This is a genomic window from Candidatus Amarolinea dominans (assembly GCF_016704685.1).
GTDB lineage: Bacteria > Chloroflexota > Anaerolineae > SSC4 > Amarolineaceae > Amarolinea > Amarolinea dominans.
On the sequence record NZ_JADIZS010000017.1, the window covers coordinates 1 to 115343 of the forward strand.

General features: G+C 62.7%; 81 protein-coding genes and 7 pseudogenes (1 of these 88 running past the window's edge). 28 read left to right on the forward strand and 60 right to left on the reverse strand.

Annotated elements, in window-relative coordinates:
• From IPF85_RS12470 to IPF85_RS12480, 3 genes are all read right to left on the reverse strand, one after another.
• Positions 1-1563: peptide ABC transporter substrate-binding protein (locus IPF85_RS12470; protein ID WP_343408414.1), on the reverse strand; the 1563-nt coding region annotated here is incomplete at its 3' end.
• Between the two features lie 426 nt (positions 1564-1989).
• Positions 1990-2364, reverse strand: a complete 375-nt coding sequence (locus IPF85_RS12475) for an Ig-like domain-containing protein (protein WP_343408415.1) — start codon at positions 2362-2364, stop codon at positions 1990-1992.
• A gap of 102 nt (positions 2365-2466) precedes the next feature.
• Entirely contained in the window at positions 2467-2853 is a 387-nt protein-coding gene (locus IPF85_RS12480) for a hypothetical protein (protein WP_343408416.1), read from the reverse strand.
• Positions 2854-3137: 284 nt separating this feature from the next.
• On the opposite strand from IPF85_RS12480, the gene IPF85_RS12485 reads away from it, so the two are divergent.
• Positions 3138-3947 (forward strand): AAA family ATPase, encoded by an 810-nt coding sequence (locus tag IPF85_RS12485; protein ID WP_343408417.1) that lies wholly within the window; start codon positions 3138-3140, stop codon positions 3945-3947.
• 194 nt (positions 3948-4141) lie between these two features.
• On the opposite strand, the gene IPF85_RS12490 is transcribed toward IPF85_RS12485, so the two are convergent.
• From IPF85_RS12490 to IPF85_RS12500, 3 genes are all read right to left on the reverse strand, one after another.
• Entirely contained in the window at positions 4142-4297 is a 156-nt protein-coding gene (locus IPF85_RS12490; protein WP_343408418.1) for a hypothetical protein, read from the reverse strand.
• A gap of 111 nt (positions 4298-4408) precedes the next feature.
• Positions 4409-4924: a nuclear transport factor 2 family protein gene (locus IPF85_RS12495; RefSeq protein WP_343408419.1), complete on the reverse strand. Its 516-nt coding sequence runs from the start codon at positions 4922-4924 to the stop codon at positions 4409-4411.
• 348 nt (positions 4925-5272) lie between these two features.
• Positions 5273-8569: a BTAD domain-containing putative transcriptional regulator gene (locus IPF85_RS12500; RefSeq protein WP_343408420.1), complete on the reverse strand. Its 3297-nt coding sequence runs from the start codon at positions 8567-8569 to the stop codon at positions 5273-5275.
• 217 nt (positions 8570-8786) lie between these two features.
• Here IPF85_RS12500 and IPF85_RS12505 point away from each other — a divergent pair, with 217 nt between their 5' ends.
• Positions 8787-11387, forward strand: a complete 2601-nt coding sequence (locus IPF85_RS12505; RefSeq protein ID WP_343408421.1) for a helix-turn-helix domain-containing protein — start codon at positions 8787-8789, stop codon at positions 11385-11387.
• 17 nt (positions 11388-11404) lie between these two features.
• On the opposite strand, the gene IPF85_RS12510 is transcribed toward IPF85_RS12505, so the two are convergent.
• From IPF85_RS12510 to IPF85_RS12530, 5 genes are all read right to left on the reverse strand, one after another.
• Positions 11405-11539: a hypothetical protein gene (locus IPF85_RS12510; protein WP_343408422.1), complete on the reverse strand. Its 135-nt coding sequence runs from the start codon at positions 11537-11539 to the stop codon at positions 11405-11407.
• Between the two features lie 63 nt (positions 11540-11602).
• Positions 11603-12349, reverse strand: a complete 747-nt coding sequence (locus IPF85_RS12515; protein WP_343408423.1) for a hypothetical protein — start codon at positions 12347-12349, stop codon at positions 11603-11605.
• A gap of 437 nt (positions 12350-12786) precedes the next feature.
• Positions 12787-14184 (reverse strand): MazG family protein, encoded by a 1398-nt coding sequence (locus IPF85_RS12520; protein ID WP_343408424.1) that lies wholly within the window; start codon positions 14182-14184, stop codon positions 12787-12789.
• Positions 14185-14457: 273 nt separating this feature from the next.
• The gene (locus IPF85_RS12525; RefSeq protein ID WP_343408425.1) at positions 14458-16848 is read right to left on the reverse strand and encodes a SpaA isopeptide-forming pilin-related protein; all 2391 of its coding nucleotides are present in this window, start codon (positions 16846-16848) and stop codon (positions 14458-14460) included.
• A 227-nt stretch (positions 16849-17075) separates the two neighbouring features.
• A complete protein-coding gene (locus tag IPF85_RS12530; protein WP_343408426.1) occupies positions 17076-18581 on the reverse strand; it encodes a pre-peptidase C-terminal domain-containing protein in 1506 nt (501 codons plus the stop codon).
• Between IPF85_RS12530 and IPF85_RS12535 the strand changes: the two genes are divergently transcribed.
• Positions 18574-19020, forward strand: coding sequence for a hypothetical protein (locus IPF85_RS12535; protein ID WP_343408427.1), 447 nt, complete (start codon positions 18574-18576; stop codon positions 19018-19020). The genes IPF85_RS12530 and IPF85_RS12535 overlap by 8 nt on opposite strands.
• A 27-nt stretch (positions 19021-19047) precedes the next feature.
• Here the strand turns inward: IPF85_RS12535 and IPF85_RS12540 are convergent, their stop codons facing one another.
• From IPF85_RS12540 to IPF85_RS12575, 8 genes are all read right to left on the reverse strand, one after another.
• Complete coding sequence (locus IPF85_RS12540) at positions 19048-21327, reverse strand: DUF3344 domain-containing protein (protein ID WP_343408428.1); 2280 nt, start codon at positions 21325-21327, stop codon at positions 19048-19050.
• Positions 21328-21520: 193 nt separating this feature from the next.
• Positions 21521-24781, reverse strand: a complete 3261-nt coding sequence (locus IPF85_RS12545) for a C25 family cysteine peptidase (protein WP_343408429.1) — start codon at positions 24779-24781, stop codon at positions 21521-21523.
• 414 nt (positions 24782-25195) lie between these two features.
• Positions 25196-25711: a helix-turn-helix domain-containing protein gene (locus tag IPF85_RS12550; RefSeq protein ID WP_343408430.1), complete on the reverse strand. Its 516-nt coding sequence runs from the start codon at positions 25709-25711 to the stop codon at positions 25196-25198.
• 219 nt (positions 25712-25930) lie between these two features.
• Positions 25931-26347 (reverse strand): helix-turn-helix domain-containing protein, encoded by a 417-nt coding sequence (locus IPF85_RS12555; RefSeq protein WP_343408431.1) that lies wholly within the window; start codon positions 26345-26347, stop codon positions 25931-25933.
• Between the two features lie 244 nt (positions 26348-26591).
• Entirely contained in the window at positions 26592-29825 is a 3234-nt protein-coding gene (locus IPF85_RS12560; RefSeq protein WP_343408432.1) for a C25 family cysteine peptidase, read from the reverse strand.
• Between the two features lie 285 nt (positions 29826-30110).
• Positions 30111-34778, reverse strand: coding sequence for an SdrD B-like domain-containing protein (locus tag IPF85_RS12565; protein ID WP_343408433.1), 4668 nt, complete (start codon positions 34776-34778; stop codon positions 30111-30113).
• 252 nt (positions 34779-35030) lie between these two features.
• Entirely contained in the window at positions 35031-35429 is a 399-nt protein-coding gene (locus IPF85_RS12570; protein WP_343408434.1) for a hypothetical protein, read from the reverse strand.
• 272 nt (positions 35430-35701) lie between these two features.
• Complete coding sequence (locus IPF85_RS12575) at positions 35702-39844, reverse strand: C25 family cysteine peptidase (RefSeq protein ID WP_343408435.1); 4143 nt, start codon at positions 39842-39844, stop codon at positions 35702-35704.
• A gap of 433 nt (positions 39845-40277) precedes the next feature.
• Between IPF85_RS12575 and IPF85_RS12580 the strand changes: the two genes are divergently transcribed.
• Positions 40278-40679 carry an FmdB family zinc ribbon protein gene (locus tag IPF85_RS12580; RefSeq protein WP_343408436.1) on the forward strand — a complete coding sequence of 134 codons (402 nt, stop codon included), beginning with the start codon at positions 40278-40280 and terminating at the stop codon, positions 40677-40679.
• A 75-nt stretch (positions 40680-40754) separates the two neighbouring features.
• Here the strand turns inward: IPF85_RS12580 and IPF85_RS12585 are convergent, their stop codons facing one another.
• Positions 40755-41054, reverse strand: coding sequence for a hypothetical protein (locus IPF85_RS12585; protein WP_343408437.1), 300 nt, complete (start codon positions 41052-41054; stop codon positions 40755-40757).
• A 149-nt stretch (positions 41055-41203) separates the two neighbouring features.
• On the opposite strand from IPF85_RS12585, the gene IPF85_RS12590 reads away from it, so the two are divergent.
• Together IPF85_RS12590 and IPF85_RS12595 are read left to right on the forward strand one after the other, a co-directional pair.
• Entirely contained in the window at positions 41204-43189 is a 1986-nt protein-coding gene (locus tag IPF85_RS12590) for a hypothetical protein (protein ID WP_343408438.1), read from the forward strand.
• A gap of 225 nt (positions 43190-43414) precedes the next feature.
• A complete protein-coding gene (locus IPF85_RS12595; RefSeq protein WP_343408439.1) occupies positions 43415-45796 on the forward strand; it encodes a transglutaminaseTgpA domain-containing protein in 2382 nt (793 codons plus the stop codon).
• Positions 45797-45804: 8 nt separating this feature from the next.
• On the opposite strand, the gene IPF85_RS12600 is transcribed toward IPF85_RS12595, so the two are convergent.
• Both IPF85_RS12600 and IPF85_RS12605 read right to left on the reverse strand, forming a co-directional pair.
• Entirely contained in the window at positions 45805-46464 is a 660-nt protein-coding gene (locus tag IPF85_RS12600) for an MBL fold metallo-hydrolase (protein WP_343408440.1), read from the reverse strand.
• 218 nt (positions 46465-46682) lie between these two features.
• Complete coding sequence (locus tag IPF85_RS12605; RefSeq protein ID WP_343408441.1) at positions 46683-47063, reverse strand: hypothetical protein; 381 nt, start codon at positions 47061-47063, stop codon at positions 46683-46685.
• A gap of 253 nt (positions 47064-47316) precedes the next feature.
• Between IPF85_RS12605 and IPF85_RS12610 the strand changes: the two genes are divergently transcribed.
• From IPF85_RS12610 to IPF85_RS12655, 10 genes are all read left to right on the forward strand, one after another.
• On the forward strand, positions 47317-48003 hold the full coding sequence (locus IPF85_RS12610; protein WP_343408442.1) for a winged helix-turn-helix transcriptional regulator: 687 nt from the start codon (positions 47317-47319) through the stop codon (positions 48001-48003).
• Positions 48004-48122: 119 nt separating this feature from the next.
• Complete coding sequence (gene sufC, locus IPF85_RS12615; protein WP_343408443.1) at positions 48123-48977, forward strand: Fe-S cluster assembly ATPase SufC; 855 nt, start codon at positions 48123-48125, stop codon at positions 48975-48977.
• Between the two features lie 24 nt (positions 48978-49001).
• Entirely contained in the window at positions 49002-50417 is a 1416-nt protein-coding gene (gene sufB, locus IPF85_RS12620) for a Fe-S cluster assembly protein SufB (protein WP_343408444.1), read from the forward strand.
• Between the two features lie 82 nt (positions 50418-50499).
• Positions 50500-51852 (forward strand): Fe-S cluster assembly protein SufD, encoded by a 1353-nt coding sequence (gene sufD, locus IPF85_RS12625; protein ID WP_343408445.1) that lies wholly within the window; start codon positions 50500-50502, stop codon positions 51850-51852.
• Between the two features lie 28 nt (positions 51853-51880).
• Complete coding sequence (locus IPF85_RS12630) at positions 51881-52732, forward strand: sulfurtransferase (protein ID WP_343408446.1); 852 nt, start codon at positions 51881-51883, stop codon at positions 52730-52732.
• A gap of 79 nt (positions 52733-52811) precedes the next feature.
• Positions 52812-53270 carry an iron-sulfur cluster assembly scaffold protein gene (locus IPF85_RS12635; RefSeq protein ID WP_343408447.1) on the forward strand — a complete coding sequence of 153 codons (459 nt, stop codon included), beginning with the start codon at positions 52812-52814 and terminating at the stop codon, positions 53268-53270.
• Positions 53267-54511 carry a cysteine desulfurase gene (locus tag IPF85_RS12640; RefSeq protein WP_343408448.1) on the forward strand — a complete coding sequence of 415 codons (1245 nt, stop codon included), beginning with the start codon at positions 53267-53269 and terminating at the stop codon, positions 54509-54511. The genes IPF85_RS12635 and IPF85_RS12640 overlap by 4 nt, the downstream gene beginning before the upstream one ends.
• A gap of 9 nt (positions 54512-54520) precedes the next feature.
• The gene (gene sufU / locus IPF85_RS12645; RefSeq protein WP_343408449.1) at positions 54521-54907 is read left to right on the forward strand and encodes a Fe-S cluster assembly sulfur transfer protein SufU; all 387 of its coding nucleotides are present in this window, start codon (positions 54521-54523) and stop codon (positions 54905-54907) included.
• 54 nt (positions 54908-54961) lie between these two features.
• Positions 54962-55276, forward strand: coding sequence for a non-heme iron oxygenase ferredoxin subunit (locus tag IPF85_RS12650; protein WP_343408450.1), 315 nt, complete (start codon positions 54962-54964; stop codon positions 55274-55276).
• Between the two features lie 60 nt (positions 55277-55336).
• Positions 55337-55642, forward strand: a complete 306-nt coding sequence (locus tag IPF85_RS12655) for a metal-sulfur cluster assembly factor (protein WP_343408451.1) — start codon at positions 55337-55339, stop codon at positions 55640-55642.
• A 19-nt stretch (positions 55643-55661) separates the two neighbouring features.
• Here the strand turns inward: IPF85_RS12655 and dtd are convergent, their stop codons facing one another.
• Positions 55662-56111 (reverse strand): D-aminoacyl-tRNA deacylase, encoded by a 450-nt coding sequence (dtd, locus tag IPF85_RS12660; RefSeq protein ID WP_343408452.1) that lies wholly within the window; start codon positions 56109-56111, stop codon positions 55662-55664.
• Complete coding sequence (locus tag IPF85_RS12665; protein WP_343408453.1) at positions 56112-57926, reverse strand: AAA family ATPase; 1815 nt, start codon at positions 57924-57926, stop codon at positions 56112-56114.
• Positions 57927-58249: 323 nt separating this feature from the next.
• Here IPF85_RS12665 and IPF85_RS12670 point away from each other — a divergent pair, with 323 nt between their 5' ends.
• Entirely contained in the window at positions 58250-59191 is a 942-nt protein-coding gene (locus IPF85_RS12670; protein ID WP_343408454.1) for a hypothetical protein, read from the forward strand.
• 27 nt (positions 59192-59218) lie between these two features.
• Here IPF85_RS12670 and IPF85_RS12675 read toward each other — a convergent pair whose 3' ends face one another.
• From IPF85_RS12675 to IPF85_RS12695, 5 genes are all read right to left on the reverse strand, one after another.
• Positions 59219-59875 (reverse strand): hypothetical protein, encoded by a 657-nt coding sequence (locus IPF85_RS12675; RefSeq protein WP_343408455.1) that lies wholly within the window; start codon positions 59873-59875, stop codon positions 59219-59221.
• A gap of 111 nt (positions 59876-59986) precedes the next feature.
• Entirely contained in the window at positions 59987-61495 is a 1509-nt protein-coding gene (locus IPF85_RS12680; RefSeq protein ID WP_343408456.1) for an acetyl-CoA carboxylase biotin carboxylase subunit, read from the reverse strand.
• 74 nt (positions 61496-61569) lie between these two features.
• Positions 61570-62205, reverse strand: coding sequence for a Uma2 family endonuclease (locus tag IPF85_RS12685; protein WP_343408457.1), 636 nt, complete (start codon positions 62203-62205; stop codon positions 61570-61572).
• A 69-nt stretch (positions 62206-62274) separates the two neighbouring features.
• Positions 62275-63885, reverse strand: coding sequence for a carboxyl transferase domain-containing protein (locus IPF85_RS12690; RefSeq protein ID WP_343408458.1), 1611 nt, complete (start codon positions 63883-63885; stop codon positions 62275-62277).
• A gap of 16 nt (positions 63886-63901) precedes the next feature.
• Positions 63902-64345, reverse strand: coding sequence for a GatB/YqeY domain-containing protein (locus IPF85_RS12695; protein ID WP_343408459.1), 444 nt, complete (start codon positions 64343-64345; stop codon positions 63902-63904).
• 548 nt (positions 64346-64893) lie between these two features.
• On the opposite strand from IPF85_RS12695, the gene IPF85_RS12700 reads away from it, so the two are divergent.
• The 6 genes and pseudogenes from IPF85_RS12700 to IPF85_RS12725 all read left to right on the forward strand — a co-directional run bounded on the left by IPF85_RS12700 (position 64894) and on the right by IPF85_RS12725 (position 72410).
• Positions 64894-67899: a hypothetical protein gene (locus IPF85_RS12700; protein WP_343408460.1), complete on the forward strand. Its 3006-nt coding sequence runs from the start codon at positions 64894-64896 to the stop codon at positions 67897-67899.
• Between the two features lie 193 nt (positions 67900-68092).
• A pseudogene (locus tag IPF85_RS12705) lies at positions 68093-69252 on the forward strand (hypothetical protein); the annotation flags it as partial.
• A gap of 1386 nt (positions 69253-70638) precedes the next feature.
• Positions 70639-70830, forward strand: a pseudogene (locus IPF85_RS12710) (RHS repeat-associated core domain-containing protein); the annotation flags it as partial.
• Positions 70831-70974: 144 nt separating this feature from the next.
• Positions 70975-71598, forward strand: coding sequence for a hypothetical protein (locus IPF85_RS12715; protein ID WP_343408568.1), 624 nt, complete (start codon positions 70975-70977; stop codon positions 71596-71598).
• Positions 71599-71607: 9 nt separating this feature from the next.
• Positions 71608-72093: a hypothetical protein gene (locus tag IPF85_RS12720; protein WP_343408461.1), complete on the forward strand. Its 486-nt coding sequence runs from the start codon at positions 71608-71610 to the stop codon at positions 72091-72093.
• Between the two features lie 80 nt (positions 72094-72173).
• On the forward strand, positions 72174-72410 hold the full coding sequence (locus IPF85_RS12725) for a hypothetical protein (protein WP_343408462.1): 237 nt from the start codon (positions 72174-72176) through the stop codon (positions 72408-72410).
• A 98-nt stretch (positions 72411-72508) separates the two neighbouring features.
• On the opposite strand, the gene IPF85_RS12730 is transcribed toward IPF85_RS12725, so the two are convergent.
• The 16 genes from IPF85_RS12730 to IPF85_RS12805 all read right to left on the reverse strand — a co-directional run bounded on the left by IPF85_RS12730 (position 72509) and on the right by IPF85_RS12805 (position 98206).
• The gene (locus IPF85_RS12730) at positions 72509-75460 is read right to left on the reverse strand and encodes a S8 family serine peptidase (RefSeq protein WP_343408463.1); all 2952 of its coding nucleotides are present in this window, start codon (positions 75458-75460) and stop codon (positions 72509-72511) included.
• Complete coding sequence (locus IPF85_RS12735) at positions 75448-76830, reverse strand: class I SAM-dependent RNA methyltransferase (protein ID WP_343408464.1); 1383 nt, start codon at positions 76828-76830, stop codon at positions 75448-75450. The genes IPF85_RS12730 and IPF85_RS12735 overlap by 13 nt, the downstream gene beginning before the upstream one ends.
• Entirely contained in the window at positions 76827-78887 is a 2061-nt protein-coding gene (locus tag IPF85_RS12740) for an SdrD B-like domain-containing protein (RefSeq protein WP_343408465.1), read from the reverse strand. Before IPF85_RS12740 ends, IPF85_RS12735 begins: the two co-directional genes overlap by 4 nt.
• Positions 78888-79396: 509 nt before the next feature.
• Positions 79397-80092, reverse strand: coding sequence for a class I SAM-dependent methyltransferase (locus IPF85_RS12745; RefSeq protein ID WP_343408466.1), 696 nt, complete (start codon positions 80090-80092; stop codon positions 79397-79399).
• Positions 80093-80181: 89 nt separating this feature from the next.
• On the reverse strand, positions 80182-81411 hold the full coding sequence (locus IPF85_RS12750) for an SdrD B-like domain-containing protein (RefSeq protein WP_343408467.1): 1230 nt from the start codon (positions 81409-81411) through the stop codon (positions 80182-80184).
• Complete coding sequence (locus tag IPF85_RS12755) at positions 81408-85763, reverse strand: SdrD B-like domain-containing protein (protein ID WP_343408563.1); 4356 nt, start codon at positions 85761-85763, stop codon at positions 81408-81410. The genes IPF85_RS12750 and IPF85_RS12755 overlap by 4 nt, the downstream gene beginning before the upstream one ends.
• Complete coding sequence (locus tag IPF85_RS12760; RefSeq protein ID WP_343408468.1) at positions 85688-86791, reverse strand: hypothetical protein; 1104 nt, start codon at positions 86789-86791, stop codon at positions 85688-85690. The genes IPF85_RS12755 and IPF85_RS12760 overlap by 76 nt, the downstream gene beginning before the upstream one ends.
• Positions 86792-86901: 110 nt before the next feature.
• Positions 86902-87924, reverse strand: coding sequence for a GNAT family N-acetyltransferase (locus tag IPF85_RS12765; protein ID WP_343408469.1), 1023 nt, complete (start codon positions 87922-87924; stop codon positions 86902-86904).
• A gap of 2 nt (positions 87925-87926) precedes the next feature.
• Complete coding sequence (locus IPF85_RS12770; protein WP_343408470.1) at positions 87927-90182, reverse strand: DNA translocase FtsK; 2256 nt, start codon at positions 90180-90182, stop codon at positions 87927-87929.
• A gap of 92 nt (positions 90183-90274) precedes the next feature.
• Entirely contained in the window at positions 90275-91315 is a 1041-nt protein-coding gene (locus IPF85_RS12775; RefSeq protein WP_343408471.1) for a S1 RNA-binding domain-containing protein, read from the reverse strand.
• Positions 91316-91324: 9 nt separating this feature from the next.
• Positions 91325-93271: a histidine kinase N-terminal 7TM domain-containing protein gene (locus IPF85_RS12780; RefSeq protein WP_343408472.1), complete on the reverse strand. Its 1947-nt coding sequence runs from the start codon at positions 93269-93271 to the stop codon at positions 91325-91327.
• A gap of 5 nt (positions 93272-93276) precedes the next feature.
• Positions 93277-93807, reverse strand: coding sequence for a GNAT family N-acetyltransferase (locus tag IPF85_RS12785; protein WP_343408473.1), 531 nt, complete (start codon positions 93805-93807; stop codon positions 93277-93279).
• Between the two features lie 35 nt (positions 93808-93842).
• Positions 93843-94526, reverse strand: a complete 684-nt coding sequence (locus tag IPF85_RS12790) for a response regulator transcription factor (RefSeq protein WP_343408474.1) — start codon at positions 94524-94526, stop codon at positions 93843-93845.
• The gene (locus tag IPF85_RS12795) at positions 94516-95529 is read right to left on the reverse strand and encodes a sensor histidine kinase (RefSeq protein WP_343408475.1); all 1014 of its coding nucleotides are present in this window, start codon (positions 95527-95529) and stop codon (positions 94516-94518) included. The genes IPF85_RS12790 and IPF85_RS12795 overlap by 11 nt, the downstream gene beginning before the upstream one ends.
• Positions 95530-95617: 88 nt before the next feature.
• On the reverse strand, positions 95618-96829 hold the full coding sequence (locus IPF85_RS12800; protein WP_343408476.1) for an N-acetyltransferase: 1212 nt from the start codon (positions 96827-96829) through the stop codon (positions 95618-95620).
• Between the two features lie 147 nt (positions 96830-96976).
• A complete protein-coding gene (locus tag IPF85_RS12805; protein WP_343408477.1) occupies positions 96977-98206 on the reverse strand; it encodes a hypothetical protein in 1230 nt (409 codons plus the stop codon).
• A gap of 321 nt (positions 98207-98527) precedes the next feature.
• Between IPF85_RS12805 and IPF85_RS12810 the strand changes: the two are divergent.
• From IPF85_RS12810 to IPF85_RS12825, 4 genes and pseudogenes are all read left to right on the forward strand, one after another.
• Positions 98528-98677: pseudogene (locus tag IPF85_RS12810) on the forward strand (HD domain-containing protein); the annotation flags it as partial.
• A gap of 161 nt (positions 98678-98838) precedes the next feature.
• Positions 98839-99288: pseudogene (locus tag IPF85_RS12815) on the forward strand (HD domain-containing protein); the annotation flags it as partial.
• A gap of 76 nt (positions 99289-99364) precedes the next feature.
• Positions 99365-100426, forward strand: a complete 1062-nt coding sequence (locus IPF85_RS12820) for a TGS domain-containing protein (protein ID WP_343408478.1) — start codon at positions 99365-99367, stop codon at positions 100424-100426.
• The gene (locus IPF85_RS12825) at positions 100354-100548 is read left to right on the forward strand and encodes an ACT domain-containing protein (RefSeq protein WP_343408479.1); all 195 of its coding nucleotides are present in this window, start codon (positions 100354-100356) and stop codon (positions 100546-100548) included. Before IPF85_RS12820 ends, IPF85_RS12825 begins: the two co-directional genes overlap by 73 nt.
• Before the next feature lie 171 nt (positions 100549-100719).
• Here the strand turns inward: IPF85_RS12825 and IPF85_RS12830 are convergent.
• From IPF85_RS12830 to IPF85_RS12855, 6 genes and pseudogenes are all read right to left on the reverse strand, one after another.
• A pseudogene (locus IPF85_RS12830) lies at positions 100720-101250 on the reverse strand (choice-of-anchor J domain-containing protein); the annotation flags it as partial.
• Positions 101223-101591, reverse strand: a complete 369-nt coding sequence (locus IPF85_RS12835; protein WP_343408480.1) for a hypothetical protein — start codon at positions 101589-101591, stop codon at positions 101223-101225. The pseudogene IPF85_RS12830 and the gene IPF85_RS12835, both read right to left, overlap by 28 nt.
• Before the next feature lie 116 nt (positions 101592-101707).
• Positions 101708-102753 (reverse strand): annotated as a pseudogene (locus tag IPF85_RS12840) (ABC transporter ATP-binding protein).
• 4 nt (positions 102754-102757) lie between these two features.
• Complete coding sequence (locus IPF85_RS12845) at positions 102758-103552, reverse strand: ABC transporter permease subunit (RefSeq protein WP_343408481.1); 795 nt, start codon at positions 103550-103552, stop codon at positions 102758-102760.
• Complete coding sequence (locus IPF85_RS12850) at positions 103549-104412, reverse strand: ABC transporter permease subunit (protein WP_343408564.1); 864 nt, start codon at positions 104410-104412, stop codon at positions 103549-103551. The genes IPF85_RS12845 and IPF85_RS12850 overlap by 4 nt, the downstream gene beginning before the upstream one ends.
• Positions 104413-104469: 57 nt before the next feature.
• A pseudogene (locus IPF85_RS12855) lies at positions 104470-105488 on the reverse strand (extracellular solute-binding protein).
• Between the two features lie 615 nt (positions 105489-106103).
• On the opposite strand from IPF85_RS12855, the gene IPF85_RS12860 reads away from it, so the two are divergent.
• A complete protein-coding gene (locus tag IPF85_RS12860) occupies positions 106104-107207 on the forward strand; it encodes a hypothetical protein (protein ID WP_343408482.1) in 1104 nt (367 codons plus the stop codon).
• A gap of 21 nt (positions 107208-107228) precedes the next feature.
• Here the strand turns inward: IPF85_RS12860 and IPF85_RS12865 are convergent, their stop codons facing one another.
• The 9 genes from IPF85_RS12865 to IPF85_RS12905 form a co-directional block, all read right to left on the reverse strand.
• Entirely contained in the window at positions 107229-107996 is a 768-nt protein-coding gene (locus IPF85_RS12865; RefSeq protein ID WP_343408483.1) for an alpha/beta fold hydrolase, read from the reverse strand.
• 7 nt (positions 107997-108003) lie between these two features.
• Positions 108004-109050, reverse strand: a complete 1047-nt coding sequence (gene trxB, locus IPF85_RS12870; protein ID WP_343408484.1) for a thioredoxin-disulfide reductase — start codon at positions 109048-109050, stop codon at positions 108004-108006.
• An 82-nt stretch (positions 109051-109132) separates the two neighbouring features.
• Complete coding sequence (locus tag IPF85_RS12875; protein WP_343408485.1) at positions 109133-109882, reverse strand: 16S rRNA (uracil(1498)-N(3))-methyltransferase; 750 nt, start codon at positions 109880-109882, stop codon at positions 109133-109135.
• Positions 109883-109891: 9 nt separating this feature from the next.
• A complete protein-coding gene (gene prmA / locus IPF85_RS12880) occupies positions 109892-110812 on the reverse strand; it encodes a 50S ribosomal protein L11 methyltransferase (protein ID WP_343408486.1) in 921 nt (306 codons plus the stop codon).
• A 93-nt stretch (positions 110813-110905) separates the two neighbouring features.
• Complete coding sequence (dnaJ, locus tag IPF85_RS12885; protein WP_343408487.1) at positions 110906-112051, reverse strand: molecular chaperone DnaJ; 1146 nt, start codon at positions 112049-112051, stop codon at positions 110906-110908.
• A 164-nt stretch (positions 112052-112215) separates the two neighbouring features.
• Positions 112216-112461 carry a hypothetical protein gene (locus IPF85_RS12890; protein ID WP_343408488.1) on the reverse strand — a complete coding sequence of 82 codons (246 nt, stop codon included), beginning with the start codon at positions 112459-112461 and terminating at the stop codon, positions 112216-112218.
• Positions 112462-112512: 51 nt separating this feature from the next.
• Complete coding sequence (gene coaE, locus IPF85_RS12895) at positions 112513-113118, reverse strand: dephospho-CoA kinase (RefSeq protein WP_343408489.1); 606 nt, start codon at positions 113116-113118, stop codon at positions 112513-112515.
• Positions 113119-113142: 24 nt separating this feature from the next.
• A complete protein-coding gene (gene abc-f, locus IPF85_RS12900) occupies positions 113143-115134 on the reverse strand; it encodes a ribosomal protection-like ABC-F family protein (protein ID WP_343408490.1) in 1992 nt (663 codons plus the stop codon).
• 70 nt (positions 115135-115204) lie between these two features.
• Positions 115205-115343, reverse strand: partial view of an ATP-binding cassette domain-containing protein gene (locus IPF85_RS12905; protein ID WP_343408491.1) — the 3' portion only. Its footprint extends 1664 nt past the window's final position; only the last 139 of its 1803 coding nucleotides appear in the window; its start codon lies beyond the right edge, outside the window — the gene reads right to left on this strand; the stop codon is at positions 115205-115207.

Below are 115343 nucleotides of genomic sequence, written 5' to 3' on the forward strand. Positions count from 1 at the left end.
CACCTCATGCACCCAGTTGTTCTCGTCCGGATAGTCGGCGCACCAACCCAGGTACCAGACTTGTGACCGCCCTTGCAGGGGCGTTGAGGGTTGGATCGTGGTGAGGAAGACCTTCCCTTCCTGGTTCGCGAGCTCCACGTTGATGCCCAACCCTTGCTTCCACATGGCCTGGATGGCCTCGGCAATCTGGCGGAGTCGGTCCGAGGCCGTATGTAAGAAGGTGATGGTCGGAAAACCCTTGCCGTCCGGATACCCTGCCTCCGCCAGCCACTGCCTGGCCTGTGCCAGCGCCTTGTCATAGCCCCAGCCGCCCATCTCTATCGGCAGCGTCCACGGCGCAATGTCCAGGGCGCCCGCGGCGTTGCCAAAAATGGAGCTCGGGGCGAAGGTGTTGGCGGAAATCTGGCCGCCCTTGAGCACGTTCTCGATCAAGCCCTGGCGGTCAATGGCGGCCGAGAGCGCCTTGCGCACCAACACGTTGTCCATCGGCGGCTTGCTGTTGGTGAAGCCCACAAACACACTGCATGCAGCCGGCACGCGGTAGAACTCCTTGCTCAACACAGGATCGGTCTTGACGCGCTCGATATCTCCCAAGGGCACGCTCTCCGTGTCCAGCTTGCCGGCCTCGTACATCGCGAAGGATGGCGCTGAGTCAACCAGCATGCTCATCTCGATGCGTTCGATATTGCCGGACACATTGCTCCAGCCGTACCAGAATGGGTTCTTCTCGAGCACCATGTTATCGTCGTGGAACCAGCTCACCAGCGTGTAAGGGCCATTCGTGACGATGGAGCCAGGCTCGGTCCAGCGTTCGCCCTTCTCTTCAATCACGGCGCGATATTGCGGCCGGTTGACCCACATGCCGGCGATGGCCAGGAAATAGGCAGCCGGGGTATTCACGGTCAACTGCACGGTATAGGCGTCGGGAGCGCTGGCTCCGACACCATCCACCAGGGCCTGCAGCTCGGCCGCGCTTAATTTGGCAGCGTCCGCGGTGTTCAGCGCCTTGCAGCCGGCGATGATGTAGTCCACGTACGCGTAGGTCGAAGCCGTGCGCGGGTCGCACGTGCGCTTGACGCCATAGACCACGTCGGGCGCCGTCACCGGTCCCAGCTTCTGCACCCCGCCGGTCGGCGTGTAGCGCACCCAGGAGACGTCGTCACGCAGCTTGAACGTGTAGGTCAGTCGGTCCGCGGAGAGGCTCCACGCCGTCGCCAGTTCCGGTGCGACGCTGCCGTCCGCCTCGATGTCGGTCAGGCCCAGGAAAAGATTCTCGATGATATCAACCGCCGACACCTCTGCGCCCAGAGAGGGGTCCAGGGTATGTGGCTCGCCGCCCAGGTTGATATGCAGGGTTACTTTGTTGCCGGCCTGGGGCGCCGGGGTGACACCCGTTGGCTCGGTCGGCGCGGTCGGCTCGACCACCGTCGGCGCCGCGGTCGGCTCAACCGCGACGGTCGGCACGATCTGGGCAACCGGCGGGGTTGGCGCGGGGCAGGCCGTCAGCGCCAGGCTCACGGCGATCAGCACGACCAAAGGCATGGCCCATTTCTTGTAAGACATTTTCGGTTCCTCCTTGTGACATGGCGTACAGGTCACTCACGTCTGTTCCCGACGATCGCGCGGTGATTCGCCGTGAACATGAAGTGCGGTGACGATAAGCGGGGTTGCTGATAACAACGACTGCGGATAGTAAACCCCAAAGGCTCCCACATAGCAAGCCCCTGACCGATACAAAACCGATACAAGTATGGTAACTGCTAACCCCGCGCACCAGTTTGGACAGGATTGACAGGATGAACAGGATTCTCGCCTTGCGGTGCGCAAAACGTATCTTCTCAATTTGTAGGGGCGCACCCTTGCGGTCGCCCACGCGGGCACGCTCACGGCGCGGGTAGGCTGAAATAGGAAGGGGCCGCCTGCATGGGCAAGCGACCCCTCGATCCGCATTGGCATTTTCCACCCTCGATGGAAGAAACTCATCTCAGGTCAAGGCACGATTTCTGGCCAGTACCAGACGAACCATTCCGCCTTGCTCTCGGCCTGACCATCGCTGACGACGTAGCCGCCGTGGGCAATCAGACCTTGCGCGTTCCCCCCTGCGGGCCAGTCAATGAAGACCCGCACTTCCTTGCCGTTCACAATCTCGGCCTTGCCGCCTTCAACCAGCGGCAGGCTGGAGATCGTAAGCACGTCCCCATCGGGATCCACGTCGTTTTCCAGGACCGGAATCGTGAGGACCTGGACGGGATGGTACAACAGGATGACCTCATCGTCGTTGGCGATGGGCGGCTGGTTGCGCGGGCCTAACGCCGGCAGACCAGACATCAGAAACAGGGTGACAATCAGCGTAATCAATCGCATCGTAGATCTCCTCGCATTATAAAGTAGTCGGAACGGAGCGCACAGGGCCGGGCAGGAGGTGGGAGTGCTGGCAGCCTGCCCGGCACATCGGGTATCGCCCATCTAGTGGATATGGAACACACAACTGATCTCGGAGGTGCCGTTTGGCAGCACGGTCGCGGCATAGGCTTGCGAGAGCAGGGTGTCCTCTCCGTAGCGAGTGACACAGGGGATCTTGGTTTCGTAATAGGTCAACTTGATCGGATACCGGGGCAGGACTGCGCCGGGTGGCAAGGCGCCGACACAATTCACCTGGACGATATTCTCGGCCACATCGGTGGTCTGCACCTTCGATTCCGTCGTTTCTTGGGGTCTTGCGACGCCATCAGGCAGCCGACATGGCTGACCCATGGACACCAGGTAGAAGGGCGCCGATGGTTTGGCGTTGGCCGCAACCGCGGTCACGCTGAACACAACGATCAGCAGCGAGACAATGGACAACTTTTTCATACGGTTACTCCTTCGTGCGTCATCAAATGGCTTATACTGGGGTTGGCAAGCTCGTGATATGTCGTGACCACCTCCTCTACAAAGAACCACACGGGCGAAGTCAGCCGCCGCAGGGCGGCTTCGCAATCGTTGCAGCGACCTCGGTCGCCCGGACCAGTGACTCTATTAAGCCACAGTCGCTCCCCGGATGACAGCACAAACCGATAGTCAAACCGATACAGATGTGATACAATCACGGCAACTGACTATCGGTGACTGTTCGAACCTTGTGAATGGGGAACCCGATGAACTCGATTCAGACTTTTGGACAGTGGATTAAGCAACGGCGCAAGGCGCTGGGTCTGACGCAGAAGGAACTGGCGCAGCAGGCGGGCTGCGCCGAGGTGACGCTACGCAAGATCGAAGCCGGCGACCTGCAACCCTCAGGACAACTGGCCGCCTCCCTGGTCGCGGTCGCGGGTGTGGCAGACGCTGATCTGCCCGCGAGGGTGGGGTTTGCGCTGGGCGGCGGCGAGAGATATGCGCCGGCCGGCCGCTGGAGCAAGCCGCGGCGTCCGCACAACTTGCCGGCCCAGCTCACCCCGCTGCTTGGCCGTGAGCTCGATATCGCGGCCGTGCGCAGTCGTCTGCGCGAGGGCGCGCGGCTGATCACCCTGCTGGGGCCGCCCGGTGTGGGCAAGACCCGGCTGGCGCAGGCCGTGGCCGAGGAGGTGCTGGAAGAGTTCGAGGATGGCGCCTTCTTCGTGCGCCTGGCGCCGGTCTCCGATCCTGACCTGGTGGCCGCGACGATTGCCCAGACCCTGGGCTTGCAGATGAGCGGCTCGAACTCAGCGGCCCTGCAGTTGCGCGCGTACCTGGAGGAGAAGCACCTGCTGCTGGTGCTGGACAACTTCGAGCAGGTGGTCGAGGCCGCGCCGTTGGTGGACGACCTGCTGCGCCGCTGCGCCTGGCTGCACGTGCTGGTCACCAGCCGCCAGCCGCTGCGCGTACGCGGCGAGCGCCAGGCGCCGGTGCGGCCGCTGGCCCTGCCCGCCGAACTCCCCGGCGCCAGCCAATCCACCGCCAGCCGGCTGAATCGTAACATCAAGCACTAACTGCGGATGAACAGGATTCTCGCCTTGCGGTGCGCAAAACCATCGGTACAGGGGGCCAAATAGGGTGATGGCTGAAGATCGCCACGCTCACGGCGCGGGTAGGCTGAAATAGGAAGGGGCCGCCTGCATGGGCAAGCGACCCCTCGATCCGCATTGGCATTTTCCTACCCTTGATGGAAGAAACTCATCTCAGGTCAAGGCACGATTTCTGGCCAGTACCAGACGAACCATTCCGCCTTGCTTTCGGCCTGGCCGTCACTGACGACGTAACCGCCGTGGGCAATCAGACCTTGCGCGTTTCCGCCGCTGGGGGGCCAGTCAATCAAGACCCGCACTTCCTTGCCGTTCACAATCTCGGCCTTGCCGCCTAGTGGATATGGAACACATCAAGGTCGGAAATTAGTGTGCGGGCTTGAGGTGCTGGCGGCTCCGCGAGACAGGCAGAGCCAGTTGGAACCCTATCAATTCCCTGCCACCGGCGTGAACTCCACTGTACGTATCTGCTCGACCAAGAAGATATTCTGCCACTTGCCCTCGCGGTTGACCCAGAGTGAGCCAACTGTGCGTGGGTTCGAGAAATCTGCGCCGTCGTACGAGCCGTTGAAGTTCAACGGATAGGTGACCATGTAGGCATCGGGCGTGATCATCTCCACGCGTATCTCACCCAGATCGGGCTTGCGAACGACCAGTTTCTCATCTGCGATGCCAGCTAACGCGGCGGCCCGCTCGATGTACGCTCCATCGGGGCCAATCTGGTAAAAGTTGGGGTCTGTTTCGGCATCCAGCGTCTTCCAGTCGCGATTGATGTAGAGGTCAAACGTTCCAAGTTCATGTTTGACCGCCTCCGCCTTCATCTGCTCGATCCATGCTGCAGATTGTGAATTGGCCCCGCTGGGTTGGATCGCTTGACAGCCGCCCAAAAGTACACCTACGATCAACAGAACACAGGCAATGATGCGATAGGATTGACTTGACATGGTTTTCTCCTTAGTATAGGTCACTTGGCATAGAACATTTAGATACAAACGTACAAACAGGACAAAAAAATTTGCTTTTCAGATCGGCTCATTGATCATGAACAGACGATGGCAACCCCGCGTTGGCAGTGATTTCTGTTGGGGGTGTTGGCATGGACTTGAGCCATAGCATAGCAGACGGAGCGTTCTAAAAGCGTTCTTTGGGGCGTTCTTTGGTAACGAATTTGCGGAGAAAGAGGTAGGTTTAGTGAGACAGTGCGTCAGTGCGTCAGTGCGTCAGTGCGTCAGAATGGACAGTGCGACTGTCTTACTGATCCACTGTCCCACTGCTTTTCTGTTCTGTATAACTCAGTCAATCAGCGCGGCCAATTCTGCCAGCAAATTTTTTGCCGCTTGCAGATCGGCCGTGTCAAACCCTTCGCTGAACCAGGCATAAACCGTTGCCAGTTGTTGATAGGCGTGCGTGTGCATGTTTTGGCTTTGCCACAGGCGCGCTAGGCTCATACAGGCGCGTAGCTCCAATGCTTTGGCGTGCTGCTGGTGGGCGATATCAATTGCCTGCTTGTAACAGCTTGCGGCTGCCACGGCGTCGTGCTCCGTTTTCCACAGGAGTTCGCCGCGCAAACGCCACAATTCGGCTTGCCAAAAATGCTCGGCAATCCGCTCCGCAAAGGCGAATGCCTCATCCACCACAGCCAGGGCCTCAGCATAGTAGCCAGCCAGCAACTGGGCTTCGGCCAACACGGCGAGGTACCAGGTGATTTCAATATAGACGCCAGCGCGCTTCATGCTCGCCAAGCCTTGCTGTATGCGCGCAAAGCCCAGCTCGGAATTGCCTTGGCGAACCAAAGACCAGCCAGAGAGGATCAGGCCACATTCAAGAAAGACCATCAATTCGTATTGGGTGGACAGCCTAATCAGCTCGTCGGCCAATGCCTGAAGTGCGGCAACCGAATCAAGGAAGTAATCAATCCACGCCAGAAATTCGAGCGAAATCGCCAGGCTGAAGCCTTGGCGTGTTTCACGCGCCTGGATCATGCCGGCCGCGTAACGGCTGCGCGCTTGGTCAGGATAGCCCAGCATCCACAAAATGGAGGCTTCAGTGCCAATATGATTGATCGCCGGCGGAAAGCCAGAAAGTTGGCAAAAGCGTTGATAGCCCTCATTGTCAGGTTTAGTCACCGGATAGGCAAGATCAGCGTAGGCCGCTTCCAACTCACCATAGAGCCATTTTGTCAGGGCGAGCTGGTTACAGGCATCTTCAATCATGGCTGGTTCTTGCAACTGGTAGGCCATTGTTGTGAGACTTTCGGCAATTTCACGAGTCTCTCGCCATCTTCCTGTATGTGAATAGGACGACCACAGATTCCGTTGTGAAAGATAAAGTTCCCATTTTCGCCCAAGTTGGCGGCTCAATTGTTCCGTTCGCCAATATAATTGTTCCAATTCTTCATCGCTCCCACCGCGCAGCGCCAGCAAACTATGGCCGAGGGGAGCCAGTAAGGAAAGTTCTTGCTCTTGGCGCGCCCTGCTATCTGGCAGCGTCATGAGTAAGGCCACGGCGCGGCGGGCATAATTTATCGTATCATGGATGGCATACTTGGCGTGAGCAGCGGTCGCGGCCTGTTGATAATGACCGATCGCCTGTTTGACCAAGCCGGCTTCTTCGCAATGTACAGCTATTTGCGCCCTCACCAGAGCCAGTTCACCGGCATAGACTTGCTCTAAGGCCTGCGCCACGTGGCCGTGTAAATGCCGCCGCTGCGCTGGGGGAATCTGTTGATAGGCCACCTCGCGTATGCGATCATGGCTAAAGTCATAGTCCTGCACGCCCTGCTCACGCACAATGCGCCGCTGCCACAATTCATCCAGATGGCGGACAAGCGTCTCTTCGTCCCAACCGCTGGCCTGGGTCAACACCGGCAAGGTAAACGAGCGGCCAATGGTGGCGGCCAGTCTGGTCAATTCGAGCGCGGGTGGCGAAAGCTGGGCCAACCGAGTCTGGATGACCGCTTGCACCTTGGGCGGGAGGGATTGGAGACTAGAAATTGGCGACTGAAGATCAGGGCTTGCTGACGGGTCTCCGCTCTCAACTCTCGGCTCTTGCTGTCCAGTCCGCACCATCTCTACAATGAACAGTGGATTGCCTTCGGTGGCGGCATAGAGTTTGGTTAACGCCGCGCTAGCCAACGGCTGCTCTGCCACCGCCGTGGCTAGCGCGGCAGTTTCGGCAGCATCCAACGGCCCTATGGCGATTTCCGTCAACTGTTCGGCGGCGCGCAAGGCCAGCACCAAGGTGGACAATGGGTGATCGGGCGTTGCTTCTTCTGTACGCACCGTACCCACAATGAGCAAACGGGCCTGCGGGTCAAAGCGCAAGAGAAAGTGCAACCACTCCAGGGTTTCCTGGTCACACCACTGGAGATCGTCAAGCACCAAGAGCAATGGTTTGGCGGGAGCCAGCAAGGTACGGGCGAGAGCCTCAAAGAGCCGCTTGCGTTGCCAGCTCTCGCTGAGCGGTCCTGGCAGCGACAAATCGGGCCGTTCAATTAGGATCTCGGGCAAGATGCGCGCCACTTCGCTGAGCCAAATGACCGGTAGTTGTTGGCGCGCGGCGGCCAACGTCGCGCTGCGCAGCCAGTCGGCAATCGGGACATAGGCCAGCCTACCCTCAGCAGCATAGGCGCGTGTGTGGGCAGTGAGCTGCCCCTGCGCGCCGACCCAATGCGCCAATTCTTCGGCCAGCCGCGTTTTGCCAATGCCCGCTTCTCCCGCTACCAGCACAAAATGGGCCTGCCCCGCAGCAGCCAAACGCCAGGCAGCTACGAGCTTGTGCCATTCCAACTGGCGCCCGACCAGCGGTGTGGCAACCGTCAACCTGGCTGCTGGCCTCTTGTTCGTGACCGGTGCACCGTCTGTCTGCAACAGGCCTTCGTAGAGCTCACGCGTGGCTTGGCTGGGTTCGACCCCCAGTTCGCGCAACAAGGTAGTGGCACAGGTGTGATAGACACGTAAGGCAGCAGCCCGCTCACCCACCAATCCATGCAGTTGCATTAGGCGGCGATAAGAAGCCTCGTGGAGGGGGTCGTGGTGCAACAGACGCAAAGCATGAGGAATGGCCGCCCCATACGCACGCTGATCTTCGAGTTCGCCAATCAACCGTTCCATGGCTTGGGCAAATTGTTGGCGCAATCGTTCGCGTTCGGGCAGAATCCAATCGTCATAGCAGCCGGGCAAGAGTTCACCCGCATAGAGGGCAACCGCTTTTTCCAGCCTTGCAAGCGTGGCTTGGCCGATGGCCGGTTCGGTTTGTGTACACAGCGTTTGAAAAGCGGCTACATCCAGCGTAAAGGGCGCGTCATGGCGCCATTGGAGCGTTGCATGGTCAATGCTTACATAGTGATCAACCCGGGGCAAATAGTGGCGCAAATGGTGCACCAACTGGCGCAGATTGGTTTGTGCTTGTTTGTCGGTCGTATCGGGCCAGAAGAGAAAGGCGAGCTGACGGCGGGATTGGGGTACGTGACGATGAAGAAGCAGGTAGGCCAACAAGGATTGCAGGCGCGGCTGATTGAGGCCCGTTACGGGCTGATCCCCGTAGAGCAGGTGAAAATCGCCCAGGAGATGGATGTAGAGGATTGGCATTGGGGTCTCTTGGTCGCTGCATACTGCACGTATCAAGGTGAATTTTGAGCATTGCGTCAGTCGCTTGTGACTCTCTCCACCGATTATGGCGATTGTATCACAGCGAAGCGAAAAAGGCACGCTCTCCACAAACCAATAGTCAAACCGATACAGATGTGATATAATCGGGGCAACTGACTATCGGTGGCTGTTCGAGCCTTGTGAATGGGGTGACCCGATGAACTCGATTCAGACTTTTGGACAGTGGATTAAGCAACGGCGCAAGGCGCTGGGTCTGACGCAGAAGGAACTGGCGCAGCAGGCGGGCTGCGCCGAGGTGACGCTGCGCAAGATCGAAGCAGGCGACCTGCAACCCTCAGGACAACTGGCCGCCTCCCTGGTCGCGGTCGCGGGTGTGGCAGACGCTGATCTGCCCGCGAGGGTGGGGTTTGCGCTGGGCGGCGGCGAGAGGCGTGCGCCGGCCGGCCGCTGGAGCAAGCCGCGGCGTCCGCACAACTTGCCGGCCCAGCTCACCCCGCTGCTTGGCCGTGAGCTCGATATCGCGGCCGTGCGCAGCCGTCTGCGCGAGGGGGCGCGGCTGATCACCCTGCTGGGGCCGCCGGGCGTGGGCAAGACCCGGCTGGCCCTGGCCGCCGCGGAGTCCGTGCTGGACGAGTTCGAGCACGGCGTCTTCTTCGTACGCCTGGCGCCTGTCTCCAATCCTGACCTGGTGGCCGCAACCATCGTGCAAGCCCTCAACGCCTCGTCGAGCGGGCCGAATCCACCGGCCTTGAAATTGCGCGCCTACCTGGAAGAGAAGCATCTCCTGCTGGTGCTGGACAACTTCGAGCAGGTGATCGAGGCCGCGCCGCTGGTGGATGGCTTGCTGCGCCGCTGCTCGTGGCTGCATGTCCTGGTCACCAGCCGGCAGCCGCTGCGCATGCGTGGCGAGCGGCAGGTGCCGGTGCTGCCCTTGACCCTGCCCGCGCAGTTCCCAGGCGTCGCCCAGCTCACCGCTGACGAAGCGCTGCGCTATCCGGTTGTGGCCCTGTTCGCGGATCGCGCCGCCGCGGTGCAGCCCGACTTTACCGTCACGGACAGCAATGCCGCGGCCGTGGTCGAGCTGTGCCGCCGATTGGACGGCCTGCCCCTGGCCATCGAGCTGGTCGCGGCGCGCGTCAAACTATTGCCGCCGGCCGAGCTGCTGGCGCGCGTGCGCGGGACCTGGATGCTTTCTGTGGATGGCCTGCGCGACGTGTCGCCGCGGCAGAAGACCTTGCGTGGCGCCTTCAGTTGGAGTTTTGACTTGCTCTCCCCATCCGAACAAACCCTTTTCACCCAGTTGGCCGTGTTCGCCAATGGCTTCACCCTGGAAGCGGCGGAAGCGCTGTGCGGAGATGAGAGTACAAAATCCCAGGTTGTGGACGGGATCGCGTCGCTGCTGGACAAGAGCCTGCTGCGCCGTGAGATCGGTCCGCGCGGCGAGTCGCATTACAGCTTGCTGGAGACAGTGCGCGAGTATGCCCTGGAACGATTGGCCCTGAGCGGCCGCGAAGCAGAGCTGCTTGCGCGCCATGCGGGCTACTTCGTACAGCTCGTGGAAAACGTCGAGAGGATAGACCCGGACCCCGGACGCATCCAGCTTCACCGCCTGCTCGACAATGACATCTACGACATCCGGGCTGCCCTGGCCTGGGCAATGACTCATGACGTGCAGGCCGCCCTGCTGCTCACCGCCGCCCTCTTGGAGTGGCTCTCCGCACGCGGGCCTTTTGTCGAAGCGACGCGGCTGATCCACGAGGTTTTCGCCCTACCCGGCGCCGCGGAGCGTACGATGGCGCGGGCGAAGGCGTTGTGTGAAGCGGGATTGCTGCTGCAATTTGTGGGTGAGAATGTCGAGGCCCAGGCCTTTGCCGAGGAGAGCCTGGTTCTCAGTCAGGAGCTGGGGTACGGCAAGGGCGAAGCCGATGCCTTGCTGGCGCTGGGGCGCATTGCCACCGGGTGGGGCGACCGGGACGCGGCCCAGCGGCATCTGGAAAATGCCCTGGCACGCTACCGAACCCTGGGCGCGCCAGGCGGCGTCTCCCAGTCGCTGGCGCTGCTGGGTGAAATCGCACTTGAACAGGCAGACCTGCCGCGCGCACAGGCGTTGTGCGAAGAGTGCCTCGCCGTCGCCCAGCGCGCGGGTTTTGCGTACCCCTGGCCGCTCGGCATTCTGGCCAACCTGGCCTGGGCTGAGGGTGATCTGGCGCGGGCGCGCTTGCTCAACGAGCAGAGACTGGCAGGCGAACGCCAGCGCGGCGTCAAAGGCAGCATTGCGCACACCCTCTTGGAACTGGGGACTGTGGCGACTCGCCAGCGCGACTTTCCGGCAGCCCACCTCTTTCTCGACGAGGCCTTTATCCTACTGAAGGAACAGGGCCACGAAAACTATCTGCGCGCTGGCTACCTGCGCCTGGCCGCGCTGCTGCAGGCCGAAGGCGACTACGGGCAAGCGGTTCAATGGTATCGGGAGGGCCTGGCGGGCGCAGCACACTACCCAGCGACGTGGGGTCCTTGCCTTCTGAACCTGGCCTCGCTGGCCGCAGCCCTGGACCAGGACGAGTTAGTCGCCAGGCTGCTGGGCGCGACGGAGACCGTGAATGAGACAGGCACGCGTCTGCTGCCCATCGAGCGCAGCGACTACAACCGGCTGGCTGACTCAGCCCGCGCGCACCTGGGCGCCGCGGCCTTCGACGCCGCGTGGGCGCAGGGCCACGCGCTGACATTCGAACCGGCCGCGGAGGAGGTGGTGGCACGGCTGGAGGCTGCGCTGCAGGTTCAACCACGATCTACCTGAAAGATCCGAAATTCGGGTTAGCGGTCGTCGCGGAAATTCGGACAGGCGGTATCGTCGAAATCCACGTTCTCGCCATCATCGCTGATAGGACTGCAGGCGTCGCAGTCGCTTCCTGTTGGTCTGTTGACGACGATGGTGTTCTCAAGCGTCACGGCGCCATCGTTTTTGATGCTGCCGCTCTCGACGCCAGTGCTATTGCCTGCGAAGAAGCCCCGTCACTTCAAGAACGCGAAAGTAGCAATGACGGTCTCCCAGACCGCCTTGGCATCTGGTTGCGACTTCGGGTATGCCAGATCGAGATGTGATGGGATAACCATTAGAATGTAGAGTCGGTCATCATGAATGATGAAGGTCTGAGAGGTTGTCAGTCTCCCCGGAAGGCCCTCGACGATTTCCGCCGGCTCGCCGCCGATGGTCGTGATAGTGCGCGTGAAGGGCGCGCTGGCGATGAGCGTTGGGGCGATAGGCCGCGTATCAGTGATGGGTACGATAGTCCACCAAATGACCGCATCCACAGCTTGCGCGAGGGTTTGGCCGGCTGCGATAGGTGAGCTACTGATCGACATATTAGCCTGGTCCGGTTCAGGGACACCACTCTCCAGGAACGGTCCATCAACATAAGTCGTACGATTCTCAGGGTTATCAGGGTAATGGATGCTAAAGCGTGACGGATAGTGGAAACAGTAGTCGGCGTCCCGACTGATATACACCAGCGTATCCTGAACGGCGCTGCGGCAGCCAATGGGCAGATTGGGGGTCGAGGTAGTGGCAGGCGCGGAGGGCGTGATGGGAACCGGAGTCCACAACTCCGGGGTGGGCGAGGCAGGCGGTGTGCCTTCTTCCACGGAAGGACGCGGCGATGCCGTAGGAGGCGGAGCCGGTGTTACAGCGGCCCCATCCCGTGGCTCCATACAAGCCGAGAGAACCAATAACAAGCAGAATGCGACAATGATCTGTTTCATTTCACAATACCTTCGCCAAAAAGACTGAGTCCAACACCTTTGTCAGTCAATTCACAGCAGGAGCCGTCGCCCAAGTGGAGCAATGGTGAAGTCCGCCGACACGGGCGTTGGTGCAAGAGACAACGCCGGGGGCAGGACCGCGCTCGACAGCAGCGCCACCGATACGAACAGAACAAACCAATGCTGCACTTTCATTTGACAGCGATGCATGCCGGCAGTACAATGCCGCCCGTTGTCTGATCCCCGACCGATACGATCAAGCTATCTCACCGCCAGCGGCAACGCTGCACGGTGTTCCAGCGGGGCGCCAGTCTCACCCACGGGTCCGTGAGGCTGCAACAGATTTTGTGCCAGCTCCGACGAGCAGTGCAGGCAGAGAAACTCAACGGCGAGTTTGTCTACCTGCACTCTTTGTTTCTGGGGCCAGCGTTCCTTGCTCACTCCCACCAGGTTACCCGCTCGGCTGGCACCAGCGCGCTGAGGGTGACGCCGGCGGCCTGTGCGCGAGTCTCCACCGCGCGGACTTGCGCGGCAAAGCGCGCATTGGCCTGGCGTAAGGCCCGTTCGGGGTCGACGCCGCGCGCACGGGCTTGGGCCACGAGGGCAAAGAGCAGGTCACCAAACGCCTCCTCGTCGGCCGGGATCACTCCGGGATCTGGTACGGGCGCACCGGGCCAACCGAGGCGTGCCACGCGGCGCTGATATATTTCGGCCTGCATCAGGGCCGGCAGCGCGGACGGCACGCTGCCCAGCGTGGATTCGACCTCGCCCTTCGTCTGGCGCTCGGCCGCTTTGATCTTCTCCCAGTTCTGCAACACCTCATCCACATTCTGCACGTCCAGCCCGCTGAAAACGTGGGGATGGCGCCGGATCAACTTGGCGATGATGTGACTGAGCACATCGGCCAGGCGGAATTCGCCTTCCTCGGCTGCAATCTGCACCTGCATGGCAAGATTGAGATACAGATCGCCCAGCTCTTCAGACAGGAGGTGCGCATCCCCGCTCTCGATGGCCGCTATCACCTCGTAGGTTTCTTCCAGCAGCGGGCTGACCAGCGATTCGTGCGTCTGCTCGCGGTCCCAGGGGCAGCCGTCGGGCGCGCGCAGGCGAGCCACGATCTCCTGCAGCGCGTCATAGCCGCCCGCATGGGGCAGTGGCGGAATGTACAACGCGGTCAGGTGATCGAAGAAGCTGCCGGCATGGTCCAGTTCGTGCAAGGGAAGCTGCAGCGTCTGGCTGGCCGGCGTGCCGGCCGCCTGCACCAGGGTCAGTGGATGATCTTCCGGGTAGGTGTTGAGCAGCACCAGCTTGACTTCGCCGGCCAGCAGGCGGCTGTAGAGTTGGCCCAGAATCGCCGGGCGGTCGGGATCAAGCGGCGCGTGGTGTTTGTTGGCAAGCAGCATGGCATCGGCAATTTGCAGGCCGTCCAGGGCATCCACACGCAGCGCGGTCAACAGCGGCTCGATGAAGCTCAGGCCCTCGACGATGCGCACGCTCAAGCCCTGCGCCGCCGCGGCCCGCTGGATGAGTTGGGTGGTTGTTTCGCCCACGGCCGGATGGCCGGGCACCGCGTAGACCACGCCCTGTGGCCGTGCGGCCAGTTCCAGGATGCGGGCGCTGATGGTTTGGTAGACATCGGCAAACGCGTCGGTCTGTTCATAGACCTCATCGAAGCTGACCAGGTGCAGTCCAGGCACAGCCCGCAGCGCGTCCACGGTTGGGTGGCGCGCCGTGCGCAAGTAGACTTCGGGCGCCTGCGTCAAGATTTCCCAGGCCTCGCGGGTCAGGAGACGCGGGTCGCCAGGCCCTAGCCCCACAATGGTGATGTTGTTCATGGCAACGGTTTCGACCTCAGCAGAATGGCAGGCGCAAAACGCCCGCGCCCAACCATACCACAAGCAGCCCGGTCAACCAAATGCGCAAAGGGCGCCGCCATTCCAGGTCGGCACCTCCACAGGGACAGGGGCAATTCGGAAACGGAGCGCACCGCAGCCACGAATGACACGCCCGAAGCAGAGAGCACAAAGAAGCGGCAGGTTCGCCGCCCGTGGGCGACTTCTCTGTGCTCTTTGTGCTCTCTGTGGTAAAGAATTCGTTCAGTCTTAGCGTCAGCGATAGGTTCGACGAATCTCGGCCAGGGCCGGGAAGTCGTAGAAGACGCTGATGGTGTTGCTCAGGCGGTTGCCCACATAGACCAGGTTGTTGGCCGGGTTGACCACGACAGCCAGCGGGAAATCGCCGGTCATCCGCAGACTGATCGGCTCGCGCAGCACGCCGCTCAGGCGAGTCACGCTGTCGTCGTTGGCATTGACCGCCATGATATGGCCGTTGTTGGGGTTGACCGCCAGGCCCGCGCCGCCGTCGCCGCTGCTGCCCACCAGCACCGACTCGAGTTGGGTCGCGCCGCCGCCGCTCAGGCCATAGAAGCGCACCCGCTGATCCGGCTCTCCGCGTACAGCGTAGGAGACCACCATTTGGTTACGCGTGGCATCGAGGGTCATGCCAAACGGTTCGCCGCCCGGGTACAGCGTGAGCAGCGGCTCGATCAGGTTGGTGTTTCCGTTCACCGACATGACGCGGTCAATGTCACGCAACCCGACGTAGATGCGGTTGAAGTTCGGGTGTACGGCCAGTCCCCATGCGCCGGCGCCAACGCCAACCGTGGTCAAGAGAGTGTCATTGACGCTGTCAATCACGGCCAGACGTCCATCGCCGTGCAGCGTCACATAGACGCGGTTGGTGATGGGGTTGACGGCCACCCAGCACGGCTCGCGGTAGGGCGCCATCGAGATGGTGCGGATCACGGTGTTGGTGGCCGGGTTGATGACCGATACGCTGTTGCTGTCGAAGTTCGCCACATAGACCTTGTTGGTCGTGGCATTGTAGGCCACACCAAAGGGGCGGGCGCCCACCGGAATGGTCGTCACGACATTGTTGGCCGCGGTGTCTATCACATAAACCCAGTTGTGGGCCTGGCTGGCCACGTAAAGGCGCTGGGTGCTGGGGTGCAGGGCCATGCCCTTGGGATGGTCAATGCCGGTGATGTCAGGGAAGATGACCGGCGTGGGCGTCGGGGTCGGCGTCGCGGTCGGCAACAGGCGGTTGCGGAAGCGCACTTCGATGCAGGGGCCGGTCTGCGCCAGGGTCACGTTGAATTGAGCCGGCGAGAGCGGTTCCCAGCCAGTCTGCATCTCTTCCCACAGGGTGTAGGTGCCCCAGGGCAGGTTGTCGAAGCGGAAGCGGCCGCTGGCATCGGTGACACGCGTGTAAACCGGCTCCGCCTCATCACTCAGGCGGACGCGGATGGTCCATCCGCCCAGGCCGGCATAGGCCGCGTTGACCTTCGTGCCGGCAATGCAGCCGCGCGGGACCAGGTAGTAATCGTTGGCGCCCAACGGGAGATAGCGCGGGGCCGGGGTGCGGGTCGGCGTTGGCGTGCGCGTTGGCGTACTCGTCGGGGTGGCTGTAGGCGTTGGCGTATGGGTCGGCGTCGGGGTCGGCGTGTTGGTCGGCGTCGGGGTATTCGTCGGCGTCGGCGTCGGGGTATTCGTCGGCGTCGGCGTCGGGGTATTCGTCGGCGTTGGCGTCGGGGTGTTGGTCGGCGTTGGCGTCGGGGTATTCGTCGGCGTCGGCGTGTTGGTCGGCGTCGGCGTCGGCGTGTTCGTCGGCGTATTCGTCGGTGTGGGCGTATTGGTGGGCGTGGGCGTCCACGGCCAGTTGCCAAAGAACAGCGTGGCGGTGACGTTGTTCTGAATCTGCACCAACTGCTGTGCGGGCGAGATGCTTGGCTCATAGCCAGACGGCCAACTGATCTCGCTCACGGTGTACGTGCCTACGCCGAGGTGTGTGAACGAGAGGATGCCGCTGCTTGTGGTGGTGCGTGTGAACACCTCAGAGAAGGGAGGCGGGAAGCGCAGGGTGAAAATTGCGCCGGCCAGCCCATTCTCGCCCGGCTCCTGGACGCCGTTGCCGTTGGCATCCACGAATTTGACGATGCGCAAATCACCCGTGTCCTGGGTGACGAAGAAGACGACCTCGGCCGCTGCTTCGAAGCCGTTGTCCGAGAAATACTCGACCCGTGCGATGTAGCGTTCATGCGTCAACGAAATGGGCACGGTATAGGTCACCGGAAGTTGAAACGTGCGGGTCACGTTCAGCCCACTGGTGTTCAGGTAGGTGGCTGTTTCAATGACCTGGCTGGAGTCAAAGTTACGCAGAGCGTAGGTCACGTGGCTGGGCGTGGCGCCACCATAGCCCAGAACCTCCCAGTGCATCGTTTCCAGTTCGCCTGGGCGCAGGGCGGATGGCGGCGCTGGCGAACGGGTGAGGAGCACCGAGCCATCGGCCGGGTCCAATGCCGGTTGCGCGGACTGCACGAGCAATATCTGCGCAGCGGGTAGGGTTGGCGGCGCGCTGGCGGCCACGCCGATAGCCAGCAAAGCGATCAGGCTGATGCCCACAAGCAGGGCCAGGGTCAGGGTCAGGTGTCGAAGTCGCATTTTGTCGTCTCCTATGTGGAACAGGGGGAATCGAACGGGGGAATGGTGACGTCATTGTACACAACATGACGCCCTGAACCAACTCAGGTGACGCCGCGCCTGTGCTTGCCCCAAAAACAAAGCGGAGGTCGCACAAGTCAGAAAACTCTGCTCGTACAACCCCCGCCTGACTGTTGTGCTTCGACACCTGCCATCGGAGGCGACAGGTGTCGAAGTGATGAGTGACGCTAGTTGTCGGTGAAGATGGTCACCTTGGCCTGGTCACGAGAACCGACATAGACCCGGTTGTTGGTCGGATTCACGTCCAGCATGAACGGGTTGCGGGCCGTGGCTACCGTGCGCAGCAAGGTGAAGGCGTTGGTGGTGCCGTTGTAGCTGTACACCCGCACCTGGTTCAACTTACTGTTGACCAGCAAGACATGGCCTGTGGTCGGGTTGACGATCAGGCCGCCGCCGCCATCTGCTTGATCCTGCGGCATATCCACCTGGCCGGCCGGGGTGAGACCCTGCGCGGTGGTGCGGTAGGCCATCAGGCGGAACGGGATGTCGCCTTCGCCGATGATGACGAAGACCCGACTGAGCGACGGCGCGTAGTGGATGGCGTACGGGATGGCGCCCACAAACGGCGACACCGACTGGTCTTCGAAGGTGTTGCCGGTCACACCGTCAAGCGTGGCGATGTTACCGGTGTCACGGTTAGTCGTGTAGATGCGGTTCAGGGTTTCGTTGACGGTTGCGCCCCAAGCGCCCACGCCACCGGACCACTTGAGCGCCAGGCGCCGCTCATCCACGCCGCTGATGATCCCCATGACATCCCAGGCGTGGCTGATGCTGTAGATGCGATTGGTGGTCTGGTTGATGTCCAGGAAGGTGGTTTCAGGGCCAATCTGCACCGTGGCAATGACGCTGTTCGTGGCGCCGTTGATCACGGAGACGGTTCCGTCCACATAGTTGTTGACGTAGACCTTGTTGGTCGCCGTGTTGACCGCGACACCGAATGGCTCGTCGCCGACACGAATCTTGATGATCGTCTGCAAGGTACTGGCGTTGACCACGAACAGTTCATCGGTGTCGCGGCTCGCCAGGTACAGGCGGTTGGTCAGCGGGTTGATCGCCACACCCTTGGCGTGCGTCAAGCCCGGAATGTCAATATCACCACCGACGGGCGGCGTCGGCGTGCGCGTTGGGGTACGCGTTACGGTCGGCGTCGGCGTGCGGGTTGGGGTGCGGGTCGGCGTCCGGGTCGGAGTGGCCGTCAGCGTTGCCGTTGGGGTTGGCGTCGGCGTACGCGGCAGGATATTGATGATGCCCGGGACATACTGGCGGAACGGCCCTGGCTCGGCCTTGATGGAGTAACCGAGACAGTCACCACGGTTGTAGAAGTCGCGCACCATCAGATAGTATGTCGCCTGAGCAGGCGCCACGAATACGATCTGCGAAGCTACGCCACCGCCGGTGTAATCATCGTTGGTGATGAGCAGCGTAGTGCCATCCGTGTCATAGAGGCGCATGATGGTATCCGCGCCCAGCGTCAGGTTGAACGTGGTAAAGGTGTAGGCGCGATTGGCCTGCAGATTGACACGGAACCAGTCCTGGTCACCGGTGACATGGAAGTTATGTACCTGAGCCGAGCCATTCGTGGGTAGGAGGGTGGCACTGGTGTAACTGTTGTCCGGCTCATACTGATCCGGCTGGCAGAGCGGCGTCGGCGTTGGGGTCGGGGTATTGGTCACAGTCGGCGTCGGTGTACGCGTCGGGGTATTCGTCGGCGTGTTGGTCGGCGTCGGCGTACGCGTCGGGGTATTCGTCGGCGTGTTGGTCGGCGTCGGCGTACGCGTCGGGGTATTCGTCGGCGTGTTGGTCGGCGTCGGCGTACGCGTCGGGGTATTCGTCGGCGTGTTGGTCGGCGTCGGCGTCGGTGTGTTGGTCGGCGTCGGCGTCGGCGACGGTGTGTTGGTCGGCGTCAGCGTCGGTGTGTTGGTTGGCGTCGGCGTCGGCGTGTTGTCGGCGTCGTCGGCGTGTTCGTCGGCGTCGGCGTCGGCGTCGGTGTATTGGTCGGCGTCGGCGTCGGCGTGTTGGTCGGCGTCGGCGTACGCGTCGGCGTCGGCGTCGGTGTGTTGGTCGGCGTCGGTGTTGGCGTCAGCGTCGGCGTACGTGTCGGGGTGTTGGTAGGCGTCGGCGTCGGCGTATTGGTCGGCGTCAGCGTCGGCGTGTTCGTCGGCGTTGGCGTACGCGTCGGCGTGTTCGTCGGCGTTGGCGTCGGCGTTGGGGTATTCGTCGGCGTGTTAGTCGGCGTCGGCGTCGGTGTGTGGTCGGCGTCGGCGTCGGCGTGTTGGTCGGCGTCGGCGTCGGTGTGTTGGTGGGCGTCGGCGTCGGCGTGTTGGTCGGCGTCGGCGTCGGCGTCGGCGTGTTGGTCGGCGTCGGGGTATTCGTCGGCGTCAGCGTGACCGTGGGAGTATTCGTTGCAGTCGGGGTCGGTGTGGCAGTGGGGCCGCCCGGCGTCCACGTTGGCGTCGCGGTGGGGGTGATGGTCGGCGTCGGTGTATTGGTCGGCGTCGGCGTCGGCGTCGGCGTGTTCGTCGCCGTCGGCGTCGGGGTGTTCGTCGGGGTATTGGAGGGTGTCGGCGTCGGTGTATTGGTCGGCGTCGGCGTCGGGGTCGGGGTGTTGGTCGGCGTCGGCGTCAGGGTTGGGGTGTTGGTCGGCGTCGGCGTCGGTGTTGGGGTGTTCGTCGGCGTCGGCGTCGGCGTCAGGGTTGGGGTGTTGGTCGGCGTCGGCGTCGGGGTTGGCGTATTGGTCGGCGTCGGCGTCGGGGTGGGCGTATTAGTCGGCGTCGGCGTCAGGGTTGGCGTATTGGTCGGCGTCGGTGTCGGCGTTGGCGTATTGGTCGGCGTCGGCGTCGGGGTTGGGGTGTTGGTCGGCGTCGGCGTCAGGGTTGCCGTACCGGTGTTCGTGGGGGTCGGGGTTGGGGTGTTCGTCGGCGTCGGCGTCGGCGTCGGTGTATTAGTTGCGGTCCCCGTCGGCGTATTGGTTGGCGTCGGCGTCGGGGTGTTGGTTGGCGTATTGGTCGGCGTCGGTGTCGGCGTCGGTGTACGCGTCGGCGTGTTCGTCGGCGTCGGTGTCGGCGTTGGGGTATTCGTCGGCGTCGGTGTCGGCGTCGGCGTGTTCGTCGGCGTCAGGGTTGGCGTCGGCGTCGGCGTCGGTGTACGCGTCGGCGTGTTCGTCGGCGTCAGGGTTGGCGTCGGCGTATTGGTTGGCGTGTTCGTCGGGGTCGGCGTCGGCGTATCCGTGGGCGTCGGCGTCGGCGTCGGCGGCTTGGGTGTGTCCGTCGGCGTTGGCGTCGGCGTCGGGGTGTTTGTCGGCGTATTGGTCGGCGTCGGCGTGCGTGTCGGCGTCGGGGTGTTCGTCGGCGTCAACGTGGGCGTCGGCGTTGGCGTCGGCGTCGAGGCGCAGCCGCTGAGCTGGATCTCAAAAGTCTGGACGATCCACTCCAGATCGGGCGAATTGGTGTCCTTGGATTCTGCCTGCAGCAACTGCCAGGTGGTCGTGACAGGCACGGTGATGGTTGTGCTGTAAACATCCATATAATTGCCGCGATTGGCAATGTACGGATTGTTGGCGATCAACGTTCCGGTAATGAAGAGGTCGGACGTGATGGGCAAGGTGCCGGTAATACCTTGCTGACCCCACAGGCCAGAACCCTGTGTGGGCTGGACACCGCCAACCACGGACCAAGTGAGAGCCTGGCGCGCGCTGCCAGGAGGAGTCTGATCGTAGGCATCCACACCGGAGAACTCGGTCGGGTCGGTTCCGGCGGCCAGCGTCGGTGGGCCGAAGTGGCCACGGGCGATGTCCAAACCCTCGTTCAGCCAGACGTGGTACGGCAAGCGGCCAGTCTGCTTGTAGACAACAACCAGCGCAGCACCGTTGCTATAGGACCCGATGGTTACGCCGGAGATGAGATAACTGGACGCGCCGGGGCCGGTGACCAGGGCTGTAACGTCGGCCCAATAGGCATGGGCGTAGAGGACACTGCTCCACTTGCCAAAGTAATCTCCGTCGGACGTGACCGGTATACTATTGAGCGTCACATTGAAGTTGGAGCCATTGATCAGTGTCGTGGCGTTGTTCCAATACAAATAGGCCTTGAACACGTTGCCAGGAATGGTGATATTAATCGTTCCTGACGTCAAGCCATCGAGGCCAATTCCGGAGGCAACCACGCCGTAGCCACCGTCCAGTTGGTCAAAGCACGTGCCCCACTCGCGCGCGGTTTGGAGTGGTGCGTCATCAATGCCAATGGGCGCCTCCCGATCGGCGCCTACCGAAGTAACGCCGGGTTGCAGCACCAGGCCAAGCAAGAGCAGGATGATACCGCAAAGCAGCAGCCAGGGCTGAGAGCGGATTACCTGCCGGGCAGATCCGCGGGCGTGCGGCGCAGCCTCCGGATGAAGTTGCAGGGGAGAACGCGGGTGAGTCATAAGCCACCTCCTGTGTCGCGCAATGTCAGTCTGCCTGTGGCAGACCGCAAAAAAGGGCAAAGGCGAGTGTCGGCTCGGCCTTACCGACAATCGCCATTTGTCTGTCAGATTACAAAACGATCCAGTGCCTGGTAACGATGCAAGGCCACGATGCGGTACCGATATTACCTCTTTCTAAGACGCAGGCAGGGCGCTAACGTTGCGCAACAGGCAGAAAGACATGGTGCCAATTCTGCGCTTGCGCCGCCGTGGGGCCGTACCAGGTGCTGCCATCGGGGGCAACTGCTTCGATCCAGTAGAACTCGCCGCTGTTTCCAGCCGGATCCAGGGCCACATAGCTGCTGGCGTTGCCCTGGGCTGGAACGATTTCGTTCGTGATCCGGGTTCGCAAGCCATTTGCTGTGGGGCTATTATACACGTAGTAGCCAACAAGGTTCAACTCACGCAGCGAGGTCCATGCCACACGCACCTGGGCGCCCTCCACACTGGCCGTGAACGAACTCAGTCCAACCCCGGTGGGCACGACATAGCCGAAGTTGAGATTGAGCAGGTTCTGACCGGGTGTCGCAATGGCGATGCGGCTGGTCGGCGTGGTCGGAATGAAGCCAGGCAGCGATTGAATCACAACGTTGTAGGTGCCGGGTGGCAACCCATTGATGCTCCACTGCCCGCTGCTGTTACTGAGGGTAGTGGCGACGGTGGCGCCGCCCTGATCGAGAACGGCGATGACAAAGGATTGCAGACCCATCAGTGGGTTTTCGTTGGGTGAGCCATCACCGCTGATGTCGGCCCACACCAGGCCACCCAGATCCGAGGCGCCTGTCGCCACCTGGGTTGTCACCGTGGCGCTGTTATTTGTTGAGCGCCGGTCGGGCGGGTCGCCGCTCACCTGGGCGGTGTTGGTGATGATCGTGGTTGACGTAATCGTGTTGGTGACGGCGCCGTTCAGGGTGATGGTGCGCTGTTCCCCGGCTGCCAGCGCAGCGACGGTCCAGACCAGGTTGCTGCCCGTTTCAAGGATGACATCGCCATGGCTGGCGCTCCAAGCCACATTGCTCAATTCAGAAGGCAGCGTCTCGGTGATGCGCACACCACTGGCGCTCAACTGTCCGGTATTACTCACGGTAATCGTGTACGTCAGCGGCTGTCCTGGCGCTACAGAGCCGGCCGGCTCCACAGATTTGCTGATGCCAAGATCGGCCGCGGGCAACGCCAGGGTCAGCGCAGGGTCGCCGAAAAGGATGTAGTTGTCCAACAGTTCCTTGAATGGGCTGCTGGTATTGAAAAGCTTGAGCTTGCCGGCGGTGGTGGCCGGCCCGAGCTGTAAGATGCCCTGTTCGAAAATAGCCTCATAGAAGCCGGTGTAAAGCTCGGTGTGGCCGGTTGCCACGCCCAGGCCTGTGGGCGACCAACTGGCAATGGCGCCTCGCCCCAGGGTGCGCACGACCGTCTCTCCCTGCGACTTGTACCCGGGCACGATGTAGTACCCTTCGAGGCAGGTCATGGGGAGCATCACCGGCCAGCGTCCGGCGTTGGTCAGCGTCGCCACGTCACTGGTGCGGAAGTAGCGCTCACCGCCCCAGTAGGGAATGGAGGAGTGGCCGTTGTAGTTGACGAACAAGGCGCCGCTGTTGATGCCATTGAGCAGTGCGGTACGCAGGGCGCTGGCGCTGGTGTAGTTGACACGGAAATAGAGCTTGGATTGGGTGAAGGTTGCTGGCAAGATATGATCTGCAACCAGGTTGCTGTGTTCGGAAAAGTTGCCGGCGCCATCGGCGTCGTCGGCTACGAAGATCACACGACGATTCCACGCTTGATCGGGCGCCTGGGCTTCGTAGCTCACGACGCGATCCACCATTTCTTGAGCTTCAGCCACGGTGTTGACCGGGAAGCGTCCCAGGTGCATATCGGGCATCTTGTTATTGTCTACGTCCACGTAGCGATTATCCGCGGCCGTTTCTCCCATGAAGGAATCGCTCATGGCAAGAAAAGCGGGAACAAAGACCTGATCGGGTATTGCACTGAAGCCCTTCGGGTCGTAGGTTGCGTCCCCCATCAAGAGGACGAACTGCGGGCGGGGCTGCCAGTTGTTGTAGGCAAAGGTCAGAAAATCTTTGATCGCTTGCTGGCTCATCAGGCCGAAGCTAAATTCATCATAGATATCCCGCACATCAACCACGGCCGTGGCGTACTGATTGTGACTGGCACGATAATTGGCCAATTGGGTTGCCTGGGCCAGGAAGTCATGGTGCGTGATGACGAGGTAATCGGCGCCATTCGTTAACGCTTTCAGATTCGAAGGGGTGTCCAGGGTGATGCTGAGGGGCGTCAGAAAGGCGGCGTCGGCCAAACTGAGGCAACGGCTGTTCGGCGCCGCGCGCACATCAGAGAATTCCAGGGTAAAGGGTGCCAGCGCTCCGGTGACAGCGGCGTTGACCAGGCGTGTGGGGTGGTTTGCATCGGTCACATCGAAGGCGTGAATGTTGGAGTCCGTAAAACCGCCAATCGCATAAGCCAGCGTGCCGGCGCTATCGGCGTCACAACGGGCCACATCGCTGCGCGCTGCAGGCACATCATGATACGTCAGTTCAAACCAGTCGGGGTAGATTTGGTCCTGAACGCCGCTGCCAACGACCACGGCCGTGGCGGTCACGGTGTTCGTGATCTGCAAAATGGACTGATCGAAGGCGAGGGTGGTGTTACTTAGTTCGTAATCGTCCCAGGAGACGTCGCCAAGCAACGTGCCATTCAGATAGAACGTCACGAGGTGATCGGGATTGACAAACGGGTTCGACCAGACCCCCCGCAGGGCGACATGCAGGCTGGCAGCAAACGATCCGCTGGCCAGGCCGGGTAGGTTCATTGGGTAACTCAGCGTCTGCGTTGGGCAGGTGCTGGGCGTAGAGCAGAGCAGGAAGAAGTAGTTCGACGAATACCAGTGGTCGCCGCCTTCGGTGCTTGGTATTTTGCCATCGTACAACTGGTTGTCCTCGAAATGCATCGTGGTGGCAAAGGCGGACTGCGGCACGCCGCCGGCTGGCGTCACATCGCGTTGGGTCATGCGCAGGCCGTTGGCTTCGCCAAACACGAGCCAATAGGTGTTGATATCGGTGTACAGCGTGTGAACTGGCTTGCCGTAGAAAGCCACATAGTCGCTGGAATCAAAGATCCCGTCGCCCTCACCGGCCACGAAAATGGCAATTTCTGAACCGCCTGCGAAGATTTGCAGTTGCGCCGGGTTGAGTGTGTCAACCGGCAAACCGGCTGTTTGCAAATCGGTGTAGGTTAGCCGATACATACCTTCCTGAGCCACCTGGAGTTTGTAGCTGACTCCGATAGCCGGGGTCGCAGGCTCAACAGGCGCCGTCATGGCCTCAGCGCCGACAGCAACCGGCGCCATCGCACCGATCACAAAACACAACATGAAAATCACATAGGCTGATTTTCGTATCATCTGTAAGTATCTCCAAACAGCGCTCGAAGAGCGGCTCTCTCATGCAGGTAGGGCGTCAATCCGGGGGTCGGCCTGGCTGCTTATGCCTGGTAGCCGGACAATTTAATTGTAGGCTACTTTACCAGTGAAGTCAACGTCTTTACCTTACCTTTGGCTTACAGATCGTTGATTTTGGCAGGTGGCTTGGATAAACTTACAGAAAGAGGTGTCGGTGCTATCGGGGGTCTCGAACACGGACATCGAAGGGGACGGTCAGCGCGAGCCAGCAGGGGCAAGGCGTTGATGCGGGGACGACAACCGCCTGGCGCCAAAGGCTGGCACGCACTAGCGCCTGGGGGTGAAGACTGGCACGCACTAGCGCCTGGGGGTGAAGACTGGCGCGCACTAGCGCCTGGCGGTGAAGACTGGCATGCACTAGCGCATGGCGCCCACGCGCACGCCTTCGAACTCTTCCAGCCAGGCAAACGTAAATGGTGTTCTCCACTCTTGCCGCATGTTGTAGCGCAAACCATGCGACCAGAGAATCAAGCGCACGGTTTCGGCGCTGATGGATGGCACCAATTGCCTTTCTATCAAGTAATCACGCAGTCTTTGCAACGACCAGCGGTCAAATGGAAGCCCTAAGTCACGCGGGTTCTTGCGCGCCGTGGAGAGAACCCGATCGCGGTGTTCTTCGGAAAATACGGGCGGGCGACCGGGCGATTTGCCAGATTGCAGTCCCTCGACCCCATACGCGTTGAAACGGTGAATCCATTTGCGGACGTTGATCGGGTGCAGATTCACTTCGTCGCCGATCTCTGGTACTGAACGCCCCTGGGCCGAGAGCAGTACGATGCGTGCGCGCTGTGCCCAATCATAGGCGGCATGGGAGATTGCGACATCCGCCAATTTTTGACGCTCATTCTCCGTGAGCTTGCGTACAAATAACATGGTTCCTCCTGAGGTTGGGAGCGTGAATTGAAAAGAGATAATCATCTCCTGGTATTTCACATAGTACGAAACTCCATGCCCAAACTCAATAGCGCGGTGGTACCAAGAAACGCTGGAGGGGTTTTGGGCGCCGATCGCTCTGCCCAGATGCCAGGCAACAAGAAGCCCTGCCTTGTGAGCAGGGCTATGGATGGTCGTGAATTGAGGTTAGCGGGTGGTTCAGTCGAGAAGAATTTGACGAACGGTCTCGGCGCTGATTGACCCTACGATGTTGTGCGTCATGAGATGTTCACGGAGGCGTTGTAACGACCAGCGATCGAAAGCCGAACCAACCTCCCTCGGGTTGGCGTGGGCCAAATCGGCGATCTCCTGGCGCTGTGTCTCCGAAAATACCGGCGGGCGCCCCGGTGACTTGCCAGAACGCAGGCCTGCCAAGCCGCGCATATTGAAGCGGTGGATCCACTTGCGCACGTTAATGGGGTGAAGCCTCACTTCTGCACTAATGTCAGGAACCGTCTTGCTGGCCGCCGATAGCAAGATGATGCGTGCGCGTTGTGACCAATCCAGGGAGGGATTGTTGGCCGCTTGGTCAAGAGCCTGGCGTTCATCTGTTTGGAGTTCACGCACGAAAAGCATGGTCCGTACTCCTTTCGTAACCCCTGTAATCTAATACTGTCTGTCTATGTTGTTGAACGATACCAACCGGATTCAGTTTTGACAACATGATTCTATATTATAGCCAAAGCCCTTGTCACGTCAATTTTTCGCTATTCCCGTTGCAGATCGCGACGAAAAAGCCCGCAAAAAACGGGTGGGATCCGTGGATCAACCACCCGTTCATCTCGTTCGTCATGCGGCTTGTTGGGGCCTGCGTGTTTGCTCAGCGGCTAACCAGGGGGATAAACAAATGCTGGCCGCCCGCATAGCCGGCCACCGGGCCTACGATTGTGTTTCCAGGCTGGATTACGAGTCTGTACCAGTAAACCTGACCGGCTTCGACCTGGTCATCCTCCCAGGTAAAACGGCCATCGGGGTGTGTTGCACTGGCAAGCAGCGGGCTGACCGGAACATAGCCGTCTTCCGCCTGCAACGAGCGTTCCACCTGGTACAGTTCATCGCCACGCTGTGAAATCGCCTGCCAGCTGACAAGGATGTTGTCATCGTTGGCGGCAGCCTCGAAGCTGACAATCATGACAGCCGTGGGCTGCAGGAACCCGAAGTACACATCCAGGATCGAGGCGCCGGCCTCCAGAGTTACCGGTACGTGGCTCGGTGTTGTGATTACCAGCCCCTGTGGATCAACGGCTGCGCTGTAGGCGCCTGGGTCAAGCCCGTCCACGCGCCAGGCGCCCATTGGACCCGACGTGGTCAGCCTGACCACCGCCCCGCTGCCGTTCAGGATGGCCACCGGGATGCCGGCGAGGCCCGCAACTTCGTCGCCATCGCGCAGCCCGTTGCCATTCGTATCAACAAAATTGACGCCGCCCAGGCTTCCTTGTATCTGACCAACGGTAACGGTCAGGTCAAAGGCGTTATTTTGCGGGTTTCCGTCGGGATTGACCGATCTGGCCTGCGCCGCCACACTCAGGGGGGTCCCAGGGTTGAGGGTGACGGCCAGGGTGCCAACCACGTAGAGCGTGCCGGTTTGACCAGCGGCCAGATCGCCCAGGGAGTAGGTCAAGGTGGACTGCGCGCCGGCGGAGCGAACCTCGCCCAGGTTGCCCTCTGTGAAGAAATGTCCACCGATCACTTCGGACGGCAGCGTCACCGTCAGTTGGCTGCTGCGGGCCACCAACTGCCCCTGGTTGGCAAAAGCAACCGTGAGAGTAATCATCTCGCCGGCCCTGGGCTGTGTCGGGGTGGCTGTCATCGTGACGTTGGTCTCTGCCCGCGGCATGGGGAAGCGCAGCGCGGGATCCCCAAAGAGATGAAAGGTGTGAACCAGGCTGACCCACTGGGGGGCATTCGACAGGAGATGCTGCTTCGCCAGGTCAAGCGCCACGCCGAGTTCATTGACGCCCTGCTCGAACACGGCGCTTAGAAAACCCTTGTAGAGCCATTGCTGACCGATCGAGGTGCCCCTGCCGCTGCCGGCCCAGGTGGCGACCGCGCCCCCGCCTGCCTGCGTGACGAGCACCTCACTCAGCGCATCATAATACGGAAAGATGAAGTAGCCGACCTCACAGCCCATGGTGGTGATGACGGGCAGGCGGTTACCGTTGACCATGTTGCTGACGTGCAGGGAGCGCAGGAGCGAGCCGCCCCAGGAACGGCTGTCGCCATGACCGGTATAGTTGACCAAGAAACGCCCGTTGTTGACCGCGCCGAGGAGCGCATTGTAGACCGTCTGCGCCGTGGGATAGGAGGCCGTGCCGTAGTAGATGCGATCCACGCTGTATTCCGGGGGAAAATAGGCCAGGCCCTCATCCGACAGCGCCGCAAAATTGCCGGCCAACGGATCGTACTTGTCGGCAACCAACGTGGCTTTGCGCATCCAATCACTGGTGACAGGCGTTGCTTCATAGGCCAACACCTTGTTGACGATCGTGCTGGTTTGGGCCGCCGTCTTGACCGGGAAGCGCCCGATAGCCATTTCTGGCAGGGGATCACTGTCGAAGTTGACGTAGTCATTGTCGGCCGCGGTCTCGCCATTCAGGGCATCTACCAGCGCCAGATAGGGCGGGATGAAGGTCTGATTGCCACGGCCGGCCACGTCCTTGAAATCGTACGTACCGTCACCCACCAGGAGCACATAGCGGGGCGCGGGAGGTGTCCATTGGGAATAGGTGAATTGCAGGAAATCATGTAGGGCTTCGGCGCTCAGCAGGCCGCCGCCAAACTCGTCATACACGTCCTGAACATTGACCACCTTGACCCGCAGACCGGTGGACGCTCGATAATCGGCCAATGGCTGCACGGCGCTGAGGAAATCGGGGTAGCTGATCACGATGTAATCGGCGCCATTCGCGCTGTTGTGCAGGTCGGACGGTGTGTCAGCCTGAATCGCACGCGGCGTCAGCCAGCCGTTGTCGCCGACGGCTACATAGTGCGTCTCGGCGGTGACCACATCGCTGAAATCAAGGGTGAAGGCGCTGCCTGCCGGCTGCACGCGCACCTGGCTGATGGCCTGGGGCGTGTCTGCATTGGTCACATCGTAAACGACAACCTGGCTGCTGCCAAAACCGGTTGCCTGCAGATGCCAGGCGCCGGGACCATCAGCATCGAATTGGAGGCCAGCGCCGGCGCTGGCAAAGGTGCGCTGATAGGTCAGGGTCATGAAATCAACGTAGCCGCTCTCAACCGCCAGCCCGGTGTCGCCAAAGGCCGTGATCGCCACGGTGTTATCACCCCTGAGCAACCAGCCTCCATCGAAGTTGAAGGTCTTGTTGAAAGGCAGGGCCTCATCCCAGGTGGCTTCACCCAGGAGATGGCCGTTCAGGACAACCTGCACATGATGATCGGGCGATACGATGTAGGAGAAGAACTCGCCCTGGTAGGCCACCAGGAGGCTGGCCGCGGCCGCGACGGGGTTGGTTACCGGAAGCGTGAAGGAGATGGTCTGACTGTGGCCGGCTTCAACCGCCCAGCCATCCCAAAACCAGTGATCGGCCTGGTCCAGGAAAGGGAGTGAGGAGCGGTAGAGCAGGTCTTGCTCGAACATCGCTGTGGTTTGGAAGGCTGACGGCGTCGTACCATTCGCGGGGGTACCGTTGCGCACGGCCATGCGCACACCGTCAGTATTATCGTAGGCCAGCCAGTACGTATTCATGGCGCCATACTTGCTGTCGCGCGCCTGCCCGTAAAAACGGATCTCGTCCGTCGGGTCGAAGCGTCCGTCGCTGGCGCCGGTGATCTCGCTGGCAACTTCAACCGCCGGGTAGCCGGAAGTAAGATGCAGATGCTGCGGCGCCAGGTCTGCCACGGGCACGCCGGCATTGACCAGGTCAGAATAGGTGAGGCGGTACATGCCGGTGCGATCCACAGTCACCCGGTATGCGCTGCCAGACTGCGGCGCTGCAGCAGTGACGGGTAGTGGATGAACAACGGCGGTCAGCAAACTCAGCAGGAACGTCGCGGTAACACAGGTTCTGATCCGGTATGTGACTGTGGCCATGAGGCAATCTCCAACAAACGTGAGCGTAGACGCTCGAATCTGGTCACAGTTTAGATGTCGGAACGCCCTTTGACAATGGTACCCCCGGTGTTTTGGTTTTGCCAGCGCGTAGTACCTTTGATGAGCCATGCCCAAGAAAAGGCGTTGCTTGTTTTGTGGGCTGAAAATCAACGGCTGAGGATGCAAACGCCGGGGATGTTGAGGCTCGGATGGTCTGGCGCAGAAAAAAAGACACCCGGAGTTCTTGCGAACTCCGGGTGTATCTAGTTGAAGGCGAGCGCTGTGTTAGCGCCGAATGCCGGGGAAGAACATGCGCGGGGCGATGGTAGGCGCCAGGTGCCAGGGACCAAGAACCTCATCGCCCGGTCGGGTGACCAGCCAGTAGAAGTAGTCCTTGGACGGGATGGCCGAGGTGTCAACGAAGGTGTAGACAGCGCCGGCGCCTTGCACCAGGATCAGGGCGTCGTTGACGCGTTCGCGTTCGCCGTCAATCGCCGGCGCCCGGTAGATGTCGAAGCCATCCACGCCGTTTTCACTCACGGTCTGCCACACCAGGGTGGCGGAGCCGTTCTGCCAGGCGGCGTCGAAGCGCTGCAGGTTGATGCCGGTGGGGCCAATGTAGCCGAAGTCAACCGACAGGTCGCACTGCCCAGCCGTGAGCGTGATGACGCGCGGGCTGGCCGTGGTGCGAATGAAGTTCGGGCTGATCGCAGCCGGCACACTGATCGTGTAGGTGCCGGGCAGCAGGTTGTTCAGACGATAGACGCCCGCTGGGGAGCTGCCGCTCAGGAAGGAGGCGCTAAAGCCGTTGGGGCCTGAGACGATAATGGGCACGCCACTGATACCTGTGGACTCCGCGCAGCTCAGCGGGTTGTTGGGATCGGCGCAGCCATCCTGGGTACCATTGCCGTTGGAATCGGTGTAGATGATGTCGCCCAGGCAGGAGGGGTTCCAAAAACCGAAGTCAATGGTGGTGTTCGTCTGCGCCGGCGCCAGCACCAACGGTGCGATATGCGTGATGGGGTTGCCGTCCGAGTCCTTCGTATCGTCGCCGCCCTGATCTTGCGGGCTGGCGTTCCAACCAATCAAGACACCGGTCGCCGTGACTACTTCGATGCAGTAGTTGCCGGCCGGCAAGTTGGAGAAAGTATACAGGCCGCTGGGGCTGGTCGTTGTGGTGGCCTGCGGCGATCCGGTGCAGGTTGAATTGGGATAGAGACGCACGGTGGCGTTCGCAATGCCCACTTCGCCCCCATCCTGCACGCCGTTCCCGTTGATGTCGTTCCACACGAAGTCGCCGATCTGACCGGGCTTCCAGAAGCCGAAGTCAATGGTCGGGTTATCGGTGCCAGCCGGCAGCGCAATGGCCGGGCTGTTATGGGTGATGGTGTCGCCGTCGGAGTCCTTGGTGTCGTCGCCGCCCTGATCCTTGGGGCTGCTGTTGAAGCCCACCAGGACGCCGGCGCCGGAGAAGTTGGTTCCGACAATCTGTACACAGTAGGTGCCGGGCACCAGGCTGCTGAAGCCGTAGATGCCGCTGGCGTTGGTCGTGGTGGTGCTTTGGGCTGCGCCGGTGCAGGTGCCGTTGGCGAACAGGTTGACCGTGACATTGGCCAGGCCCGGCTCGCCCACGTCCTGGATACCATCGCCGTCATAGTCGTTCCAGACGAAGTCGCCCAGGCTGCTCGGATCCCAGAAGCCAAAGTCAATCGTCGGGTTGTTCGTGCCGGCGGCCAGGCTGATGGCCGGCGACCGATGGGTCACGATGTCGCCATCCGAGTCGCGTGTGTCATCGCCGCCCTGATCCTTGGGGCTGCTGCTCCAGCCGACCAGGACGCTCGCGCCGCTGAAGTTGCCCGAGGCTACTTCGACGCAGTAGGTGCCAGGCACCAGGTTGCTGAAACCGTAGACGCCGCTGGCGTTGGTTGTGGTCGAACTCTGTGCGCTGCCCGTGCAGGTGCCATTGGCATACAGGTTGACGGTCACGCCACTGATGCCCACTTCGCTGCCGTCCTGGATACCGTTGGCATTGACATCGTTCCACACGTAGTCGCCCAGGCTGCTGGGATTCCAGAAGCCGAAGTCAATCGTGGTGTTGGTTGCGCCCGCGGGCACGGTGATGGCCGGCGACCGATGATTGACGTCGCCGTCGGAGTCCTTGGTGTCATCGCCGCCCGCATCCTTGGGGCTGTTGTTCCAGCCGACCAACGGCCCGGCGCCGCTGAAGTTGATGCTGGCGACTTCGATACAATAGGTGCCGGGCACCAGGTTCGTGAAGCTGTAAGCGCCGCTGGCATTCGTCGTTGTCGAGTTGATGGGGCTGCCGGTGCAGGCGCCGTTGTTGTACAGGTAGACGGTCACATTGCTGACACCGGTCTCGCCGCTGTCCTGGATACCGTTGCCGTTGATGTCGTTCCACACGAAGTCGCCCAGGGTGGACGGATTCCAGAAGCCGAAGTCAATCGTCGGGTTGTTGGCGCCGGCGGCCAGGCTGATGGCCGGGCTGTTGTGGGTGACGGTGTCGCCATCGGAGTCCTTGGTGTCATCGCCGCCCTGGTCCTTGGGGCTGCTGTTCCAACCCAAGAGCACGCCCGCGCCGCTGAAGTTGGTGCTATCCACCTGAACGCAGTAGGTGGCTGGGATCAGGTTCGTGAAGGAATACAGACCGCTGGCGTTGGTGTTGGTGGTGGCTTGCGCCGTGCCGGTGCAGGTGCCATTATTATAGAGATTCACCTTGACGTTGCTGATGCCAACCTCGCCGCTGTCCTGGATACCGTTGGCATTGACATCGTTCCACACGAAGTCGCCCAGACTGCTGGGGTTCCAGAAGCCGAAGTCAATCGTGTTGTCGGTTGCGCCCGAAGCCAATGTCACCGGGGCATTGTGTGTAGACACATCGCCGTCGGAGTCCTTGGTGTCATCGCCGCCCTGGTCCTTGGGGCTGGTGTTCCAGCTGACCAGCGCGCCGGCGCCGCTGAAGTTGCTGGCGGCCACCTGCACGCAGTAGCTGCCGGGCAGCAGATTGATGAATTGATAGAAGCCACTGGCATTGGTGGTCTGTGTGGCCGACGGGGTGCCTGTGCAGGTGCTGTTCGCATACAGATTGACCAGCACATTGGGCAGACCGGTTTCGCCGGAGTCTTGAATACCGTTATTATTGAGGTCGTTCCAGACAAAGTCGCCGATCTTGCCGGTCACACGGACATTAGCCGGGTCGGTGTCGGTGACATTCGGGATGTTGGGCAGAGGGGTGCCGCCCGACGTGCTGGGCGTGCCGGTCGCGGTGCCGGTGTTCAGCGTATCCGCGTTGATCACGGCTGTGGCAGAGACAAAGGTCGAGGTTGCGCCGGGCGCCAACGGACCAGGGATGGTGCCGATCGTGCCGGGAATCTTGTCGTCAGTGATGACAATGTTGACCAGGTAGGTGTCGCCGGTGTTGGTGACGCGGTAGCAGTACTTGACCGTGGAACCCATCGGTACGTCCAGGTTTTCGGCGCCGGGGCAGATGCCAGCCTGGGTTGTTACGGTCTTCTCCAACAGGATCGAGGGCTTGACGATAATGACCTGGGTGGTGCTGGTGCTGGGCGGTGGGTTGCGATCATTCTCGTCTTTGGTCGTCGAGGTGATGATATTGGCCGTGTTGAGAACCGGGATCAACCCGTTCGCCACGGCCGCATTGAAGGTGACCGTCACGGTGAACTGCTGACCCGGCATCAGGTCCTGATTGAAACCGTTGGGCGCTACGCCGGTCAAATCGGTCCAGTCAATAGTGCCCAACGGCTCGCTGAAGGTGTTGGGCGTGGGGTTCGCCGTGTTGTAGTTGAGATGCACGGTGTCGAAAGCGTCATGCAGGTGGACAACGGTCAGCTTGGTGTTACCGGTGTTTGCCACGTTGATGCGGAAGGTAGCCTGGCCGCCCTCAAGCACGTAGCTGTTACTGGTGAGGGTCTTGGTAACCTGGACGGTCGGGCAGGCCAGCGGGATTTCCACCGTCTGCGCAATCCATTCCAGCGCTGCGCCGTTGAGGTCCTTGGACTCAACCTGCACCGCCACAACCTTGTCGCCAATCGGTAGGCTGGCGGTGCTGGCGTGGCTGTCCCAGTAATTACCCTGGGCGCCGACGAACGGGTTGTTGGCAATGAGCGTTGCGCCGTAGATGTCGCCTGGAGGCACTACGAGGCCGGAAGAGTACCACAGCGCAGATTCGTTGCTCAGCGGGTTCAGGTTGCCGCCGCCCACGATGGTGTTGAGTTTGACGGTGCGCACGACGGAAGCCGTGTCAAAAGGTCCAACCACCACGGGAATCGAGCCGGCGCCCGCGGGCGGGCCGCTGCGTGTCTGCACCATGTCCATGCCAGCGTAGAGGTAAACTGCCTGGGCGCCGGCGCTGACATCCTTGTAGACGACTACCAACTCGGCGCCTTCGGTCTTCAGGACGGGCGACGTAAAGGCGTTCAAGCCCGCGACCGTGTAGGTGTGGGCGCCAGCCGCAATGAAGCTGGTGACGTCAGCGCGGAAGGCCCAGGCCCACTTGGATGTTTGCCAGAAGGCCGGGCCGCCCTGGTCAATGGCGACAATCGGATTGATCGCCAGGGCGTCGCGCTGGAAGGTGATGTTGGGGTCGCCGCCGCTGGTATCAGTGGAGTCGTAGCCCACGTAGAACAGATAGGCCTGCACTACCGTGGCGGTGGCAGGGATGGTCAACGACATGGCGCCGGAAGTGGCGCCATTGAGACCCACGCCAGCAACGGCTATGGCGTAGTTTGGGTCTTCGCAGGTGCCGGCCTGGTACAAGATATCGAGCGGCGTGTCGGGATTGCCAGCCAATGCAATCGGCGCCGCGGGGAGCAGGAAAAGAGCGCCGGCAAAGGCGAGCACCAGCAGCGTGCGCACCATCAAGGTGAGCGGCTTGCTGGCTGTCTGTCGGTTGGCTGTGTCAATCATTCGATTCATGTGTGATCCTCCTGAAATACGATCTGTGTTGCGGCCCATGCCCATGCACAGAAAAAAACGATACTCTCTTGTCGGGGTGATTGTAACACGGTGGCATACGCCCAACAACTGTTTTTCGTTTACGGTTTGCTTACAAGAACCGGCGTGGGTGATGCAACAGGAGTTGGTACGCGGATTCACAAGGGTGGACACGGATACACGGATAATGGAGTTCGGTCAGCGGAGCTGGTATCTGGGGATGAAAGCCAACTACTAGTGGCGCGCTTCGACGCGGAGTTTTCCCTGTGAACGGCGCAGAAGCGCCTCGGTGCGCGCCATGACCACACGCATGTTGCATGGGTAAGGATAATGTCCGTCAGCGCCCATCTGGTAGACGCGCACGACATCCGCGTTGGCGAAGGCTGAGGTGAGAATGAGCAAAGGCCCTGTCCAATGGGCACGCAGATATTCGCACAGCTCGAACATAGGCGAATCATCGCTGCGCAGTTCAACGACCGCAATTTGACTATCCCCGGCGGCGCGTAAAATATCTTCACGGGGCAAGCTCGCTGTGACAGCTTCCACCAAATATCCCCGGTCGCGATAGGTCTGGATGAGTAATTCCGAAGTCAACGCTGGTTCGGAGCGGATGATGAGAACACGGTTATGCACTGGATGACGCCCTTCCCAATGACCATATGACAGAATATCGGTTGAGGTACGGATTGGCATGAGTGTGGAGGGAATCTGCCTGGTAGCGAGCGAAAGATGTCGTGACATGACCAACCTACACGAATATACGATTCTTGCATGCGCGATTCCGAACGAGCCGTCCAGATCGTATCATGCATGGCTGCAATGCTTGTCGGGTGTACTGAAAATTCTAAATGATCAGTACACCCGACAGTATAGCTTCACGACAGGCAGGGTCAAGTAAGACGACCTTACGGTTGGCTTACAAGTCTCGTTGCGGGCGCCAGCTTGCCTATGGTTGGCAGAAAGGTGACGAGCGAGGTGGTGATACGCACATCGTAGCGGAAGCCGCACCACGGTTCTCCACTGCCAATGATGCGCATGAAGTATTTACCGGTTATCGCGGCCGTCCAATCAATCCCTGACCACCGGCTTCCCGGCAGATAGTCGTCATTCTTGGCTAACTCGTTACCCAAGCTGTCATGCAGGGAGATGACAGTGTCGCCGCTCCCGGTCAGGTTGAATGTCCGCAGGTAATAGGCGACGCCCGACCTGGCGTCGAAACGAATCCAGTCCACATCACCGGCGCGGTGACAGGTGTGATTCATCTGTACGCCAGGCGCCAGCAGGTAACTGGCCTGCAGCAGGCCGTCGTCCGGCTCGTAGGCGTCAACCACATTGACCAACAGCGAGGCGCTGGCCTGGTTGTTGGCCGTGTTGCTATCAAGCCAGGCGGTACTCAGGTGTACGACGCCCGCGATGACGCTCTGACCCGGCGCCAGATTTGGATCTACCGTGACCGCGACAATGACCTGGCCTCCGGCGCCCAGCGGCAGATCGGGCAGACGCCAGGCGAACGCTGAGCCAGGCACGGCGGTCAACGCAGGGCCGCTGAAGGTGATCACCGGCGCCAGCACGCCGGCGGGCAGCGGGAAGGTCAACAGGCCCTGCGTCGCAATGCCCGCGCCCTGGTTGACATAGCCAATGGTGAAGGTGACCCGATCGCCGGGTTGAATCACACTGGCCGGCGCCGTCAGCAGGCTGACGGCCGGATCGGCCGGCGCCATCTGCAGCGTGTAGGACTGGCCGTTATTGGCCTGGGTGCGCTCGCGCCACGTGGTCCGCAAATGGCCGCCGATGATCAGCGGCAGGTCGGCCGGCGTCACATCTGGGCTGACCTGTGCCGTGACCGTGACCGCGCCGGTGGCGCCGGCCGCCAGGGCGCCCAGGGACCAAACATGAGGCGTGATGGGGTCGGCCGTGATTGGCGCCGACGAGTCAATCGAAACAGCGAGCAGCGACTCCGGCAGTTCCAGGGTCAACTGCGTGTTGGCAGCGGCGGCCGGCCCCGCATTGGTGTAGTGCATGGTGTAGGTCACTCGCTCGCCCTGCGTCAACGGGCCGGCAGGCGCCACCTGATCGCTAACCTGCAGGTCGGTGTCAATCAGCGCGACGTTCATGGCCGGGTCGCCAAAGAGGAGATAGGTGTCAACCAGGTCAAGGAAACGGGGGTCACTGGTGTAGAGGTTCACCTTGCCGACCGTGGTGGCATCGCCCAGGCTGGGGTTACCGTTGATGAAGACCGATGTGTAGAAGCCCCGCTCCAGGTAGTCATGACCGTGAGCCACGCCCAGCCCGGTGGCGGACCAACTGGCAACTGCGCCCCGTCCACTGACACGCACCACGGTCTCCCCCAGCGACGGGAAACGCGGATCGTGGAAATAGCCATCGTAACAGGTCATCGGCAGCATGATCGGGGTTCGCTCCTCGTTGTTCAACAGAGGCACCTGGGTGGTGCTGAACAGGATTTCGGCTGCCCACCAGGGGATAGACGAATGACCCACGTAGCTGACGATGAGGGCGCCCTGGTTGTAAGCATTCAAGATGGCCTGACGAGTCGCCAGCGGCGAAGTGAAAGGCGGCTGCCCGAAATAGATTTTGTTGGCCACATACGGCGCATGCACCAGCACATCGGCCACGGCGTTAGAAAGATTCCAGAAATTACCGGCGCCGTCCGGATTATCGGTGATGAACAGATGCCGCAAATACCAGTCGCCACTCAGAGGCACTGTCTCGTAGTTGACGATCTTGCTCACCAGGGCGTTGATTTCGTCGTAGGTGTTTACCGGCAGGCGCCCGATGGCCATGTCTGCCAGCACGTCACTGCCGGCAACCGTGACCAGGCGATTGTCCGAGGAGGTTTCGCCCAGGTAGGGATCAACCATTTTCAGGTAGGGCGGCATCGGGTTGGGCGCGTTCGTTCCCAGGAAATTCTTGAAATCGTAGTGCCCGTCGCCAACGAGGAGGACGAAGCGCGGCGGCGGCGATTGCCAATTGTAGTAGGCATAGGCAAGAAAGCTGTGCAGCGCCTCCGCGTCGAAGACGCCGCCGCTGAATTCATCGTATACATCCTGGACGTTGATGACCGACACCCGCAGGCCCTGGCTCTGGCGCAGGCTGACCAGGGGCGCCAGTGAATCCAGGAAGGTCTCAGGGCTGATGATGATCATGTCGGCCTGGTTGCTCGTGGCGCCGAGGCTGGAAGGCGTATCCGCGCTCACCGCCCGCGGCGCGGACGCCAGGGCGCTGTTCTGCGCCACATAGCGCGCGGCGCGGCCGCCATCGCTGAAGCGCACGCTGACCAGGCTGTCAGCCGGCTCCAGTGTGTAATCGGTCAAACGCACAGGCGCCAGCGGGTTGCTGATGTCGAGCAGCAGCAGGTTGTTGCCGCTGAAGTCTGCCAGTTGATACACAGGAGAAACGCCGGTGAATTCGATCTGGTCATCCAAAGCTCGCGCCGCCTGCCAGTAACCCACCTCATACCACTGCACGTGACCGGACTCTTGCTCCATGCCGATGTCGGACACGGCGTTGAGCTGAAAGACGTTGTCGCCGGTCTGCAGCAGACTCTGATTATAGATGTAGGTTTGTTGAAACGGGCTGAGGCCATCGAAATAGGCATTGCCGACAAAGATGCCATTGACCAGAAAGCGCAGATGATGGTCGGGATTGATGAAGTAGTCGCTGCTTTGACCGTAAACGTTCGGGCGCAGGGTGGCCGTCAGCGTTCCGCCCGCATCAGGCAGCAGACCAGGCAGCGTGACGGTGATCGTGTGGGTGGGTGCGGCCCCGCGGCGTCCTGTTGACCAACTTGCCCAGTACCAGTGATCGGCGCCTTCCTCGCGTGGGAGGTCACTGAGATAAAAGTGGCTCTCCTGAAAGTGAATCGAGCGCCAGAAACCGGCGGGCGGCGTGCCCACCTGTGGCGGCGCGCTGCGTGTGGTCATGCGCAGGCCGTTCGCGCTGGCTTGCGTCAGCCAGTAGACGTTGATCGTGGTGTAACGCGATTGCGTCTGCTGGCCATAGAAGATGATCCGATCGCTTGCATCGAACCGGCCGTCACTCTCTCCTTCAACCAGGAGTGCCACCTCCTGTTGATCGCGCCACAGGCGGAAATGGCGCGGGTCAAGGCTGTCAACCGGCACGCCGGCGTCACGCAGGGTGGCATAGTCGAGCGCCACCAGGCCATCATGATCTACCTCCACGCGCCAGCGTTCGCCCGTGTCCTGTGGACGGCGAATCTGTGCGGCGGCCGGCCGGGCGGCCAGTGGAACCTGGGCAGGCGTCACGCGCCAGGCCTTACCCTGCTCATAGTTCAACAGTTGGCTGCGCAGAATAGGCTCGTACGGGGAGACTGCCGAGGCGTCTGCCGCCAGGACCGGTTGGCCGACGAAGTCAATCCTGACGCGCAAATGATGTACGATGCGCAGGCTCTGCTGCCCTGGGTTGACCTGGAATGGGCGCAGAGAGAGGCGCACGACGCGCTGCTCACGCAGGTAGCTGTCGCCGTCCACGCTGGCCAGGACAGCGGGCAGCCAGGCATCTTGTTGGGAAAGGTCCGGGTCCTGCAAATAAACATAATCCAGGCCGTCCGGGCGGGCATCGAAGGTGTCATTCGCCGCGGCCGGGCGCGGTGAGGCCGATGGCGCCGGCGCCAGGGCGCCAGTCAGCGGTATCGTCTCGCTCTCCGCCGCCAAGACCGTCAATTTGACGGTGGCGCCAACGGGCACGGCCAACAGGACGTTGCGCACGGGAATCTCAGGAGTGCCGGGGTCCCCCATGGGCGTGGTATCGGGCGCGGACAGGCGCACAAAGGGGGCGCCATCCAGCGTTACCGATTCCAATTCGTAGGCGTTCGTGCGGAGATCAACCGTCAGCCCGCGGCCATCGGTGGTCAACGTCAGGGAATTGTCGCCCAGGGCGGCTGGCGGTTGAGGCGCCGCGACAGGGCCAGGCGGTGGAGCGGCCGCCGTGGCGCCCGCGAGTAGCACGAACAGGAGGCTGGCGGCCAACACGACGGCCACACTCAGCCCAGGGGCGAGTCGTGTCAACATGCCTCCGATTAACCGGCTAGTCGCAACCGATGAACGCGTGCCGGGCGGGCCAGATTGTATAGTCATGATCGAACCTTTCTTTCTGGGAGCCATATACAGAGTGTCAAGCAATCACACCACCCCGAACGGTAAGACGAATACCCATGTCGAAGGAAACGCCGTTCGCTTGTCTGCCATCACCGTCGTGACGAAGACCGATTTTGTAGGGGCATTTGTCAAAGGGTTGCGCTTCGTGTATAATGACGCCCGTTTGTGACCCATAAGACGCTGATGCCAGTCTATTTGGGCCTACGTGAGCCACAGATTTTTTGCGCCACCAGGCATTGGAAATTACCCACAAGACCATTGGTAGATTCAGGCTTAATTGTACCAGCCAGACATGAATATCGGAATAACATCGGAATAACATTGAAATCAAGCCGCGGAGTAGTTTATGCCACTGTATGAGTATGAATGTCGCAACTGCAAAATTCGCTTTGAGCGCGTACAGCGTATGGTGGATGCTTCGCTAACGCTGTGCCCGGAATGTGGCGAAAACGCGCTGGCGCGCGTCATTCAGCCGGTTGGTGTCATTTTCAAAGGCTCAGGCTTTTACGTAACCGATAATCGCAGCAGGAGCAGTACCGGCCCGTCCGCTGCAAAGGCCGAGAGCGGCAAAGATGCGGGCAAAGAAAGCGGCAAAGAAAGCGGCAAAGAGAGCGGCAAAGAGACCGGTAAAGAAAGCGGCAAAGAAAGCGGCAAAGAGACAGGCAAAGAAAGCGGCAAAGAGACGACCGGCAGCGCCGCGGCGCATGAAAAAGCAGAGCGCAGCTCGACCCAGCCTGCCTCCGGCTGAGTCATCGTGCAAAAAAGAGCCTCATGGCAGGCGCCACAAGGCTTGTGTGTGCGACGAAGCTATGGCAATTTCAACCTACAGTTGAAAACGCCCGCTGGCCTCTACCACCTTTTGCTGATAATTAGTGACATACGTAGTCAAACGGCTGTGCAGACGTTGCCAATCGTGACCATTCAGAATATGCTGCATCGTTTCCATATCCTCGGTGACGCCGCCGGTCAGGATTTGGGGGCCATTACCATAGATGGTATACCAGGCCTCCGTCGGTTGGATGCCGAGGCGCATGAGACCGGGGGCAAATTCCCGCACGATGAACTCGAAGTACGGCTGCTCGCGCCCCATCTTGATATCCCAACTCATTAGTAGCTTGATCATGGTGTTCACCTATCTCCTGAGGTGGCATTAGGCAGGTCATGGTAATTCATAGCATACCAGATTCCAGGGCTTTAGGCAAGTTCCCTTTTTGGCGCCGGTTTTCCGCGGCGCCAACAGCCAGACAAACTGCGCCCGTCCATGCCGGCCTGTTGAGCATTTTGCTGCTTGCCCTGCTGCTCTGGCCCGAGACGGGCGCAGCCGCGCGTCTGCCCCAAGCCGCGGCGCCGGCCGACACGCTGAGCGCCAACGCGACCATCACGCTGGGGCCGCGCACATCCACGCGCATCCGCCTGGATGCCATGCGCGTGGATGTGGTCATCCACAGCGACCAGGATAGCACCTGGGCCGACATCACCACCTGGCTGCGCTTTCAGAACCCGCTGACCCGCACGCTGACCCTGGACGCCCTGGTGCAGCCCGCCGACAACACGCCGCCGGCTGAGAGCCTGCAACTGAGCGTGGCCGGCGTCCCGCAGGCGCTGGCCGCGGAGGATGACCGGCGCTGGCGCTGGACGGCGCCGCTGGACGGTCAGACGCGGCTGGAGGCCACCCTGACCTACCGCGTGGCCCTGGGTCGCGGCGCGGCTGCGCGGCTGCGCTACGAGCCGGTGCGGGCCTGGGGCGGGATCGGCAGCGTGCGCCTGACCGTTCGTTTCCCGGAACAGCCGGCTGCAGACCAGTTGCTTGACGTGCGCCCGAGCGGTTATCGCCAGGATGGCGCCCTCTTGACGTGGAGCTATGACAACGCCCCGGAAATCGCCCCGCTTGACCTGATCTTCGTAACCACACCCGCCTGGCGCCAACTGCAAGCCGCGCGTCAGGGCGCTCAGGCTGAAACGCTGGCACTCGCGCGCTGGTACGACCGCCTGGCTCACATCGAAGCGCCACAACAGGCGTTCTTTGCGCGCTTCTACCCGCAGGCTGTGGCCGTGCTCGATACCGCCTGGCGGGAGGCTCCCGCGCAGCCTGAAAGCGCGCTTTTGCTGGCCGACCTGTACCAGCGCCAGGCTGAGCAGGCGACGGAGCCTGCGACCCAGGCTGCCTATCGCACCCTGGCGGCCGAACTGTTGGCCGCGGTTCGCGCCGGCGGCGGCGGCGATACCGAGCTTGACCGCGCCCTGGCCGCGCTCTATTTCGAGTTGGCCCAACAGGCGCAGCACAGCGGCGCGTGGCCGGCGTCCGCCCAGTTTCTCAGCGCGCTGGCGCAACTGCCGGCGGCCGCGCAAGCTGCACTGCCCGCCGGCCCGGTGCTTGCCCTGCGTCAGGAAGTGGCCCTGGCGCTGGCCGCGCAACAACTCAGCGACGGCGACCTGGCCGCGGCGCGGCTGACTATCGAACAGGTCTGGGGGCCGACGGCGCTGACAGCGCCGGACGCTGCACGCGCCGCGTTCGATGTCCAGGTTGCCGACGTGAGCATGGCAAGCCAGCGCCAGCTCATCACCATGACACTGCCGCTGCGCCAGGAGCAGGCGCCGGGAGCGGTTGACGCGCTGCAATCCGCCCTGAGCGGATTGGGCGAGGAAGCGGGCGTGCGCGTACACGTCACCGCGACCGGCTCTGCGCTGATTTTGCAGATGCAGTTGGTCTTCAGCCGGCTTGACGAGCTGCCGGCCCTGCGCGCACGCCTGGCCGCGCGCGTGGCCAATATGCCGGATCTGGCCCTGCTGCACGCCCTGCTCCTGCCATCCGGCGTAACCCTGCAAGAAACGGAGTCCCTTTTCTGGCGCACGCGCCAGATCAGCGAGACCCTGGACCTGCCGCAGGCGCAGCGCATCTGGCAGGCGCAGGCGCAGCGCTATCGCCAGGCCAGCAGCACGTTGGCTCCGTCTCCGCAGCCGGCCGCTACCGCTACCCTGACCACCACCATCTCCCTGGCCCTGATCCAGCGTAGACTGTGGCAGGAGGAGGCAACGGCCTGGGAAGCTCTGGCCCAAGCCAGCGAAGTGCGCTATCGGCTGACGCTGGACAGCGATCTCAGCGGCGCCATTACCCAGACGACGCTTGGGCGCCCAGAGCAGCCGCTGCGCGTCAACCTGGCCGTGCGCGATTATCGCCTGGAAACCATGGCCGCGGCCGGCGGCGCGTTACTGCTCCTGGCCCTGCTCACCGCGTGGCTGTGGTGGCGCGCCGGTTAGCCGACCGGCAGATTAAAAATTCATGAAGAAACGGTCTGATTTTCCGGGCCACAGCCTGAACCGTAGGAGATCGTACTTACGGCCGTGCGCGCTCGCGGTAGACTGCAACAAGAATCGTGAGCATGCTCGGTCATACCCGCGCCGCAAGCCGCGACATCAGGCAGTTCAACAATTCTCACTCCCATCATCACGTCTGCATGAGCAGCGAAAAGCGAGAGCACCGCAATGCAAGCACCAGCGAGTTTGACCCTGCGCCCAGCCGCAAATACCACCGCCTTGGACGAGAACCAACGACTGGCGATTTATGCCAGCGGCGGATGGGTGGCCTTTGTGCTTCTGTCGGTCATGGTCCTCAACCTGGCGTGGTCGGTCAACGCGGCCGGGTGGGCGGCCGGGCTTTCGATCGTGAAATGGGCCGCGCTGGGCGGCATCCTGGCCGGCACCGGGCTGGCGCTGACACGCTGGCCGGGCGCGTTCAGCCGGCTCTACGCGCTGATTGTGGGCGCGGCCTGGATCCTGTTTGTGACGTCTACGCTGGCCCCTGCAGAGCTGACCCTGTTCCAGAAGGTGCAGGTGATCTGGGAACAACTCCTATCCTGGACGACTGGCGCCCTGAGCGGCAATCCGGTTGCCAACAACATGGTGTTTGTGCTGCAAGTCGCGCTGCTCAGTTGGTGGCTTGGCTACCTGGCAGCCTGGGCCATCTTTCGACAGGGGCGCGTTTGGCGTGCGGTCATTCCGGTGGGTCTGGCCATGCTGGTCAACGGCTACTACGGCCCCAGCCACCTGCGTACCTACATGCTCATCTTCCTGATCAGCGCCTTCCTGCTGATCGTGCGCGCCAACCTGACGCGGCAGGAAGAGGCCTGGCAGGAGAACGGGATTCGCTACGCCCGCGACATCGGGTTTGATTTCCTGCGTGACGGCGCCATTTTCACAGTTCTGGTCATTCTGTTGGCGTGGGTTACGCCGACTGCTGCGGCCGGTGGACAGCTCAGTTCGCTATTCGAGCCACTGGAACGACCATGGGAAACGGTGCGCCAGGAGTGGGGACGCCTGTTCAGTTCATTGAACTACCAGCCCAGCTCATTGGCGAGCGCGTTTGGCCGCAGCATGACGCTGTCTGGCCCGCGCACGCTGGGCAACGGCGTGGTGATGGACATCAAGGCGCCCAACGGTAACTACTGGCGCGGCGTCACCTTCGACACCTACAACGGCCGCCAATGGATCAACAACGACCAGAGTACAACCACGATCGGCATGGATATACCGCTCAATGCGCCGGCCTACAGCGCCAGACGCGTCATCACGCAGACGGTGACAACCTATCTGCGTGGCGAGTCGGTGCTTTTTGCGGCGCCGCAGCCGATCGGCGCATTGGTGGCCGGCCGGGCGGATGTGACCGTTCTCCCGCGCGCACCGGGCGCGGGGCCGCTGCCTGAGGCTGGGGCGCAGCCGGTGGACATCTCGCGCATGCGCAGCCGCCAGCAGTTCAAAGAGGGCGATTCCTACCAGGTGGTGTCGTCCATCAGCACCGCCGATGAAACATCGCTGCGACAGGCCGGCGCCGCCTATCCGGTCACGATTCAGCAGCGTTATGTGCAACTGCCGGAGAATGTGCCCCCACGCATCAAGGCGCTGGCGATGCAGGTCACCGCCAACGCGGCCAATCCATATGACAAGGCCGTGGCGCTGGAGCAGTATTTGCGTACGACTATCCAGTATAATGAAAAGATCGCCGCACCGCCCGCAGGCGTGGATCCGATTGACTATGTGCTGTTCGAGACCCGCGAAGGCTATTGCGACTATTATGCGTCAGCCATGACCGTGATGGCGCGCAGCCTCAACATCCCGGCCCGCTTTGTGGCCGGCTACTCGCAGGGCGATTATGATGCGGAGGCCGGTGTGTACCGGGTACGTGAAGCCAACGCCCATTCCTGGGTTGAGGTCTATTTTCCCAACTACGGTTGGGTCGAGTTCGAGCCGACGTCCGCGCAGCCCACCGTCGTGCGCCCGGCGCAGCAGACCGCTCCGCAGGACAAGCAGGATACAGCAGATGATGAGGCGCTGAAGGAAAAGCGCGACCTGCGCGCAGAAGAAGACAAATATGGTGAGGGTCAGGATGTGGCTGGTGGCGACTTGCCCGCCGGACAGAACTTTGTCAGTCTCCCGTTTGCCGGCCAGGTTGGCGTGGGGATTGTCCTGCTGGCGGCGATGGGTGCGGCCGTGGGCCTGCTGTCGCGCCGTTCGCGCCGCCAGCAGCCGGCCGTTCTGGCGCCCGACATCACCCTGCGCATTTACGAGCGCCTGGAACGCTGGGCCACGCGTGCCGGCCTGGGGCGACGCGCGTCGCAGACGCCGTATGAGCATGCCGGCGTGCTGATCAACGCCCTGCCTGAAGGGGAAACGCCGATTCGGCGCATCACCGACCTGTATGTGCAGGAATGCTTCAGCCCGGTGGCCGTGACCTCGCGCGATCTGCAGACACTCTTCGTGGATTGGCAGTCCTTACAGCCGGTGCTGCGTCGCTACTGGAGCACCTATCAGCGCACGCTGCCGCTGCAGAAACGCTTCGACGGTCTGCGGCGCCGCGGCCAGCCGCGCTGAACGGCGGATCAGGTCTGTTTACATTCCAGCAGGATGACCTGGGTTTCCTCCGGCAGATCGGCCGCGGTGATTTTGAGCATCTCCTGCGCAGGTGGTTCGGGCAGCCCCATGGCCTTCAGGAATTTTTCCACCGGATCGAGTTTGCCGTTGTAGAACGGGGTCTGATAATGCATCGGGATGACGATGCTCGGCTCTAACAGGCTGATCACCTCAGCGGCGCGCGCGGCATCAAGCGTGGCGCCGCCGCCCACAGGCACCAGTAGCACATCCACCTTGGGCATCGCTTCCACTTGCCCCTGAGTGGGCACCTGCCCCAGGTCTCCCAGGTGGCAAACCGTCAGCTTGTCGAATTCAAAGACGAAGATCGTATTTTGTTCCGGCAGCGCAGGGCGGTCGCCCTTGTCTGATTTGGCGGCCGCGTGCAGGGTGGAAATGCCGGTGATGAAAATGCCGCTGATCTCGTACTCGCCTGGCCCCACAAGCTCTTTCGGTTCTCCTTTGACCGCGTCAGTGGCGTTGTGTCCCGGGGAATTGTGACTGACTGTCACCACGTCGGCGCGCAGTCGCGGCAGGGTGTAGCCGATTGATTTCTCATAAGGGTCGGTCATGATGGTGACCTGGCGTTCGCGCAGGCGAAAACATGAGTGACCGTACCAGGTGATTTCCATGTGCTTGAGTTCTCCTCATCCTCATCATCCTCATCATTCTCATCGTCTTCATCATTTTCATTATCAACGATCAGAGGCCGCATTATACCCGAAGATGAGCGAAAAGAAAAGACGTTCTAGCGGAGATCGCGGCGCTTGTGATCGCGACGAGGCGCCGGCAGATTGACTGCTGGCGCCTCGTTGTTGCGTTGGCCGGGGATGCAGGCATGGGCATGGCCCTAACGCCGGCTGAAACGCCGGACTGTGGCTTGCATCTGCGGATCTGGGCGGAGTTGATAGACCAACTCGCCATGCACGCGGCTGGTGATGAGCAGCCCATTGAGCACAAGATCACCCAGGACCGGACGCACCGTCTCGATGGGGCGGCGCACGGCTGGCGCCAGCAGGGCCAGGCTGATGACCTGATCGGGATGCTGCCCAAACCAGTCTACCAGTTGAAAATGAAGCAGATCGGAGGCAAAGCGATGAATGAACACCAGTAGTTCGAGGTCAACGCAGGTGCGTGTCTCAGGTTCTGGCGCATGGGTGAGAAACGGCCCCACGGGTGACCCATCGCCTGGTTGGTAGGGCGTTACAGGCTGCGGCACTTGAGCTTTCATGATACTCCTTGATACTCCTTTGGCATCAGCGACCAGCCTCTCTGCACGTCCGGTTTTGGGTCGCTGCCCCTGCAAGCAATGTGCTGGAAGGGTAGCAAAACTGACAGCCCAAAACAATGGTACCCGCCTCCCAGCAGGTTGCCGTACAGGAGAATTTAATTTTAGCAGATAGATTTGACAAAATTGTCTAAAGCAGATACAATCGTCCTGGCGAGTAGTGCATATAGCAACGCCGTACGAAAGGAGCCAACCCATGGCGTTACTGCGAACCTTGCAGGACAGCCCGGCCGGACATATCGTGGAGATTTTGCAGCGACATGGCCCGCTGAGCATCAAAGCCATCGAAGAACAGGTGGGCGTGACTAAAACGGCCGTGCGTCAGCAGTTGACTAGTTTGATGGCCAGCGGGATGGTGACCACACAACTGGTGCGCGAGGGGGTGGGCCGTCCGCATTACGTCTATCTCCTGACCGAAAAGGCGCGCGAGGTCTTCTCCTGTTATTGCGACGAACTGGTGCTTTCGCTGTATGAGGAATTGCTGGCCGAAGTTGGCAGCGCCCGGATTTCTCTGTTACTCAATCGGGTCGGCAGCCGTTTAGCCACCAAGTATGATGAGCAATTGCGCGGCAGTCGCCTGGGAGAACGGGTGCGCTCGTTGGTCTCGGTCATGGAGGATAGGGGCATGCTGACCGACCTGCGCCCCACCAACCAGGGCTTCGTCTTGAAGTCGTACAATTGCCCGTATCACGAGCTGGCCCAGGAGCATCGCGAGATCTGCGAGATGGAGCAGACGATGATGTCGTCAGTGCTGGCCGCGGATGTGGAGCTGACACAGTGCATGATGGACGGTCACCGCGGTTGTGAGTTTACGGTGCTGCCGCGGTCGGCTGTCATCCAAATGGACGAGCAGGGGCTTGGCCTTGCGCCTGCCCGCGTTTGAGCGGATGAGTCGAACCAACACCGATGCCGGCAGGGTCCCCGGACCGTGCCTGAGCGCGACGCAATTTCCTGTGAACGTTTGGAAAAGAAGTAAACATGAAGGGGGCAATCAAGCCACATATGACGTCCGAACTTGTAATCAATAATCTGCATGTCACGGTAAACGACAAAGAAATCCTCAAAGGTGTCAATCTGACCGTGCGCCAGGGCGAGACCCATGCCCTGATGGGGCCGAACGGGTCCGGCAAGAGCACACTGGCCTATGCGATCATGGGCCACCCGCGCTACGTGGTCACCGAGGGTGACATTTTGTTGGATGGTGAGAGCGTGCTGGCGATGGAGCCTGATGAACGGGCCAAGGCAGGGCTTTTTCTGGCTTTCCAGTACCCAACGGCCATTCCCGGCGTCAGCCTTGCGAATTTCCTGCGCACCGCCGTCAGCAATGTGCGGGGTCACACGGCCAGGGCCAAGGCGCAAGCATTGGCGGACCGTAGCAATGGCAACGGCCAAGCCAAGCCGATCGGCTCGGAACTGATGCCGATGAAGGAGTTCCGCAAGGACATGCGCGAGAAGATGGCGATGCTGGGGATTGAGTCCTCTTTCGCCAATCGCTATCTCAATGACGGCTTCTCCGGCGGCGAAAAGAAACGCGTGGAAATCCTGCAGATGGCGATGCTCAGCCCCAAGATCGCCGTGCTCGACGAAACCGACTCCGGCCTCGACATTGACGCCCTGCGCACCGTCGCTGAAGGCGTGAGCAAGTTGATTGGCCCCAACATGGGCGCGCTGGTCATCACCCACTACCAGCGGTTGCTCAACTACATCAAACCGGAATTCGTGCATGTGTTCTTCAACGGCCGCATTGTGCTCTCTGGCGGGCCTGAACTGGCTCTGGACCTGGAGGCGCGTGGCTATGACTGGGTGCGCGAACGTTTTGGCGAAGATGTCGCCGCGTACCTGGCGCGTCACGACTGATGATATCCACAGGGAGGTGTACCGATGGCAACTGAATCTGATCGCGCGATACTCGGTGACGTTAAGCAAGAGTATGAGTACGGTTTCTCCGATCCTGAAAAATACGCATTCAAGTCGGGCCGCGGCCTGAACCATGCGTTGCTTGACACGATCGCAGACTTCAAGAATGAGCCAGACTGGATGCGCCAGTTCCGGCATCAGTCGCTGGACATTTTTCTGTCCAAGCCGATGCCAAACTGGGGCGCAGATTTGAGCGGGATTGATTTCGACAACATTTTCTACTACGTGCGCCCGTCCGAAAAACAGGGCAAGAGTTGGGCCGACGTGCCGTCCGACATCAGAAACACGTTCGACCGCCTCGGCATCCCGGAGGCCGAGCGCAATTTCCTGGCCGGCGTAGGCGCGCAGTATGAATCAGAAGTCGTTTACCATTCGCTGCGCGAAGAATGGCAAAAGCTGGGCGTGATCTTCCTGGACACCGACAGCGGCCTGCGTGAGCATGAGGATGTCTTCAAAGAATATTTCGGCACGATCATCCCGCCCTCAGACAACAAGTTCGCCGCGCTCAACAGCGCAGTCTGGTCAGGCGGATCGTTCGTCTATGTGCCGAAGGGCGTCTCACTCGACATCCCGCTGCAAGCCTACTTCCGCATCAATGCCCAGAACATGGGCCAGTTCGAGCGTACGCTGATCATCGTGGAAGAAGGCGCCAATATGCACTATGTGGAAGGCTGCACGGCCCCGATCTATTCCAGCGACAGCCTGCACAGCGCCGTCGTCGAGATTATCGTCAAGAAAGGCGGCCGCTGCCGCTACACCACGATCCAGAACTGGTCGAACAATGTTTACAACCTGGTGACCAAGCGCGCGATGGCGCACGAAGATGCGCGCATGGAATGGATTGATGGCAACCTCGGCTCCAAGGTGACGATGAAGTACCCGGCGGTCCACATGGTGGGGCCGCGGGCGCACGGTGAAATCCTCTCGATCGCCTTTGCGGGCAAAGGCCAGCACCAGGACGCCGGCGCCAAGGTGGTGCATGCCGCACCTGACACCACCAGCCGCATCATTTCCAAGTCAATCAGCAAGAACGGCGGCCGCGCCTCGTATCGTGGCCTGCTCAAAGTGGCCAAGGGCGCGGTGGGTTCCAAGTCCAACGTGGTGTGCGATGCCCTGCTGCTCGATGAAGAGTCCCGTTCGGACACCTATCCCTACATCGAGATTGACGAAGACGATGTCAAGGTGGGTCACGAAGCCTCGGTGAGCAAAATTGGCGAGGAGCAGCTCTTCTATCTGCAGAGCCGCGGGCTGAGCCAGGACGAAGCCTCAGCCATGATTGTGGCCGGTTTCATCGAGCCGATGGTCAAGGAACTGCCGATGGAATACGCGGTGGAAATGAATCGCCTGATCCAATTACAGATGGAAGGCTCCATCGGTTGAGCCGCCCGGTTGTGGCTGCGGCGGGTCGCATGACGTGACCGGCCGCAGCCAGGGCCGTGTCGAGGACAAGAGGTATTGAACTGTGACTGTGATAGCCAAAGAATTAACCGTTCCCACGAATATCAGCCGCGAAGCGGTGGAAACGCTGGCCGCGCTGAAAGGCGAGCCAGATTGGATGCTCGACCGGCGCCTGCTGGCCTGGCGCTTTTTTGAAGAGATTCCCATGCCTACGGGCGCGGAAGAAACCTGGCGCCGCACGCGCCTCACCGGCTTCAAGTTGGACGCGGTGCAGCCGTTTGTGCCTGAGCGTGATAGCCGTGTGGCGAAACAGACCGACTTGCCGGCTGCCATTCAAGCCGAACTGGCGACGTTGAGCACCAACGCCGGCGCCGTCGTTCACCGCGACGCGGACCTGCTGTTCTCCAGCCTGCGCCCCGACCTGGCGGCCAAAGGCGTCATCTTCTGCGACCTGCACACGGCCGTGCGCCAACACCCCGACCTGGTGCAAAAATACTTCATGACCCAGGCCGTGACGCTGCCCGACGATGACAAATTCGCCGCGCTGCACGCCGCCCTGTGGAACGGCGGCACGTTCCTGTATGTACCGCGCGGCGTCGTCATTGACACCCCCTTGCAAGGCTTGATCGCCCTGGACCAAGCCGGCGTCGGCAACTTCTCGCATACGATCATCGTGGCCGAGGCCGGCGCCGAGGTCACCTACCTGGAAGAAATGGTCTCGTTACAGAAGCGCGACAGCCAGGATTTTCACAGCGGTATCGTTGAGATCATCGCCCAAACCGCAGCCCGCGTCAACTACATCAGCCTGCAAAGCTGGGGTGACCAGGTCTTCAATTTCTCGCGCGAGCGCGCCGTGGTCGGTCGCGATGCCCATGTGCTCTGGGTGACCAGTCAGTTGGGCAGCCGCTTGACCAAGACCTTTCAACAGGCCGATCTGCTGGGCGCGGGCGCGTCCAGCGAGATGCTGGGCGTTCTCTTTGCCACCGGCCGTCAGCACATTGACCTGGATACCTTCCAGCGCCACGTCGCGCCTAACACCGTCAGCGACCTGTTGTACAAGGGCGCGCTGCGTGACCGGGCGCGCGCGGTTTGGCGCGGCATGATCCGCGTGGAACCCCACGCGCAGAAGACCAACGGCTATCAGAAGAATCAAAACCTGATCCTGAGCAAGCAGGCGCGTGCAGATTCCGTACCGGGTCTGGAAATCCTGGCCGATGATGTGCGCTGCACGCACGGCGTGACGGTGTCACAGGTGGAACCTGAGTACGTCTTCTACCTGATGAGCCGCGGTCTCAACAAGGAGCAAGCCGAGCACATGATCGTCGCCGGCTTCTTCGAGGAAGTGCTGGCGCGTATTCCGCTGGAAGGGGTGCGTGAAAAGCTGGAGGCGGCCATCGGCGAGCGCATCGGCGTTTGACGAGCGACGTTTGGCAGAGGAGCTAACGATGAACGAAAAAGGTTATGTCCATCCAGAGGTGCTGGTGAGCACCGCCTGGGTGGCAGAGCATCTGAACGATCCCGCGGTGCGCCTGGTCGAATCGAACGAAGACATCATGCTGTACGACATCAAGCACATTCCCGGCGCGGTGCAGATTGACTGGCAGCGTGATCTGAACGACCCCCTGACGCGTGACTACCTGGGCCGCGCCTCCTTCGATGCGCTGCTGTCGCGGCACGGCATTGGCAACGACACGACCGTGGTGTTTTACGGCGACAAGAACAACTGGTGGGCCTGCTACGCTTTTTGGGTGTTCCAACTGTTCAGCCATGCGAACGCACGCGTGATGGACGGCGGCCGCGCAAAGTGGGAAGCGGAAGGCCGACCCATGGTGCGCGAGGCGCCGAGTTACCCGACCGCCAGTTACAAGGCGCCGGAGCGAGCCGACTACCCGATTCGAGCCACACGTGACCAGGTGCTGGAACACGTGCATCAGAAGCGACCCCTGGTAGATGTACGCTCGCCGGGCGAGTATTCGGGTGAGATGCTGCACATGCCTTCGTATCCGCAGGAAGGCGCGCTGCGCGGGGGGCACATCCCCGGCGCGCGCAGCATTCCCTGGGCGCGCGCCGCCAACGCCGACGCAACCTTCAAGACGGCCGCGGAACTGCGTGCGATCTATGAACAGGAGCAGGGGCTGCGGGCCGCTGACAACGTCATCGCCTACTGCCGTATCGGCGAACGCTCTGCGCACACCTGGTTCGTGTTGAAGTACTTGTTGGGCTACCCCCACGTGCGCAATTACGATGGCAGTTGGACCGAATGGGGCAATCTGGTTGGCGTCCCCGTCGAACGCTAGAAGATAGACTTCCGAAGTCTTGCCGTTTTTACTGAATCGCAGTACAATCGGGCCGATTTTGGCAGCAAAGAGGTAGGCCGTGGATCGGCAAGAAAGAATTGATTTCATCCTGGAGCACTACGAATCGCCGCGCCATTACGGGCCAACCGACCCGGCGGACATGGTGATGCAGGGCGGCAATCCGGGGTGCGGCGATATCATTACCGTCTACTTGAAGGCCGATGAAAACGACGCCATCGCCGGACTCAGCTTCGAGGGCGCCGGCTGCACGATCAGCCAGGCAGCCACCTCCATGGTGATGGAAATGTTCGAGAGCAAAACCCTGACCGACATCGAGAACACCGCCCAGGACACGATCATTGACCTGCTTGGCCGCGAAATCGCCGCCACCCGCCTGCGCTGCGCCACCCTGGGACTGACCACGGTGCAGAACGCGGTGCGCGAGCTGCGGCGCCAGCGCCTGGCGCGGGAGTATGGCGTGATCCTGCCGGAGACGCGCTCGCAAGGATTTGTGGCAATGAGTGAGGTGACAGGGTGAGCGGCCTGCCTGGACGGCCTTTCGATGTGGAAGCTGTGCGCGCCCAGTTCCCCATTCTGACGCGCCAGGTGCATGGCAAACCACTGGTCTACCTCGACAGCACCGCCAGTTCACAGAAACCGCAAGCCGTCATCGAACGGCTGGCGACCTATTATGCCCAGGGCAACGCGAACGTGCATCGCGGCGTACACACGCTGAGCGAGGAAGCCACGGCCGCGTTCGAGGCCAGCCGCGCCAAAGTGGCGCGCTTCATCAACGCCGCCAGCAGCAAAGAGATCATCTGGACGCGCAACGCCACGGAGGCCATCAACCTGGTGGCGTACAGTTGGGGCAGCGCCAACCTCAAGCCGGGCGACGAAGTGCTCATCACCGAGATGGAGCATCACTCCAACATCGTGCCCTGGCAACTGGCCTGTCAGCGCACCGGCGCCACGCTGCGCCATGTGCCGGTGGATGACGAGGGCTTTCTGCGCCTGGACTTGCTCCCCACCCTCCTCACCCCGCGCACCCGCCTCTTCGCCTTCACCGCCATGTCCAACGTGCTGGGCACCATCGTCCCTGTGGCCGAGCTGACCGCGGCCGCGCATGCCGTAGGCGCGCTGGCGCTGGTGGACGGCGCGCAGAGCGTGCCGCACCTGCCGGTGGACGTGCAGGCGCTGGGCGCGGACTTCCTCGTCTTTTCGGGGCACAAGATGTGCGGGCCGACCGGCATCGGCGTGCTCTACGGCCGCCGCCAACTGCTGGAAGCCATGCCGCCCTTCATGAGCGGCGGCGACATGATCAAAGAGGTGCATCTGGACGTCTCGCGCTGGAATACCCTGCCCTGGAAGTTCGAGGCCGGCACGCCCGCCATCGCAGAGGCGATTGGGCTGGGCGCGGCCGTGGATTACCTCGACAACCTGGGCATGCCCGCCATCCAGGCGCATGAGCATGCGCTGGTGACTTACGCCATGCAGCAGTTGCAGCAGGTAGAAGGGCTGCGCATCCTCGGCCCAGACGCCGATCACCGCGGCGGCGTGGTGGCCTTCACCCTGGGGGACATTCACCCGCACGACCTGGCCGCCATTCTCGACGGCGAAGGCATTGCCATCCGCGCCGGTCATCACTGCGCACAGCCCTTGCATGACCGTTACGGCCTGCCCGCCAGCGCCCGCGCCAGCTTTTATCTGTATAACACCGCGGCCGAAGTAGATCAATTGGTCGCGGCCCTGGACAAAGCCAGAGAGATGTTCGCCTTGTAGGAGAGTCGCATGGACGCACTGTATCGGACCGAAATTTTAGAGCATTATCGGCGTCCGCATCATTTTGGGCACCTGGAAGACCCAGACATCACCCATCATGACGCCAACCCGTTCTGCGGCGATGACATCACGATTGATCTCAAGATCGCGGATGGCAAGGTGGTGGACGCGGCGTTTCGCGGTCACGGCTGCGCCATCAGCCAGGCTTCGGCTTCGATGCTGATGGATGAGATCATCGGTGCGCCGCTGGATGACCTGAAGAAGTGGAGCAAGGACGATGTGCTTGGCCTGCTTGGCATCGAGATCGGACCGGTGCGCCTGAAGTGCGCACTGCTGCCGCTGAAGGTGATGAAAGCGGGCGTGTGGGGATTGGAAGACACCGATCAAGAGGATTAAAGCACAGAGGATCGAAGAATAGAGGATCGAAGAATAGAGGATCGAAGAACACGTATGGCGAAGTTCGTGAAAGTGGCTGCCCGGGCCGATATCCCGGTGGGCGGCAAGAAATTGGTGGAAATTGACGGCGTGGCCGTGGCGGTGTTCAACGTCAACGGCTCGTTTTATGCTATCGAAGACGTATGTACGCACGATGGCGGTAACCTGGTGGAAGGCGATCTGCTCGGCAACGAGATCGAGTGCCCGCGACACGGCGCGCGCTTCGATGTGCGCAGCGGAGCCGCCACCAAGATGCCCGCGTTCGCGCCCCTGCCGACCTACGCCGTCAAGGTTGAGCAGGACAACGTGCTGGTGGAAACGCTGGATTAGGGCAAGACGACAGGGAAGAATTGCCAGAAAAGAAAATGATAGAAAAGGAAAGCGAGAGTCATGCCAACGCCTGAAGAAATTCGAGAAGTGCTGAAGATCAATGTCAAAGACCCAGAGCTGATGTTGAACGTGGTTGACCTGGGGCTGATCTATGATATTACGGTGGAGGACAAGTCCGCCACCATTGCGATGACCCTGACCAGCCCTGGCTGCCCGGTCGGGCCGATGATCCTGGGCGACGCGCAACGTTATGTTCACCAGGCGTTCCCTGAGCTGGAGGAAGTCAACATTGACCTGGTGTGGACGCCGTTCTGGAATCCCAGCATGATGAGCGAGGACGCCAGGGAGGAACTGGGGATTTTCTAGCGGCCTCTGGTGGTCGTTCTCAGATCAAATCTGCCGTATCCAGCCACAAAGTCACCGGCCCATCGTTGACCAACGTCACTTCCATGTGCGCCTGAAACTGGCCGGTGGCGACGGCCAGGCCCTGTTCGCGCAGCCGCTCGACGAAGTAGGCGACCAACGGTTCGGCCTGCTCGGGACGGGCGGCCCGGGTGAAATCTGGCCGCCGCCCTCGGCTCGCATCCCCGTAAAGCGTGAATTGCGGGACGACCAGCAGCGCGCCGCCGACCTCCCGCAGCCCCTGGTTCATCTTGCCCGCGGCATCCTCGAACAGCCGCAGTCCGGCCACTTTGCGCGCCAGCCACTCAGCCTCGACGCGGGTGTCGTCATGGGTGACGCCCACCAGCGCCAGGAATCCCCGGCCAATGGCGCCAACCTCCTGTCCCGCCACGGTAACGCTGGCCCGGCTGACGCGCTGGATCACCGCGCGCATCTATTCTTCTCCTTCCAAGCTCCGCTCAACATTCAGCTCTTGCCACACCAACCGGTCGAACCCCAGCGAGACGACCGCGAAAGTGCGCAGGCGCAGGCGCTCGCCGTAGCGCGCCAGCAGACCGGCGCGCGTCTGCGGCAGGATCGCCAGCGCTTCCGCCAGCCGGGCCTTGACCAGCGGCAGTTCAGCCACAGCCGCCGCGCTGAGCGCGCGCGCGGCCGCGCCGGTCAGCTCCGCCTCTTTCAGGGGCACGTACTTGAACTCCAGCAGGATGTCGAGCAGCTCATACTGGCGCATCTCCGGCCGCACGATCATGGTCAGGTCCGCGTAGGTGCGCGCAAGCGCAGTCTCCGAATCCATGATGTAGGCGATGTCGTTGAAGAGCAGGGTCAGGAAAGCCGTCTTGACCGTCAGCTCGTTCGCCCAACGGTAATCCCGGTTGTCGAACACGGGATAGTAGCGCTGCTCGATGAAGTTGCACAGCGGCTGCAGATTGCCGGTTTGCCACAGGCCGCGCGCCGCTTGCCGGCCTTCGTCCAGGAGATGCCGATCGGCCAGCAGCATGTCCTGGATACGCTCCACGTACAGCCGACGCACCACCAGGTTTGGAATCGTCAGCATCAACTCGCCTGACGGCGTGCGTCCGCCGAAGGTGAGCACGCCGAAGTAGGTGAGGAACGAGGCCATGAACGGCGCGTCCTTGACCGCCATCAGCATGTCCTCCACGCCAAAGCGGTCAGCCAGGGCCGAGACCGCCAGGGTTGGTGCGCCGTTGACCGCGTCGAGGATGATCTGACCGCCGCCGGGCAGGCTGGCGATGTACGCGATCTTGCCGCGGTCCATGGCCAGGTTGCTGTCGAGCATGTTTTCGGGATAGCCGCAGGCGCGTTGGAAATGCTTGAAGAAGTAGAGCGCCAGGGTGGGGTTGTAGATGCGCTCGGCCGCCATGTTCGTAGTGAAGCGATAGCCGTTGTAGAAGGTGCGCACCATCTCCAGGGCCTCATCCGCCTGCGCCGCGGCCCACCCGCAGGTCGCTGTGATCTGGCGCAAGGTGACGGCGATTTCGTCCTCGCGAAAGCCGCACAGGTCGTTGAACTCCGGCTGCAGGGTAATCGTCTCCGAGACGTTGTAACCGCTGGTGAGATCGCTGAGGACCACGGGCGAGACGCCGGTGATGAAGACGCGGTCCACGCCAAAGCCGCTGGCCCCGCCCTTGACCGCCTTGAAGAGAGTTTTGAGCGTGCCTTCCCCGCGCAGCAACGCGTCGTAGCGTTTCTTGCCGGCCGGGTGACCGCCCATGGCCAGTTCATTGGCGAAGTTGTCGTACTCGTCAATCAACAGGTAAAGCTTGTAAGGAGTGTGGCGCATGGCTGTCAGCGATGACTCGAAGGATGCCACCGCGTCGGTAGGGAAGATTTCGACGGGAGATGACAAGCGATCCTGGTAGCGGACAGCGAAATCGTGAATGCGGGCATTGACGTGCCGATACAGGGCCTGGGTGATGTCTTCGGCGGTGCCCTGGGCGGCTACCAGCGAAAAGTCCCAGCGCATGACAAAATACTGATTGTGCAGCGGGGTGGGCGCGCGACCAATCGCCAGGCGACCGAACAACAGCTCGAACTGATCGGCCCTGGCCACGTCGTAATAGTTCGCCAGCATGGAAAGCAGCAACGACTTGCCGAAGCGCCGCGGGCGCAGGAAGAGCAGTTGCTTGCCCAGGTCTTCGAGCAGCGGGATGCAGTCGGTGCGATCCACATAGAAATAGCCTTCGCTCATCACCTGAAGGAAATCACTGATGCCGTACGGAAACTTCATCGCCCCCTCCTGAAAACCATGCAACCAACAAGCGATCAGCCATCGAAATCCCGCCTGCGGTTGAAATTTTACCCCTGCCTGCGCCTGGCGTCAAGCCACCCAGTCGCTGAGCAGGAATTCCAAATGTGGTCGCTGAAGACATCTGGAATGAAGGCTTTAGCCGGTTATTGGGCACTTGAGAACCCTGTGGCAGACCGGCTGAAGCCTCGATTCCGGGTACATTTGGAATTCCTGTGTGCGCGCGGACGCACTTGCGTAAGCGGGCAGCCTGGCGTAAACTTACGCCGACCCCCACAATCAACCGCAAAGGAACAATCTCGAACATGAATTCCGCACGACCCACACCGGTGTTTTTACCATCCGTCGTTGACGGCCTGCCGGCCGTTATCGGACGGTCGCCCTTCGTGACGCTGACGGTCATTCCGGCCTGGGGCGCCAAGATCGCCTCGCTGCGCGCGGCCGACGGTCATGAGTGGCTGTGGCGCAATCCCCACCTGCCCTGGCAACTGCCCACGGTCGCTACGTCGTACATCCGTGAAGCCGATGTGGGCGGGTGGGATGAGTGCTTTCCCGCGGTGGGGCCAGGCCCCTATCCGCTGCCGCCCTGGCAGGGTCGCCCGATTCGGGATCATGGCGAGGTGTGGGCGCAGGCGTGGGAAGTCGAGGAGGCCGCCGATTGCCTGCGGCTGGCGACTACTGGCGATCAGTTCCCCTATCGCCTGGTGCGGACGATCCGGTTGGCGGCCGCTGAGCCGGCCTTCGAGATGACCTATGAGCTGACCAACCTCAGCCCGGCGCCGTTTGCCTTTCTCTGGTGCGCGCACCCGCTGCTGGCGATTACGCCGGGGATGCACCTGCGCCTGCCTCCCGGCAGCCCGGTGCGCAGCGACGGTCATCTGCCGGGGCGCTTCACCTGGCCGGCCGCCGGCGCGCTGGACTTGACGCACGTTCCTGGCCCGGAGGCTGCCTGGGCCGCCAAGCTGTATGTGGGGCCGTTGACGGAGGGTTGGGCCGCGCTTTACGATCCTGCAACCGGCCGCGAGCTGCGCTTCGAGTTCGACGTGCGTGTGACGCCGTTCGTGGGGCTGTGGCTCAACTACGGCGGCTGGTCAGGCGCGGGCAGCGCGCCCTACTACAACCTGGGACTGGAACCATGCAGCGGCATGCCCGATGACCTGGCGAGCGCGGTGGATCCAGCCTGGAACGCGTTCTCCACCGTCGCCGCCCACAGCACGCTCACCTGGCGGCTGCGCGTGCATGTGTAGGGGCGCACCCTTGCGGTCGCCCACGCTTCAGTAATTTTCCAGCGGCGTCTGCTCGTACCACCAGAAGCCGTGCGTCAGGACGTAGAGACGATCCACACGGCCCAGCCAGCCGCAGACGCACCCTTCACGCCAGCGCGCGCTGCTGTCGCTCAGATACTTCAAGCCGCCGAAGAACTGCGGCGCATAGGCCTGGTAGCGAAAGCCCGCCGCGCTGACCGCCGCCTCCGGCAGCACCATCGTGTTGGTGCGCACCACCTCGTGCGGACAAACGCCCTGCACCGTGATCGCCAGCCCCGTCTCCAGGATCAGCTTTTCGCGGCGCAGCCCTTCCTCGTCGTCGAAGCCCAGCGCGGCCACGTAGGGCGCTTCGTAGTGCAGCCCCAACTCGCCGCCCAGGCGCTGAATCTCGTGCAGTTGGCGCATGGTGGCGAGCGCCAGGGGGTTGTAATGCACGGCGTGCAGGCGCACGAAGTAGGTGGCGGTGGCGCCCAACTCGTGCTCGATCTGCGCGAGGCGCAGCGCGTTGACCACGGTGAAATCAATGTCGTGACGCAGCAGCAGCACGCGCGCCGCGCCGTCCGCCTTGCCGTCGAGCAGGTCTTGAAAACTGACGCAGGCAAAGCCCAGCGCCCGGGCCTCGCTCAGAATTTCCCGGTAATGGGCAAAGGTGAAGTTGCAGGGCATGATGTTCCGTTTCTGCTCAGCCGCCGAATGAATTCGGGGCGAAGGGGCGTTCCGCCGCAAAGTCGGCCTGCGCCGACTGGCGTCGCGTCCATGAGCCGTTATCCGTTTCTCTCAGCGGCCGTGTCCCAGGCGGAAGTGATCCGCCTGGCGCCAGGGATTATAGGGATCGAAGGGGTCGCCGGTCGGCGCGGGCGCGCCAGCGAGCGCCTGACCTTCCAGGAAATCGGACAGCGCGGCGGCGATCAGCGCCTCGTCGGGCAGAGGATCGGCGGCCGGCTGCCAATCGCTGAAGTGCTCTTCCACGAAATGGGTGGTGGCCTCGCCCGCCTGAAAGACCGGGTGCCGGATGACGGCCAGCAGGAAGGGGATGTTGGTGGCGACGCCCAGAATGACGTAGTGCTCCAGCGCCCAGGCCATTTTGCCCAGGGCCTCGGCGCGATCCTCATCCCAGACGATCAGCTTGGCGAGCATGGGGTCGTAGTGCAGCATCACCTGGCTGCCGGTGCTGATACCGGCGTCCACGCGCACGCCGGGGCCAACCGGCTCGACCGCAGTCAGGATGCGGCCGATGCTGGGCAGGAACTGGTTGGCCGGGTCTTCCGCGTAGATGCGGCATTCGATGGCGTGCCCGCGCTGGCTGATCTGCGCCTGGCTGAAGGGCAGCGGCTCGCCGGCCGCCACGCGCAGCTGTGCCTTGACCAGGTCAACGCCGGTCACCGCTTCGGTGATCGGATGCTCCACCTGCAGGCGGGTGTTCATCTCCAGGAAGTAGAAGTTGCGCTCCTGATCCACCAGGAACTCGATGGTGCCGGCGTTGGTGTAGTTGACCGCGCGCGCGGCCTGCACGGCGGCCGCGGCCATGTTGGCGCGCAGCGCCGGCGTCAGGCAGGGCGACGGCGTCTCTTCGATGATCTTCTGATGCCGGCGCTGCACCGAGCATTCGCGCTCGAACAGGTGGATGACCTGGCCGTGATGATCGCCCAGCACCTGGAATTCAACGTGGCGCGGCGCGGTCAGGTATTTTTCCAGGTAGATGCGGTCATCGCCAAACGCGTTGTGCGCCTCGCGCCGCGCGGATTGCAGCGCGTCGGCCAGGTCCTGCGGCCGCGGCACGATGCGCATGCCCTTGCCGCCACCGCCGGCCGCGGCTTTGACCAGCAGCGGAAAGCCGAGCGTATCCGCGGCCGCCAGCAGATCGGCGTCAGCCGTGCTCTCCTGGAAACCGGGCACCATGGGCACCCCGGCCGCGGCCATCGCGGCGCGCGCTGCGGTCTTGCTGCCCATCGCGGCCATGGCCTCCGGCGTGGGGCCGATGAAGACCAGGCCGGCCCGGCGCACGGCCGCGGCAAAGTCGGCATTTTCGGAGAGGAAGCCGTAGCCGGGATGAATGGCCTGGCAGCCACGCTCCACCGCAGCCTGGATGATCGTGTGGGCGCGCAGGTACGATTGGCCGGGCGCGGGCGGCCCGATCAGCACCGCCTCATCGGCCAGGGTGGTGTGCAGCGCCTGCGCGTCGGCCTCGGAATAGACGGCCACCGTGCGGATGCCCATCTCCTGGCAGGCACGGATGATGCGCACCGCAATCTCGCCCCGGTTGGCAATTAGAACCCTATCGAACATACGGTTTTCCTCCCGAAAAGCCCCTGCGTCCTGGCGCCCCTGCGTTGAAACCCTCTGCATCGGGACCTCATCCATCAATGGCTAAACTCTGCGGCTTCTTCTCTGATGACCCGGAAGCGCGCGGGGCTGCTGGGCGAAGTCAGTTCGATCTTGTCGTAGACCTCGGCCAGGCTCAACCGACACTGAATGGATGGGATGTGTACCTCGGCGTCGGGTCCGCTGCTTTCCGCAAACAGCCAGGCGCCATCCGGCTGGCGCGTAAAATGCCCGATGCGCGCAATGTCCTGCGCAATCAGGAGATAATCCTGCAGCGATTCCAGCGTGCGGTAGTGCGCAAACTTCTCCCCACGATCGTAGGCCTCGGTGGACCTGGACAGCACCTCGATGATGACCGTGGGGTTGAGCAGCGTGTCCTCGACCTGGTCATCGAAATGGGGCCGACCACAGACGACCGCCACATCCGGGTAGGTGTACAGTCCGCTGGCGCTGACCTTGACGCGCATGTCGCTGGTAAAAACCTGGCATGGCCGGCCCTTCAATTGACCGATCAACAGGTAAGCGAGATTGGGCACGATGGCGCTGTGATTGCGACTGGCGCCGGCCAGGGCATAGACTTTGCCCGCGTAGTATTCGCTCTTAGTCGCGGCCTCACGCTCACGCGCCAGGTACTCCTGGGGGGTTAGTAAGGGTTGGCGTTGCGGCAGACTCATGAGTTATCCTTTTCTGCACTCTCCGCGTTCTCAACGGTGATTTCCATCTCGCTTTGGCGCCAGCCGCTCCTACATCCTGAACACCCCATACGTCGTTTGCGGCACGGGCGCGTTGAGGCAGGCGGAGAGGGCCAGGCCGAGGGCGCGGCGGGTCTCCGGCGGATCGAGGATGCCGTCGTCCCACAGCCGCGCGGTGGAGTAATACGGGCTGCCCTCCTTTTCGTATTTGTCCAGGATCGGCTGTTTGAACGCGGCCTGCTCCTCCGCGCTGAGCAGCGGCTTGCCCAGCCGCGCCAGTTGATCCTGCTTGACGGTCAGCAGGACGCTGGCGGCCTGCTCGCCGCCCATGACGCTGATGCGGCTGTTGGGCCACATCCACAGGAAGCGCGGGCCGTAGGCGCGGCCGCACATGCCGTAGTTGCCCGCGCCAAAGGAGCCGCCGATGATGACCGTCAGCTTGGGCACGGCCGCGTTGGCGACGGCATGCACCAGCTTGGCGCCGTCTTTGGCAATGCCGCCGGCCTCGTACGCGCGGCCCACCATGAAGCCGGTGATGTTCTGCAGGAAGAGCAGTGGAATGCCGCGGCTGGTGCATAACTCCACGAAATGCGCGCCCTTGAGCGCCGATTCGCTGAAGAGGATGCCGTTGTTGGCGATGATGCCGACGGGGTAGCCGTAGATGCGGGCAAAGCCGCAGACCAGGGTCGTGCCGTAGAGCGCCTTGAACTCACGCAGGCGGCTGCCGTCCACCAGGCGGGCGATGACCTCGCGCACGTCGTACGCGGTCTTGAAACTGGCGGGAATGACGCCGTACAGCTCGGCCGGATCGTAGAGCGGTTCTTCGGGCGGCGCCACCTCCAGCCCGATGGACTTGGGGCGGTTGAGCGTCTCCACGATGCCGCGACAGAGATCCAGCGCGTGCTCGTCATCCAGCGCGTAATGATCGGCCACGCCGGAGACGCGGGTATGCACATCGGCGCCGCCCAACTCTTCCGCGCTGACTTCTTCGCCGGTCGCGGCTTTGACCAGCGGCGGGCCGCCCAGGAAGATGGTGCCGGTGCCCTTGACGATGATCGTTTCATCACTCATCGCGGGCACGTACGCGCCGCCGGCCGTGCAGGAGCCCATCACCGCGGCGATCTGCGGGATGCGCGCCGCGCTCATCAGGGCCTGGTTGTAGAAGATGCGGCCAAAATCGTCCACATCAGGAAATACTTCGTCCTGCATGGGCAAGAAGGCGCCGCCGGAGTCCACCAGGTAGATGCAGGGCAGGCGATTTTCCAACGCGACCTGCTGCGCGCGCAGGTGCTTCTTGACCGTCAGGGGGTAGTAGGCGCCGCCCTTGACGGTGGCGTCGTTGGCGATGATGAGCACTTCGCGGCCGCTGACCAGGCCGATGCCGGTGACGATGCCGGCGCCCGGCGCTTCGTTGCCATACAGCCCCTGTGCGGCCAGTGGGGAAAGCTCCAGGAAAGGCGCGCCGGGGTCGAGCAGACGCTCCAGGCGGTCGCGCACGGGGAGTTTGCCCTGTTCCTGGTGGCGCTGATGGGCCTTGGCGTCGCCGCCCTGCCGGGCGTCGGCCAGCCGCGCGCGCAGTTCAGCGGCCAGCGCCTGGTTGTGCGCCTGGTTGTGCTGAAAGACGGGATCGTTGTTGTTGATTTGAGATTCGAGAACGTCCATGTTAGTCCTCAGTTGATCACTTCAGCAATTCCTGCACCACCTGGCTGACCAGCTTGCCGTCCGCGCGGCCCTTGAGCTGCGCCATCAGGTGTTTCATCAGCAGGCCAGACTGCGCCTTGCCGCTGACGCCCAGCTCCGTGATGGCCTGGCGCACCAGGGCTTCGATCTCGGCGCGGCCCATCTGCTGCGGCAAATAGGTTTCCAGGATGTTCAGTTCCGCCTGCTCCTGATCCACGAGGTCCTGGCGGCCGCCCCTGCTGAACTCTGCAATGGATTCACGCCGGCGCTTGGCATCGCGGCGAATGACATCGAGCACCTCGGCATCGTCGAGCGGGTGACCGACCTCCATTTCCGCATACTTGATGCTGGTGATCACCAGGCGCAGAGTGTCGCGCAGGAGCACACTGTGCGACTTCATGGCCTGGTACATTTCCTGGGTCAGTTGTTCTTTGAGTGACATGTTTGCCTCCGTTGCCAGGGGATACTTCTATTTTACCCTGTGAACGAACGAATCGGCAAACGGCCGGGCGAGTGAATGCAGCGGATGGAGCATCAAGTCAACGCAAGGGCGCAGGGACGCAAAGGAGTGTTCTCTGGCGCCTTTGTGTTCTTTGTGTCCCGGTGTGAGGTCTCTTTCTTGCTCACACAAATTAGTGAAATTCGTGGGAGAGAAAGATGGGCGGATTTTTGCCACATAGAACACAAAGAGCGCAAAGACGCCGCCAATCTGCGAATCTGCTGCCGTTGCTTTGTGTTCTATGCGTTCCTTGTGGTCAATCGTCCACCCAATTCAGAATTGCTGCGCCCAAATTTTGACTCTTGACAGATCGCTGCGCGCGTGATATGCTGTAATAAGTTACAAGCCTGCCCCCCGCCTTCCGAGTCGTCTCTCGCCGCCGGAAGTCCCTGGCGAGAGTTCTCTCTCCCGCCCGCGACCTCCTTACAGCAGTCAGGAAAATGTCCCTGACCCCATCCGTTTCGATTGCTGCACGAAAGGAGTCCGTTGTCATGTTACGCCGTTCTTCTAGTTTCTCTTTTCTCTCTGCTCGACATTCTGCTCTCGGCCGGCTCGCGCCGCGCCTGCCGTCGTTGGTTCATCTGTTGGTGGTATTCAGCCTGCTCTTTTCCACGGCGGCTGCTGCTACCCCCCCCCCCCAGATAAATACCGCTACTAAACTCATGTCCCCTGATCCCAATTTCGATCTCATTTCCGATCCCGGTGCGACGCCCGCGCCTGCGGTCGTGCAGTTGACGCTGGCTGCGGCGCCGCCACAGGTGGAGCCGGCGGGCGTTGTCACCTACACCGTGGTCATCACCAACACCCTGGCCGACCGCGGCCTGAGCGGGCTGGTGGTGAGCGATACCCTGCCGCTGGAATTGGCCTACTGGCCGGCCGGGGAGGGGGAATTCAGCTACCTGGAGGTGGAGCGCCGGCTGGAGTGGGCCATCGGCCAACTGGCCGCGGGCGCGACGCTGACCGGCACGTTCCAGGCGCAGGCGCTGGCGGAGGTCAGCGGCCAGGTCATCACCAACACCGCGGCCATCGTGAGCGAGGAGGTGGGCACAGGGGTGGCGGCCAGTGCGGCGATCACGATCACCGCGGCGCCGTGCCTGGGCGAGGACTGTGCGCCGACGCCCACGCAAGAACCGCCGACCGCCACGCCGACGGCCACGGTCGAGCCGCCGCCCTGCCAGGATGAGGAGTGTACGCCAACGCCAACGGCCACGGCGACGCCCACGGCCACATCGTCGCCCTGCCAGGATGATGAAGAGTGTACGCCGACGCCGACGGCGACGCCTGGGCCGGATGAGGTGTGGTTGACGCCGGGCGAGGGCGGGGTGCTGCTCAGTGCGGATGGACGGGTGCAGGTGGAGGCGCGGCCGGGCGCGGTGAGTGCGCCGACTTTGCTGCGCTATCTGCCGCAGCCGCGGGTGGAGGAAACGCCGGCCTGGCTGACGATGCATTTTGGCCTGGAGGCGCAGGATGAGCAGGGCGCGGCGGTGACAGCGTTCGAGAGCCTGGTCAGCCTGACCTACCGCTTCGCGCCGGGCATTGCGCTGACGGAGACGATCCGCCTGTTCCGGTGGGAGGGCGCGGCCGAGACGTGGCAGGTGCTCGACAGCGAGATGGACGTGGTCGGTCGGCAGTTGACGGCGCAGTTGAACGGTCCCGGGCTGTTTGGCCTGGGTGTGCCGGCGTCGTTGAGCTATGGCGCACAACATCTGCCGACGGTGCATGGGTTCGTGACCGACGAGTGGAGCGGCAACAGCAGCCTGGGCTATCCGCTGGCGCTGCCGCCGGGGCCGGGCGGGCTGGGCTTGAATCTGAGCCTGGGCTACAGCAGCGAAGGGGTGAACAGCATCCGCCAGGGGTTGTCGTCGTACGACATTACGGCAACGGTAGGACCCACATCAATACCGGGGAACACGCCAACGCCAACCGCAACGCCACAGCATGTGAATCAGGATGCATTGAATGCGATCACCTTCAATCGCCAGGCCAGTTTCGTCGGTTGGGGGTGGAGCTTGAACGGCCTGGGGCAGGTGACGATCGCGCTGGCGCACGGAGGGACCCCGGCCAAGGCATACCTGGGGTATGCAGGCGGCGGCTTCGAGCTGAAGCAAACGACGGATGGTTGGCAAACGGAGCCGCAGAGCTTCGTGCGCATTGGGCATGTGGGGAACATGGATAGTGGGAACAAGTGGGAGGTGTGGTCGCCAGACGGCACGAAATACACTTTCGGTGGCTTCAGCGACACCACGACCGAATGGAATAATGGTTCGGCCTGGATTCGGACGCGCAACTGCGGCCAACGCCCTCGGGAAATGCATCTGACGGAGGTGCTCGATACACATGGGAACCGGATCAAAGTAACATACAGTGACGAGAAGCTAAACGTGTATTGTCCGGACAGCGGCACAAGCGGGGATTACGTACGAGCACTGCAACCGGCTCGGATCGAGTATTTTGCTGCAGGAGTGAATACAGCGACGGTACAGATTGATTTCAACTACCTTGCTGACCGTGCCGACTGGAACGTGCCGGGGGCATATGCTACGGATCACGAAGCCTTTTTCAGCTTGCGGCGCCTGCGGAGCATCGTGGTTGGTGCGCAGCTAGCGGAGCGGCTTCACCACGGCGCGCACTACGCTTTGGCGCAGGACTACGACTGGTTCGACCAAAGCAACAATAAAGGGATCCTGCGGCTGACGAGCATCACGGAGAAGGGCAAGAATGGGGGTGCGCTGCCGGCGTGGACGTTTGGCTATCGGATTGGCGCGGTGGGGACGCAGGACACGTGGAAGAACCACACGCTGCTGGAGACGGCCAACAACGGGCAGGGCGGGAGCGTCACCTACAGCTACGCGAATGTGCCCTATATCTGGATGGAAGGATGTGGCGGCAATACCAGCCGCTACCGGGTGAGCCAGATGGAGGTGAGTGATGGGATGGGCGGTGTGCAGCGCACGGTGTACGACCATCAGAACCCGCGGGCGTGGATGACGGGAACGGAATGTGATAACTTCGAGTTTGGCGGCTACAGTTTCGTGCGCAGCCAGGTGCAGGACGGGACGGGGACGCTGTACCGGGTGATGGAGAACAGCTATCACCAGCGCAACGGCAACGCGCTCGATCCGCGCAAGGGCAAAGTCTATCAGCAAGTGACGAAGTCGAGCGCCGGGGCGACCCTGGCGCAGGTGGGGACGTTGTGGAATAGTGTGACGACGAAGGGTACCAACTGGGTGCGCAGCGAAATCGTGACCAACACGCTGGGGACGAGCAGTCAGAAAACGACCTACGAATACCAGGTGGCGAGCCAGAGTAATGTGCAGTACGGCAACGTGACGGCTGTGCGCACTTACAGCGACACGGTGGGAACGCTGTACCGCTCGCAGGAGATGATCTACTTCCCGGCCAACACGAGGCAGCGTCTACATCGTGAACCGGCCGGCGCAGCAGTTCCTGAAAGACGCAACGGGCGCGTGCAACGGGGAGACGCGCTATTTCTATGACAACAAGACATCCTACGCACAGACGCCGAGCAAGGGGGATGTGACGAAGGTGCGGGTGGCGCAGACGAGCTGCGGGGGTAGTTGGGCGGACACGGGATACTTCTACGACGACTGGGGCAATTCGAAGATCGTGACCGACACGCTGGGCCACATGACCACGACCGCTTACGACACGACGGCCGGGGCCTGGCCGATGCTGTACGCCTTGCCGACGAGTGTGATCGCGCCGCTCGTCGGGACAACCACCTACACCTGGGACAAGGTGCTGGGGCAGGTGACGAGCGTGCGCGACCCGAACCTGGCGACGACCAGCTACAGCTACGATCAGTGGGGGCGGCAGACGCAGATGATCAAACCGGGGGACGATGCGACCAACCCGACGCTGCGCTTGACCTACACCCACTACGCCGGCGCGGGGTCGCCGTACTGGGTGAAGCAGGAGCAGAAGGAGAGCGGGAGTTCTTACCTGGAGAGTCGCACCTTCTACGACGGCATGGGGCGGGTGGTGCAGACGCAGGCGGAGGCGGCGAGCAGCAGTCAGAGCATCATCGCCAACACGCAATACCAGCCGTTGGGGGTGCTGCGAACGAGCGTACCCTACACCTACACCGCGGCGTTGGGCGGGTACCGGGCGCCGGACTGGGCGCAACCACAGGCGGCCTATCAGTATGACAGCCTGGGCCGGGTGACGCAGGTGACGCAGGCGGACGGCACGACGGTCAAGAGCTTCTACCAGGATCGCAAGACGGCGGTGCTGGATGCGCTGAACCGGCAGACGATTTCGGAGACCGACGCGGTGGGGCGGCTGTACCGGGTGCAGCAGTACCTGGCCACGGTCAATGGGCAGCCCGACTGGGGCGCGACGGCGTATGCAAAGGCGACCTACTTCTATGACATCGGGGATCGGCTGACGCGGATGATCGGGCCGGACAACGCGGTGACCGATATCACCTACGATCTGTTGGGGCGCAAGACGCGCATGAAGGACCCGGACATGGGCATTTGGAGTTACACCTACGATGCGGCGGGCAACCTGGTGACGCAGACCGATGCGCGGGGTTGCGTCATCACCTTCAGCTACGATGGCCTCAGCCGGGTGAAAAACAAGACCTACAGCGGGTCGAGTGGCTGCAGTGCGACGGCGGTGAGTTACACGTATGACAGCGGCGCCAACGGCACGGGTCGGCGCACAGGGATGAGCGACGGTTCGGGCAGCGCGAGTTGGACCTACGACGCGCGCGGACGAGTAACGCAGGAGAGCAAGGTCATCAACGGAACCGGCGGCGGGACATTCGTCACGCAGTGGAGTTACGATTCCGCCGATCGGATGACCAGCCTGACCTACCCCGGCGGTGAGGTGGTCAACTACACGTACGCGGCACAGGGTTTGGTGAAGACCGCCATCGGTAAGAATACCTACGTTGGCGACACAGCCTACAATGTGCTGGGCCAGGTGGAACTGCGCAGGCTTGGGAGCACCGCCGGCATCCTGACCACCGACTACAGCTATCGCAGCGATAATTTTCGCCTGCAATGGCTGCGCACAGGGACAGCCAGCCCGTACGAGAGCCTGCAAAAGCTGGAGTATGCCTATGATGCGGCCGGCAATGTGGACTGGATCAAGGATTACAAGATCGGCAATCCACAGTTGCAGGATTTCACCTATGATGCGCTGAACCGATTGACCAACGCGGTGGCGAGCGGCGGCACGAATGGCAATTACAACAGCGAAACCTATGGCTTCGATCCCAACGGCAACCTGACGAGCAAGGCGGGCGTGAGCTACACCTACGGCGCGCAGGCAGCGGACTGTCCCGATGGCATCTTGACCCTGCTGGGCAAGCCGCATGCGGTGGTGACGGCGGGGAGCAACAGCTATTGCTACGACCAGAATGGCAACATGCGACGGCGCAAGATTGGGGCCAGCACTTACACCCTGGGCTACGACGCTGAGAATCGGTTGACGAGTGTCAGCGGTGCGGCCACAGCCAGCTTTCTCTACGATGCAGACGGCGCCCGCGTGCAGGCGACGTTTGGCAGCGGCGAGAGCGCCAGCATCACGAACTATGTGGGTCAGCTGGTGGAGGTCAGTCCGGTCTATCGTGAGGACTTCAGCGATGGGTTGGCGCAGGGCTGGACGGCGAGCAGCGGGACGTGGGCGGTGACGACTGGTGGCTACCGGCAGAGCGGAACCGCCAACAACACCAACGCGTACCGGGCGCAGACGCAGAACCAATTGCTGGTCTACCGGTGGCAAGCGACCTTTACCAGCGGCACGAATGCGGGGATGTACCTGGTGGCGAGTGCGGCCGCGGGTGCGGAACGCGGGAACAGCTACCGGGTGTGGCAGGATGCGACCTCAGTCAAGATCTACGAAAGCACCGGCAACACCGCCACGCAGCGGGCCAGTTTCACGGCGAGCAATACGGCCGGGCAGACGCACAGCTACCAGGTGATCTACGATCCGCTGACGGGCAAGGTGCAAGTGTGGCGGGACAACGTCTACCTGGGGAGTTGGACTGACACGACGCCGCTCCTCAGCGGGAGCTACCTTTCGCTGCGCACCGATGCGTCCAACGTGCTGTTCGACAATTTGGTGGTGTCGGAGGTGGTGAAGTATTACCAGGCGGGTGGTCAGCGGATTGCGCTGCGCAAGAACGGTGCGGTGAGCTACCTGTTCGGGGATCACCTGGGCAGCACCAGCGTGACGGCGGACGCGACCGGGGTGCGCACGGGGAGTTGTGGTACAAGCCGTGGGGGGAGAATCGAGGGACGCCCGTCGGCGCGACGCCGACGACCTACCGGTTCACGGGTCAACGTGAGGATGCGAGCATCGGGTTGTATTTCTACAACGCGAGATACTACGACCCGGCGCTGGGGCGGTTCGCCAGCGCGGATACGCTGGTCCCCCAGCCTCAAAATCCGCAAAGTCTGAACCGTTACTCTTATGTCGGGAATCAACCTATCAGGTTCAGCGACCCCAGCGGACATCGCCCTGAATGTGGTGTCCAAGGCGGCGAGTGTAGTAACGACACCTACTATGCTGGTTTCAGCGTCCTTGATCGCCGTCCCTGGGTGCAGGCCTACCTGGCTGATCAGATGGATGGTCGCCACTTCGGAGAAATCATCCTTGCTGGCATCATTGGTAATGCTATTGGCAATGTTGTCGGACAAGCGATTGGTGATTTGCTTGGCATCGGCGTTCCACAGATCCAGGTGGGCGCCGGACAATCAAGTCTCAAAGCCAGCGACTTCAGTCAAGGCATGGTGTCGCCCGTCGCACCGTCGCCTACGAGAGGGACAAAGCCCCAAAGTGGGTTCAAAACCTATGCCTCTGTTCAGTGGTCGCGCATGGGCAAAAATTGGGCTGGGGGTACCTTCTGGGGATCCGATAGCCCCATAGCCGGAACAGACGCTTGTCAATTGACCGATTCTCTTCTCTCCTCGGGATCGAAACGCATCACGCTTTTATCTGGAACCCATGGCACTTACGAGGGACAAACAGGGCTTGAGTTCCCACTAGCCGCCGAAAAGTCTTTTTTTGAGGCCGATCGTCTGCATTATTTTGGTAATCCGAGAGTGGAGGTATTGGACGTCATGGTCATGTCTCGAGAGAAGTTATCCGTACTGACAGGCGAGATCATATGTGCATGGTGCTGGAGTGACAGATCCGTGCTAATCCAGAGTTTGATAAGGTAGGAGATGCAAATGACCTATTTTTCTGATCTCTCCCCTTATGCCTATTTGTTAGGGGAAACAAATCCGCCTACGCTTAATGTAGGCTGGCTTGACAGTAAACATACATACCTTCAGGGTGAGACTTCGGAGGAGTTCACTGAACGGCTTTGGTGCTTTTGTCGGCGACAAGTGGCCGTCATGAGAGGCTTTCACTATTGTGAGTTCTGTCATGAGTCTCCTGCTGACGCAGCCCTGCATTGGCGTGGTGGTGAAAGGCTCCTCCTCGGATCGGCAGAGATTCGCGTGTTTGGCCCCAATGGCGTCGTCTATGCTGCGCCCAACATGATCTATCACTATGTCGTGACTCACCGCTACTGCCCACCGCTTGAATTCATTCAAGCGGTGCTTGAGGGACCGTTGCCTGATTCACCAGAGTACGCGGCGCTTGCGATAGGATGTGCTTGGTGGGAAGAAGCACAGCGATGGTGGAAACTCCAAGATAAACACAGTCGCTAGTACTACAACCGTACTTGCCAAGACGGATAATCCGGCGATACGGAATGTGACAATGATTTTGAGACAATTCGGTGACGAAAATGAGTGTACGGGTTTGCGACGTCGTTGCTGGCGGGGAGCGGTCGGCAACGCTTGGCGGTAGTGTCTGCACCTTGATCCACGACGCCGAGAACCGCTTGCAGCAGGTGCAGCAGGGAAGCACGGTGCTGGCCAGCTACACCGTTCGGCAAGCTCAGGGCGGGCCTTACGATGCGGACGGCAACCGGGTCAAGACGGTGCTGGGAGCAGCACGACGGGCGGATTCTTGCCACGAATGACACGAATTGACACGAAGACAAAAGTTTGATTCGTGAAATTCGTGGCGGAGAAAACTCAGTCCGCCCAGGCATCGGCGATCAACTGGATGTCGAGCAGGTCAATCAGCCCGTTCGCGTCGAGGTCGTACACGGCGTCGAAAGCGGGGTCGCGGCTGTCGCCGGGCCAGCGCAGGGCGATGCGCTGCACATCCACCACGTCCGCGATGCCATCTCCGCTCACGTCGCCGCTGACCGGCGGCGCCAGGGCCAGGCGGCCCAGTTTGCCCCGCTGCCCATGATAGAAATCGGCCGGCCACGCCCATCGCCAGCCGCGCCACGCCAAACGCGTCGGTGAACGACTGGCCGAACGCCACCGCAAACAGGCTGTCGTGCAGAGGCGTAAGCTGCACATCGTCCGCATCGGCCGGCGCCAGCGGCATGCCCAGCTCGAACACCAGCCCGGCGTTGGTCTGACTCACCGCGCCGCGGCCGTGCATGACGCTGTCCAACACCAGGGCGCCGTTGGCCCAATGCCAATCCTGCCAGCCCGCGGCCACGCTGAGCGACTTGACATCGCCGCCGCCGAACCAGAGCCAGAGCGCGTCGCCGGCCGTGAACTGCACGCCGCTGATCTGCGCCGCGATCAGCAGGCGGTCGCCCGCGCCCGGCGAAGCCAGCAGCCAGAGATCGAGCAGACCCTGCTGCGGCGTGTTGGTGAGGAAGGCCAGCGGGAACTGCCGGTGACCGGCCGCGTCCCATTCGCCCGGCAGCATGACGCCATCCGGCGCGGGCGCGGGGCCGTCAAGCCGGGCCGCGCGCAGCGGCGCAAAGGGCAGAATCTGGCGCAGCGCGCCGGCCACATCCACCTTGCCCGCGCCGAAGGCTTCGCTGGCCTGGCTGCCGGTGAAGCTGTCGCGGCGCGCGCCGGCGCGCAGCGCGGCTTCGATCTGCTCAGCCGTGAGATCGGGGCGCGCCTGGCGCAGCAGGGCCGCGGCGCCGGCCACGTGCGGCGCGGCGCCACTGGTGCCGCTGAACCAACGGTATTCGCCCCAACGCCCGGTCTGCGTGCGGTCGGACGCGGTGGCTACATCGTAGTTGCTCGGCGCGACCATATCCAGCAGCGGTTGACCGTCCACGCGTGGCCCCTGCCCGCTGAACACGCTGAGACTGCCGGGCGTCACCGGATCGAGGCCGCCGCTGAAGCCGCGGGTGCTGTACGAACCGACGGCAATGCCTGCATCGGCGGTCGCCGGCCAGATCACGCTCAGCGCCGGGCTGCGGGGCGCTACCCATTCCGTACCGCCCACCCAGGCCGTGCGGTTGTCCTGCACGAACGCGCTGAGCATGATCGGCGCGCCGGCCGTGTTGGTCAGCGTCAGGGTGAAGGCGCCGGTCGCCAGCGGGTTGCGCAGCAGATGAAAATCGAGGCGGGCCGTGCCGCGGCTCGATTGCAGGCGCACGCCCGCGATGGCATGGCCGTCGGCGGTCAGCAGGGAATTGCCGGTCGCGGCCAGGGTGAAGGTGTTGGCCGGCCCGCCCGCGGGGGTGGTGAGGGTGGCCGCCAGCGAGGCAGGATCGCCGGCCCACACCAGGGTGATATCCACTGCGGTGGGGTCGTTGCCCGACGGCTGCTTGAAGGGCATCTGCGTCACCTGGCCGGGAAGCAGGCTGACCGTGGTGTGCTTGAAGCCGCGGTTGATGTTGCCAGAGGGCAAAACCTGCACGACGCCCTGGCGCTGCGCCTCGGCAATCAGCAGCTCATGGTTGGACGAACCGTCGAAGAACTCCTGGCTGACGTGCGTGTACTCATGCACGACGATGTCCGCGCCGTTGGCAAGCGCCCACAGGAGCGACTCCGACAGGCCGTTGCCGGAACTGTACGGGTCGGCCAGCAGCAGCTCCGCGTCAGGCGCCAGGCCGGTGTAGCGGCTGATGTGGGGCCAGCCGCCGGCCAGGATGCCGAGCACCGAGGTGCCATGCACCAGATAATCGGCCGCGGTGCGGCTGAGGTCCACCCCGCGCTGCCGGGTGACGCCGTTGACATCGAGCACGCGCGCGATCTTGCTGCTGCCCAGCCCGGTCAGGGTCTCGCCGGGGTCGAGCTGCAGGTTGCCGTTGGCGTCGTTGACCAGGAAAACCTGTTCGCCCAGGGAAGGCGCGCTATCGCCGAAGCTGGCGCCATAGTCACGCTGCCCATTGCGGTTGGCATCGTGGTACAGCCAGTCGGTGTCCGTATAAAAAACGCCGTCGTTGGTGCCCGGCACATCGTACGGCCGCGGATAGCCGTCGAGCTGCGCCGAGGTGGCATCCACCCCATTGAGCCATTCGCCGGCGTCCGGCTCGCCATTGCTGTTCAGATCAACCATATCCAAGCCGGGTTCGAACAGTCCGTTGCCGTTGCGGTCCAGCCAGGCGAAATCGCCGCCATCGGCGCGGAAGAGCAGCGGATGAAAGACATCCACGCCGGTGTCAATGTCGGCGATGGTGACGCCCGCGCCGGTCAGGCCGGATGGCAGGGTATTGGAGACGGCCCAGGTCGCGGCCGCGTGCATCTCTGCCACGTTGATGTCGAGGGGCGGCAGCAGGTCCTCGCCGGTGTCGGCCTCGATCTGCAGCAGGCCGGGCAGGCTGAGCAGGCGCTCGAAGTTGGGCCAGGGCACGCGCAGCGGCACGATGAAGACGCGCCGGTCCGCGCACGCAGCGCGGACGGCCGGGGTCAGGGTTTCATGGTCAAGGCACAGGCTGTCCGCGGCCCAGGGTGAAACCTCGCCGATCTGGCGCAGGCGCTCCATTTCCGCGGCGGTCGGCGCCTGCGCAAAACGCACCGTGACCGGCACGGCGGAGCCCAGCGCGCCGGCCAGTTTGCCTTCGACCTGGCGGGTGCGCAGCCAGCGCAGGCGTCCATCTACCGCGTGCGGGCAGGTCGCGCCCTCGATCAGGGTGCATGACGGCGGTTGCGGCCCCAGCCGCTGATTGACGCCGGCCGCGGCCAGGGCTGGCGCGTGGGTCAAAATCCACAGGCTCACGATCGCCGCCATCGTCGAGGCAGCGAGTTTTCTCAACGTTCCCACAGCGCGACACTCTCCACGTGATAGGTTTGGGGAAAAAGGTCCAGCGGCTGCACGGCCCGCAGTCTGTAGCCGGCCTGCGTCAGCAGCGCGGCATCACGGGCCAGGGTGGCCGGGTCACACGAGACGTAGGCCAGGCGCGGGGCCGCCAGGCGAGCCAGTTGGGTAATCACCGCCTGGCCCAGGCCGGTGCGCGGCGGGTCCAGCACGATACCGGCGTAAGGCCCGCTGAGGGAGGCCAGCACGGCCGCGGTGTCGCCCTCGTGCAGGCGGACGTGCGGCAGGTCGGCCGCGTTCCAGGCGAAGTCCGCGCACGCGCTGGGCGCGGCTTCGATGGCGTCCACCTGGCGGCAGAAGGGGGCCAGGGCCAGGGCGAACAACCCCACGCCCGCGTAGGCGTCGAGCAGGCGCTGCGACGGCTGCGGGTCGAGGAAATCGAGCACCAGGTCAACCAGGGCTTCCGCGCCCGCGGTGTTGACCTGGAAGAAGCTGCCGGCCGACACACGATAGCGGCGCCCATGCACCTCTTCTTCGATGGCGGCCTGACCGATGAGGGCCTCGGCCTGGCCGTCGCGGTGCAGCAGGGCCACGGCCACCGGCAAGTCGAGGGCCAGTTCCGGCGCTTGATCGTCGTCGGTTTCCAATGTCACCAGCGTTTGCCCGCTGGCGGCGCTGCTGCGCACGCTGATGCGGCGCAGGGGCTGGCCGCGGCCGGCGCCGCGAGGGTGCGCAGTGCGGGGTGCGTCGCCCAGGGTCCAGACTTTGCCCTTGTAGCCAGCAGTGGCTGCGGTGGGCGGCTGTTGGTCGGCCTCATCGGCATCTGGTTCGTCCCCGGCGGCGCCCGCCCAGAGCGCGGCATGGACCGCGTCGAGCGCCGGCGACAGGAGCAGGCACTCGTCCACCGCGATCAGGTCATGGCTGGCGGCCTGCTGATAGGCCGGCCGGCCATCTGCGGTGATGCTGAACTGCACATGATTGCGATAGCGCCAGGCCGGGTCATCCTCATCGGTGAGGGCCACGGCCCAGGTTTCGGCCACCGGTGCGTTGGGCAGGCGACCCAGGCGCGCCAGTTGATCCTGCACGATGGCCTGTTTGAGCTGGAGTTGGCGCTCGTAGGCGATGTGCTGCCACTGGCAGCCGCCGCAGGCTGCTGGGCCAAAGAAAGGGCAGGGCGGTTCGACGCGATCAGGGCTGGGCGTGAGGACTTCGAGCAGGCGCGCGCGCGCCCAGTTCGCCTTCTGCTCGGTGATGGCGACGCGCACCGTTTCGCCGGGAATGGCGAAGGGGACAAAAACAACCTTGCCGTCATGGCGCCCGATGGCTTCGCCGCCGTGCGCGATGCCGGTAAGTGTAAGTTCCAGAACATTTGTCATGATTTTTTCAAGAGAGGCATAAAACGATATTGCCAGGGGAAGGCGGCAAAATCAATCTCGAGGTCGCTGCCGGCTGTCACCAGGACGCCCTGGCTGTCGCTGCCCAGGATGACATAGGCCGGGGGCGCCGTGACGCTGAGGCTGTAGCTGGTGGGCGACAGGTTGAAGAAACGATAGGCGCCATCACTGTCGCTGCTGGTGGTGGCGACGACAAAAGCGCCCTGGCGCAGGGTCAGGGTCACGCCGGCAATCCCCGCTTCGCCAGGCTGCTGCACGAGGTCCCGGTTGAGGTCCGCAAAGACCGCGCCGCGGATGGCGCCCACGGCCGGCGTTGGGCTGGGGGTGGCGGTCGGCGTGGGCGTGGGGGTGTGCGTGGCAGTCTCCGTTGGTGACTGCGTGAGCGTGGGCGTTTTCGTGGGCGTGCGGGTGGGCGTTGGGGTCAGGGTTGACGTCGGGGTGCGCGTGGGCGTCGGGGTCAAGGTCGGCGTGGAGGTCCACACCGGTGTGGGGGTGGGGGTGCTGTTGCCGGGCGAAAGGCGCAGTCGCCAGGACGCGGTGCTGAGATAGGCGGTGACGCGGCCGTTGTAGGCGGTCAGCGGCTGCACGCTGTGGCTGCCGTTGCCCAGGTTGTCCTTTTCGAGCACATAGGGGCCGCTGGCGGGCAGGCCCAGGCTGGCGACATCGAAGGCCAGGTCAACGCCGGCCTCTTCGGTGATGATGCCGGTGATCCAGCGCGCGCTGCTGCTGAACGTCAGGTCGGCGGCGGTCCAATGCGGGTCGCCGTACTGCGTGATGCCCAACCACCAGGTGGTTTTGCTCTCATCGGTGCGCAGGGCAATGGCAGGCGGATTGCTGGCGAGGATCAGCGGGCTGAGAAAATCAAAGGCCCAGGTGGCATTCCAGGGGCTGGGGTCGCCGTCGTGATCACCGTTGTACCAGTGCATCTCCAGCCGGTCCGGCCCCACGCGGGCGATGGCATCGTAGATGTCCTGGCCGTGATGGGGCAGCACCTTGGTGTCGGCGCTGCCGTGTACGATTGCCAGCGGCATATGCTTGAAACCGAGCGCAACATTCTTGGGGCCGCGCCGCGCATACTCGAACGGCTGGCTGGACGGGGTGCCGTACGTTTCGCTTTCGATGACCGTGCGCCGCCAGTCCTCGGTTTCGTAGTACCAATCGCTGAGCGAGGCAAAGGCGGAGTACTCGACGATGCCGGCAAAGACGTCCGGATACTTGGCCGCGCCGAGCAGGGCGGTCTGCGCGCCCATGGAAAAGCCGATCAGGTAGACGCGGCTGCTGTCCACGGCGTAATGGGCTTTCATGTAGTTGACGGTGTCGAGCAGGTCGCGCTGCGCGGCGCGGGCGCCCAGGGAATGCCCGCCGCCGGAGTCGGGGTTTTCGCCGTGCATTTCAGGCGAGGCGAGCAGCCAGCCGCGGCGGTTAGCCTCCGCGCCGTAGGCGTAGATCGGCTGCCAGCGCAGGCTCAGCTCGTTGCCGTAGCCATGCACGCCGATGATGAGCGGCCGCGGCGCGCCATCGTAGTTGGAGGGAATTTGGGCAATGGCGCGCGGATAGCTGGGATAGGCGGGATAGCTGCTGGCGTAGACGAAATCCTGATAGGTGGCGCCGCTCACGTCGCCGCTGATCTCCAGGATGCCGCTGGCGATGCTGTAGCTGTCGTTGGGGTCCGCGTCGTTGACGATGCGGATGGTGTTGAGGCCGTTGCGCACCAGGGCCAGGTTGGCAATCGGCAGGGTGGTGGTGATGCCGGTGCGTGAGCAGTAGCCGGCGCCGGTCGTCCAGTCGGGAATGGCGCCGATCCTGCTGTCGTTGAGGTAGATGCTGTGGCCGGGCCGCGCATTGTTGATGTCGAGCTTGAGGCTGGCGCTGCTGGGCGTGCCGGAAAAGGCCAGGAGCACCGTGGCCTCCGCCTCATGGATGGCGGCATCCACGGCCAGGCAGGTGTTGAGCTGGCTGGACTGCACGACGGCTGCCGGCTGCCCAGGGCCTGGGTTGGCCGCGGCGATCGGATGAGCGCCCGCAGCAGGATTTCGCACAAAAAACAGCAAGGCGCCGCTGACAAGAAAGGCCAGCAGCCAGGCCCAGCCGCCGAATGAATTCGGGGCGAAGGGGCGTTCCGCCGCAAGGTCGGCCTGCGCCGACCGGCATCGCGTCCACGCAGGTGGACGCCCGGCGGCACGCCCATCAGGCGCGATTTCAATCGCCCAGCCGCCGAATGAATTCGGGCCGAAGGGGCGTGCCTCCGCAAGGTCGGCCTGCGCCGACCGGCATCGCGTCCACGCAGGTGGACGCCCGGCGCTATTTCGCCCGGCGCCGGGGGGGGGGGGGGGGGGGCGTGCCTCCGGCGGGGGGGGCCGCGGCGGGCGGGGGCGGGGCCCGGGGGTGGGCCCGGCGGCACGCCCATCAGGCGCGATTTCAATCGCTCGCCGGCAGGCGTTCGAGGTAGGTTGGCGTTGTGTCTGTTCGCGTTTTATCATTAGATTGGTCGTTTGGGCACGGGGCCACGCAGAAAATCTTTGTGTCTTGGCGCCCTGGTGTGAGGCAATCAGGTTTGCCACCAGATGCCGGTGCATTCGGGCAGGATCGGTTCGGGTTGGGGGCCGAGATGGGCGAGCATGTCGTCGCCAAAGAAGAAGCGGACGAGTCTGGCTGCTTCTGCCTGCGAGGCAAAACGGTAGTCGGTGCGAATCCAGGTGGAAGCGAAGCCGGCCGCGTCCAGGTAGGCGTAGTAATCGGCCAGGTGAGGCGGGGCCAGCGGCGTGGTTTGCCCGGTGCCCTGGGTTTCGAGCAGGATGATGACGCCGCCAGGGCGCAGCACACGGCGCATTTCGGCCAGCGCCTTGCCCAACTCGGCGCGCCAGGCCTCGTTTTCCTGGTACCAGGTGACGGTGTAGCAGATGCTCCAGCCTGAAAGGGCCACATCGGCCACGCCATCCGCCAGGGGAAGCTGCCGGTGATCGGCCTCCTGCAGGCGCCAGTTGTTCCAGCCGCCCGCCAGCAGTTTGCGTTGCGCGACGGCCAGCATGGCCGGCGACAGGTCGAAGGCCTGGATGGAACGCACGATCGGCGCCAGCAGGCAGGTCAGCCGACCGCTGCCCGCGCCCAATTCCACGACATCCAGCCCGGCCAGGGGGCGGATGGCGTTGAGCGCGGGCAGAATATGCTGTTCGTGGTCTTCGGCCGAGACCAGTTCGTCGTACTCGGCTGCGCTGGTCAGGTAAACATCATGGTGATCGAGCATGGCGGCCATTGTACCAGTGAGATTCGTTGGCGTCAATAGATTGGAGACCGGAGACCGGAGACCGGAGACCGGAGACCGGAGACCGGAGATCAACGTTTGACGAAGGGGAGATACCAGCGCTGCGCGGGCGGTGTGGTGGGGGTCGGCGTCGGTGTTTTGGTCAAAGCGAGTGTTGGCGTGACGGTTACGCTTGTCGTGGGGGTGGCCGTGGCGGTCGGGGTGACCGTGGGCGTCGGGCTGGCGGTGGACGTCGGGGTGACGGTGGGCGTGCGGGTGACGGTGGGCGTGGGGGTGGCGGTTGTCCAGCCCGGCGGCGGGCGGAAGGTAATGTCGAGCTGCGCGGCCAGCGCGCCGTTGCCGTCCCAGGCGTCAACGTCCAGGTAGCCACTATTGCTGCCGAGGCTGAAGACGAAAAGGGCCAGCGCGGCGCCCGGCGTCCATCCGGGGCGGTCAATGATCTCTTGCAGCGGCCCGGCCAGGTTCGGCGACTCGATCCAGCCCGCGGGCCAGTTGGGGATGGGCCAATCAGCCGCGGCCTGGGTGCGGGGCCGGGTGGGCGCCAGCGGGTTGGCGGCCTGAAAATCCAGGGCGGCATCGCTGGCTTCGCCATGCACGACGAGTTGAACGGGCAGACCACCGCTGGTCACGCCGGTTGGGTGCAGGCGCAGGCGGGCGTCGAGCACCTGCGCGCCGGCGGGCAGGGCGACGCCAGCGAAACGAAAGCCGCCGGTGAAGCTGGTGTCACCGTCGCGGCCGAGGCGCAGCGCAGGCGCTGTTACCTGGTTGATGGTCAGATCGCTGCGCACGGCCGTATCATCGCCGCTGGCGCTGATCGCCAACTCCACATTGACCGGCGCGATGACAGGGGTTGGGGTGTCGGTCACGGCCAGGGCATCGCCGAAATTGACTTCCGCGCCCTGGCTGCCGATCAACTGCACGCGCACGTTGTTTTCGGTGGTGGAGAGAAAGCCGGGCGGGTCGCTCTCGATCACCCAATAGACGCCGGCGGCCAGGCCCTCGAAGCGATAGTCGCCGTCGGCTGCGCTGGCTGTGCTGGTCAGGTAAACCTGGTTCGCATCCTTGAGGGTGATGGCGACGCCGGGCAGGGGCGGCTCAGTAGCGTCGGGGAACGCGTCCAGGTCGAGGTCATGCCAGACCAGGCCGGTGATGACGCCCGCCGGCGGCCGCGGCGCCATCAAGCGCGCCGTGGCCTGGCTGTCAGGCACCCAAAACAACCCCAGGGTCACCGCGACGATAATGGCGATGATCGCGATGACCCCGCTGGTCAGAAGGAGGGGAAGTTTGGGTCGTTCGTTCAAGTGGTGTATCCTTGCGGCAGGTACTGGCGGCCCACGATGATGTCGCCGAAGAAGACGGGGAATTCGGTGCGGGGGATGACGACGACGGGCACCAGGTTGGCGGTGATGGAGATGTTCTGCGGCCAGTCCACCTGTTCCACGATGTAGGGGCCGGGGAGAAGCTGGTCGAAGCTGAAGGCGCCGTCTGCGCCGGTGGTGATTGTCGCGAGTACGATGTCGTCGGGCTGTAATTTGGCGTCCCCAAACAGGTCCTGATGCAGCCGGATGGTGATGCCGACCAGGCCCGGCTCGCCCGCTTCGGGCACGCCGTTGTGATTCAGGTCGTGCCAGACGCGGCCGTAGATGCGACCGGTGTTGGGCGTGGCGGTCGGCGTGGGGGTCAGGGTGGGCGTCGGCGTGGGCACGGCATTATCCGCAAAGTTGATCGCAATCTCCTGACCGGCCGCGACCTGGAACAGCACCAGGTTGGGACTGCCCGGTGGCGAGATGTAGCCGGTCGGGTCGGTCTCTTCCAGGCGATACTGGCCTGGCGTCAGGTTGGCGAAGCGGAAGCGGCCGTCCGCGGCGGTGTTGGTGCTGCCCACGAATTGATTGCTGAACGTCTTGAGCGTGATGAGGACGCCGCCCAGGGCCGGCTCGCCGCTGTCGGGCAGGATGTCGCCGTCGAGGTCGTTCCAGACCAGGCCGCTGACCGCACCGGTGGGCGGCGTGGCCGTGGGCGTGGCCGTCGGCGTCAGGGTCGCCGTGCGCGTCGCGGTCGCCGTGGGCGTGGGGGTGGCGGTCGGGGTACGCGTGGCCGTCGGCGTCTGGGTTGAGGTAGGCGTCAGGGTGGGGGTGGCCGTCGGGTTGAAGCGATCGCCAAAGTTCGCCTCCAGGTCTGTGCCGGCCGCGACAAAGAGCACGATGGTGTTGGAGGTGGTGGAGGTGAAGCCAGGCAGGTCGGTCTCCTCCAGGCGGTACTGACCGGGCAGCAGGCTGTCGAAGTGGTAGCTGCCGTCGCCCGCGGTGGTGGTGGCGCCGACGATGTTGTTGCCCTGGTAGAGCAAGATGCTGACGCCAATCAGCCCCGGCTCGCCGGCCGTGGGCAGGCCATTACCATCGAGGTCGTTGAACACCAGGCCATGCACGCGACCCACCACCGGCGTACCGGTTGGGGTGGCGGTGGGCGTGGGGGTGCGTGACGGTGTGGGGGTGATCGTCGGTGTCGGCGTGGCAGTGGCAATCGGCGTGTCGGGGAAGTCAATCGTCTGCACCGTGCCGCCCTGGACGGTGATGACACGCGTGTTGCTGCCGGGCGGCGAGGTGAAGCCGGCCGGATCGGTCTCTTGCAGCGTCACCGTGTTGCCGCTGCCCAGGTGATAGAACGCGAACGCGCCATTGGCGCCGGTGACGACGCTGTCAATCGGCGTGCTGTTGAAGATCAGGGTGATGGTCGCGCCGGCCAGGGTGGTTTCGCCCGGCTGGTAGACGTTGTCACCGTTGCTGTCCACGAAGACATGCCCGGCCACGGTGCCCTCATCGGGCGCGGGCGATGGCGTGAAGGTGGGCGTCACCGTGGGCGTGGGTGAACTGGTCGGCGTGGGGGTGTTCGTCGGCGTGTGGGTCGGCGTTGGCGTCGCGGTCGGCGGCGGCGGCACATAGACGGCGTGATACTTGAGGATGGTGCCGTTGGCGCCCACGGCCCAACCGTCATAGGCGTTGACCATGTCGAGCCACAACAGGTTGTCGAGCACCGGGCTGCTCTGCGGAGTCCAGGTATTGCCCGCATTCACTGTCCAGCGAATGACACCGCCGTTGCCGATGGCCCAGCCCACCTGCGTATCCACGAAGCGAATATGGTTGAGGTCAGCATTGGTGCCGCTGGATTGTGTGGTCCAACTGTCGCCGGCGTCGGTGGTGCGCATAATGCGACCGGATTGACCCGAGATCCAGCCGAGGTAGACATTCTTGAAATCTACGCCGAAGAGGTCGCCGCCGCTGCCTGGGTAACGGCGAATCCAGGTTGCGCCTCCATTATCGCTGGTGACGAAGGAGTCATAGAGCGTGACGCCATAGACGGCGTTTGCTGAGCCAAAGCTGAGGTCGCGGATATTGACCGACATGTTGGCGGACGAGAAGGCCCAGGAATTGCCGGCGTCGCTCGTGCGAAAGACAAATCCTTCCTTGCCCGCGGTGATGACATGGGCATTGTCGTAGCCTTGAACGAACCACAGGAAGCCAGTGTGCTGATTACCCTGGCCGTCATAGACATATTGGCGTGTCCAACTACTGCCGCCATCGGTGGTGTGGAGAATCACCCCGTAACGGCCGGCTACCCAGCCGTTGTTGGCATCCAGCGGAAACTTGACTCCCCGCAGCCAGGCTGGATCGAGACCGGCGCCAGGATTTTCGGCGGGGCTGCTCAACTGGCGCCAGCTTTCACCGCCATCGGTTGTCTTGAGGATTTGCGCGTCATCGCCGACCACATAGGCGGTATTGGCATCCACCGCGTCAACGCCCTTCAACTCTGTCACTGCCAGGGGCGCCGCGACCGCGAAGGGGCTTGAGCCGAGTTTATGTAACACGGTCTGGCCTGGCCCGGCTGCCCACAGCTCGCTGTCTGACAACGCGACCAGGCTGGTGACGCTCTTGCCTTGCGGATTCGGCGACCAGGTCCAGGTGTTACCGCCGTCGGTGGTGAACCAGGAGGTGCCCAGACCACCGGCCAGCCAGCCATGTTGTGCTGAAGCAAAGACAATAGCTTGCAGTGAGCGCGATTCGTTGATGTACTGACCGTTCCAACTGGCGCCGCCGTTGGTGGTGCGCAGCAGGGTGCCGGCCTCGCCCACGGCCCAGCCATTTTGCAGGCTGGTGAAGGCCACGTCCCACAGCCATTGCGGGCTGCCGCTGGCTTGTCCTGCCCAGGTCTGGCCGCCGTTACTGGTGGCCACGATGGTACCCAGGTTGCCGACGGCCCAGGCATGATCGGCATCTGCGGCAAAGAGGCTGTAGAGGTCCAGCGTCGTGTTGCTGGTCTGAGGCGACCAGGTCTGCCCGCCGTTGCTGGTGCGTAGAATCGTGCCGCCGCGGCCGACGGCCCAGCCTGTCATGGCATCCAGTAACTGGATGTCGGTCAGGCGGTTGACGGTCGGTGTGCCCTGGCTAACCCAGGTGGCGCCGCCATCGCTGGAGCGCCAGATGCGGCCCTCCGCGCCGGCAACCCAGCCATTGTTGGCGTCGAGGAAGTCCACGGCTTCCAGGTCTACCGCTGGCGACGCCTGGCGATAGGCCCAGGTCTGGCCGCCGTTGCTGGTGCGCATCAAATGGCCGCCCTTGCCCACGGCCCAGCCAGTCTGGCTGTTGATGAAATCAATACTGTTCAGGTCATCGCCGCCGTGCCATTGCACGGTCCACTGGCCCTGGTTGGGCGGCGGCTCGGTGGCCGTAGGGGTGATGGTTGGGGTGTTGGTGGCCTGCGGTGTGCGCGTGGGCGTGGCGGTGCCCGGCGCACTGGTGGGGGTGGCGGTGGCTGCGCCCGGCGTGTGGGTGGGCGTGCTGGTGGGCGAGGTTCCGCCCTGGCGCGCCACGTCAACCATGTGAACCCACTCATTGCCATCGCTGAGCGAGTCCAGGCGGAAGTCACTGCCGCCGGTGAGGCTGTTGGCAAAGCGGGCGTTGTTGATGTGGAAGGTGGCGGTCTTCCAGGTGTTGCTGCCGGCCTTCTGCACCCACGGGTTGGCGCTGCCGTCGGGCGTTGCGACCTGTTCGCCGGCCGGGCTGTCATAACGCAGCGCCCAGCGGTCGGTGCCCACATCCGCGTACCAAACGGTAATGGCAACCTGGTTGCTGCCGCCGGCGATGTAGCCGTCATCCACCTTGAACCACATGTTGGGGTTACCGGTGGCCTGATCGGTGCGACGCACGACCCAGCCCTCCCTGCCGGCCGGTACGCTGGCGCTGTAGGGATTGGCAAAATAGGGCGATCCGCTCAAGCACCAGCGGCCACTGCAGCCCAGGCCGCTGACGCCGCTGTCGTTAGTCTCCGGCACGCTGCGGCCGCCGGCGACGTTGTCATCCTGAATCAGGTAGTAGCTGTAGTTGCCGATCTGCGGGTAATAGGACACGGTCTCCGGCTGCGCGTAACAGTAGGTGGTGGGGGTGCGGTGCTCGCGCATGGCGACCCACACGCTGGGCGTGTTCGCCAGGGTCTTGCCCACGTAGCGCGCGGTCCAATCAAAGATTGCCAGGTTCTCGGTGCGATCCTGGTGCGTCACCGGATCGTAGAAGAGGTCATAGTTCAGGCGCAGGAAGTCAACCTTCTTGTCCAGGCCGCTGAGCATGCCCCAGTAGACGCTGGAGGTGTCGCACAGCATGTAATCGTAGGTCTCGAAGGCGATGGGCACGCTGCGGTTGTGGTAGAAGATGGGATCATACATGCCGCATTCGACCGTGTTGTTGCAGCGGTCAACCCCCTGGATCGCGTTGTTGAAATCGGGGTCAGGCCGTTGAAGGAAAGGCCGATGCCGCGCTCGGCCGCGTAGGCTGCCAGCAGCCAGCGCTCGCGATCCTGGAACGTCACCGAAGCAATCTGGATCATCAGCATTTTTTGCAGGCTGCCGCCGGTGCGGAAGGCGGCGGAGTAGCGATCCACGACGCTCTGCATGGTGCTGATCCACAAATCCACGTTGAGGCCGGCGTTGACCAGCACATCCACGTCGCTGCCCTGCGCGGCGTGGTTTTCGCCAAAGGTGCCAAACCCCAGGGCCACCCATTCCAGGCGCGGGTCGTTCTTGTAGCGATTACCCAGGGCCTGGATGAACTGATCGTAGGTGTTGAGGTAGTCGGCGTCCCAGTAGCGGGGCAGGAGCCAGCGGCCGTTGACGCAGCCGCCCAGCGGGTATTGCGCGCTGCTGCACGCGCCGGCATCGAGGACGCTGTTGGGCGCGAGGGTGTAGAGGAACGATGGCATGGCGCTGATGCCGCCGCAGCAGCGGCCATTGTAGGTGGTGATGCCGATCGCGGCCGCTTTGCCATACGATGCGATGGTTGCCAGGTACTGATCGAGCGCGCCCCAGTTGAACTGGTTGGGGCCGGTGTGCAGCTCCGCCCAGTTGAAGGTGCGCAGGCTGCCGGTCAGGTGGTAGTAAGTGGGGTCCATGTTACCGGTTTCGGCCACGACATAGATGCCGGGTCGCGTCACCGGCGGCACGGGCGCGTCCGGCCCAGTCTCAACGGGGCCGCTCGCCTGACCGACAGGCGGGGTTGGCTCAGGCGTCGCCGGGCTGCCGGCTGCGGGCAGGGTGGCGCCGAGGACGCAAAGTAAGATGAACAGGCCAAGCCAAGCCTGGCGAGCACGACGTAACGGGTGGAGCGAAAGGTGAAAATGTTGGGTGATCTTCATTTGAATCTGCCCTCCTTCAAGGACATAAAACACAAGCAATCTGAAGGATAGCAGGAGAAGATGAAAATCGAATGAATAGAGGCGGCTTGCAAGGTGACAGTTCGTTCAACTCACCCGGTTGGCCGTGAGGCGTTGGCCCAGGCGATGCGCGGGTCAATTTGGCGCGCCAGGCGGTAGGCCACGGGGCGGAATCCCCAGCGGGGCCAGAAGCGGGCGGCCAGGAGATTGGTGCTGCGCCAATCGGTCAGGCAGGTGGTGAAGCCGGCCTGCTGCGCGTGCGTCAGGCCGTGATGGGTCAGCGCGCTGCCGATGCCGCGCCCGCGGGCCGCGGCCACGGTGGCGGCCACGACTAACTCGGTACACCTTTCGGGCGCCAGCAAATTGACCTCTGCCGGATCGAGACGTTCGTACGCGGCCATGCTCAGCGCCTGTTCATGCTCCAGGGCCAGCCAAACGGTCATCCCGGCATCGTCCACCATGCCGGCCCAACCGCCGCGTATCTCTTCTTCGTCCTCTGGCAGGGCAATGCCCCACACGGGCGCGGCCGTTAGGTGATCGCGAATGACCCGATACATCCCAGCCACCGCGGCGCGGTCGGCCGGCCCGGCCTGGCGAATCTCCAACGTTGGCGGGCGCGTAACGGTTGGGAGAGTCAGGCTGACGAGCGACGCCAGCGCGTGTACCTGCTGGATGCCAAAGCTGAGATCGAACCAGGCGCCAATCAGGTCCGGAGTCGCAGCCGGCATGAGCGCAACATGGTGGAAGCAGCCATAGGCCACCCATTGGGCGCCGAGCATCTGATAGAGGTCACCGATCAGTTCGGGCGCTTGGCCTGGCGCCAGGGCGCAACCGGCCAGGCGCACCCAACCGGCGCGCCCCCAGATCTGATCGAAAACCATGTCGCCGATCAGATAGCCAACCAGGCGGTCGTGGTCGAACGCAGCCACGCCCGCGGCGTGGGGGCGTTGCCAGGCTTCGGTGACGGCCAGGGCTGCCTGTACCGGATCCTCGAAACGGGCGGGCAGTTCAGGCCGCGTCGCGCGCAGGAACTGCTGACGCAGCGCCAGGAGATCGCCGGCCGGCCTGAGCATGTCGGCCTGAAATGACTCCAGGTGAAACACAGATGGCGTCATGGTCATGCCTCCGCTTGATTCTCCGTGTCCCCTTCTTCAGATTCCCCGCCCAGCAGCACCAGGCGCGAGCGTCCGCCGCCCTCATCCGGCCCCACGTAGCCTTTGGCTTCGAGCAGTTCGATCAGGCGGGCGGCGCGGGGGTAGCCGATGTGCAGTTGGCGCTGCAGCAGCGAGGCGGAGACGCGCTTGCGACCCTGCACGGCCGCGAGTGCGTCGTGCAGTTCGTTGTCATCCTCCTGCTGTGCCATCAGGCCGGCCCAGGGTCGCGGCGCGGCATGATCGCCGGGCGGCGCCTGCCTGTGCCAGAAGGCCACGATGCGCTCGATCTCGCGCTCGCTGAGGTAACAGCCCTGCACGCGGCGCAGTTTGGCGCTGTCGGCCGTCATCAGCAGCATGTCGCCACGGCCCAGCAGCTTTTCGGCGCCGGGGGTATCCAGGATCACGCGCGAGTCAATCTGCGAGGTGACGGCAAAGGCGATACGTGCGGGAAAATTGGCCTTGATCAAACCGGTGACCACATCCACGCTCGGCCGCTGGGTGGCCAGCACCAGGTGGATGCCGGTGGCGCGTGCCATTTGCGCCAGGCGGCAGATGTGGCGCTCCACGTCGTCGGGCGCACTCATCATCAGGTCTGCCAGTTCGTCAATGATGATGACGATGGTGGGCAGCGGCGTCAGGTCTGAGCGCTTGGCCGCTTTTTCGTTGTAGCTCGCCAGGTTGCGCGCGCCCGCCTCGGCAAACTTGCGGTAGCGATCATCCATCTGCACCGTGGCCCACGTCAGCATGGCGACGGCATCCTCCACGTCGGTGACAACCGGTGCTAACAGGTGCGGAATACCGTTGTAGATCGGCAGTTCCACCCTCTTGGGGTCTACCATCAGAAAGCGGACCGTGTTCGGTGTGTTGTTGACCAGCAGGCTGGTGATGATGGCGTTGATGCAAACCGACTTACCGGAGCCGGTGGCGCCGGCAATCAGCAGGTGTGGCATCCGGGTCAGATCGGCCGCCACCGCGGCGCCGCTGACATCCTTGCCCAGGGCCACGGCCAGGGTGCTGCCTACCTTCTGAAATTCAGGGCTTTCCAACACGCCCCGCAGCGTGACCAGCGTGCTGCGAGGATTGGGCACTTCGATGCCCACATAGGGCCGTCCTGGCACCGGCGCCTCGATGCGAATGGAAGACGCGGCCAGCGCCAGGGCCAGGTCGTCGCTCAGGCGCTCGATCTTACTGACACGCACTTTGTAACGCTCACCATTGCGCTCGATGAACCCCGGTTCGACGCCGAACTGGGTGACGGTGGGGCCGCGACTGACGCTAACTACTTTGGCCGGCACATTGAACGCGGCCAGGGTGCGCTCGATGGTGTTCGCCATCTCGCGCACCGTCGCCTCGCCGAAACGCTGCGAGGTCTCCGAGGCCAGCAGGGTCAGCGGCGGCAACTGGGAGGGATGAACGCCGGCGGCGCTGACCGTGACCGTTGCGGGCACAGGCTGGAGCGCGGGGCCTGGTTTGCGGGGAGTGCGGGCCGGGGGAGTCGCCCCAGTTGGCGCGGGCGGCGCAGGTACACTTGAACGCGGGGCCGCGCCGGCTTTGGCCGACCCCTCTGCCGCGGCCGGCGGCGCGGGCGGGCGGGCTTCCGGCTGAATCTGCGCACGGGGCGCGGGCGCTTTGACCGCGGCCGGCCTGGTGACAGGCGGCACAGGCAACGGGTTCTGCTCCCAGGTGGGCGTGAAAGGCGCAGAGGATGGCGACACGGCGGCCGTGGGGTCGAGGCGCGGCGCTTCACCGCGCAGCCAATCCAGGCTGCGCAGCAAATGGTAGAGCAAGGATTGCCAGATGGGTCGCAGGATCAGATAGCCACCCGCCGCGGCCAGGACGATGAGCAACAGGGCGCTGACGCCATCGCCGACGATGTCATGCAGCAGACTGCTCAGCGCCCAGCCCAGGTAACCGCCCCCGCGACCGGCCTGCGCATGGCGCAGTGGATCATCACCGCCCCACCACAGATGGGTCAAGGCCAGCAGGGCCACCAGCAGCAGCTCGACCCCCACGACGAGGGGCCAATGCCAGGTGACGGTGACGAAGCGGCGCACGATGAGCAGCAGACCAGCCAGCGCGACAGCCAAGCTCAGCGGCAGCGCGCCCCAGCCCAGCACCTGGCGCAGCAGAGGGGCCGCGCCGGAGGTTGCCTGCATCACACTCAACAGCGCCAGCGCGCCCGCGGCCAGAATAGCCAGGCCCACCGTCTCGTTTGACATCGAGTCGGGCGCCGGCGGCGGTTGCAGCGGAGGGCGATTCGGCAGCGGTGCATGCTTCTTTGACATAGGCGGTTAGATGTGTACGCTGGCACTCACGTGCGAGCCTGCGGCCGGCGCAGACTGAGCGCCAGCCGGCGGTTGTGCGGATCAATGCTGAGCACACGTGCGGTCACGGTGGTGTTCTCCTGTACCACGTTGCGTGGATGCAAAAAACTACCTTCGGCCAACTCAGAGATGTGAATCAAGCCCTCCAGCCCCTCTTCCAGGCGCACGAAGGCGCCAAAGCTGACCACGTTGGTCACCATGCCCTGCACCTGTTGGCCGATCTGATAGCGCTCCTGCACGCTGGTCCACGGATCAGGGGTCAGGCGCTTGAGGCTCAGCCCCACCCGGCGCTGCTCCTTGTCCACATCCATCACAAAAACGGCAATGTGCTGCCCCAGTTGCAGCACTTCAGCCGGATGCCCTACCCGCCCCCAGGAAAGCTCGGAGATGTGAATCAAGCCTTCGACGCCTCCGCCCAGGTCCACAAAGGCGCCAAAATGACACAGGTTGCTGACCGTGCCGTTGCACCGGGCGTTGGGCTGCAGTTGGCTCAACACGTCAGGGGGGTTCTGTTCCTCTTGGGTGACGCGTTCGGACAGAATCAACCGATTGCGTCCCCGATCCAACTCGATGATGCGGATGCAAATGGGCTTCCCCACGCGCACGCCCAGCGAAAGCCGGCGGTTGTCGTTGACAAAAGTCAGGCCAATCAGATGGGAAGATGGCACGAAGCCGGTGAGCGAATTGAGTTTGACGAGCAAGCCACCGCGGTTGTAGGCCGTTACCATGAGTTCGTAGGTCTGATTTTGTGCCATGCCCTGCTCGGCCAGGCGCCAATCGTGCTCCTCAGGCGGCAGCTCCGCCAGTGAATCTGGCTCCTCCGGGGGAGCTGGAGTCGCATCGTAAACGGGTTGTGCCTCCTGCAGCAGGGGCGCCAGGGGCGGTTTCTCGTCGTACTCCTCTTCGGCTAATAATGACTCCCAATAACCATCTTCAGCCCACGGAGGGGTTTCTGCGTTTGTATGGCTCGATCCTGTATGGCTCGATCCTGCCGGCTTCGCCTGCACACTACTATATTGACGCCGCATTGATAAACTCTACTCCTGCTGTAATTTCTCTTTTTCCATGTCGGCCAGCGTGCGGGCAACCTCCGTAATGGCCACCCGCTGTTTACGGTACAAATCGGACTCGCTCAACGCCAGGCGCATCGCAATGTCGCGCACGCGCTCGCCCTGTACAAATCGCATTTCCAGGATATTGTACAAGAGCCATTCTGCCGCCGTCAATTTCCGGTCGCCGCCGGGGCGCTGCAACTCGATGGCTCGTTTGAGCGCGCTACGTAAGGCACGGCTGGGGTTGTTGTCATTTTCGGTCAGCAAATCAGCCACCACCTGCAGTTTGAGCAGCGGGCTGTTGGTCAGCTTCGGCCCACCCCAAAGGTGCGTCAACGCCTCGCGCACCCAACGCTCGAAGTCTGGTTGGGCCACCAGGCTGCCATCATCCATGGCGGGCAGGGGGATGGCGCCGGTGTACTGCACCGTGCTGCGCCAGGCCTGCATACGCTCGATCTCGGGGATGATGTGACGCAGTGCGGCGAACAGCCCCTGCTGTACCTGGCGATCTTCCAGGGCCTTGGCCGCCTGCCGCAAGAGGGCACGCACCAGAAAACGCTCCTCCGGCGCGATCCCGGCGCGCGGCGGCTGTGTACTGTCCACGGCCAGACCCAACCAGCCGACCAGATCGCCGCCGTTTTGTTCGCGCAGCGGAAAGAGCCAGGTACCACCGCAGATGAGCAGATCGGACGCGGGAGCCGGCTGACCGTCACGCTCGCCCTTGCCACCGGCGCCCCCCCCCGCCGCGGCTTCTGCAAACTCATCGCTCTGTAGAAAAGCGGCGGCGGCATCGTAGGGGCCAACCACCGCCTCCAGGCGCGGGTGCTCGTCCGGGGGGAGCGCGGCCACGAAGCCGGCCGGCATGCGCAGAGTCTCGCACAGTGCCACCAACACATTCTCCAGCACCTGGCGCAGATCGGTCGAGGTGAGCAGGTGACGGTCAATCTCAGCCAGCCAGGCGACCTCGGCCCGGTCACGCCAGTAGATCAGGCGATCAATCAACGGCTTGGCCAGGTGAATAGCCACCTGCAACAGAATAATGGTCGCCACAACGGTTGACACCAGGACCATTTCACGTGGCAAGCCCCACAGTTGTTGCGTATCGGGTATGGCCAGCATGAGCATCACGATGAGAGTGCCCAAAATGGGGCCGCGCAGCAGGTAGTAGATCAGGCTTTGGCGCACCACACGGTCAGGCGCCAGCACCCCGAAATAGGCCACGGTGTAGGTGAGCACCACCAGCATGAAACCGATCACCAGGTTGCCCACGGTGGACAGCAACAAGATAACCGGCGCGGAGATGAAGGTGGGTGCAGAAATGAGCACCAGGAAAGGAAAGACGCCGATACCCGGCGCGGCAAAGGCCACGCTCAGGTAGTTCAGGCGGTGCCGGGCGGCCGGCGTCAGGCAGCGCCGTCGCGCCTCGAAGACGTTGCGCGCGCCAAAGAGCGCCGTCACCGCAAAGAAGAGAACGTAGACTGGGAACAACGGCCCGGGCGCCAGGTGTGTCACCGGCAGCTGCATGATGCCATCTGACACCAGAAAATCGGTGAACACCGCCAGGGCACACAGGACGGCGCTGATGCCGTAACTGACTACCACCGTCAGGAAGCGCCGCCGTGAGCGCCAATTGGTGGTGGAAAGGAGGGCATGGGAAAAATGCAGGTATGCGGCCGGGATGAAGGCAATGCCAAACCACTGCAAGCGCAGCCAGGGCGCGGCTGCGGCCACCGAGGTGACACGCCCCACGGCCACGTCACCCGCATACACCACCGTGACACATGCCAGCAGCATGGCGAACGAACGTCCGACATCGCTCAGCAGGTTATGCGTCAGGACATAGATCAACAGCGCGAACGCCAGAATGACCGTCGCCGACGACAAGATCAGGTTGGCAAACGCAAAAATCCGAGTCCAATCTAAATCGAACACAACATCTATCTCAGAAATCCGCCAAAAAACAAAGCTATATCCAGGTTTGCGAAATAACGTTCGTTGAATCCACAGAAGGCCAGGCCATGTTTACGACAAAAACAGACCGCCGGGTGGTTCTTGCTCTGCACCGCCAGCATGATCCGCCGTACCCCGCGTTGCACGCCCCATTCGTGCGCGGCGCGCAGCAAGGTAGTGCCAACACCGTGACGCCGCGCGGGCGCTGCCACGACCAGGTGATCCACCCAGCCCAGTTCGCGATCAGGCTGCAGGCTCATCACCGTGTAGCCCAGGATTTCATGCTCGTCTTCGGCCACCAGCACGCAATCCCCGCGTTCCCATTGGTCGAGCAAACCCTCACCCCACGGGGGATAAGAGGCCTTGAGCGGACGCGGCAAGCGGACCAGGCGCAGCGTGACCGTGATGACGTCTTCCTCGACGCGTTGATCCACTTGCCAGACGTGATCGGTTTCGAACACGCCGCTGATGTGAAAACAGCGGGAAAGATCGGCCAGATTGGCCGCACGAATATGCACGGACGGTTCTAATACCTTTCGCGGGGTTGTGACGCCTACTTGATTTCGCTACGCTGTCGCTGAAAGTAGATCGCAGCGGCTTCGGTCCGATTGCTGACGCCAAGTTTCTGATAAATGTTCTGCAGATGGAACTTGACCGTGTTTTCGCTCAACACCAGGCGATCAGCAATCTGCGCGTTGGTCATGCCTTGTGACACCAACGCCAACACCTCTTCCTCACGCTCCGAAAGCACCTGCGGGTTAGGCTCCGCCTTGGGCTGCGCGTGACTGACCAACCAGCGGCGGGCTGCGCGCGGGAACACCAACTGGCCGTGGAACACCTGGCGGATCGCAGCCACGGTCTGTGCGGGGGGTTCAGTCTTCAGAGCGATGCCATCGGCCTCCAGTTCCAGGGCGCTCTGAAACGATTCACCGTCGCTGAACGCGGTCAAAATCAGGACCTTCGTCGGCAGGTTCTCGCGGCGAATCTGGGCCAGGCACTCCAGCCCGGTCATGTCGGGCAGTTGAATGTCAATCACCGCCACATCAGGCCGCCGCGCACGCACCTCTGCGAGCAGATCACGGCCATTCATGGCAGAGCCGACCACATCCATATCGGGTTCCTGTTTGAGGATGCCGCGCAGCCCCTTCAACACCAGTTCATGGTCGTCTGCCAGGACCACGCGAATCGGCAGCAGTTTTGCGTTTTCGTCAGGGGTCAGGTTGCTGTTAGTGCTCATAGAGCGGAATCCTTACCTGAATGCGCGTGCCTTGTCCCGGGAAGCTGTGAATGGTGAATGTGCCGCCCGCCATCTTGACCCGATCGCGCATGCCACGCAGGCCGATGTGGTGGCCGGCCTTTTCCTCTGCCTCGGCGGCGAGCGCGGCCTGCGCATCGAAGCCGGCCCCCAGGTCGGTCACTGTCAGGCACAGGCTGCCGTTATCCATACTCAGGCGCACGAAATGACGGCTGACGCCCGCGTGCTTGTGCGCGTTGAAGAGGGCTTCCTGCAAAATCCGATAGACCGCAATCTTGATTGGCAGCGGCACCATCGGCAGCGAATCCTCAACCTCCAGGTCAACCGTGCTACCGGTCAACTCCTCGTGCTGGATAATCAGCCCTTCTACGACGGCCGGCAGACGCCGGCGGGCAAACTCAGGCGGACGGAAGGTGCCGATGAAGTTACGAATCTCCGTCAATGAGCTTTCCAACAGCCCCGACACCCGCGGCAGGCGCTTCTGCAGCTCCATGTGGTCTTCCAGTGTCAGGCCGCTGCCATGTTGCGCCAGTTGACTTTGCAGCAGGTTGACCTGGGAGAGGGCCGCGAACATGTTTTGCACCGGGCCATCGTGGATGTCCAGGATGATGCGGCCGAACTCCTCTTCGTTGATGGTTAGCATGTCGAAGGAGGCGGCGCGCGCCTGTTCCCACTGCTGCCTTTGCTGCTGCACCGTCCGCTCCAGCGCGATGACCCGTGCCGCCAGGCGCGTGACCGCATTCGTGGTCACATCGAGGGTCGCAGGCTCGACGGTCGCCGCGAAGGCCAGGCACAAACGTCCCCACGGTTCATTCTCGACCATGATGGGCGCCTCGCGCCAGGTCACTGCGGCGCCATCGAGAGTGATGTCCGCCAGCAAGTCGTCCTCGCACCAAAGCTGCGCCCGGCCGGCGCCGCAGGCGCGTGCCACATCGGTCAGCAGCGCCTTCCCATCGTCATCCGTTTGCCATAATATGCCAGGCACCGCTTCTCCTTTGCGCTGCGTGGCTAAAACCGCAGCCACAATCTGCGCAGGCCAGGCTTCGACGTGCAGTCGCCCGCCTGCTGCGTCCTTATACCAGGGCCTTTTCGTAGACCCGGTAGGTCTTATACACACGGCCACCGAGCATCTGCAAGGCGCGATTCATCATGACATTGCTCTCCAAAATCCAGGAGCCTTCGCCACGCTGATAGCCCTTGGACAGGGCGGCACGCGCGGTTTCGTAATAGAGCAAGGCATCCACCCCGCGCCCGCGCCACTCTTCGACGACGCCCAGGGCGATCACGCGCGCTGCTTTGATGCGACGCTGGTAGTACAGCGCCTTGAGAATCGTCAGCGGGTTGACGCGGCCGTTCATGTGCTTGAGTACGACGTTGGCATCGGGCACCGTCAGGCCCACGCCAATGACGCGTCCGGCCTCCGGCCCCTGCGCCACCTCGGCAATCCAGATCAGGACAGGATCTATGGCCTGCTTGAGTTGTTGCGCCAGGTGGTCCATCTCGGCCTCGGTCATCGGCACAAAGCCCCAATTTTTCTCCCAGGCCTGATTATAGACCTCCTTGAAACGTCCCACCTCACGATCGAAATCCTTCATATCAATCGGCCGCAAACGGATTTCGCCGCGCTTGCGCACTTTTTCCGCCACACGCGTCAGCTTGGTGGGCAACTGGCCCAGGTCACGCGCTTCGCCAAAATCCATGAAATAGGCGAACAGGTCCATCGCCTTGTGAAAACCGGCCTGCTCGACCAACACCGGATAGAACGGCGGGTTGTAGGTCATCATGACCATGGGTGACGAATCGAAACCATCTACCAATAGCCCACATTCATCGTTCGTGGAGAGGTTCATCGGCCCGCGAATGGCGGTCATGCCGCGACCGGCCACCCACTCACACGCTGTGTCCAACAGCGCCGTGGCCACCTGGGGATCGTTGAGGCATTCGAAAAAGCCGAAAAAGCCGACCTGCTCGTTATGAAACTCGTTGTGGCGGTGGTTGATGATCGCCGCGATCGTGCCGACCACTTCGCTTTGCAGGGATGCCAGCGGCATGTCAGGTGTGAGAGTCGTATCGACGCGCTTGATGAACGCGGAGGCCAGAAAAAGCGCCACCTCCATGTGTTCGAGAGATGGGTTCTTCTTGGGGTCGAACATCGCCTTGCGATCACCGATCAAGGGCGGCACCCAATAGGGGTCACCCTTGTAAACGCGCCAGGGGAACCTGATGAATTGCATCTTCTCGCTGTCCGTCGTCGCTGCGCTCACCCGCAGATTGATTAGTTCCATTAGATATCTCCCGTGTGGTATCTCCCGTGTGGTATCTCCCGTGGCATCTCCATCTCATCCTTTCCAGCGTCATGCTGGTTTCGGCGCCGCGGCTTGCGCCGTTGGGCTTCGAAATCGTAGCTGCCCGTGCGGTCGCTCGGCAGCCGTTCAAAGCTCGCCGTAACGAACCATCTGCAAAAGACGCGTAAACTCGCGCTTGGGGTCGCGGGCATAGCGTTCGAGGTCCAGGTTGAGCATGCGGCTCTCTGCGCCATGCGGTCCCAGCGTCTGCGCGGCCCGTTGGTCCACAAACTGCCGCAGCGCGGCCAGGGCCGGCTTTTCGCTGCCATCTGCGCGCAACAGGCCGCAGGTACGCGTCCACTGGGCCAGATCATAGGGAGGCTCACTGTGCAGCGCCGGCGCGTAATCGGCATAGCACCAGAGGAAAACGCCCGCCACTCCCTGCCTGAAGGCGAGGCGCAGAGCTTCGGCGATGTAGGCGCTTTGCTCCTCCTCGCTGGCGAGGTAGATCCAGCGCGGCCAGCGCCACACGCGATCGGGTTGCACGACGCCAGGGAGGCCAGGGGCCACGGTGGGCAGGCCAATGGCGTGAATGAGCGGCGCAGGCACGCCGAGGGTGCGCATGAGATCACAGGCAAAACGGGCCGGCAACAGATCAAGGGGATCACGCGGGTCGGTAAACGTAAAGACCGACACCGCCACTTGGTCGAGCAGCGCAGCCAGGGCGGTCAGCGGCAAGGGAAAGCGACGAGTTACCGCGCGCTGTCCCAGGCCCCAGGTGCGTACACGGCCCGGTGACAGTTCGCCGATGCGCTCAGCGACCTGGCCGACCCAATCCTCCCAGGCGCCACGGCTGAGATCAAGCGGGAGCTGCTCCGCCCAGGCGCCCAGGTCCCAGCCCCACACGGCCGGATGGTTGCCAAAGAAACCAACGAGTTCATCCACCAGACGCATCTGCGCTTGCCGCCAGCGCGCGTCGGTGAAGATAGGGCGCAGCGCCCCCTGGCGAACCTCACGATCATGACTGATGAAGCGCACCGCCGGCTGCACCGGCCGCGGATCAAGGCACCAATCGGGGAAGAAGAAGGCGCCATCCACCGGGCCACTGAACAGGGTGGGCAACACAAACAGATGTTGATCTGCGGCCGCGGTCAACAGTGCGTCCAGGGAATCCAACGCGCGGTGGTTGATGTGCGCTTCACCTGGCTGAAAATCTTGCCAGGTCAGGAAGATGCGCACCGCGTCCAGCCCCCAGGCAGCAATCTGTGCCAGTTCGTCGCGCACTTCGCCGCGATCGAACGCCTGCCACAGTTTGATACCTTTGCACCGCGGGAAATAGTTTATGCCTAACAGAAATTGCGCAACGTCTGGCGCCATTCCGATGCCTCAGTGTGTTTCGGGTAGGGTCTGATTATATCGCAAATGGCGTTTTGCTGCCATTTGCCAGCGCGCTGTGAGCCTGAGCTCGCATGCACAAGTTTTCCATTTATGGCTGCCTGTAGTAGAATGGGAAGGGTTAAGTGAGGTGTTACCATGACAGTCAGCGATAACAACCAACCTTCGCCAACAACCCTTGATGGGCTTCTGGCCATGCTGCCCAAGAGCATGGCTCCCCAGGATCGTGATCTGATCGAGCGCGCCTACCACGTAGCCGATCATTCACACGAGGGTCAACTACGCGCCTCCGGTGAGTCATACATGTACCACCCTCTGGCCGTCGCCGGCATTCTGGCCGAGATCAACCTCGACGCGGCCACCCTGGCCGCGGCACTCCTGCACGATGTGGTTGAAGACACACCGTACACCATCGAAATGATGCAGCGCGATTTCGGACCAGAGGTCGCCAAGCTGGTAGATGGCGTGACCAAACTCGACAAAATCAACGAGCTGCGGCGCACCCATGAGCGCATGGCCGACACCAAAGGCCGAATCGTTGCGCAAGATGTTCCTGGCCCATGGTGGATGACATTCGCGTGGTGCTCATCAAACTGGCTGACCGCCTGCATAACATGCGCACGCTGGGCGCCCTGCCCGAACACAAGCGCAGACGCATCGCCCGTGAAACGCTCGAAATTTTTGCACCTCTCGCCAACCGCCTCGGCATCTGGCAGATCAAGTGGGAACTGGAAGATCAGGCTTTCCGCCACCTGGAACCGGCCACCTACAAGGCCATTGCACAGGCCATTGATCAACGGCGCGTGGAACGCGAACGCTCCATTGGCCTGGTGGTCAACACGTTGGAGCAAGAAATGCGCCAGATGGGCATCAAGGCGCATATCTATGGACGCCCCAAACACATCTACAGTATCTGGCGCAAGATGAAGCGCAAGGATGTGGACTTCGATCAGATCTACGATGCCCAGGGCGTACGTGTGGTTCTGGACGAATTGCGTGACTGCTACGCGGCGCTGGGGATTGTACACAGCCTGTGGCGCCCCATCCCCGGCGAGTTCGACGACTACATCGCCACGCCGAAAGAGAATCAGTACCGGTCGCTGCACACGGCCGTCGTGGGTCGGCGGCCGCCCGCTCGAGGTGCAGATTCGCACCGGCGACATGCAGCACACGGCCGAATATGGCATCGCGGCGCACTGGCGCTACAAAGAGCAACCCACACGCCGCGATGTGGATTTCGAGAACAAGATCGCCTGGCTGCGGCAGTTGATGGAGTGGCGTCAGGAGGTCGGCGAGGCGCAAGAGTTCGTGGATGCGCTGAAGACAGACATCTTTCAGGATCGTGTCTACACCTTTACCCCACGCGGTGACATCATTGACTTGCCGGCCGGGGCCACACCGATTGATTTTGCCTACGAGGTGCATACCGAAATCGGTCATCGCTGCCGCGGTGCACGCGTCAACGGCAAGATGCTGGCACTGGACAGCAAACTCGCACAAGGCGACCAGGTTGAGATCATCACCACTAAACGCGGCGGTCCCAGTCGTGATTGGCTCAATCCGCACCTGAATTATGTGCGCACGCAGCGGGCACGCAGCAAGATTCGGCAGTGGTTCCGTAAGCAGGATCGCCAGGAGAATATCACCGAGGGTCGCAATTTACTCGAAAAGGAATTGCGGCGCCTCAGCGTACAGCCGGCCAGCTATGAGAGCCTGGCCAAACAGTTCGGCTACGACAAGGTGGATGATTTCTTCTGCGCCATCGGCGCCGGCGATATCAACCCGCAGCAGATCGCCAGCCGTATCATGGAGGATGAGCGGCCACAAGATCCGGCCATGCTGATCCCGCCAGAGACCGTGAGCGGCAAGCGATCCAGCGAGTTGGAGGGCATCAGCGTCTCCGGCGTCGAGGGCCTGTTGACGCACCATGCCCAGTGTTGTAAGCCACTCCCCGGCGAGAGCATTGTCGGTTATGTCACCCGCGGGCGCGGGTGTCCATCCATCGCCGCGACTGCCCCAACATCCTCTCCACCAAGGAACATGAGCGCCTCATCTATGTGGAATGGGGCGGCGAACAGCGCACCTACCCGGTCAGCATTCTGGTCAAAGCCTTTGACCGCAGCGGCCTCTTGCGTGACATTGCCAGCTTGGTGGCGGATGAAAAGATCAACATGCGCGAGGCGCAGGCGCGCACCGGGCTGAAGGACAACTCGGCTGTTGTCACCGCTACCCTGGACATTAGCAGCACCGTGCAGTTGAGCCGTCTGTTGCCCCGCATCGAGCGCCTGCCCAATGTGGTCGAGGCGCAGCGTCAGATCGGCTGAGCGGACCCGTGTGACGATCAACAATAAAGGGCCAGGAGTTGACACTCCTGACCCTTTGTTTGTTTGCCCGCCGCAGGCATACGCCGATTGGCGTCCAACGCCTCGGCCTGATTCGCTGCGGCGAGCAGGGTTTGTGTCTCATCTGCTCGGCGAACCCGCACATCTACGCAGTTACGTCACACGATCAGCCGTCAGGCGATGCGGCGGCGCAGAACCAGGGCGGCCCCGGTAACCAGCAGCGCCAGCGGCGAGCGGCAGCAGCGTGGTGTTGGCTTGAGCATCCAGGGTGGACAGGGGCACGGCGGTGGGTGCCGCGGCCGTGTAGGAGACGGTGTCAATACCGATGTAGTTGGAGTTGGCGCCGCTCGGGCCGCCGTCGGTGACGAAGTAGCGGAACGCGAAGCGGCCCAGGGTCGGCGCAGGCACCTGCGCGGCAGTCAGCGTAACCACGTACTCGGTCCACACTTCAGGATAACCGCCGGCTGCCAGGGTCGGGTTGACCTCCGCGAGGACGGTGGTAAAGTCGCCCACACTGGTGGCAGTGGCGCCGACATTGGTGCTGGCGCCGTTGAGGCTCATGCGCAGTTCCAGCCGATCAGGCCAGATGCTGCCGGCGGCGGTGCTGGTCCAGAAGCGGAAGGTGTCGCCCGCCGACAGGGTGACGGCCGGAGTCATCATCCAGTTGCTGATGGTGCCCGTGCCGCTGGTGTTGTTGTAGTTGGCGCCGAGGTAGGAGGTGGGGCTGCCCGCCTGGGCCGGGAAAGACGGGTGTCATTGCCCTGGAACCAACCGGTGGAACCCAGGGGGCTGCTGTTGTTCTGGCTTGCCCAGCCCAGGCCAGGGAGCAGGGTGATATCCTCGAAGCCTTCACTGAAGTCAGCCAGGGGGGCCTGCGGGGCGGCCTCGGTGCGCTGCGGCAATTGGGCGCCGGTACCGGCATCGGACTTGGGGCCGCCGGCGGCCGAAGCGCCCAGGGCCAGCACGCTCAGACAGAGCGCAAGGACGAGTAAAATCGCCCATACACGACTTGCACGATTTAGCATGGTTTCATTCCTTTCTCATGTCGAACCTACGAAAAACAGAGCAGGACACAAACGGAGACGTAACGGCGTGACGGAACAATGCCCATTATAGCCGACAACGCCTGTAACGCCAATACCTATTCGGTGACCCAACAGGCGTGCGGCGGGAAGTTGACCGTGACAGGCTGGTTGACCTGGGGCAAGGTGAGCAGGCGTTCGTTGAAAAGATCAACCGACAGGAAGGTGTCTCCCAGGTCCACGCGCACACGCACGATGGCGCCCAGGAAGGTGACGGCTTCGATGCGGCCGTCCAGGTGATTATCGCCAGGCGAGTGTCCCAGGCCCAGTTCCTCCGGGCGGATGGCGAGGTATTTGGCTGCGCCGGTAGCGGCTTCGATCGGCTCGCCCGTGGCAACCGGCTGACCTTCGAAAGTACACATCCCGGTCTGAGGGTCGGCAATGGTGACAGGGAGCATGTTCAACTGGCCGATGAACGCGGCCGTGAACGCGGTCCTGGGGTAGTTGTAAATCTCGAACGGCGTACCGATCTGTTCCACCTGACCGGCGCTCATGACCACGATGCGATCGGAGAGGGAGAGCGCCTCTTCCTGATCGTGGGTGACATAGATCGTCGTGATGCCAAGCTGTCGTTGGATGCGGCGAATTTCGGAGCGCAGTTCGACCCGGATTTTGGCGTCCAGGGCGGAGAGCGGTTCATCGAGCAGCAGTACCTGCGGATGGATGGCCCAGGGCGCGCCAACGCGCTGCTGTTGACCGCCCGATAACTGATGGGGATAGCGGCCGCCGAAGCCGGGCAGATGAATCACGTCCAGCATTTCGGCCACGGTGCGGTCAATCTCCGCTTTGGGCGACCGCGCGATCTTCAGGCCAAAGCCCACATTGTCGGCCAGCGTCATGTTCGGAAAGAGGGCGTAGGACTGAAAGACCATGCCGACGTTGCGCTGATTGGGCGGCTTCATGGTGATGTCCTGGCCGTTGACCACGATCGTTCCGGTCGTAGGCAATTCGAATCCGGCAATCATGCGCAGTGTGGTGGTTTTGCCGCAGCCGCTCGGCCCCAGGAAGGAGATGAACCCGCCTCGCTCGACATCAAGGTTGAGTCGCGCACGGCGACGCTGTTCCCGAACACTTTAGAGATGTTTGTCAGGGCTAGAAATCCCATTGCCTCACCTTGCCCCCACGAGTTGGCGCTGGCCCGGCTGGCGCCCGAAGAATTGAATCAGACCCATAAAAAGCCAGGTCAGCGCGAAACTGATGATGGCCAACGCGGATGATTCATAGGTCTTGTTCTGCCCAATCAGCGACATATACGGGCCAAACGCGTTGATGCCCACGAGAAAACTGGCGATGGTATACTCGCCGACAACGGTCGCCAGGGTCAGGAACGCGCCGCTGAGCAGCGATGAGCGCAGGTTGGGGAAGATGACCTGCAACAGGATGACGCCCCAGCCCGCGCCCAGACTCTGAGCCGCTTCGGTCAGGGTACGCACGTCAATGGCTGCCAGGCCCGTGTCCACGGCCCGGTACATGTAGGGCAGCGCCAGGATGACGTAGGCGGCCACCAGCAGGGTGTTGGTGCCGGCGCGGAAGTTGGTGAGTGGCAGAAAGCCCCCGCCATACACGCGGATCAGGCCGAAAACGAGCACGATCGCGGGCACCACAAACGGCATGAGGGTAATGAACTCGATCACCGGTCGCAGCTTGGGCAGGCGCAGGCGGATCCAATAGGCGGTGGGGACGATCAAGATCAGGCTGACCAGGATGGTCAAGATGGCCATCTCCAGCGAGAAGAGCAGAGTTTGGCGAAACTGCGGATCGGCCAGCACACGCTGATAGGCGAGCAGGCTGAGTTGCCCCTTCTTGGCCCGCAGGGAGAAGTCCAGCGTGGCGTAGAGCGGCACGAAGAAGTAGAGGATACCCAGGGCAGTCCACAGCCAGCCCCACAGTGTGTTGCGTTTCATAGGCGCAGCCACCTTTCGCTGCGGCGGCGCAGCACGTAGTAGATGGCCATCGAGACCGCCATCACCACGACCATCCCCAGGGCCAGGGCATATCCCAGGCCAGGATTGTGCAGCACGTCACCCTTGATCTGGGAGCCGATGAGGATCGTCACCAGGTTGATCAGCCCGCCGGTCAGGGAGAGTGCGGTGGCGTAGGCGCCGAACGCGTTACCGAACAGGAGGATCATGGCGCCGAGCAGCGAAGGCATCAGCACGGGCAACCCCACAAAACGCCAGTATTGCCAGCCGGTTGCACCCAGATTTTCGGCAGCCTCGCGCCACTCGCGGCGCAGTCCTTCCAACGCGGGGGTGATGATCAGTACCATCAACGGGAACTGGAAATAGAGGTAGGTGACGCTCAGCCCCCAGAAGCTGTAGAGGTTGAAGCCGTGGTCGTAGAGGTTGAAGCCCAAGAGGTTCTTGAGCAGCACTGTCACCAAGCCCAGGCGGCCGAGGGTGGCGATGAAGGCGAAGGCGAGCGGTACGCCGGCGAAGTTCGAGGCCACGCCGCTGAAGGTCGCCATGCCAGCGGTCACCCAACGCGGCAGGCCGGTCAGGGTGGCTGAGTAGGCCAGGAAAAAGCCGAACAACCCACCGACGACCGCCGTGAAGAGGCTGATACGAATGGTGATCCAGTAGGCGCTGAGGATGGATGGCGTGAACAGACCGGCAACGTTGGCCAGGGTGAATTGGCCCTGGTTGTCCTGAAAGCTGCCGATGAACAACGATAGCGAGGGGAGGAATAGAAAAAACAGGGTGAAGATCAAAAAGGGCGCGACGCCAAGCCACGCCCAATTGACGCGACGTGCGGGACGCGCCAGTGGCGCGTCCCGCGGTGTAGAAGGTGTGGGTTGCAATGTGCTCGCCACGGACCGCTGCTACTTCACGTCGGCGCCGACGACTTTGTCCCAGCCATCGGTGATCGCCTTCTTGGCGGCATTGATCTGGTCAATGGTCGGGAAGACGGCCTTGGCGTAGAGATCGGCCGCCGGTAGGTTGGCAGTAATCTCAGCCGGGATCACGTTCCGCTTGACCATGTCATTGTAGCGGATGGGGTGGCAGCCGCCCTTCAGCCAGATCAACTGGCCTTCGTCCGAGTAGAGGTATTCCATCCACAGCTTGGCCGCGTTGGGATGGGGTGCGTACGCGCTGATGGCCTGGATGTAAACGCCGGCAATGACACCCGTCTTGGGAATCACGACTTCGATGTTGGGGTTGCCGGCCAGGGCGGTCTTGTCGGCCAGGGCGTTGTAGTCCCAGCGGGTGATGACCGGGGTCTCGCCTTTGGCAACCGTAGCCTGCTTGGCGATCACAGGAACGAAGTTGCCCACCTCGTTCAGCTTCTTGAAGAACTCCAGGCCGGGCGCCACGTTGTCGAGCGAACCGCCGTTAGCCAGGGCTGCGGCATAGACGCTCATCTGCGCCTGCGCCGAGGCACGCGGGTCGCCAGAGAGGGCCACCTGGCCCTTGTACTCCGGCTTGAGCAGATCGGCCCAATCCTGCGGTACGTTCTTCACGGCATCCTTGTTGACTTCGAAGGCCAGGGCACCGTAGTAGTCGCCGTACCAGTAGCCATCCGCGTTCTTCGAGTCAGCCGCAATGGTGTCCCAGGTACTGACCTTTGTAGGGCTGCACCAGCTTCTCTTCGACCAACTGCGGGCCAAAGCCGTAGCCGACGTCAATGACATCGGGCGCCTGTGGGCCTTTGTTATCCTTGTTGGCCTTGATGGCTTCGGACTTCATCGCCAGAGCCGGCATCGGGATTAAGCTCGTTGATCTGCAGGCCGTACTTGGCCTTGAAGCCGGTAATCGCTTCGCCGTAGTTGCACCAGTCGTGGGGCAGGGCGATGGTGGTGAGGGTACCCTCGGCTTTGGCGGCGTCAATCAGCCCCTGCATGTCGGCGGTGACGCCCGATGCAGCAGGTTCAGGGGCTTTGGTGGCCGGAGCGGCGGCAGGCGTGCAACCTGCAACCAGCAGCGCTAACACGGTAATCAGGATGCTCAGATGCATCAAACGGGACTTGCTCACTTCTTGTCTCTCCTTTTCATCGTATGGATAAGCGGCAGTGGCCTATCCAAGCCAGAAGTCTGAAAATAGAACGGTATTTCAGGGCTAGTCAAGCCCTTAGAGCGCCACATACGGCGCCGGCGGTCAGCCATCGTTTTACGGGTCCACCTCCTTGTGGCGGGCAGATTGGCCCCACGGACGGGGCGAGGAGGAAAGAAGAACTCAGTTGCAAGGGACATTCTAACACCGTTCACCCGCATCGGCAAAGCGCGGCCGGGCGGTTGGAAACCGCTGCCTAACGCAGTCAAAAATCGCATAATCCTGGTCGCCGCCGGATTCGTCCAGCGCGGCCTGAAATTCTTCGTCGTAGACATCGGAAATGCGTTCTTATTGTAGCGATGTTTGATGGAATTCGCAAACAAAATCGTTTGGCCGCGGCTTGACACGCCCTGTGTCCTGAGGTAGACTTCGGTCAGTTGACAGAGGCAGGAAGGAGCAGCGCCCGTGCCTGACACCGATAATCCACTGAAAAACCTGATCTTGACCTACAAAGAGACCTTCGCCGAGTGGCTGATGGGTAAGCGGTTGCGCTCGGTGCGCACCTTGACTATCGAACTACCAGCCTCACGTCAACGCAGTGATCTGCTTTTCGAGGCGGTAAGCGAAGATAACGATGTAGGGTTACTGCATATCGAGCTTCAAGGAAAGCGCAGTGCGGCCCCTATGCCCTGGCGTATGGTGGATTACATGAGTCGCACGGCGCGGCATGAATGGGGACGCCGCGCACCGCAGGGCAGCCTGAAATTGCAGAGCGTCGTTATCTACGTGGGCAAAGGTGCAGGCGCAGGCGATAATGGAGGGTACACAATCGTAAATTTCGCCGGCCAGGCTAGTCTGACGTGGCGCTATGATGTCATTCGCCTGTGGGAACTCGACGCAGAGGAGGTACTGCAACTCGACAAGCCGGCCCTCCTGGCGCTCGTAGGACAGATGCGTATGGCGGAACCAGGACGGATCGTTCCTGCGGTGCTTGACAAGATTGCGGCCATACCCGACGGCGGACAGCGTAATGAGTTACTGACAGCATTGATCAACCTGATTGGAGATGAGGGGGTGCTGAAGATGATCGAGCGTATGATTGATGTGGAACTGCTGGACACGCCCTACTTGCGACGGATTCGCCAACAGAGTTGGGAGAAGGGTGTTCATGAAGGGCGCCGTGAGGGCGTCGAGGAAGGGCGCCGTGAGGGCGTCGAGGAAGGGCGCCGTGAAGGCGTTGATGAAGGGCGCCGTGAAGGCGTTGATGAAGGGCGCCGCAAGGGCGTCGAGGAAGGGCGCCGTGAAGGCGTTGATGAAGGGCGCCGCAAGGGCGTCGAGGAAGGGCGCCGTGAAGGCGTCGAGGAAGGGCTGCGTGCCGCTGTCTTGGCCGCCATCTCCACGCGCTTCAATCCGCAGGTGCGCGCTTATCAGCCCCTGGAGCAGCGCCTGCGTCAGATTCATGATGTCAGCACTCTGTCACATCTACTGGAAATCGCTCTTACAGCAAACGCCCTGGATGAATTCCAATCTCAAGTGGAAGCGGCGACGACCGGTACGACGATCGCGTAGAGACGTTGCAATGCAACGTCTCTACCTCATCCCCACAAACTCCTGCACCGCCGCGGCCACGACCGCGCTCTGTTCGAGCATCACCATGTGCCCGGCCTCCGGCACTTCCAGCAGCCGCGCCGCGGGCATCTGCTGCGCCAGGAAGCGGCTGAGCTTGGGCGGCGTCAGCCGGTCCTCCAGGCCCACGATGACCAGGGTGGGCAGAGCAATCTGGCTCAGCGCGCCGGTCACATCGAACGCGCTGCACGCCACAAAATCGCCGTGCGTCACGTTCACAGGAGTCTTCAGCATCGCCGCGGCATATGCATCCAGCGTCGCGGGGTCTGCCTGGCGTTTGTAGGCCCATTCGGCAATCAGGCGCGCCGTGGCCGCATAGTCACGGCTCAGGCCATCCAGAATGGCCGGGGAGACCGCCAGCCGCGCGCCGGTGCCCACCAGGATCAGCCCGGCCAGGCGCTGCGGGTGGTGCAGCGCCACGGTTTGGGCAATCGCACCGCCCATCGAATGGCCGGCCAGGACGAACGGCGGCAGCTCCAGCGCATCGGCCCAATCCACCACAACCTGCGCATATTCCGCAATCGTGGTGCAGCCCGCGCCAGGCGATTGACCGTGGCCGGGCAAGTCCAGGGCATAAACCGATGTTTCAGGCAGGCGCCGCAGCTCACCCGGCCAGTGCATGGACGTGCCGCCCGCGCCGTGAACCAACACCAGCGGCGCGGCGTGCGGCGCAGCCCCCGACTGACTGCGCCGATAGTAGATCGTCTGCTCACCCAGTTGAATCGTTGGCATGGATCGCCTATGCCGTGACCGCGATGGTCGCCGGCGCCGCCGCGTGACCGGGATAGGCGCGGTCTTCCAGGTCGGCCAGGTATTTCTCAACTTCCATGGCGGCCGCGCAGCCCTGGCCCACCGACGTCGCAACCTGCTTGAAGCGCTTGTCCTGAATTTCACCGGCGGCAAAGACGCCGGCGATATTGGTGCGCATCAGCTTGTCGGTGAGCAGATAGCTTTCCTCATCCATGGCGACCTTGCCCTCGAACAGGGACGAGTTGGGCAGGTGGCCGACAAAAATGAAGACACCGCCGGTCGGCAAGGTGGACGTGGCGCTGGTCTTGATGTTCTGCAGGCTGACCGACGTCACTCCGCCGCTGCCGTTGTCATCGTTGATGGACGTGATGACCGTGTCCCAGATGACGTTGATCTTTTCGTGCTCGAAGATACGCTTCTGCAAGATCTGACTGGCGCGCAGGCTGTTGCGGCGATGGATCAAGGTTACTTTGCTGGCAAAGCGGGTCAGGAAGAGCGCTTCCTCGGCCGCGCTATCGCCGCCGCCGACCACCACCACCTCACGACCACGGAAGAAGAAGCCATCGCAGGTCGCGCAATAGCTCACGCCGCGGCCGGTCAACTCCTTCTCGCCCGGCACATCCAGCTTGCGCGACGACGCGCCCGTGCTGATGATGATCGCCTTCGCCTTGTACTCCATCTCGTTGGCCGTATGCACGGTGAAGGGGAACTGCTCGAAATCAACCCGGTCCACATAATCATACTCGATGCGACAACCAAACTTCTCGGCCTGCTTCTGCATCTTCTCCACCAGGTCCGGGCCGCTCAGGCTTTCCGGAAAACCAGGGTAATTCTCGACCTCATAGGTAATCGCGACCTGCCCGCCAATTTCATTGCCGGTGATCAGGAGCGGATTCAGGTTGGCACGCGCCGTATACAGGCCGGCCGTCAGGCCCGAAGGCCCGCTGCCGATGATGATGACATTCTCAATCGCTTGTTCTGCAGCCGGCTCGATCACCCCGTGACCGTTGCTGCCGTTGGTTTCATTTTGACTCATGATTCTTTATTTTTTCCTCGACTATTTGATTTTCGATCCCGATCGCTTCTGTGGGCTTTAGATAGCTTGCGCAGCAATTTGGTTACATGTCGCCCATTTCATACAGGATCGCCGCGCCCGCGGCCAGCCCGGCCGTTTCTGCACGCAAGATGCGCGGGCCGAGGCCGATCAGACAGGCGCCAGACGCCGCCGCCAGGGCCGCTTCACCCTCGCTGAAGCCACCCTCCGGCCCGACGAAGAGGCTAATGCGCCCGCTCGCTGCGGCCGATGACCGCCACGCCTGCAGCGCAGGCTTCAAGCCGTGCCCTGGCGCAGATTCCCACAGAAACAGGATCAGGTCAGCCTGGCGAGCTGCCTCCTGGCAGGCGTCAACCAGGTCAAGCGGCGCGGCCAACGCGGGCAACCGGCCGCGCCGCGCCTGCTCAGCCGCCTCCTGGATGATGCGGCGCCAGCGGCTTTCCTTCTTACTGAGGCTGGCCCGGTCGTGCGTCACACAGCGTTGCGTCAACAGCGGCACGAAACGGCTGATACCGATTTCGGTGCCCTTCTGCAGCAGCCACTCGAACTTCTCGCCCTTCAACGTTGCTTGATAGAGGGTGATCTGCGTACGCGGTTCGCCCAACGCCGGCGCCTGACTGAGGATGCGCCCTTCTACGCCACTGCGGCTCTGATGGGTAATGCTCACCCGGTATTCACGTCCGCTGCCATCCAAGACCATGATTTCAGCGCCCGGCCCCAGGCGCAGCACCTCGCGCAGGTGATGCGCGGTCTCTGCAGCGAGCGTGACCGCCTCCCCGTGAATGGCCGTGGGTGTGACAAAAAAGCGGTGCATGGCTGCCAATCAGTGCTCGACCAGGTGTTGCGCCACCAGACCGACCCAATCGCCCTCGTCCAGCCGCGTCGTCACCGTGAAGCCATGGCGCGCCAGCGCGGCCAGCACCGCATCGGCCCAGGTGTCAATGATGCCGCCCAAGATCAGATGGCCGGCCGGCCGCAGCCAGGCGTGCAATCCCGCGTCCAACAGAGCGATGATGACCTCTGCCAGGATGTTGACGACCACGATGTCGAAGCGAGCGTTATCAGTCTCAGGCTTCGACGGCAACGGTGTCGCCAGCAGACTGATCTGGCCGGCCACGCCGTTGATCGCCGCATTTTCACCGGCAATGCGCACGGCCAGGGGATCAACATCGGTGGCGACGATGGCGCGCGCACCCAACTTGGCGGCCGCAATGGCCAGGATGCCCGAACCGGTGCCCACGTCAAGCACCGACACGCCAGGCTGCACGAGCCGTTCCAGGCTGAGCAGACACAGCCGCGTGCTTGGATGGGTGCCGGTGCCGAACGCCATGCCAGGATCCAGCCGGATGACGATGTCGCCGGGCTGCGCGGCCGCCTCGATCCAGCTGGGCACCACAAAGAGGCGCTCGCCCAGGCGCATCGGCTGGTAGTGTACCTTCCAGGCGTTGGCCCAATCCTCTTCGGCCACCTCGCGCACCGCCGGCTCCGCAAAGGCGTACAGCATCTGCAGGTGCCAGAGGGCTTCTTTCACCTTTTGCACCACCGCGGCGGCCTGCGGCCCCTGGCGCACATAGGTGCGCACACTCATCTGCGGCGCGGTCAATTCACCACGGCTGTCGAAGCCGGTCAATTCCACAACCGCGCCCGCGGTGCCATCCTTCTCGTCGGCGTAGCGGTTGAAGACCTCACTGATCGCCTCGGCGGCTTCGCCGTCGGCCAGCACACTGATTTCAAGCCAGTTCACAAAAAATCCCGTCCAGTCCCCTGGCGCTTGCCAAAGTCGCCCCGGTGGACTGCATCATCGTGGCCGCGACGTGCAGCCGCCCGGCCTCTTGCGTCAATTGGACGGCTTGAACGCTTCGGTAATGGCATCCACCAGTTTATCGAAGGTTCCGCGTGGGGGTTTGTTGACATCAGGGGTGCCCAGGGTTTCACCCAACTCGCGCAATAACTGGCGCTGGCGCTCGGTCAACTTCTGCGGCATCACCACCTGCACCGTCACATATTGATCCCCGCGGTTGTTCTGGCGGATGTGCGGCACGCCCTTGCCCCGCATGCGGAAGGTGTGCCCGTGCTGAGTACCGGCCGGAATGGTCAGCTTGACCACACCGTCCAATGTGGGCACCTCAACCTCCGCGCCCAGCGACGCCTGGGCAAAATTGATCGGCAGGTTGAGGTAAAGGTCATACTCGCGGCGCTCGAACAGCGGGTGCGGCTGCACGTGCAGCACCACAAACAGATTGCCGGGTGGGCCGCCGCGGAAGCCCGGCTCACCTTCATTGGTCAGGCGAATCTGGGTGTTGTCATCCACGCCGGCCGGGATGTCCACTTGCAGGATACGCGTCATGCGCATGGACTTGGTCCCGCGGCACTCGGTGCAGGGCGTGGTGACGATCTCGCCTGCGCCACTGCAGCGCGGGCAGGTGGTGCTGGTGACAATCGTCCCGAAGACGCTCTGCTGGCGCCGCTGTACCTCGCCGGCGCCGTTGCACTGTGGACAGCGCAGCGGTGATGTGCCCGGCTCCGCGCCGCTGCCCTGGCAGCGCGTACACGGCTCCAGGCGGGTAATTTGCAGTTCCTTGGCCAGGCCGCGCACCGCCTCTTCGAACGCCAGGGTGACATCCACGCGCAGGTCGGCGCCGCGGCGCGGGGCCATGCGGCTGCGCGTATTGCTGCGCGCGCCGAAGCCGCCAAAAAACTCATCGAAAATCGAACCGAAGTCGCCAAAGCCACCGGCGCCGAACCCACCCGCGCCGCCCTGCGCCCCGGCATGACCGTAACGATCATACCCCGCACGTTTCTCGTGGTCGCTCAGCACCTCGTACGCTTCATTGACTTCCTTGAACCTGGACTCGGCATCCGCCGCCTTGTTCACGTCAGGATGATACTGCCGCGCCAACTTGCGGTACGCCTTGCGGATGTCGTCTTCGCCGGCATTGCGCTCGATTCCCAACACCTCGTAATAATCGCGTTTTGTACTCATAACCAGCTGCTTATGACCACTCCTATTCCCGTTCTTGCCCGCGTTTTTGTAAAAAAAACGGGAACCTATTCTTTGACAAATTATTAGCACTCAGACTCCTTGAGTGCCAGGGAATCATACGACGATCAAACGTTTTTGTCAAAGCCATGCCCGCCTGGCGAGGTTCAAGGCTGATCGGCCTGCGTCGGCGGCGCCGCCTCTTCTTCAGCGTCCGGGCCATCCTCCCAACTGATGATCCACACGCACGCGCCGGCCAGCAGGATCGTGATCACAATCAAGGCCAGCCATTGCAGGGCTGCAAAACCGACGCTCCAGGCCGACCAAATCAGGATGATGACCATCCCAAGCGCCAGCGCGATCCACATCGCCAGGTAAGGGTGTCGTTCGTAGAAAGACCGTAAATTATTCATGAGACCGTCTCTTTATAAGAATGCTGAATTTCCCAGGCGGAAAAGCGAAGTCTATTCCCGCTTGCAGTATATCAACGCCTGCCAGGCCGCCTCGACCTGCGCGCCGGTTTCCGCCAACGCGCCGCGGTTGTCAATCACCACATCGGCGCGCTTGATCTTGTCCTCTTGCGGCGGCTGGGCATCTATGCGCAGCTCAGCCTCGGCGCGGCTGAGGCTGCGCGTGCGCATGAGGCGCTCCACCTGCTGCTCACGCGTGGCCGTCACCACCCACACGGCGTCGCACAGGGTGACACTCAGCCCCGCTTCCAGCAGTTTGATCGCCTCGATGACCACCACCGGCGCCTGGCTGGCCGTCAAGCGCTGCTTCGTGCGCACAAACACGGCCGGATGCACGATCGCTTCCAGGCGTTGCAGCGCCTCCGGGTCCCGAAAGGCCCGCGCGCCGAGCTGGGCCCGATCAATCGCCCCATCAGGCGCCAGGATGTCGGCGCCGAACGCGGCCACGATGCCTTCATATGCTGCCTCGCCGGGTCGCATCACCGCGTGCGCCACCTGGTCGGCGTCAATCACGTCCGCGCCCAGGGCACGCAACATCGCCAGGACGGTGCTCTTGCCAACACCGATGTTACCCGTCAAACCGATGACTTTTCTGATCACATATCACCCACGAGGACCGGCCGGTCAAACCAACTCTGCCCAGGCGGCCATCAGCGATTCGATGTCCACCTGCACAGCCTGATGTTCAGCCGCCAGGTCGGTGATGCGTTGCACATCGGCCGCGCTGCTGGCCTGGTCCAGGCGACGCTCGACCTCCGCCAGGTCCGCCTCGCGTGCGTGAATTTGCGCCTCCAGGTCGGTAGCCTGCGCGGCGCGGGCCGCCGCGGCCTTGCGCTGACGGCGATCTTCCTTCATGCGCTCACGGTCCTGGGTCGTGTCGGCGGGCGTTTCTTCACGGCGTTGACCGGTCGCCTCCGCCTTTTCGATCTCGCGCTGGCGCAAATAGCCCTGGTAGCCGCCCTTGTAGATGAAAAGCTCGCCTGCACGCAGCGCCCACACCTCATCGGCCAGCGCGTCCACCAGGTAGCGGTCGTGCGACACCAGCAGCACCGTGCCCGGAAAACGGTCGAGCACATCCTGCAAAATCTCCTGCGAGGCCACATCGAGATGATTGGTCGGCTCGTCCAGCAGCAGGAAATTGGCGCCCTGCAGCGTCAGGCGGGCCAGCGCCACCCGGCTGCGCTGACCGCCGCTGAGCACGCTGATCGGCTTGAACACGTCATCGCCAGAGAAGAGGAATCGCCCCAGGAAATTGCGCGCCTGCGCCAACGGCAGATTTTCCACCTCCAGGATGGCAGCGAGCACCGTCTGATTGGGATTCAACCCCGCGCTGGCCTGCGCCAGATAGCCGGTGATGACGCTGGCGCCCAGGCGCGCCGATCCACGCAGCGGCTTGACCTGCTCCAGGATCGTCTTGACCAGCGTCGTCTTGCCGGAGCCGTTGGGGCCGATCAAGGCCACGCACTGCCCGCGGCGGATTTCCAGATCGGGCACGCTGACCAGGAGATGCTCGCGGCGCCAGGCGGCTGCAGTCGCCTGGCCGGCGCGCAAGGCATCACCGTGGCGCGCATCCGTGCCGTTGCCGCCGGACGGTGTGTCCACATAGCCAACGACCAGGTTCTTGGTGCGCAGGACGATGTCGCCGCTGCGCACATCGGTGGTCAGCCCCAGGCTCATCGTCTTCAGTTCCAGCGGCCGCTCGATCAGTTCATCGCGCTTGAAACGATCGAGACGCGTCAGGCGGCCACGGGCCTCTTTGGAGCGTTGACCGGCCTTGTAGCGACGGATGAAGGCTTCGGTCTCCGCGATGAATTCCTGCTGGGCTTCCCACTCCTTGCGCCGCGCGGCCAGGCGGTCAGCGCGCTGCTGCACAAACTGCGAATAGTTGCCCCGGTAGGCGTCCAGGCGGCCGAGCGCCATCTCCCAGATGCGCGTGACAACCTTGTCCAGGAAATAGCGATCGTGCGCCACCACCACCAGGCTGCCCGGCCATTCGAGCAGGGTCTGTTCCAGCCATTCGACGGCGTCCAGATCGAGGTGATTGGTCGGCTCATCGAGCAGAAGCAGGTCGGGCTGCTCCAGGATCAGGCGGGCGAGCAGGGCGCGGGTGCGTTGACCCCCGCTGAGCACCGCCAGCGGCTTACCATACTCCTCGGCGCTGAAGCCCAGGCCGGTCAGCACCTGCTGCGTGCGCAGTTCATAGGTATAGCCGCCGCCGACATCGAAGGCCAGTTGCAGCTCACCATAGCTGGCCAACAGGCGGTCGTGCTCTTCCCCGTCCTGCGTGGCGGCCAGCGCGCCTTCCAGCGCCGCCAGCTGCGCCTGCTGAGAGCGCAGTTCAGCGAAGACCTGGATGGCATCATCCCACAGCGAGAGCGCCCCGGCCAGCGGCGGGTCCTGGGGCAAATAGCCGATGCGCAGCCCGCGCTTGAACGCAACCTGCCCGGCGCTGAGCGATTCCAGCCCGGCCAGCATGCGCAGCAGCGTCGTCTTACCCTCGCCGTTGGGGCCGACCAGGCCAATGCGGTCGCCGTGCTCCACGCGGCAATCCACCGCGGCGAACACATCGAGCGCGCCAAATGATTTACTGAGTCCCTGGGCCACCAAAACCGACATGGCGCCGATTATACCACAGAATGAAGCGTGGGCCGATTTTTTAGGCGGAGAACGTTACAACAGCGCACTTTTACCCATCCAGCGCTTCCCAACGCGCATACGCCTCGGCCAGTTCCTGCTCCAATGCCGCCAGCCGGGCAGTGGTCTGCACCACCGCGTCACCGCCTCCCTGGTAGATCGCCGGCGCGGCCATGACTTGAACCAACTGG

Bases quoted from the DNA above. Each gene is read 5' to 3' on its own strand.
- IPF85_RS12770 (WP_343408470.1), bottom strand. From the start codon at position 90,182: ATGTCAAACGAGACGGTGGGCCTGGCTATTCTGGCCGCGGGCGCGCTG.
- IPF85_RS12655 (WP_343408451.1), top strand. From the start codon at position 55,337: ATGCCAACGCCTGAAGAAATTCGAGAAGTGCTGAAGATCAATGTCAAA.
- IPF85_RS12580 (WP_343408436.1), top strand. From the start codon at position 40,278: ATGCCACTGTATGAGTATGAATGTCGCAACTGCAAAATTCGCTTTGAG.
- IPF85_RS12835 (WP_343408480.1), bottom strand. From the start codon at position 101,591: ATGCTAAATCGTGCAAGTCGTGTATGGGCGATTTTACTCGTCCTTGCG.
- IPF85_RS12700 (WP_343408460.1), top strand. From the start codon at position 64,894: ATGTTACGCCGTTCTTCTAGTTTCTCTTTTCTCTCTGCTCGACATTCT.
- dtd (WP_343408452.1), bottom strand. From the start codon at position 56,111: ATGCGCGCGGTGATCCAGCGCGTCAGCCGGGCCAGCGTTACCGTGGCG.
- IPF85_RS12610 (WP_343408442.1), top strand. From the start codon at position 47,317: ATGGCGTTACTGCGAACCTTGCAGGACAGCCCGGCCGGACATATCGTG.
- IPF85_RS12765 (WP_343408469.1), bottom strand. From the start codon at position 87,924: ATGACGCCATCTGTGTTTCACCTGGAGTCATTTCAGGCCGACATGCTC.
- IPF85_RS12875 (WP_343408485.1), bottom strand. From the start codon at position 109,882: ATGCACCGCTTTTTTGTCACACCCACGGCCATTCACGGGGAGGCGGTC.
- IPF85_RS12670 (WP_343408454.1), top strand. From the start codon at position 58,250: ATGAATTCCGCACGACCCACACCGGTGTTTTTACCATCCGTCGTTGAC.
- IPF85_RS12505 (WP_343408421.1), top strand. From the start codon at position 8,787: ATGAACTCGATTCAGACTTTTGGACAGTGGATTAAGCAACGGCGCAAG.
- IPF85_RS12690 (WP_343408458.1), bottom strand. From the start codon at position 63,885: ATGGACGTTCTCGAATCTCAAATCAACAACAACGATCCCGTCTTTCAG.
- IPF85_RS12515 (WP_343408423.1), bottom strand. From the start codon at position 12,349: ATGAAACAGATCATTGTCGCATTCTGCTTGTTATTGGTTCTCTCGGCT.
- IPF85_RS12485 (WP_343408417.1), top strand. From the start codon at position 3,138: ATGAACTCGATTCAGACTTTTGGACAGTGGATTAAGCAACGGCGCAAG.
- IPF85_RS12555 (WP_343408431.1), bottom strand. From the start codon at position 26,347: ATGCTTTTCGTGCGTGAACTCCAAACAGATGAACGCCAGGCTCTTGAC.
- IPF85_RS12605 (WP_343408441.1), bottom strand. From the start codon at position 47,063: ATGAAAGCTCAAGTGCCGCAGCCTGTAACGCCCTACCAACCAGGCGAT.
- IPF85_RS12755 (WP_343408563.1), bottom strand. From the start codon at position 85,763: ATGCTGTGCGACACCTCCAGCGTCTACTGGGGCATGCTCAGCGGCCTG.
- IPF85_RS12725 (WP_343408462.1), top strand. From the start codon at position 72,174: ATGAGTGTACGGGTTTGCGACGTCGTTGCTGGCGGGGAGCGGTCGGCA.
- IPF85_RS12540 (WP_343408428.1), bottom strand. From the start codon at position 21,327: ATGACTCACCCGCGTTCTCCCCTGCAACTTCATCCGGAGGCTGCGCCG.
- dnaJ (WP_343408487.1), bottom strand. From the start codon at position 112,051: ATGAGTACAAAACGCGATTATTACGAGGTGTTGGGAATCGAGCGCAAT.
- sufC (WP_343408443.1), top strand. From the start codon at position 48,123: ATGACGTCCGAACTTGTAATCAATAATCTGCATGTCACGGTAAACGAC.
- IPF85_RS12480 (WP_343408416.1), bottom strand. From the start codon at position 2,853: ATGAAAAAGTTGTCCATTGTCTCGCTGCTGATCGTTGTGTTCAGCGTG.
- IPF85_RS12675 (WP_343408455.1), bottom strand. From the start codon at position 59,875: ATGCCCTGCAACTTCACCTTTGCCCATTACCGGGAAATTCTGAGCGAG.
- IPF85_RS12745 (WP_343408466.1), bottom strand. From the start codon at position 80,092: ATGCTCGATCACCATGATGTTTACCTGACCAGCGCAGCCGAGTACGAC.
- sufB (WP_343408444.1), top strand. From the start codon at position 49,002: ATGGCAACTGAATCTGATCGCGCGATACTCGGTGACGTTAAGCAAGAG.
- IPF85_RS12520 (WP_343408424.1), bottom strand. From the start codon at position 14,184: ATGAACAACATCACCATTGTGGGGCTAGGGCCTGGCGACCCGCGTCTC.
- IPF85_RS12650 (WP_343408450.1), top strand. From the start codon at position 54,962: ATGGCGAAGTTCGTGAAAGTGGCTGCCCGGGCCGATATCCCGGTGGGC.
- IPF85_RS12575 (WP_343408435.1), bottom strand. From the start codon at position 39,844: ATGTTGACACGACTCGCCCCTGGGCTGAGTGTGGCCGTCGTGTTGGCC.
- IPF85_RS12720 (WP_343408461.1), top strand. From the start codon at position 71,608: ATGACCTATTTTTCTGATCTCTCCCCTTATGCCTATTTGTTAGGGGAA.
- IPF85_RS12805 (WP_343408477.1), bottom strand. From the start codon at position 98,206: ATGGCGCCAGACGTTGCGCAATTTCTGTTAGGCATAAACTATTTCCCG.
- IPF85_RS12630 (WP_343408446.1), top strand. From the start codon at position 51,881: ATGAACGAAAAAGGTTATGTCCATCCAGAGGTGCTGGTGAGCACCGCC.
- IPF85_RS12865 (WP_343408483.1), bottom strand. From the start codon at position 107,996: ATGCCAACGATTCAACTGGGTGAGCAGACGATCTACTATCGGCGCAGT.
- IPF85_RS12685 (WP_343408457.1), bottom strand. From the start codon at position 62,205: ATGAGTCTGCCGCAACGCCAACCCTTACTAACCCCCCAGGAGTACCTG.
- IPF85_RS12585 (WP_343408437.1), bottom strand. From the start codon at position 41,054: ATGATCAAGCTACTAATGAGTTGGGATATCAAGATGGGGCGCGAGCAG.
- sufU (WP_343408449.1), top strand. From the start codon at position 54,521: ATGGACGCACTGTATCGGACCGAAATTTTAGAGCATTATCGGCGTCCG.
- IPF85_RS12500 (WP_343408420.1), bottom strand. From the start codon at position 8,569: ATGCCAATCCTCTACATCCATCTCCTGGGCGATTTTCACCTGCTCTAC.
- IPF85_RS12680 (WP_343408456.1), bottom strand. From the start codon at position 61,495: ATGTTCGATAGGGTTCTAATTGCCAACCGGGGCGAGATTGCGGTGCGC.
- abc-f (WP_343408490.1), bottom strand. From the start codon at position 115,134: ATGTCGGTTTTGGTGGCCCAGGGACTCAGTAAATCATTTGGCGCGCTC.
- trxB (WP_343408484.1), bottom strand. From the start codon at position 109,050: ATGAGTCAAAATGAAACCAACGGCAGCAACGGTCACGGGGTGATCGAG.
- IPF85_RS12595 (WP_343408439.1), top strand. From the start codon at position 43,415: ATGCAAGCACCAGCGAGTTTGACCCTGCGCCCAGCCGCAAATACCACC.
- IPF85_RS12775 (WP_343408471.1), bottom strand. From the start codon at position 91,315: ATGCGGCGTCAATATAGTAGTGTGCAGGCGAAGCCGGCAGGATCGAGC.
- IPF85_RS12845 (WP_343408481.1), bottom strand. From the start codon at position 103,552: ATGAAACGCAACACACTGTGGGGCTGGCTGTGGACTGCCCTGGGTATC.
- IPF85_RS12790 (WP_343408474.1), bottom strand. From the start codon at position 94,526: ATGAGCACTAACAGCAACCTGACCCCTGACGAAAACGCAAAACTGCTG.
- IPF85_RS12565 (WP_343408433.1), bottom strand. From the start codon at position 34,778: ATGAATCGAATGATTGACACAGCCAACCGACAGACAGCCAGCAAGCCG.
- IPF85_RS12800 (WP_343408476.1), bottom strand. From the start codon at position 96,829: ATGGAACTAATCAATCTGCGGGTGAGCGCAGCGACGACGGACAGCGAG.
- IPF85_RS12600 (WP_343408440.1), bottom strand. From the start codon at position 46,464: ATGGAAATCACCTGGTACGGTCACTCATGTTTTCGCCTGCGCGAACGC.
- IPF85_RS12550 (WP_343408430.1), bottom strand. From the start codon at position 25,711: ATGTTATTTGTACGCAAGCTCACGGAGAATGAGCGTCAAAAATTGGCG.
- IPF85_RS12665 (WP_343408453.1), bottom strand. From the start codon at position 57,926: ATGAAGTTTCCGTACGGCATCAGTGATTTCCTTCAGGTGATGAGCGAA.
- IPF85_RS12475 (WP_343408415.1), bottom strand. From the start codon at position 2,364: ATGCGATTGATTACGCTGATTGTCACCCTGTTTCTGATGTCTGGTCTG.
- IPF85_RS12760 (WP_343408468.1), bottom strand. From the start codon at position 86,791: ATGAAGATCACCCAACATTTTCACCTTTCGCTCCACCCGTTACGTCGT.
- IPF85_RS12495 (WP_343408419.1), bottom strand. From the start codon at position 4,924: ATGTCAAGTCAATCCTATCGCATCATTGCCTGTGTTCTGTTGATCGTA.
- IPF85_RS12525 (WP_343408425.1), bottom strand. From the start codon at position 16,848: ATGCGACTTCGACACCTGACCCTGACCCTGGCCCTGCTTGTGGGCATC.
- IPF85_RS12545 (WP_343408429.1), bottom strand. From the start codon at position 24,781: ATGATACGAAAATCAGCCTATGTGATTTTCATGTTGTGTTTTGTGATC.
- IPF85_RS12735 (WP_343408464.1), bottom strand. From the start codon at position 76,830: ATGACAAATGTTCTGGAACTTACACTTACCGGCATCGCGCACGGCGGC.
- IPF85_RS12560 (WP_343408432.1), bottom strand. From the start codon at position 29,825: ATGGCCACAGTCACATACCGGATCAGAACCTGTGTTACCGCGACGTTC.
- IPF85_RS12695 (WP_343408459.1), bottom strand. From the start codon at position 64,345: ATGTCACTCAAAGAACAACTGACCCAGGAAATGTACCAGGCCATGAAG.
- IPF85_RS12890 (WP_343408488.1), bottom strand. From the start codon at position 112,461: ATGAATAATTTACGGTCTTTCTACGAACGACACCCTTACCTGGCGATG.